The following is a 113839-nucleotide window of genomic DNA, read 5'->3' as shown; positions in this document are numbered from 1 at the left end:
CGTTGTCGCCGACGTTGTCGGCGATCACCGCCGGGTTGCGCGGGTCGTCCTCGGGGATGCCGGCCTCGACCTTGCCCACCAGGTCGGCGCCGACGTCGGCGCCCTTGGTGAAGATGCCGCCGCCCAGGCGCGCGAAGATCGAGATCAGCGACGAGCCGAAGGCCAGGCCCAGCAGCGGCTTGAGCGTCGCCGGGTCGGCGTGGATGCCGCCGCTGAGGAACCAGAAGAACAGCGACACGCCCAGCAGCCCCAGGCCGACGACGAGCATGCCGGTGATCGCACCGCCCTTGAACGCCACGTCCAGTGCCGGGCCGATGCCCTTGGTGGCCGCCTGCGCGGTGCGCACGTTGGCGCGCACCGAGACGTTCATGCCGATGAAGCCGCAGGCACCCGAAAGTACGGCCCCCAAAACGAACCCGGCGGCCGTCAGGCCGCCGAGGAAGAAGAAGATCAGGATCGCGAGAACCGCGCCGACGATTGCAATCGTCTTGTACTGTCTCGCCAGGTACGCTGCCGCGCCTTGCTGGATGGCCCCGGCGATTTCCTGCATGCGTGCATTGCCGGCATCCTGGGCGAGGATCCATCCCCGCTGGATGAATCCGTAGAGCACGGCCGCCAGGCCACACCCCAGCGCCAGGTACAGCGCCAAACTTGTCGTCATGGAAAGAGCTCCTTCCTCTCGTTCGGGTCTAGTCTCTTCTCTCTATCTCTCGCACGCCGCCCGGGCGCTTCGGGGCGGCTGGCGCGGCATGCTATGTGAAGGCTATCACGCTCGGTTGGGGGTTTTCCTATGTCCGAGTGGCCGGATGAGCCGGGTCAAGACGGCCGCGCGTCAGGCGAGGGCAAGCGTGGCGCCTAGAATCGCGCCCCGATCTTTCTCTCGCTCTTCTCTCTCCTCTCCTCTTGCCCGAGACCGCTGCATGAGCCTGCACAACGTGACCCCCGGCGCCAAGGCGCCCGACGAGTTCAACGTCATCATCGAGATTCCGATGAACGGCGACCCGATCAAGTACGAGGTCGACCACGACTCGGGGGCGCTGTTCGTCGACCGCTTCATGAGCACGGCGATGCACTACCCGTGCAACTACGGCTACGTGCCCAACACGCTCGCCGACGACGGCGACCCGGTGGACGTGCTCGTCATCACCCCGGTGCCGCTGATCCCGGGTGTCGTCGTCACCTGCCGCCCGATCGGCGTGCTGAAGATGGACGACGAAGCCGGCGGCGACAACAAGCTGCTGGCGGTGCCGACGGCCAAGATCCTGTCGCTGTACTCGTCCTGGCAGAAGCCCGAGGACCTGAACCCGGCGCGCCTGAAGGCGATCCAGCACTTCTTCGAGCACTACAAGGATCTCGAGGAAGGCAAGTGGGTCAAGGTGCTGGGCTGGGAAGGTCCGGAGTCCGCGCGCGAAGAGGTCCGCGCCGGCATGGCCAACTGGGCCAAGGAACGCTCGGCCACCTGAGCGGCCGCGGGCGCGCTCAGCCGCCCGGCGCTGCGCGCTTGAACGGGCTGCGCTCGCGCAGCTCGTCCTCCCAGGCCGCCACGCCCTCGCCCTCGCGGGCGAGGAACTCGGCCACCGCGCCGGCAAAACGTTCGTCGCGCAGCCAGTGGGCCGAGTTCGTGCGGACCGGCAGCAGCCCGCGCGCCATCTTGTGCTCGCCCTGGGCGCCACCCTCGAAGCGCCTGAAACCGTTGGCCAGGCACCAGGCCAGCGGCTGGTAGTAGCAGGCCTCGAAATGCACGAAAGGCAGCGGCTCGACCGCGCCCCAGTAGCGGCCCCAGGCGGCGCCGTGCTCGCGGTCGATCGCCACCAGCGAGGCCGCGACCGGCCGGCCCTCGCGCCGGCCGACGAACATCAGCCAGTGCGGCGCCATCGTCGCCTGCATGCGGGCGAAGAACTCGCGTGTCAGGTACGGCGTCGACTGGTGCGCCGCGTAGGTCAAGGTGTAGCAGCGATGGAAGAAGTCCCACAGCCCGGTATCGATCGCCTCGCCCTCGTGGGCGCTGAACTCCACGCCGAGTTCGGCGACGCGGCGGCGTTCCTGCTGGATCTTCTTGCGCTTGTCGCGCTGCAGCCGGGCGAGCAGGGCGTCGAAGTCGGCCGCCGGCTGCGCCTCGTCGCGGGTCCAGTGGAACTGCAGGTTCTCGCGCAGCATCCAGCCGGCCCGTTCGAAGGCCGCGCGGTCGGCGTCGTCGACGTAGAGCACGTGCGCCGAGGACAGCCCGGCCTCGCCGGCAAGGCTGCGGATGGCGGCGACAAGCGCGTCGCGCGCGGCCTCGTCGCGCGCCATCAGCCGCGTGCCCGGCACCGGCGTGAACGGTACCGCGCCGAGCAGCTTGGGGTAGTAGCGCAGGCCGTGCCGGCGATAGGCGTCGGCCCAGGCCCAGTCGAAGACGTACTCGCCCCAGGAGTGGGTCTTCAGGTACAGCGGCGCGGCCCCGGCCAGCTCACCGCCTGGGGCGTGCAGCGTCAGGAAACGCGGGGTCCAGCCGGTGGCGGGTACCGCGCTTGCCGACTCGTGCAGCGCCGTCAGGTATTCGTGGCGCAGGAACGGCGTCGGCGAGGGCTGGGCCGCCAGCAGGGTGTTCCAGGCCTGCGCGTCCAGCCGTCCCGGGTCGGCCTCGACCCCGATGTGATAATCCGTTCTCGTGAGCCCTCGTGACATTCAGCGGAGCCGTCGATGAAGGTCGCGCTGGCCCAGTTCAACGCCGTCGTCGGTGATCTCGCCGGCAACTCCCGCCGCCTCGAAGACGCCGCGCGCCGCGCCTATGCGCAGGGTGCGCGCCTGGTGCTCGCGCCCGAGCTGGCGCTGACCGGCTACCCGCCCGAAGACCTGCTGCTGCGCCCGGCCTTCATGCAGGCCTGCGCCGAGGCGCTGGCGGCGCTGGCCGAGGCACTGAGTGACTGCGAAGGGCTGCATCTTGTCGTGGGGCACCCGCACCAGTTCGGCGAGCGCGGCGATCTTAGGACCAAGTCCGTGACCGTGCAGCAGCGCTACAACGCGGCCTCGCTGCTGGCGCGGGGACGCGTGCAGGCCACCTACTGCAAGCGCGAACTGCCCAACTACCAGGTCTTCGACGAGCGCCGCTACTTCGTCTCCGGCCGCGACGCCGGCCTGCCGCCGCTGGTCTTCGACTGCGAAGGCCTGCGTTTCGGCGTCGTGATCTGCGAGGACGCCTGGTTCGACGAACCCGCGCGCCTGGCGCGCGACGCCGGCGCCCAGGTGCTGTGCGTGCTCAACGCCTCGCCCTTCCACCTCGGCAAGGCCGAGGAGCGCCAGGCCCGCATGGCCGAGCGTGCGCGCGACGTCGGCCTGCCGCTGCTCTTCGCGCACCTGGTCGGCGGCCAGGACGAGGTCGTGTTCGATGGCGCCTCGTTCGCGCTCGACGCCTCGGGCGCGGTGGCGGCGCGCGCCGCGACCTTTGCCGAGGAACTCCTGATCGTCGACTTCGACGCCGACTGCCGCCCCGTCGGCCCGGTCGCCGACGCGCCCGACCTCGACCGCCAGGCCTGGGACGCGCTCGTCACCGGCGTGCGCGACTACCTCGGCAAGAACGGCTTCCCCGGCGCGATCATCGGCCTGTCCGGCGGCATCGACTCGGCGCTGGTGCTGGCGGTGGCCGTCGACGCGCTCGGCGCCGACAAGGTGCGCGCGGTGATGATGCCCTCGCCGTACACCGCCGACATCTCCTGGATCGACGCGCGCGACATGGCCGCGCGCCTGGGCGTGCGCTACGACGAGATCGACATCGCGCCGATGTTCGACGCCTTCCGCACGGCGCTGTCGCCGCAGTTCGCCGGGCTGGCCGAGGACACGACCGAGGAGAACCTGCAGGCGCGCATCCGCGGCACGCTGCTGATGGCGCTGTCGAACAAGACCGGCGCCATCGTTCTGACCACCGGCAACAAGAGCGAGATGGCCACCGGCTACTGCACGCTCTACGGCGACATGGCGGGTGGTTTCGCGGTCATCAAGGACGTCGCCAAGACCCTGGTCTACCGCCTGGCGAACTGGCGCAACACGCAGGGCGCCGAGCTCATCCCGCAGCGCATCATCACGCGTGCGCCCTCGGCCGAACTGCGCCCGGATCAGACCGACCAGGACAGCCTGCCGCCCTACGAGGTGCTCGACGCGATCCTGGCGCGCTACATGGAAGACGACCAGAGCGTCGAGCAGATCGTCGCCGCCGGCTTCGAGCGCGCCGACGTCGAACGTGTCACCCGGCTCATCAAGATCAACGAGTACAAGCGGCGCCAGGCGCCGGTCGGCATCCGCATCACCCATCGGGCGTTCGGGCGCGACTGGCGTTACCCCATCACGTCGAGGTTCCGTGCTTAAATTCCCGTCAGTCCATCGTCTTTTCCCGGAGTTCCCCGCATGAAGCAGATCACCGCCGTCATCAAGCCGTTCAAGCTCGAAGAAGTCCGCGAAGCGCTGGGCGAGGTCGGCGTCTCGGGTCTGACGGTCACCGAAGTCAAGGGCTTCGGGCGCCAGAAGGGCCACACCGAGCTTTACCGCGGCGCCGAGTACGTCGTCGACTTCCTGCCCAAGGTGAAGATCGAGGTCGTGGTCAAGGACGACGACGTCGAGCGCTGCATCGATGCCATCGTCAAGGCGGCCAAGACGGGCAAGATCGGCGACGGCAAGATCTTCGTCACCTCGGTCGACCAGGTGGTGCGCATCCGTACCGGCGAGACCGACGAGTCGGCGGTCTGACGCCGTCCCGGCCGCGGCCGGGTTTGGTTGCCGATGGACGGGGCGCCGCGCGAGCGGCGCCCCGTCGCACTTCAGGCCTTCAGATGCGACCGAAGTGATCGGGGCCGCCGGCGCGCTGCGCCAGCGCCGCCAGCCGATCCAGCAGCGCCAGCGGGTCGGTCTCGACCTGCAGCACCGATTGCTGGTCCGGCGACAGGAATCCTTCCTCGACGGTGCGGCGCATGAAAGCCTGCAGGCCCTCGTAGAAGCCGTCGACGTCGAGCAGCCCGATGGGCTGGTCGTGGTAGCCCAGCTGGCGCCAGGTCCAGACCTCGAACAGCTCCTCCAGCGTGCCGATGCCGCCCGGCAGCGCGACGAAGGCGTCGGCGCGTTCGGCCATCATCTGCTTCCTCTTGTGCATCGTCGGCACGACGTGCAGCTCCGTGAGGCCGCGATGCCCGACCTCGCGCTTCATCAGCGACTCGGGAATCACGCCGACCACGCGCCCGCCGGCGGCCAGCACCGCATCGGCGACCTCGCCCATCAGGCCCACCTTGCCGCCGCCGTAGACCAGCTGCCAGCCGCGTTCGCCGATCGAGCGGCCGAGCACGCGGGCGGCTTCGGTATAGGCGGCGCGCTGGCCGTGGCGCGAGCCGCAGTAGACGCAGACGGTGAAGGGGGGAGGGGGCGCGATCTCGTTCATCGCCCCGATTGTCTCAGGCGAAACGCTGCCAGAGCGCACCCAGCCAGATGCCGCCGGCCAGCAGCAGCGACAGCATCACCGCGGCGCTGCCCAGGTCCTTGGCGCGTTTGGACAGATCGTGCAGTTCGAGGCCGACGCGGTCGACCACGGCCTCGATGGCCGAGTTCAGCAGTTCGACGATCATCACCAGCACGACGCTGCCCGCCAGCAGCGCGATCTCGACCCAGCCGCGCCCGAGCCAGAACGCCGCCGGCAGCATCAGCGCCGCAGCGAAGACCTCCTGGCGGAATGCGCTCTCGCCGCGGTAGGCGGCCGTCAGGCCGGCCGCCGAATAGCCGGCGGCGCGCAGGATGCGGTCGAGGCCGGTGCGTCCCTTGTGCGGGTTCGCCTGGTGGCTCAGCGGCGGGGGTGGGCTGCTCGGGTTCACGTCTCAGTCCTTGGATCTCGATCGCCAGGTGATCAGGCGAGTGCCGCACAGCGCGTCGTGCCAGAACTGGCGGTCGGGATGCACGCGCGACAGCGCCGCCCAGACGACGATGCCCAGCGCAAGCAGGCCGAAGACCTGGCCGTTGCTGCGCAGGCCGGCGAAATGGGCGATCGCCAGCCACGGCAGGAACCAGATCCAGCAGGCGAGGTAGCGCAGCACGGCTCGGCCGATCGGCACCGGCCGGCCGTCGCGCAGCACGAGGCGGATCTGCCAGGTCTGCATCGCCAGCGTCTGGCCGGTGCGGCTCCAGAACCAGACGAAGTACAGGCCGAAGACCAGGAACAGGAAGGCCTGCAGGCCCAGCTGTCCCTGCAGCGCGCTGCGCTGGTTGGTCAACAGCGAGTAGACGAGCCCGGCGGCCATGACGACGCCGAAGAGCAGGATGCCTTCGTAGACGAAACAGGCGAGGCGGCGGATCAGCGCCGGGGTGGGGTGTTCACCCTCGGCGGGAGGCAGGACGATCATCGAGACGGGTCAGCGCGGTTCCGAAGCAACCTGCGAGCGTACCGCAGCGCCCTGCGGTCCGCGACGCGGCAGCAGCGTCACCGGGTTCACGAACCCGTCGGTGGCGATGATCTTGGGCATGCCGGCCTGATGGTGCGCCGGCGACGAGGGCTGCGTGGTGATCAGCGTCGTCGTCGCGCCGGGAGCCGCCTGGATGACGGCCGGAGCCACCGGCTTGGGCACCTGCGGGCGTGGGGTCGCGACGATGTTGCGCTTGGGCTTGCCGTCCTCGTCGTCAGCGCCATCGCGCATGCGCGTTTCGGCGCGCTTGGGCGGGCGGGCCCGTTCGGCGAGCTGCTTGCGCTCGTCGTCGGGCAGCGCCTGGTAAGCCTGCCAGCGCGCCTGGCGGTCCTCGGCGGAGAACTGGCGCGCCTGCTGGAACTGCAGGCGGGCACGGGCCCGCTCCGAGGGCGTCAGCTGCGTCCACGCCGCCATGCGCTCCTGAACGCGCTGGCGCTCGGACTGGCTCATCTTCGGAAAGCGCGCGGCCACGCTCAGCCAGCGCTCCTTGCCGGTGGAGTCGATGTTTCGCCAGTCGTCCTGCAGCGGCGCCAGCGCCTTGCGCTGTGCCGCCGTGAGCTGGGTCCAGGAGGGGTCGGCCTCGGCCGCACCCGCCGGCGCGGCCGTGGCGAACACGGCCGCGATCACGAAGGCGGCGATGGCGGCCGGGCGGAGCGTCACGGTTGCTGCGACTTCAGGAACTCGGCGAATCCGGGGTCGGAATAGGCGTCCGGCGGCAGGTCGTCGGCGAGCAGCACGGAGTCGATGTCGGCCGCGGCCAGCACCTGTTCGCGCAGGTCGTGTTCGCGGATCAGGACCAGACCGGCGACCAGCATGATCAGCGGCAGCACGATGGCCAGGCGCTGCCACCATGGCGGCCCGCTGCGGGCCGCGGCGCCGCCGGCCAGGGTCACGAAGGACTCGGCCGCGGCCTGGCGGCGCACGACGCGTGCGCGTGCCAGCGCCTGCTCGCGTGCCACGCGAAGGCGTTCGGTCAGGTCGTGCGGCAGGTCCTCGGCGCGCTCGGTCAGGCCGGCAGCGATGCGTGCCGCGATGCGCGCGCGCAGGACGTCCGCGTCGGTGAAACTGGATTGGGTCATGGCGCGATTCCCTTGAGTCGAAGGGCCTTGGCCAAGGCGTGGACCGCGCGCGAGCAATGGGTCTTGACGCTGCCTTCGGAGCAGCCCATTGCCGTCGCGGTCTCGGCCACGTCGAACTCCTCCCAGTAACGCAGGAGGAAGGCTTCGCGTTGACGGGCGGGCAGGCCGGCCACTTCCTGCTCGATGAGACGCAAGATCTGGTCCCGTGAGACCGACTCCGCAGCGCTTTCGGTGCCCAGCGAACTCTCGACGGCCTGGAGCGTCTCCAGGAGGTCGAAGTCGCCGTGCTCGTCGTCGCCCTCGAGGTCCGAAAGGTTCTGCACGACGGCATTGCGCACCTTCTGGCGCCGGAACCAGTCCATCGTCGCGTTGGACACGATGCGCTGGAACAGCAGCGGCAGTTCGGCGGCCGGGCGGTCGGCGTACTTCTCGGCCAGCCGGATCATCGCGTCCTGCACGATGTCCAGGGCCGCGTCCTCGTCGCGCACGGCGAACGCCGCACGCTTGAAAGCGCGGCGCTCGACGCTCTTGAGGAAGTCGGATAGTTCTTTGTCGGAAGCCAACGCGCGGGCGGGGAACTGCACCCGGTTTCGGGCGCGGCGCATTATGCACGCCGGTCACCGCGGCAGGCACCGCGCCGGGGCGCCGCCCGGCGCCGGTGCATAATCCTCAGTCGCACAACGCTCTTTTGGGTCTCGCTCTCGTCCGACCCGGACGTCAGTTCTCAGACCGCGCGCAGTTCCGAATCCGCCTCACGAGGGCGCGAGGAGGAGCACCGATGGATTTTCGTCAGAGAAATTCGCAAAGGTTCGGAAATGGACATCTCCGCCGCGGAAGTCAAGCGTGCCGCATCGGCACAACCGTCTTCTCCTCCCGCCGTGCTCAACGGCGCTGAAATCCTGGTTCGCAGCCTGCAGGCCGAAGGGGTCAAGTACCTCTGGGGCTACCCGGGCGGATCGGTTCTCTACATCTACGACGCGCTGTACAAGCAGGACAGCATCCAGCACGTCCTGGTACGCCACGAACAGGCCGCGGTGCATGCCGCCGACGGCTACGCCCGCGCCACCGGCGACGTCGGCGTCGCCCTCGTCACCTCGGGTCCCGGAGTCACGAACGCCGTCACCGGCATCGCGACCGCGTACATGGACTCGATCCCGATGGTCATCATCACCGGACAGGTGCCGACCGCCGCGATCGGGATGGACGCCTTCCAGGAGTGCGACACCGTCGGCATCACGCGCCCGGTCGTCAAGCACAACTTCCTCGTCAAGGACGTGCGCGAGCTGGCCTCGACGATCAAGAAGGCCTTCCACATCGCACGCACCGGCCGCCCGGGCCCCGTCGTCATCGACGTGCCCAAGGACGTGTCGCTCAACACCGCACCGTTCCAGTACCCGCAGACCGTCGAGCTGCGCTCGTACAACCCGGTGCGCAAGGGCCACAGCGGCCAGATCCGCAAGGCCGTGCAACTGCTGCTGCAGGCCAAGCGCCCGTACATCTACACCGGCGGCGGCGTGGTGCTGGGCGAGGCGTCGCAGGAGCTGCGCCAGCTGGCCGACCTGCTCGGCTTCCCGGTCACGAACACGCTGATGGGCCTGGGCTCCATCCCCGCCAGCGACCCGAAGTTCCTGGGCATGCTCGGCATGCACGGCACCTACGAAGCCAACATGACGATGCAGCACTGCGACGTGCTGCTGGCCGTCGGCGCGCGCTTCGACGACCGCGTGATCGGCAACCCGGCGCACTTCGCGCAGGTCGAACGCAAGATCATCCACGTCGACATCGACCCGTCGTCGATCTCCAAGCGCGTGCGCGTGGACATCCCGATCGTCGGCGACGTCAAGGACGTGCTGCAGGAGCTGATCGCCCAGATCAAGGAGTCGCACGCGCGGCCGGACACCGTGGCGATCTCCTCCTGGTGGGGCCAGATCAACGAGTGGCGCAAGCGCGAGTGCCTGGCCTACGAGCCCAGCGACGACGTGATCAAGCCGCAGATGGTGGTGCAGACGCTGGCCCGCCTGACGCGCGGGCGCGACGCCTACATCACCTCCGACGTCGGCCAGCATCAGATGTGGGCGGCGCAGTTCTACGGTTTCGAGGAGCCGCGGCGCTGGATCAACTCGGGCGGCCTGGGCACGATGGGCGTGGGCCTGCCGTACGCGATGGGCATCAAGCTCGCCAAGCCGGACTCGGACGTCTTCTGCATCACCGGCGAAGGATCGATCCAGATGTGCATCCAGGAGCTGTCGACCTGTCTGCAGTACAAGACGCCGGTGAAGATCGTCTCGCTGAACAACCGCTACCTGGGCATGGTGCGGCAGTGGCAGGAGCTGATCTACGGCGGCCGCTACTCGCACAGCTACATGGACGCGCTGCCCGACTTCGTCAAGCTCGCCGAGGCCTACGGGCACGTGGGCATCCGCGTCGACCGGCCGGCCGACGTCGAAGGCGCGCTGAAGGAAGCGATGCGGCTCAAGGACCGCACCGTCTTCATCGACGTGCGCACCGACCCGACCGAAAACGTGTGGCCGATGGTCCACGCCGGCAAGGGCATCAGCGAGATGCAGCTCAAGTCCGAAGACCTGTGACCGGCACGGGCCGCGCAGGCGGCGACGGCGTTACCGCGCCGCCGCCGGCCGCCGCAGCCTCTGCCGCGAACCCTGCGGACGGCATCTTTCCAACGATCCAACGGCGTGGTGAAGGGCCGGCGGTTACCGCCGCAGGCTCGAGGATCCACGCAAGGACGAGACCATGAAACACATCATCGCGGTGCTGCTCGAGAACGAAGCCGGCGCCCTGTCCCGTGTCGTCGCGCTCTTCTCGGCGCGCGGCTACAACATCGAGAGCCTGACGGTCGCCCCGACCGAGGACCCGTCGATGTCGCGCATGACGATCGTCACCACCGGCAGCGACGACGTCATCGAGCAGATCACCAAGCACCTGAACCGGCTGATCGAGGTCGTCAAGGTCGTCGACCTGACCGAAGGCAGCTTCGTCGAGCGCGAGCTCATGCTCATCAAGGTGCGTGCCGTCGGCAAGGAGCGCGAGGAGATGAAGCGCATGGCGGAGATCTTCCGCGGCCGCATCATCGACGTCACCGAGAAGAGCTACACGATCGAGCTGACCGGCGACTCGTCCAAGCTCGACGCCTTCCTCGTCGCGATCGACCGCGCGGCGATCCTGGAAACCGTGCGCACCGGCGCCAGCGGCATCGGCCGCGGCGAAAGAATACTGCGCATCTGAGGCGGCGCCCCGGCGGCCGCACGGCCGCCCATCGCCCGGAAACCTGCCCGGCCATCCGCGGCCGGGCGTCTGACTAGAGAACGGAGAACCCCATGAAGGTCTATTACGACAAGGACGCCGACCTGAGCCTCATCAAGGGCAAGAACGTCACCATCATCGGCTACGGCTCGCAAGGCCACGCCCACGCCCAGAACCTGAACGACAGCGGCTGCAAGGTCACCGTCGGCCTGCGCCGCAGCGGCGCGAGCTGGGCCAAGGCCGAAGCCGCCGGCCTGAAGGTCGCCGAGGTCGCCGAGGCCGTGAAGGCTGCCGACGTCGTCATGATCCTGCTGCCCGACGAGCAGATCGCCAGCGTCTACGCCAACGACGTCGAGCCCAACATCCGCGAAGGCGCGTCGCTCGCGTTCGCGCACGGCTTCAACGTGCACTACAACCAGGTTGTGCCGCGCGCCGACCTCGACGTCTGGATGGTCGCGCCGAAGGCCCCGGGCCACACGGTGCGCAACACCTACCGCCAGGGCGGCGGCGTGCCGCACCTGATCGCCGTGCACGCCGACAAGTCGGGCAAGGCGCGCGACCTGGCGCTGTCCTACGCCGCGGCCAACGGCGGCGGCAAGGCCGGCATCATCGAGACCAGCTTCCGCGAGGAGACCGAGACCGACCTGTTCGGCGAGCAGGCCGTGCTGTGCGGCGGCACCGTCGAGCTGATCAAGGCTGGTTTCGAGACGCTGGTGGAAGCCGGCTACGCGCCCGAGATGGCGTACTTCGAGTGCCTGCACGAGCTCAAGCTGATCGTCGACCTGATCTACGAAGGTGGCATCGGCAACATGAACTACTCGATCTCGAACAACGCCGAGTACGGCGAGTACGTGACCGGGCCGCGTGTCGTCACCGAGGACACCAAGAACGCGATGCGCCAGTGCCTGAAGGACATCCAGACGGGCGAGTACGCGAAGAGCTTCATCCTCGAGAACAAGGCCGGCGCCCCGACGCTGACCTCGCGTCGCCGCCTGACCGCCGAGCACCCGATCGAGGTCGTCGGCGAGCAGCTGCGCGCGATGATGCCGTGGATCAAGGCCAACAAGCTGGTCGACAAGAGCCGCAACTGACGCGGCGCTGAAAGCGGCTGCGGCTCGCCGCGGCCGCCGCTCAAACCCCCGGGGCCGCACGCGGCCCCGGTCGCGTTTATGCTCGACCGGATGACCGACGACACCCAGGCGCCCGGCGACGACGATGCCGAGACCGACGACGCTGCGTCGCGCCGGCCGCGCCGGGGCCTCTACGTGCTGCCCAACGCGATCACGCTGGCGGCGCTGTTCTCCGGCTTCTACGGCGTCGTGATGGCGATCAACGGCCGTTTCGAGGCCGCCGCGATCGCGATCTTCGTCGCTGCGGTGCTCGACGCGATGGACGGTCGCGTGGCGCGCATGACGCGCACCCAGAGCGCCTTCGGCGAGCAGATGGACAGCCTCTCGGACATGGTCTCGTTCGGCGCCGCGCCGGCGCTGATCGTCTACGTCTGGGCGCTGAAGGATCTGGGCAAGCTGGGCTGGATCCCGGCCTTCGTCTACGTCGCCGGCGCCGCGCTTCGGCTGGCGCGCTTCAACGTCAACATCGGCGTCGTCGACCGGCGCTTCTTCCAGGGCCTGCCCAGCCCGGCCGCCGCCGCGCTGGTCATCGGCATGGTCTGGGTCTTCGACGACGCGGGCTATCGCGACGTCTACTCGATCCCGTGGCTCGAGTGGACGGCCTTCGCCGTCACGCTCTACGCCGGCTTGTCGATGGTGACCAACGCGCCGTTCTACAGCTTCAAGACGCTCGGCGGCCGGCGCACCGTGCCTTTCGTCGTGCTGGTCGCGGTGATGCTGGCGATCGCGCTGATCGCGCTGGACCCGCCGCGCGTGCTGTTCGGCGTCTTCGTGCTCTACGGCCTGTCGGGTTACGCGGTGTTCGCGTGGCGACGTTTCAAGGGCCAGCCGGCGAGCGTGATCTCGACCTCGACCGACGATCCCGACGAGAAGGGCCTGCATCCGTGAGCAAGGGGCTGTGCTACATTCGCCGCGTGACGACGATCCGTGCCTTCTCCCTGCTAGCGCTGCTACTGCATTCGCGGGTGCGCTGATCGTCTTCGTCCATTCTTTTTCCGATCAACGGCCCGCCAGCGCAACGCAGCGGGCCGTTTTTCATTTCCGTCTTCCAAGCTGCTTGCGACTCCAACCTCTCGCAAAGGCACGACCATGACCGACAAGCTCATCATCTTCGACACCACGCTTCGCGACGGCGAACAGTCTCCCGGCGCCTCGATGACGCGCGACGAGAAGCTGCGCATCGCGCGCCAGCTCGAGCGCCTGCGTGTCGATGTGATCGAGGCCGGTTTCGCGGCGTCGAGCAACGGCGACTTCGAGGCCGTGCGTGCGATCGCCCAGGCGGTGCGCGAGTCGACGGTGTGCTCGCTGGCGCGCGCCAACGACCGCGACATCTCGCGGGCCGCCGAGGCGCTGCGCCCGGCCGCACGTTCGCGCATCCACACCTTCATCGCCACCAGCGAACTGCACATGGAGAAGAAGCTGCGCATGTCGCGCGAGCAGGTGCTCGAGCAGGCGCGGCTGGCGGTGCGTTTCGCGCGCAACCTCTGCGAGGACATCGAGTTCAGCCCCGAGGACGGCTACCGCTCGGACCCCGAGTTCCTGTGCCAGGTCATCGAGACCGTGATCGCCGAAGGCGCGACGACGATCAACATCCCCGACACCGTCGGTTATGCGATCCCCGAGCTCTACGGCCACTTCATCCGCATGCTGCGCGAGCGTGTGCCCAACAGCGACAAGGCGGTGTGGTCGGTCCACTGCCACAACGACCTGGGCATGGCGGTGGCCAACTCGCTGGCCGGCGTGAAGATCGGCGGTGCGCGCCAGATCGAGTGCACGATCAACGGCCTGGGTGAACGCGCCGGCAACTGCAGCCTCGAAGAGGTGGTGATGGCGGTGAAGACGCGCCGCGACCACTTCGGCCTCGAGGTCGGCATCGACACCCACCAGATCGTGCCGGCTTCGCGCATGGTCAGCCAGACCACCGGCTTCGTCGTGCAACCGAACAAGGCCATCGTCGGCGCCAACGCCTTCGCGCACGCCAGCGGCATTCACCAGGACGGCGTGCTGAAGGCGCGCGACACCTACGAGATCATGCGCGCCGAGGACGTGGGCTGGAGTGCCAACAAGATCGTGCTGGGCAAGCTCTCGGGCCGCAACGCGTTCAAGCAGCGGCTGCAGGAGCTCGGCATCGAGATGGCGTCCGAAGCCGAGGTCAACGCCGCCTTCGCGCGCTTCAAGGACCTCGCCGACCGCAAGAGCGAGATCTTCGACGAGGACATCATCGCGCTCGTCGGCGACGAGAGCGTCACCGCGGTGCAGGAGCATTACCGCCTGCTGTCGCTGGCGCAGAAGTCCGAAACCGGCGAGCGCCCGCACGCGACGATCGCCTTCGCCGCCGGCGACGTCGAACACCGCGTCGAGAGCGACGGCAACGGCCCGGTCGACGCGACGCTCAAGGCGATCGAGTCGAAGGTCTGCAGTGGCGCCGAAATGGTGCTTTATTCGGTCAATGCCATCACGTCGGGCAGCACAGAATCGCAAGGCGAGGTCACCGTTCGGCTGCAACACGGCGGGCGCATCGTCAACGGGGTGGGGGCCGATCCGGACATCGTCGTCGCGTCGGCCAAGGCCTATCTCTCGGCGCTGAGCAAGCTGCAGAGCAACGCCGAACGGGTGCCGGCGCAAAGCTGACGGGCCGACGGGCGGATGCACCGCGCAGGCCTGGCACGGCTCCTGCGGGTGGTTACTTGAGAAATCGTGCGCAAGTTCTTGATCTTGCGCATGTTCTTCGAGTGATCTACACTTTGGTGCATTCTCTCCGGGGTCGTTTCAGTGGGCTGGTTCGGTAGTTTTAAGCGGCTGTCGATAGTCGCCTTCATCACGGCGGCCCTTGTTGCGGGCGGCGTCCTGCCGACGTCCGCGCACGCTGCCGCCAGCAGTTCCGCCACCAAAGCCAAGGCCAAAGCCAAGGCCAAGCCGGCGAAGAAGGCCGCCAAGGCGCCGTCGCGCACTGCAGCCGCATCCAAGGCACGCAGCAAGACCAAGGCTCGAAACACCAAGGCCGTGCCGGCGCGCACGGTGACCACGGTGGCACCGCGCAAGTCGGTCGTCGTCGCGGTCGAGCCGGCGAAGGTGTCTTTTGGCCAGCTTTACGGCCTGCACCGCACCGAGGATCCGCTGGACCTGAAGTCCAGCGTCGCGCTGGTCATCGACCAGGAAACCGATCAGGTCCTGCTGAGCAAGAACCCGCATGCGGTGCTGCCCATCGCCTCGATCACCAAGCTGATGACCGGCCTGATCGTCACCGAGGCGCACCAGGCGCTCGACGAGGTGCTGACGATCACCCAGGACGACGTCGATACCGAGAAGGGCAGCAGTTCCCGGCTGCAGGTCGGCACCCAGCTGACGCGCGGCGAGATGCTGCATCTGGCCCTGATGTCCTCGGAAAACCGTGCGGCGAACGCGCTCGGCCGTCACTATCCCGGCGGCTTGCAGTCTTTCGTGCAGGCGATGAACGCCAAGGCCCAGCTTCTGGGCATGCACGACACGCATTACGTCGAACCCACCGGCCTGTCCAGCAACAACCAGTCGAGTGCTCGCGACCTCGCGGTGCTTGTCAAGGCGGCGTACCAGCACCCGATCCTGCGCGAGCTGTCGACGTCCACCGATGCCAGCGTCGCCGTCGGCCGCCGCCAGCTGCAGTTCCACACGACCAACGGCCTGGTGCGCAACCCCAGCTGGGAAATCGGCCTGCAGAAGACCGGCTACATCTCAGAAGCCGGACGCTGCCTCGTGATGCAGGCCCAGCTGGCGGGCCGCAAGTTCATCATGGTGTTGCTCGACTCGGCCGGGAAGTACTCGCGCATCGGTGACGCGGAGCGCATCCGCAAGTGGCTCACCACCGAGGGATCGCCGGTGCTGGAGCAGCACCTGTCGCCCGCCACGCTCGGCAACTGAGCGTCCCGAGGCGCCGTCGAGGGCGCCGCTTCAGCCGCGGTAACCCAGCGCTGCCGAGATCTGCGACGCGGTCACCCGCACCTTCTCCAGCCAGCCCTCCTCGAGCCGGTCGGCGGGTGCGGACACCGACAGCCCGGCCACCAGCTTGCCCTGGTCGTCGTAGATGCCGGCGGCCATGCAGCGCACGCCGAGTTCGAGTTCCTCGTCGTCCCGCGCACTGCCCTGTGCGCGCACCGCCGCCAGTTCGCGCTCGAGCCGCGTCACGTCGGTGATGCTGTTGCGGGTGTGGCCCGTGAGGCCTGTTCGCGTGGCGTACGCGCGCACGCGCTGCGCTTCCTCGTGCGCGAGGAAGAGCTTGCCGACCGAGGTCAGGTGCAGCGGCGCGCGGCCGCCGACGGCACGCACGACCTGCATGCCCGAGCGTTCGCTGTAGGTGCGTTCGATGTAGACGATCTCGTCGCCCTGGCGCACCGACAGGTTGACCGGCTGGTGCGTCAGCTTGTGCAGATCGCGCATCGGGCCGAGCGCGGCGTCGCGAACGTCCAGGCGCGCCTTCACGAGGTTGCCCAGCTCGAGCAAACGCATGCCGAGCCGGTAGCTGCCCGCCTGCGGCCGGTCGACGAGGCGGCCGATCGTCAGGTCGTTGAGGATGCGGTGCGCGGTCGACGGGTGCAGGCCGGTGCGCTCGCTGATCTCCTTGAGCGACACCGGGTCCGGGTGCGCGGCCAGCATGTCGAGCAGTGCGAACGTGCGTTCCAGCACCTGGATGGTCGGGGTCTGCTGGTCCTTGAGGGTCATGGGTAGCGGTGGGCCGGGATCAATCCGCTGATTTTGCATCGCGGAAGGGCGGTTTGCGTGTCGAGATTCTCGTCTCGTTGCGGCGGCGCCGCGCGATGACGGCGGCGCGCGGCGATCAGGCCGTCGGCGCAGGACTCGGGCGCTCCTTCGGGCCGGCGCGCGTCGGGCCGTCGCGCAGTTGCGCGAGCAGCTGCGCGGCCGCCGTCTCGCCAGCGCGCACCGCCCCCTCCAGCGTCGCGGGATAGGGGCCGTCGATGTAGTCGCCGGCGGCCCAGAGTCGCGGCGCCACCTGCGCCGGCGGGCGCACGAGCCCCGGCGTGCAACGGAAGGTGGCGCGTTTTTCGGCGAGCACGCGCCGCAGCGTCGCCCCGGGCAGCAGCGGCTGCGCCTGACGCAGCACCGCTGCCGCGCAGGACTCCAGTCCCCGCTCCACCCAGGTTCGCGCGCCGCTGACGACCCAGGCTGAACGCCCTGCGACACCGCCCAGCAGCCCGTGGTCGAAGGCGAACTGCGCCGGCGCCTCGGGGCCCTCGTCGAGGGTTGTCATCGCGCACGGCAGCTGGCACCCCGGTGCATCCAGGTAGACCGTGACGATGGGTTCGTAGCGCAGCGCGGCCGCAGCACGGCTCCATGCCGGTGCGACGCCGGCCGTGAGACGCGCCGCTTCGAGCGCCGAGGCGGCCAGCACGACGGCGTCGAACCGCTCGCCGCCGACCCGCCACCCAGGCCCGGTCGACTCCAGGCTCGCGACCCGCGCCGTGCAGCGCAGCTCGGCACCCTGGCGCAGCAACCAGGTGGCTGCAGGCTCGGGCAGAAGCTCGGACAGCGGCCGGCGGGGCAGCAGCAGGTCCGCTGCACCGCGTCCGCCGAAGAGCGCGTCGCGCAGCACGCGCAGCATCACCGCCGCGCTGGCCTCGCTGGCCGGGGTGTTCAACGCCGCGACGCACAGCGGGTCGATGAGCTCGGCGCGCACGCGGGCAGACAGCCCCTCGCACAAGGCGGCAACGGGGGTGGTGGGCGCACAGCGGAAGCCCCGCGCCGCCCAGCCCGCGGCCGTCGCCAGCAGCGAGGCCTTGTCGCGCCAGGTCCAGCCCCGTGCCGAGGCGACCCCACGCACGAACGCCGTCACTGGCGCGCCGCGCGGCATCTCGATGCCGCTGCCGTCGGCGCGGCGCAGCATGAGCGGCGTGCGTGACAGCATCGTCTGCGGGTCCGCGCCGACCTCCTCCATCAGGGCCAGCGTGCGCGTGTAGGCACCGATGAGGATGTGCTGGCCGTTGTCCAGCCGCTCGCCGCCTTCGTCGGTCAGGCTGCGGGCACGGCCGCCAGGCTGCGGCGCCATCTCGAGGACCGCCACGGAGACACCGGCGCCGGCAAGCCGCACTGCCGCGGCCAGTCCCGCCCAGCCGGCGCCGATGACCGCGACGCGTGCCGTCACCGCGCCAGCACGTGGGTGCGCGCGGCGATCCACAGCTTGCGCAGCGGCGTCAGCGACGTGCGCTGGTGCAGCACCTGGAAGCCGCCGGCCTCGATCTCGCGCAGCAGCGCGCGGTAGATGTTGGCCATCATCAGGCCCGTCTTCTGCCGGGCGCGGTCGGCCTCGGGCAGCAGCGCCAGTGCTTCGTCGTAGGTGGCGTGCGCACGCGCGGCCTGGAAACGCATCAGGGCCGTGAAACGTTCGCTGTAGCCCCAAGGGGCTTCCCGCTTCAGGAGTTCGTGCGCCTTGACGTCGAAGCGCTGCAGTTCGGACACCGGCAGGTAGATGCGGCCGCGGCGCGCGTCGTCGCCGACGTCGCGGATGATGTTGGTGAGCTGCAGCGCACGTCCCAGCGTGTGGGCGTAGCGCACGGTCTGCTCGCTGCTGCGGCCGAAGATGTTCGCGGCGACCTCGCCGACGACACCCGCGACCAGGTGGCAGTAGCGCGCCAGGGCCGGGAAGTCGAGGAAGCGCGTCTGCTCCAGGTCGATCTGGCAGCCCTCTATGACCGCATGCAGGTGTCCCGCCCCGATGCTGAACTGCGGCGCCAGCGGCATCAGTGCCTGCGTCACCGGGTGCGTCGGCCTGCCGGCATAGGCGGCGTCGACTTCGCCGCGCCACCATTGCAGCTTCTGCGCCGCGACCGTCGGGTCCTGCATCTCGTCGACGACGTCGTCGACCTCCCGGCAAAAGGCGTAGAAGGCCGTGATCGCCGCACGCTGCGGTGGGGGCAGGAAGAGGAACGCGTAATAGAACGACGAGCCGCTGCCGGCGGCACGTTGCTGCACGTAGTCCGACGGTGTCATCGCTGGCGGCGCATGGTCGCCGCGCGCCACAGCAGCACGGGCAGGTCGGTGGCGCCAAGCGTCGGGCGCGCGCTGATCGTCGCATGATCCATGCGCGCGATTTTCTCCAAAACGCGCAGTCCGCCTTGAACCACCAGGCGCAACTCCCAGCCGGCGCGGCCGGGCACGTCCAGCGCGAGCGGGGCGCCGCCGCGCAGCAGGGACTCGGCCCAGTCACATAGCTCGCGCACCAGGCACCGCAAGGCCGGCGTGTCGCGTCGAGCCAGCACGTCGTCGAGGGTGATGCCGGCTGCCGCCAGTTCATCGTGCGGCAGGTAGACGCGGCCGCGCGACGCGTCCAGACCCAGGTCCTGCCAGAAGTTGGCCAGCTGCAGGCCGGTGCAGATCGCGTCCGCGCGGCGCTCGGACTCGGCGTCGTGCACGCCGTACAGGTGCAGCAGCAGGCGGCCCACGGGGTCCGCCGAGCGGCTGCAGTACCGGAGGATCTGCCCGCGGTCGGCATAGGCCGGGTTGTCGACGTCCTGCACAAAGGCGTCGAGCAGCCGGTGCAGCCAGTGCGGTGGCAGCCCGTAACGCTCGATCGCGGCGGCCAGCGGCCCGAACACCGGCGCCCAGCGTGGGCCCGGCGCCGCGCCTCGTTCGATCGACTGCAGCTCGGCGCGGAAGGCGGCCAGCGCCGCATGACGCTGCGCGGCAGGCGCGTCGCCTTCGTCGGCGATGTCGTCGGCGGTGCGGGCGAAGTGGTAGACGGCCACGACCGCGGGGCGCAGCGCCGGCGGGCACAGTACCGACGCGACAGGGAAGTTCTCGTAATGATCGACGCTCACGGGCGGCGATTGTGGCCGCAGGCGCGGTGCGGGCGGCGTTGACATTGAGCGCACCGGGTGTCTACATTAATGACCAATGAGTCATTAACGCCAGCGCATGAAGCCCTTCCGCACCGTTCCGTTGGCCCTGCTGGCGGCCATCACGCTCGCCGCCTGCTCGCGCACCGAGCCGCCTCCCGCCCCGGTGCGCTCGGTGCGCACCGTCGTGCTCGCGCCGGCCAGCGCCGGTGGTGTCCAGGAGTACGCCGCCGAGGTTCAGGCACGAACCGAGTCGCAGCTGGGATTCCGCGTCGCAGGCAAGCTGGTGCGCCGCCAGGCCGAAATCGGCCGGCACGTCGCCGCCGGCGAACTGCTGGCCCAGCTCGACCCCGAGGACCTGCGCCTGGCCCAGGCCGCCGCCCAGGCGACGGTGCGCTCGGCCCAGGTCAACGCCGAGATGGCCGAAGCCGACTTCAGGCGTTTTCGCGAACTCTTCGAGCAGGGCTTCATCAGCGCCGCCGAACTCGACCGCCGCGAGACGACGCTGAAGGCGGCCCGCGCTCAGCTCGAGCAGGCCCGTGCCGAGGCCGGCGTGCAGGCCAACCAGGCGGCCTACAGCGACCTGCACGCCAGCGCCGCCGGCATCGTCACCGCGGTGATGGCCGAGCCCGGTGCGGTGCTCGCCGCCGGCACGCCGGTTCTGCGTCTGGCGCACGACGGTCCGCGCGACGTCGTCTTCGCGGTGCCGGAGGACGAGGTCGGCAGGCTGCGTTCGATGCTGGGCCGGCCCGGCTCGGTGCGCGTGCGGCTGTGGGGGCGCGAGGAGACGATGCCGGCGACGGTGCGTGAAGTCGCCGCCGCGGCCGACGCGGCGACCCGCACCTTCGCCGTCAAGGCCGACGTCGGCGCGGGTTCGGCACAGCTGGGTCAGACGGCCTCGGTGCTGATCGAGGGGCCGCGTGTCCAGGGCGTCGCCAAGCTGCCGCTGACCGCGGTCGTTCAACACCAGGGCAGGACTTCGGTCTGGGTGCTCGACCGCGCGACGATGACGGTCAAGCCGCAGCCTGTGGAGCTGGGGGGCACCGACGGCAACAGCGCCGTCGTCGCCGGGGGGCTGGCGCCCGGTGCCGTCGTCGTGACGGCTGGCGTGCACGTGCTCGCCCCGGGACAGAAGGTGCGTCTGTACGAGGACACGAAGCGCTGATGTCGCCGCACAACCACGACGGCTCGCCGGCACCGGCCCGCGAGCGCTTCAACATCTCGCGCTGGGCGCTCGAACACGCGCCGCTGACGCGCTACCTGATGGTGGTGCTGACGGTTCTCGGCGTCGCCGCCTACTTCCAGCTCGGTCAGGACGAGGATCCGCCGTTCACCTTCCGGGCGATGGTCGTGCAGGCGTGGTGGCCCGGCGCCAGCGCCGAGCAGGTGGCCGAGCAGGTGACCGACAAGATCGAGCGCACGCTGCAGGAGGTGCCCTACGCCGAACGCATCAGCAGCTACACCAAGCCCGGCGAGTCGGTGACGACGCTGTTCCTGGCCGAGCACTCGCCGCCGGCGGAGGTGCGCGACGCCTGGTACCAGGTTCGCAAGCGCATCGGCGACATGCGCTCGACGCTGCCCGAAGGCGTCGTCGGACCGGTCTTCAACGACGACTTCGGCGACGTCTACGGCTCGATCTTCGCGCTCTCGGCCGACGGTTTCAGCCAGGAGGAGCTGCGCGAGTTCGCCGACGACGTGCGCCAGCGCCTGCTGCGCGTGCCCGACGTCGCGAAGGTCGAGATCTTCGGCAGCCAGGCCGAGAACATCTTCGTCGAGGTCTCGCGCAAGCGCATGGCCGAGCTGGGGCTGGACGCCGGCGAGGTCGTCGCCCAGCTCGGCGCGCAGAACGCGATGGAAGGCGCGGGCACGCTGCAGGCCGGCGCCGAGCAGCTGCAGCTGCGCGTCGGCGGCCAGTTCAGCTCGGTCGAGGAGCTGGCGCGTTTTCCGATCCGGGCGACCAACCCCCAGACCGGCCGCGCGAGCACGATCCGGCTGCAGGACATCGCCCAGATCCGCCGCGGCTACGTCGATCCGCCGACGACGATGGTGCGCCACCAGGGCCGCCAGGTGCTGGCACTGGGGGTGTCGATGGCCTCGGGTGGCGACATCGTCGCACTCGGCAAGGCCCTGGCCGCGGCGGTGCACGAGTTGCGCGCCGTGCTGCCGGTGGGCATCGAGCTCGAGCAGATCCAGGACCAGCCGAAGGTGGTCTCGGCGTCGGTCAACGAATTCGTCGGCGTGCTGCTGGAGGCCGTCGTCATCGTGCTGGCCGTGAGCTTCCTCAGCCTGGGTCTGCACACGCGGCCGCTGCGCGTGGACGTCTGGCCGGGCATGGTGGTCGCGATCACGATCCCGCTCGTGCTGGCGATCACCTTCGTCGTGATGCGCTTCTGGGACATCGGCCTGCACAAGGTGTCGCTGGGCGCGCTGATCATCGCGCTGGGCCTGCTGGTCGACGATGCGATCATCGCCGTCGAGATGATGGTGCGAAAGCTCGAGGAGGGCTACGACAAGCTGCGTGCCGCCACCTTCGCCTACGAGATCACCGCGATGCCGATGCTCACCGGCACGCTGATCACCGCCGCGGGCTTCCTGCCGATCGGGCTGGCCAAGTCGGAGACCGGCGAGTACACGTTCGCGATCTTCGCCGTGACGACGGCCGCGCTGCTCGTCTCGTGGCTGGTGTCGGTCTACTTCGTGCCGTATCTCGGAACCTGGCTGCTGCACACGCGCAGCCAGGCCGGTGATGCCGGCGACGGCCCGCACGAGCTGTTCGACAGCCCGTTCTACAACCGCTTCCGCGGCGCCGTCGACTGGTGCGTCGCACACCGCTGGCTGACGATCGGCGTCACCGTCGCCTCGTTCGCGCTCGGCCTCTTCGGCATGACGCGCGTGCAGCAGCAGTTCTTCCCCGAGTCGGCCCGGCCCGAACTGCTGGTCGACCTGTGGCTGCCCGAGGGCGCGACGATCCGCGCCAGCGACGAGGTCGCGCGCCGCGTCGAGGCGCGGCTGCTGGCCGACGGGCGCATCGCCACCGTCAGCACCTGGGTGGGTTCGGGCGTGCCGCGTTTCTATCTGCCGCTCGAGCAGATCTTCCCGAACAGCAACGTCAGCCAGATGATCCTCCTGCCCCGGGATCCGGACGACCGCGACGTCTTGCGCCGCGAGCTGCCCGCGGTGCTGGCGGCCGAGTTCCCCGAGGTGCGTGCACGCGTGACGGCGCTGCCCAACGGCCCGCCGGTGGCGTATCCGGTGCAGTTCCGCGTGCTCGGGCCCGATGCCCGCGAAGTACGCCGCTGGGCCGACGAAGCCAAGGTGCTGATGCGCGCCAATGCGCATGCCCGCGGCGTCAACGACGACTGGAACGAGGCCATCAAGGTGCTGCGCCTGGAGATCGACCAGGACAAGGCGCGTGCGCTGGGCGTCACCAGCCGCCTCGTCGCGCAGACCTCGCAGACGCTGCTGTCGGGCAGCACGGTGGCCCAGTACCGCGAGGGCGACAAGCTCGTCGACGTCGTGCTGCGCCTGCCCGAGTCCGAACGCGACACGATCGCCGACCTGTCCAGCGCCTACGTGCAGACCGCCAGCGGTCGTGCCGTGCCGCTGACGCAGGTGGCGCAGCTGCGCCTCGACTGGGAGCCCGGCGTGCTGCACCGCGAGGGCCGCGACTACGCCGCCACCGTGCAGGCCGACGTCGCCGAAGGCGTGCAGGGCGCCACGGTGACGGCCCAGCTCCAGCCGGCGATGCGTGCGCTCGAGGCGCGCATGCCACCGGGCTACCGCATCGAGACCGCCGGCGCCGTCGCCGAGAGCAGCAAGGGCCAGCGCTCGATCGTCGCGGGCGTGCCGGTGATGCTGTTCATCATCTTCACGCTGCTGATGCTGCAGCTGCGCAGCTTCGGCCGCGCGCTGCTGGTGTTCCTGACCGGGCCGCTGGGTGTCGCCGGTGCCGCGGCGGCGCTGCTGCTGCTGGGCCAGCCCTTCGGCTTCGTCGCGCTGCTGGGGGTCATCGCGCTGGCCGGCATGATCATGCGCAACTCGGTGATCCTGATCGATCAGATCGAGCTTGACCGCGCGCGCGGCGTCGCCGCCTGGGACGCGATCATCGAGGCCGCGGTGCGGCGCTTCCGGCCGATCGTCCTGACCGCCGCCGCGGCCGTGCTGGCGATGATCCCGCTGTCGCGCAGCACCTTCTGGGGGCCGATGGCGGTCGCGATCATGGGCGGGCTGGTGCTTGCCACGGCCCTCACGCTGCTGGCGCTGCCGGCGATGTACGCGGCCTGGTTCCGCGTGCGCCGCGAGGGCGGGGCAGGGCGCTGATGCGCGTGGCGAGCGGGCCTGCGTCCGGCTCGGTCCGCGTGCCGGCTAGAATGCGCGGTTTACCGATCGAGTTATCCGGGAACGGCGATCGACGACCTCCGCGGGATTCGCGCCGCGGGTGTCGTGCGGCGACGTTTTTGAGCGCGCGGGTGGCGAAATTGGTAGACGCACCAGGTTTAGGTCCTGACGCCTTCACGGGCGTGCCGGTTCGAGTCCGGCCCCGCGCACCAGACATTCACTGAAGCCTTAGAGAGCCCCACATGGCCGTCAACGTCGAAACCCTCGAAAAACTGGAACGCCGCATCACGCTGACGCTGCCCGCCAGCACCATCAACGGCGAAGTCGAGGCCCGCCTGCGCAAGCTCGCGCGTACCGTCAAGGCCGACGGATTCCGTCCGGGCAAGGTCCCGATGTCGGTCGTCGCCCAGCGCTACGGCTACTCGGTCCAGTACGAGGTCGTCAACGACCGTGTCGGCCAGGCCTTCGCCGATGCCGCCGCCGAGGCCAAGCTGCGTGTCGCCGGCGCCCCGCGCATCACGCAGAAGGACGAGGCTGCCGAGGGCGAGATCGCCTTCGACGCCACCTTCGAGGTCTACCCCGAGGTCAAGCTCGCCGACCTGGCCGAGATCGAGGTCGAGCGCGTCGGCGCCGAGGTGACCGAAGAGGCCATCGACCGCACCGTCGAGATCCTGCGCAAGCAGCGCCGCACCTTCACGCAGCGTCCGGCCGCCGAAGGCGCCGCCGAAGGCGACCGCGTGACGATCGACTTCGAAGGCAAGATCGACGGCGAACCCTTCGCCGGCGGCAAGGCCGAAGGCTTCCAGTTCATCATCGGCGAAGGCCAGATGCTGGAGCAGTTCGACAAGGCCGTGCGTGGCATGAAGGTCGGCGAGAACAAGACCTTCCCGCTGCAGTTCCCGGCCGACTACCACGGCCAGGACGTGGCCGGCAAGGAAGCCGACTTCCTCGTCACGATGACCAAGTGCGAGATCCAGCACCTGCCCACCATCGACGACGAGTTCGCCAAGTCGCTGGGCATCCAGGAAGCCACCGTCGAGGCGCTGCGCGCCGACGTCAAGAAGAACCTGGAGCGCGAGGTCAAGTTCCGCGTGCGTTCGCGCAACAAGGCCGCGGCGATGGAAGCGCTGGCCAAGGCCGCCGAACTCGAGCTGCCCAACGCGCTGGTGGCCAACGAACTGCAGCGTCTGGTGGCCGGCGCACGTGCCGACCTGAAGCAGCGCGGTATCAAGGACGCCGAGAACGCGCCGATCCCCGAGGACATCTTCCGCCCGCAGGCCGAGCGCCGCGTGCGCCTGGGCCTCGTCGTCGCCGAGCTGGTGAAGGCCAACAACCTGCAGGCCCAGCCCGACCAGCTGCGCGCGCACATCGAGGAGCTCGCCCAGAGCTACGAGAAGCCCGCCGAGGTGGTGCGCTGGTACCTGGGTGACCGCCAGCGCATGGCCGAGGTCGAGGCGGTGGTCATCGAGAACAACGTCACCGACTTCATCCTGGCGAAGGCCAAGGTCACGGACAAGGTGCTACCGTTCGACGAACTGATGTCGGCAGCCTGAGGAAACAGCCCCTTATGAGCGTGATCGAGACGACCGGCCTGGGCATGGTGCCCATGGTCATCGAGCAGTCCGGGCGCGGTGAACGCGCCTATGACATCTACAGCCGCCTGCTGCGCGAGCGGATCGTCTTCCTCGTCGGCCCTGTCAACGACCAGGTCGCGAATCTCGTTTGCGCTCAGCTGCTGTTCCTGGAGTCCGAGAACCCGGACAAGGACATCTTCCTGTACATCAATTCGCCGGGCGGCAGCGTCAGCGCGGGCCTGTCGATCTTCGACACGATGAACTTCATCAAGCCGGAGGTTTCGACGCTGTGCATGGGCATGGCGGCCAGCATGGGCAGCTTCCTGCTGATGGCCGGCGCCAAGGGCAAGCGTTTCGCGCTGCCGAACTCGCGTGTGATGATCCACCAGCCTTCGGGCGGCGCCCAGGGGCAGGCCAGCGACATCGAGATCCAGGCGCGCGAGATCATCAAGACGCGCGAGCAGCTCAATCGCATCTACGCCGAGCGCACCGGGCAGCCGATCGAGAAGATCGCTGCCGACATGGAGCGCGACATGTGGCTGTCGCCCAGCGAGGCCAAGGACTACGGTCTGGTCGACCAGGTCCTCGAGAAGCGCGGCTGACGCGCTTTTCCACCTCTTCACGACCCCCTGAAAAGGCCTCCTTTTCGCCGCCCGGCAGGCGGCGGGAGTTGGTCTATGATGGGGTTCGGATCCCTTTTCCCTCCGCGCAAGACGAGACATGGCCGACAAGAAGGGCGCCTCCGGCGAGAAAGTCCTTTACTGCTCCTTCTGCGGCAAGAGCCAGCACGAGGTGAAGAAGCTCATTGCCGGGCCGTCGGTGTTCATCTGCGACGAGTGCATCGAGCTCTGCAACGACATCATCCGTGACGAGGTTCCGGCTGATGGCGCCGTGGCGAAGGCCACCAAATCCGACCTCCCCGTCCCGAGCGAGATCAAGACCAGCCTGGACCAGTACGTGATCGGCCAGGACGTGGCCAAGCGCACGCTGTCGGTGGCGGTCTACAACCACTACAAGCGCCTCAAGCACATGGGCGCCGGCGGCAAGGACGAGGTCGAGCTCACGAAGAGCAACATCCTGCTGATCGGCCCCACCGGCTCGGGCAAGACGCTGCTCGCGCAGACGCTGGCCAAGCTGCTCAACGTCCCCTTCGTGATCGCCGACGCGACCACGCTGACCGAAGCCGGCTACGTCGGCGAGGACGTCGAGAACATCATCCAGAAGCTGCTGCAGAACTGCAATTACGACGTCGAGCGCGCGCAGCGCGGCATCGTCTACATCGACGAGATCGACAAGATCAGCCGCAAGGCCGACAACCCGAGCATCACGCGCGACGTGTCGGGCGAGGGCGTTCAGCAGGCACTGCTCAAGCTGGTCGAAGGCACGATGGCCAGCGTGCCGCCGCAGGGCGGGCGCAAGCACCCGAACCAGGACTTCCTGCAGATCGACACGACGAACATCCTGTTCATCTGCGGCGGCGCGTTCGACGGCCTCGAGAAGGTCATCCAGAACCGCACCGAGAAGTCCGGCATCGGCTTCGCCGCCACCGTGCACAGCAAGAGCGAGAAGAAGGTCTCCGACCTGTTCCGCGAAGTCGAACCCGAGGACCTGATCAAGTTCGGCCTGATCCCCGAACTGGTCGGCCGTCTGCCGGTCGTCGCCACGCTCGGCGAGCTGACCGAGGACGCGATGGTCCAGATCCTCACCGAGCCCAGGAACGCGCTGGTCAAGCAATACCAGAAGCTGTTCGGCATGGACGGCGTTGATCTCGAGATCCGTCCGTCGGCGCTGGCGGCGATCGCGCGCAAGGCGCTGGCGCGCAAGACCGGCGCCCGCGGCCTGCGCTCCATCATGGAGCACGCGCTGATCGACACCATGTTCGACCTGCCGACGCTGGACGGCGTGGCCAAGGTCGTGATCGATGAGCACATCATCGAAGACGGCGCCAAGCCGCTGCTGGTCTACCGGGAACACAAGGCCAGTGCCTGATCCCGGCCGCGCCGCGCCTGCACGCGGCGGCCCGCCACTTGCATTTGCCCTCTCGGGCCCCACGTGGACCTGAGAAAGAGAGGTACACCGATGTCCGGACATCCCACCCTGCCGAGCGACCCGATCACGCTGCCGCTGCTGCCGCTGCGTGACGTCGTGGTGTTTCCGCACATGGTCATCCCGCTGTTCGTCGGGCGCCCGAAATCGATCAAGGCGCTGGAAGCGGCGATGGAGTCGGGCCGGCAGATCATGCTCGTGGCCCAGAAGGCCGCCGGCAAGGACGAGCCCAAGGCCGACGACATGTTCGAGATCGGCTGCGTGTCGAGCATCCTGCAGATGCTCAAGCTGCCCGACGGCACCGTGAAGGTGCTGGTCGAAGGCCTGCAGCGCGCCCACACCGTCACGATCACCGACTCCGGTGAACACTTCGTCGGTACCGTCGCGCCCATCACCCCGCCGGCCGACAGTTCGCCGGAGATCGAAGCCCTGCGCCGCGCCGTGACGCAGCAGTTCGACCAGTACGTCAAGCTCAACAAGAAGATCCCGCCCGAGATCCTGACCTCGATCGCCGGCATCGACGATCCGGGCCGCCTGGCCGACACGATCGCCGCGCACCTGCCGCTCAAGCTCGAAGCCAAGCAGGCCGTGCTCGACCTGTTCGCCACCGCGCAGCGGCTGGAGAAGCTGCTCGAGCTGCTCGAGCACGAGGTCGACATCCTGCAGGTCGAAAAGCGCATCCGCGGCCGCGTCAAGCGGCAGATGGAGAAGAGCCAGCGCGAGTACTACCTCAACGAGCAGGTCAAGGCGATCCAGAAGGAGCTCGGCGACGGCGAAGAAGGTGCCGATCTCGAGGAACTCGAGAAGAAGATCGCCGCCGCGCGCATGACCAAGGAAGCGCGCAAGAAGGCCGAGTCGGAGCTGAAGAAGCTCAAGCTGATGTCGCCGATGTCCGCCGAGGCGACCGTCGTGCGCAACTACATCGACACGCTGGTCAACCTGCCCTGGGCGAAGAAGTCCAAGATCAAGCACGACCTGGCGAACGCCGAGACGGTGCTCAACGAGGACCACTTCGGCCTGGAGAAGGTCAAGGACCGCATCCTCGAGTACCTCGCGGTGCAGCAGCGCGTGGACAAGGTCAAGGCGCCGATCCTCTGCCTCGTCGGCCCGCCGGGCGTCGGCAAGACCTCGCTCGGTCAGAGCGTGGCGCGCGCCACCGGGCGCAAGTTCGTGCGCATGGCGCTGGGCGGCATGCGCGACGAGGCCGAGATCCGCGGCCACCGCCGCACCTACATCGGCTCGATGCCGGGCAAGGTGCTGCAGAGCCTGAGCAAGGTCGCGGTGCGCAATCCGCTGTTCCTGCTCGACGAGATCGACAAGCTGGGCATGGACTTCCGCGGCGACCCGTCGTCGGCGCTGCTGGAGGTGCTCGACCCCGAGCAGAACCACACCTTCAGCGACCACTACGTCGAGGTCGACTTCGACCTGTCGGACGTGATGTTCGTCGCCACCTCGAACTCGATGAACATCCCGCCGGCGCTGCTCGACCGGATGGAAGTCATCCGCCTGGCCGGCTACACCGAGGACGAGAAGCTCAACATCGCCCAGCGCTACCTGCTGCCCAAGCAGCAGAAGAACAACGGCGTGGCCGACGGCGAGATGGAAGTCACCGAGTCGGCGCTGCGCGGCATCATCCGCTACTACACGCGGGAGGCCGGCGTGCGTTCGCTCGAGCGCGAGATCTCCAAGATCTGCCGCAAGGTGGTCAAGGGCATCCAGCTCAAGACCTACGAAGGCAAGGTCGTCGTCACCGAGGACAACCTCAACGACTTCCTGGGTGTGCGCAAGTACGACTTCGGCCGCGCCGAGAAGCAGAACCAGGTCGGCCAGGTCGTCGGCCTGGCCTGGACCGAGGTCGGCGGCGACCTGCTGACCATCGAGGCGGCGGTGATGCCCGGCAAGGGCAACATCATCCGCACCGGCCAGCTCGGCGACGTGATGAAGGAATCGGTCGAGGCCGCGCGTTCGGTGGTGCGTTCGCGTGCCCGCCGCCTGGGCATCAAGGACGAGATGTTCGAGAAGCGCGACATCCACATCCACGTGCCCGACGGCGCCACGCCCAAGGACGGGCCGAGCGCGGGCGCGGCGATGACGACGGCCTTCGTCTCGGCGCTGACCGGCATCCCGGTGCGTGCCGACGTCGCGATGACCGGCGAGATCACGCTGCGCGGTGAGGTCACGGCGATCGGCGGCCTGAAGGAGAAGCTGCTGGCGGCCCACCGCGGCGGCATCAAGACGGTGCTGATCCCCGAGGAGAACGTCAAGGACCTCCAGGAGATTCCGGAGAACGCGAAGAACAACCTCGAGATCGTGCCGGTGCGCTGGATCGACCGCGTGCTCGAGATCGCGCTGGAGAAGGTGCCCGAGCCGCTGCCGGAAGACGAGGTCGCGGCCAAGGACGCCGCACCGGAAGCGGCGGTGACGCCGGTCGTCGGGTCCGATGCCCTGCCGCACTGAAAAGGTCTTGCCAACCGCGTAAAAATCGGTCTATACTGTTGGTCTTGATTCGTTGCAGCCAATGCAGCAATTCAAGGGCAAAGCGGGAATAGCTCAGTTGGTAGAGCGCAACCTTGCCAAGGTTGAGGTCGCGAGTTCGAGCCTCGTTTCCCGCTCCAAGACATCCGAAGGGAAGCCCAGGCTTCCCTTCTTTTTGGGCAGAATCCGGGTGTTCTGCCACGCGGCGCGATAGCAAAGCGGTTATGCAACGGATTGCAAATCCGTCTAGTCCGGTTCGACTCCGGATCGCGCCTCCAGTATTTCGAGTGTCAAAGGGCTCCCGCGTGGAGCCCTTTGTGCATCGTGTACCCGGTGCGACGCCCGGATGGCGAAACTGGCAGACGCAGCGGACTTAAACTCCGCCGCCTCTCGAAAGAGGGCATGCGGGTTCGATCCCCGCTCCGGGCACCAGTCAGCGTTGACGGCGTCTTTCGCCTCGCGCTTCGCGTCCCGCCGGCCGCAGGCTGGCCTCGAACTCCCGCTCCAGCTCGGCCAGGGCCTCGACACTGGCGCTCAGCGCCTGCAGGTAGCCCGGCGCGTCGGCGTGCAGCGTCTGCAGCATGCGGTGCACGACACGCGACGAATGCAGCGGCCCGGCGTTCTCGGGCACCTGGGCACGCGCCTGGCGCAGCCGGTGTTCGGCCTTCAGCCGGCCGACGGTGGGCTGCAGCGCGGCGACGGTCTTCAGCGGTGGCGGCGCCGGCGCACGCACCTGGCTGCGCGGCGGTGGCGCCTCGGCGCGGCCCAGGCGGTCAACCAGCGACGTCAGGGCGGCCCAGGGTGCCGGCGCCGATGCGGCTGCCGGTGCGGCGGTGGCTGCGCTCGAGATCGCGTCGATGCGCCGCTGCAGACGCGCCAGCAGCAGCCGGCGCGTCTCGCCTTCGGCTGCCGAGGCGCGGCGCGCCAGCGCTTCGGCAACCGCCAGCGCGACCGGCTCGGCGCCGGGCGTGACGCGGCGTGCGGCCAGGGCCGCGAACAGCTCCTCGTCGGCCGGTATGTTCATCGTGCCGTGTCGGCCGCGCGCCGCGGCGTCGGCGCGATCTCGACACGACGGTTCAGCGCCCGCCCGGCGGCGTCGGCGTTCGAGGCCACCGGCTGCTCGGCGCCGAAAGCCGCGGCGAACACCGCCGACGACGGCACGCCGTCCTCGATCAGCGCCCGCGTGACGGTCAGTGCACGCTGTGCCGACAGCTCCCAGTTGTCGGCGAAGCGCGCGCGGCCGCCGTCGCGCACCTGGCGGTCGTCGGTGAAGCCGCTGACCATCAGCACCTCGTCGCGCGCCGACAGATACGCCGCCAGCGGGCCGGCCAGGCTTTTCAGCAACTGGCGGCCCTCGGGCTGCAGCTCGGCCGAGTTGAAGGCGAACAGCACGTTGCCGCTGATGCCGATGCGTCCGCCGGCCAGCGTCACGCGGCCGGCGGCCAGCGGCACGGCGAGTGCGTGCTCCAGCGCCTCGCGGCGCTGGGCTTCGGCCTGGCGCTGCTGCACCTCGGCGCGCAGGCGCTCGGCCAGGTCCAGCTGCAGGCCGATGGCGCAGACCAGGATCAGCACGAAGGCGCCGAGCAGCCCCGACATCAGGTCGCCGAAGACCGCCCAGACCGGCGCGCCGTGCTCGGCGTCGCCGTCGATCTCGTCGTCGGCGGTCATGCCCCGGCCTCGGCGGCGCGGCGCTGCAGCGCGGCCACCGCCTGCTGCTGCGCGCCCAGCGTCAGGTCGACGATCTCGCGCGCCTGGGCGACGTAATAGGCCAACTGCTCGTCGCTGCGTGCGCCGGCCTGGGCCAGCGCGGCTTCGATGCGCTGCAGCTGCGCCGTCGTCTGCTCGCTGCTGCGCGCGAAGAGCTCGACCGCCTGGCCGAAACCTTCGCCCAGCGCGGCGAGTTCGCCGGCGCCGGCCTCGACCTGGGCCGCGGTGGCGCGCAGCGCCTGGGCTTCGGTCTCGACCTGGGCGGCGAAGCGTGTGCCGGCCTGCTCCAGCAAGCTGCCGGTGCCCTCGACCAGCGAAGCGATCGTCTCGCGCTGCTCGCGCCCGGCGCGCTGCACGGTGGCTAGCAGTTCGCCCAGCGTGCCCAGCAGGCGGTTGCGTTCTTCCAGCGCCGCGTTGTCGCGCACCAGGCTGTCCGACAGCGCCTGGCGCAGCTCGGCGATGACCTCGGCGGCGGCACGCGGCGCCTCGGCCGCCGCCTGCACCAGGCGGCCGATCTCGGCGATCGTCGCCTCGGCCTGCTCGCGCGTGCGTGCCGAGACGGCGTCGGCGGCGGCGTCCAGCGCGGCGCAGACACGCTGCTGGTGGCCGGCGGCGTCGGCCGCAGCGCGGCGTGTCTCATCGGCCAGGCGTTCGGCCAGTGCCTGCAGCGCGTCGTCCATCGCGGCGCGGCGTTCGGCTTCGCGGGCCGCGGCGGCCTCGTCGGCGGCGGCGCGTGCGGTGGCCAGCTCGGCGTGCAGCGCGGCGGCGTGCCGTTGCAGCGCTTCGCCGGCGGCGGCCACGGTCTCGCGCCCGGCGGCGGCCAGCGCCGCCTGGGCTTCGTGCTGGGTCGCCAGCGTCTGCTGCCAGGCGGAGGACCAGCGCTCCGCGCCGGCCTGCAGCCGGGTGTCAAGCCCGTCGAGCAGCGTCGCCGAACGCGTCTGCAGGTCGTCGCCGAAACGCTCCAGCGCCGCGCCCAGGCGATCGAGCTGGGCCTGCTGGCGCGCCTGCTGCGTGTCCAGCGCCTCGCGGCCGTGCCCGGCCAGGCGTTCGGCCGTGGCGTCCAGGCGTTCGGCGACGCCGGCCAGATGCTGTTGCACCTGGCCCTGCAGCGTCTCGTGCAGCGCCGCCGACTGGCGCTCCAGCGCCGCCATCGTCGACTGCACCGCCGGCTCGACCGCCGCAGCGGCCTGCCGCGCGCTGGCGGCGGCGGTCTCGGCCAGCGTCGTGGCGACGGTGGCCGACAGTTCGCGCCAGGCTTGGCCGGCGTCGTCGTGGAAACGTTGCTGGCCGGCGAGCAGGCGTTCGTCCTGCGTGCGGCCACGTTCTTCGATCGTCGTCGCCAGCGCCTGCAGCCGCTCGGCCAGCGCCGGCAGCCATTGCGCCTGGGCCTGCAGCAGCGCCAGCGAGGCTTCGCGCTGCTGCGTGCGCGAGAAGGCGCGCAGCGGCCCGGCGATCGCCGCGTCCAGCCGGCGCCCGGCGCGGCGGCGTTCGCGCCGCAGCAGCGCCGACGCGAGCCCCAGCATCGCCGACGCGGCGACGCCGGCCACCGAGCTGCCGAAGGCCAGCCCCAGGCCGCGCACCGGCGCCGCCAGCGAGGCGCGGATCGCCTCGACGTCGGCGGCGTGTTCCAGCGCCTGGCCGGTGCCCTGCAGCGTGACGACCATGCCGAGGAAGGTGCCGAGCATGCCCAGCAGCACCAGCAGGCCGGCGAGATAGGGCACCAGCGCCGGGCCGGGCAGGGCGGTGCGTTCGCCTTCGATGCGCAGGCGCACGGTGTCGCGCAGCGCCGCCGGCACGCCGTCCAGCCAGGCGGCCAGCGACGGCGGTTCGGCGGTCGTCGCCCCGAGCTGGGCGTTCAGCGCCTCGGTCTCGGCGGCGAAGCGTCGCAGCTCCAGCGCGCCGGCCAGGTAGAAGGCCGCGATCAGCGCGACCAGCGTCAGCGCCAGCGGGTTGGAGGCGCCATAACCGGCGCCGACCCAGATCAGGGCCAGCATGCCGGCGGCGAAGGCCGCGTGGGGAAGCAGTCGGTTCATCTCGCGTCGTGGTCGTGCAGCGTCTGCAGCAGGCCTTGCACCGGCAGCAGCCGGTGCGCCAGTTCGGCCCGCATCACCTCGTCCAGATCCTCGCGGAAGGCGGCCAGCCAGCCCGCGTCCTCGCCGTGTTCGCGGCCCAGGCGCTCGAAATGCGCCATCAGCCGCTGCGGCACCAGCGCCAGCACGCGGCGTTCTTGCGCCGCCAGTGCCGGCTCCAGCGCGGCGTCGATCGCCGCGACACGCGCCAGCGCCGCCGAACGCCGCGACAAGGCGTCGCGCAGCCGACGCCGCAGCGCGGCGACGGCGTCGTGCATGCCCTGCTGGAGCCCCAGGCAGTGGCGATGGAACGGGCCGAAGTCGTCCGGGCTCGTGGCCGGCTCGGCGGGCCCGGCGGCTATCGCCGCCTCCAGGGCCGCGCGCACGCGCCGGAAGTCCGCGTCCTCGCTGCCGGCCGTGCGGCCCGCGGCGGGCACGGCCTGTCCGGCGGCCAGCGCCGAAGCGAGCGAGATGGCGCCCGCCCATCCGAGCCAGTGGCCCAGTCGCTCGGCGAAGGCGGGTCGCCCTTCGGCCGGCGGCCCGTCGGCAAGACGGGCGAGGAGGCGGGTGAGCTCCGAACCGGCGACGCCCGGGCTGGCAGACCCGTGCAGCATGAGCCAGTCGAAGGATCGGTAAAGGGCGCGCAGTGTACCGCCTGCGCCGTGTGGTGGCCGGCGCGGGCAAAAGAAAGGGCGCCCGCAGGCGCCCGCCGTGCCGGCTCGGCGACGCTCAGCCGCGCACCTCCAGCTGGTTCTTCACCTGCTTGACGCCCTTGACGCTGCGCGCCAGCGTCTCGGCACGGGCCTTCTCGGTGCCGGACTTGGCGAAGCCCGACAGCATCACTTCGCCGCGCAGCGTCTCGACGCTGATCGCGGTGGCGTCGACCGACTTGTCCTCGACGAACTTGGCCTTCACGGCGGTGGTGATCGCGCTGTCGTCGATGTACTCGCCGACGGTGGACTGGTCGCGCGTGACGGCGCAACCGGGCAGGACGACGAGGGCGGCGACGGCCGTGATCGTGGCGGCGAGCGTGTTTCGGATGAGGTTCATGCGTTCGTTCTCCTTGATTGCGAAGGCCGCAGTGCGGCCTTCGTAGACGCATGCTGTCCTCGAAAGGTCGCCACTGGCGTGGGGCCGCAGCGCAAACGCGCGTCGGACGTCTCCGACGCTCAGCCCGCGCCGCCCAGCGCCTGCACCAGCGTGACCTGGTTCTTCAGCCGCGCGAGCCGGTTCTCGGCCAGCGCGACCTCGGCGCTGCGGCGGCTCTCCTGCGCGTCCAGCCAGGTGCGCAGCGCGACGGCACCGGCGCGGTAGCGTGCTTCGTACAGCGTCTCGATGCGCTGCGCCGCGGCCAGCGAGCCTTCGAGCCACTCGCCCTGGCGCGCCAGCGCCTGGCGTGCCGACAAGGCGTCCTCGACCTCGGCCACCGCGGCGTACAGCGTCTGGCGAAACGAGATCGCGGCGCTCTCGTAGTTGGCGCGCTGCAGCTCGCCCTGCAGCTGCATCTCGCGCCAGTTCAGGAAGGGCAGGGCCAGTCCGCTGCCCAGTGCGGCCACCGGGTTGGCCAGCACCTGGCCGAGTGCGCTGCTGCTGCCGCCCAGGCTGCCGGTGAGCGTCAGCGTCGGGTAGTAGCTGGCGCGCACGGCGTCGCCCTGGGCCAGGGTCTTGCGCAGCCGCAGCTCGGCGGCACGCAGGTCCGGGCGCCGGCCCAGCAGTTCGGCGGGCAGCCCGGCGCGTGGCGCCGGCAGAGCGGCGCTGGGCAGCGCCTGGGGCTCGGCGGCCGGCGGCACGTCGTCGGCGGCGCGGTCGAAGAGCAGCGCGAAGGCGTGTCTCGCCTCGGTGCGCTGCTGGCGCAGGTCTTCCAGCGTCGCCTGCTGGGCGAGCACGGTCTGCTCGGCTTCGTGCCGTTCCAGCGCGCCGACGGCGCCGGCGTCGAACTGCGCCTGCACCAGCGCCTGCGTGCGGCGTGCGGTGTCGACGCTGGCCTCGGCGCTGGCGATGCGCTGGTTCAGGTAGCCGAGCTGCCAGTACAGCGTCGCGACGGTGCCCGACAGGCTGAGCGCGGCGGCGGCGCGGTCCTGCTCGCTGGCGCCGGCTTCCAGCTGCGCGGCGTCGGCGAGTGCGCCCAGGCGCTGCCAGAGGTCGGCCTCCCAGCTGGCGCCGACGCTGGCCGAATAGGCGTGCGTCGTCGTGCGCGGCGCGTCCAGCCCGCGTTCGGCCTGGCTGCTGACGCTGGCGCTCAGGCCGGGCCGGCGGTCGCTGTCGGCCAGGCCGGCCTGCAGCCGCGCCTGGCGCAGCGCGACGCCGGCCACCGCCAGGTCGGTGTTGCGCGCCAGCGCCTCGTCGACGAAGCGGTCGAGCACGGGGTCGCCGAGCGCTCGCCACCAGCGCGGGTCGGTCGCGGCAGTGGCCGCTTCGGCGGGCCCGGACCAGGCGGCCGGCAGCGCGGTGGCGGGCGGTTCGTAAGGCGTGCGCAGCGCCGAGCAGGCGGCCAGCAGCGCCAGCGGCAGCAGCAGGAGAGGGCGGGCGGAGGTCATCACGGGGGTCGGGTTCAATCGCGGGCCAGGGCCTCGACGGGGTCCAGGCGCGAGGCGTTGCGTGCCGGCAGCCAGCCGAAGACGACGCCGATCAGCGTCGCGCAGCCGAAGGCGGCGAGCATCGCCAGCGGCGAGAAGGCGAGGCTGAAGTCCTGGCTGAAGCGCGAGAACACCGCGCCGAAGGCCAGCGCCGAGGCGATGCCCAGCGCGCCGCCGAGCAGGCAGACCAGCACCGCCTCGATCAGGAACTGCTGCTGGATGTCGCGCCGGCGCGCGCCGACGGCCATGCGCACGCCGATCTCGGCGGTGCGTTCGGTGACGCTGACCAGCATGATGTTCATCACGCCGATGCCGCCGACGACCAGCGAGATCACCGCGATCGACGCGATCAGCAGCGTCAGCGTGCGTGTCGTGCTCTCGATCGTCTGGCGGATGCTGTCGGTGTTGAGCACGTAGAAGTCGACGCGGCCGTGGCGGCGTTCGAGCAGCTGGCCGATGCCCTGCGCGGCGGCGTCCATCGGCGCGTGGTCGGCGACGCGCACGGTGATGCTGCGCAGATAGCCCTGGCCGATCAGCCGCCGCATCGCCGTCGTGTAGGGCACGAAGACGTTCAGGCTCTCGCTGTTGGGGCCGAAGGCGCTGTCCTTCCTGGCCGTGACGCCGATCACCGTCACCGGCATGCTGCCCAGGAAGATCACCTGGCCGACCGGCTCGGTCGTCGGGAACAGCTTCTTGCGCGTGTTGTCGTCGATGACGGCCACCTGCGCGTAGCGCTCGATCGCGTCGGCGCCGAAGGCCGTGCCGTCGGCGAGCTTCAGGCCCTTGACGCGGAAGTACTGGTCGCCCACGCCGCTGACGCTGGCCGAGGCGTCGACGTTGCCGAAGCGCGCCGTCAGCGAGGTCTGCACGTTGGGCGTCACGCTGTCGACGAAACCCTGTTCGGCCAGCGCGTCGGCGTCGGCAGGTCTGAGCGTCTGGATGCGCGCCGAACGCGGGTCGCCGAAACCCTGGCCGGAGAAGACCTCGACGGTGTTGGTGCCGATGCTGCTGATGTCGGCCAGCACCTTGCGCCGCGAGCCCTCGCCGAGTGCGACGACCGACACCACCGAGGCGATGCCGATGATGATGCCGAGCATCGTCAGCAGCGTGCGCAGGCGGTGGGCGTTCATCGCCAGCAGCGCCATGTGCAGCGCCTCGCGCAGGCCGTCGAGCCAGGCGCCGCGGCCGCGGCGGACGTCGGCGCGCGCCGTCGCCGGCGCCGCGTGGTCCGCCGGGCGGCCGCTGTCGGCGACGATGACGCCATCCTTGATCTCGACGATGCGCCGCGCGTGCCGCGCCACGCCCATGTCGTGGGTGACGAGGATGACGGTGTGGCCCTGGGCGTGCAGCTCGGCCAGGATGCGCATCACCTCGGCGCCCGAGGCGCTGTCCAGCGCGCCGGTGGGCTCGTCGGCGAGGATCACCTCGCCGCCGTTCATCAGCGCCCGGGCGATCGACACGCGCTGCTGCTGGCCGCCCGAGAGCTTGCCCGGCACGTGGCCCAGGCGGTCGGCCATGCCCAGGCGCTGCAGCAGCGTGCGCGCCCGCTCCTGGCGCTCGGCGCGTGCGTTGCCGGCGTAGACCGCGGGCATCTCGACGTTGCCCTGCGCCGTCAGGTCCGACAGCAGGTGGTAGCGCTGGAAGACGAAGCCGAAGTGCTCGCGGCGCAGTGCCGCCAGTTCGTCGGGTGCCAGGCTGGCGACCTCGCGGCCGGCGATCGTGTAGCGGCCGCGCGTCGGCTGGTCCAGGCAGCCGAGCACGTTCATCAGCGTCGACTTGCCCGAGCCCGACTGGCCGACGATGGCCACCATCTCGCCGGCGGCGATGTCCAGGTCCAGCGCGCGCAGCGCGGCGATCGTGCCGTCGCCGGCGGGGTACTCGCGCCAGACGCCGCGCAGCGACAGCAGCGGCGTGGCGCTCTCGTGGGGGCCGGCCATCGTCAGAACATCGGCGGCGGGCCCATGCGCCGGCCGCTGGTGGACGCCGTCGGCGAGGCGGCGTTGCCGAGCACCACGCGCTCGCCTTCCTTCAGCCCGTCGAGCACCTGGGCGGCGACGTTGTTGTTCAGGCCGATGCGCACCGCGCGCGGCTGCGGCATGCCGTCGGCGCCGAGCACCTGCACCAGCGTGCGGCCGTCGTCCTGGTGCGCACCCAGCGCGCCGACGGGAATGCTCAGCGCGCCCCGGGCCTCGCCGCGCACGAGGTGCACCTCGGCGGTCATCGAGATGCGCAGCAGGCGGTCGGGGTTGGGCACCTCGAACTTGCCGTTGTAGTAGATCGCCGTGGCGCTGGTCGTCGACGAGGTGCTCGAGGTGCTGCTGCTCGAGGTCGAGGTCGAGCTGATGCTGTCGGTGGCGGGCTCGACGGTGCGCAGCCGGGCCTCGAAGCGCCGGCGCGGCTCGCCGAGGATCGTGAACCAGGCCTTCTGGCCCGGCTTGACGCTGGTGACGTCGGCCTCGGAGATCGAGGCCTTGACGGTCATCGTGTCGACCTGGGCGACGATCAGGATCGTCGGCGTCGACTGGTTGGCGTTCACCGTCGTGCCTTCCTCGGTGACGATGGCCACGACCTGGCCGTCGATCGGCGAGGTGATGCGTGTGTAGCCGAGGTTGACCTCGGCGGTGTCGACGCTGATGCGGGCCTGCTCCAGCTGTGCCTGCAGCGCGGCGACCTCGGCCTCGGCGACCTCGACGGCTTCCTGGGCCGATTCCAGGTCGGCCGGCGCGCTGGCCTCGCTGCGGCGCATCTGCTGCTGACGCGCCAGCGTGCGCCGCGCCTGGGCCAGCGTCGCCTGCGCCGAACGTTGCTGCGCCAGCACGCTGGCCAGCGCCGCACGCGCGTTGCGCAGCGTGTTCTGCTGCGTCATCGAGTCGATCTCGGCGACGAGCTGGCCCTTCCTGACGTCGTCGCCCAGCGCCACCTTCAGCGACTTCACCTGGCCCGAGACCTGGGCGCCGACGCTGACCTGCTTGAAGGCCTCGAGCGTGCCGTTGGCCAGCACCGTGTCCAGCAGGTCGGCGCGTGTGACCGGCGCGGTGATCAGCGCCGGTGGTTCGGGGCGGGAGAAGACGAGGCGCTGCGCCGCGATGGCGGCGATCAGCAGCGCCAGGCCGGCGACGCCGTAGCGCAGCCGGCGGGCGGTCGTGGGGTTCATCGGCAGGCGGGTAGCGGGAACGACCGCCGACTCTGGCGCTCGGGCGCCAGGGCCTGTTTGCCGTTCTGTGAAGCGTGCTTCACGTGCCCGAGGGCACGATCTTCAGCGGTGGCGCGACCTGTCGTGCGCCGGCGCGGTGGCGCAGGTCATGCCGTGTCACGGCCCGGTTCGCGCAACAGCTCGCCGAGCCGGCGCAGGCCTTGCTCGCGCTGTGCGTCCAGCGGGTGGGCGGCGCTCAGCCGCAGCCCGCTGGCGAGTGCCGCACCGGCGCCGAAGGCCGTACCCGGCACGAAGCCGTAGCCGCGTTCGCGCAGTCGCGGCAGCAGCGCGGCGCTGTCGACTCCCGGCGGCAGCTCGACCCAGATCACGTAGCCGCCTTCACCCGGCGTGACGCGCGTGTCCGGCGGCAGCCAGCGGCGCGCGGCCTCGACCCAGGCCTCGGTCTGCGCGGCCAGCGTGCGCCGCAGGCGGCGCAGATGCGTCTCGTAGCCGCGGTCGGCGAGGAACCCGGCGAGCGCGGCGTCGGTCAGCGGCGACAGCAGCTCGCCGTGCACCGCGCGTGCGGCGCGCAGCTGCAGCCGGTGGCGCCGGCTGGCCACCCAACCGACGCTGAAGCCCGCGCCGGTGACGCAGGCCAGGCTGGCGCAGTAGAGCACGCGGTCTTCGGTGTCCCAGGCCTTGACCGGGCGCGGGCGCTCGCCGCTGCGCTGCAGCTCGCCCATCAGCTCGCATTCGATCAGCGGCAGGCGGTGCTCGCGCAGCAGCGCGGCGAGCTGCTCGCGCGCCGCGTCGGGCATGCGGCTGCCGCGCACGGTGTCGAAGCTCGGATCGACGACGCAGCAGCGCACGTCGTGGTGCTGCAGCGCGAAGGCCAGCGCCGGCACCGAGAAGCCGCCGTCCTGCGGCGCCGGGATCGCCAGCGGCTTCAGGCCCAGGCTGGCGACCAGTTCCAGCGCCCGCAGCGACCCCGGCTCGGGCACGGCGACGATGTCGCCCGGGCGCGTCAGCAGCCGCAGGCAGAGCTCCAGCGCCTCGCCTTCGCCGTGCGTGACGACGATGTCCTCGGCGTCGACCGCGCAGCCGGCGCGCAGCATGCGGTGCGCCAGCGCCTGGCGCAGCGCGTCGCTGCCGTAGACGCTGCCGATGGCCAGCAGCGAGCGGTCGGCGGCCAGTGCCTGCTGCAGATGGCGCTGCAGCGCGGCCAGCGGCAGCAGCGCCGCCGGCAGCGCCAGGTGGCTCAGCGACAGGCTGTCGGGCCGCGTCGTCGCCAGCTCGATCAGGCGCTTGCGCCGGCCTTCGAGTTCCAGCGACGGGCCGCCGGCCGGCACCGGGGCGCGCACGGCGCCGCGCACGAAGTGGCCGCGCCGGGCGCGGGCCTCGATCAGCCCGGCGTCCTCCAGCTCGTGCAGCGCGTGCGTCACCGTCGCCAGGCTGGCGCCGTGTTCGGCGCACAGCTGGCGCACCGAGGGCAGCTGCGAGCCCGGCGGATAGCGTCCTTCATGCAGCGCACGCGCCAGGTCCTCGGCCAGGCTGCGGTAGCGGGTGGGGCGTTCGGACATGGCGCGACGATACGCCGGCGCACCGCTTCTGGATCGATACAGAGATCCGTCGCCTGGGTCGATACAGCGGCCGCTGCATGCGGCGCCGGAGGCGGCTGCTGTGGCTTACGCGCGCCGGCCGCGCTGCCTAGAGTGCAGCGCATGACCGAACGCCTGCTCCCGACCCTGCCCGCCGCCTGGCGCTCGATTCCCGTGCCGGTGCGCCGGCTGATGCTGGGCGAGCTGTTCGGCCTGCTCGCCGCTGCGGCCATGCACCTGGCGCTGGCCTGGTGGATCAGCCGCGAAGGCGGCGCCGAGGCGCTGGCGCGTTATGGCGCGATCACCGCCTTCGCCGCGCTGCTGGTGACGCCGCTGCTGTCGCCGGCCGGCGATCGCTGGCCCAAGCGCCGGCTGATCCGCCTGGGCAAGCTGGTGCTGGTGCTCGATGCGCTGGTCATCACGCTGCTGTGCGCGGCCGGCGTCTACGACCTGGGGCTGATCTGCGCCTGCAGCCTGCTGTCGGTGGCGGCGACGGCGCTGCTCTGGCCGGCCGAAGCCAGCATCCTGCCCGAGCTGCTGCCGGCGGAGGAACTGCCGGCGGCGATCCGCTTGCGCCGCGGCGCCCAGGCGCTGGGCGGGCTGCTGGGGCCTGGGCTGGGCGGCGTCGTGCTCGCCGGCGCCGGGCTGGAGGCGGCGATGGTGCTGAACCTGATGCTGTTCGTCTTCGCCGCGCTGGCGGCCTGGAACGTCGGCTCGGCCCGGCGCCCGGCCGGCGCGGCGCCGAGCCGCGGCTGGTTCGACGAGATGGCGGCCGGCCTGCGCGCCAAGTGGCGGGTGCGGCTGGACCGCTGGTGGACGCTGGTCGGCGCCTTGATGATGATGTGCCTGCTGCCGGCCACCGGGCTGCTGCTGCCGCTGCGCATCCAGGGGCTGGGGCTGTCGGCGGCCTGGTTCGGCGCCTGCAGCGCGGCGATGTCGCTGGGGCTGCTGGCCGGCGTCGCCGGGCTGGCGCCGGCGCTGATCGAGCGCGCCGGGCGGGTCAGGGCCCTCGCCCTCGCGGTTCAGGCCTGCGCGCTGGCGATCGCCGGCATCGGCCTGTGCCGCTGGGCGCCGGGGCTGGTCGCGCTGTTCGCCGTCATCGGCCTGGGCATGTCGGTGACGCAGCTCGTCGGCCAGACGCACCGCATGCTGGCGATGCCCGAGGACTACCGCGCCCGGATGAGCGCCGCGCACCTGGCGATCGCCCACCTCGCCGCGACGCTGGCGCCGGCGCTGGGCGGCGCGCTGCTGGGCATCGCCGAGGTACCGGCGGTCTACCTGCTGCTGGCCGCGGGCTTCGCCGCCAGCGGCCTGCTGCTGATGGCCGTGCCGGGGCTGGCGCTGTTCCTGCGCCAGGACCACGAGGGCGCGCGTGGCTGGTACGCGCGCCACTTCCCCGAGGCCTTCACTCCAGGCGGATGCCGGCCTTCCTGACGATCGGCCCGTAGGCGGCGAAGTCGCGCTGCATCGCGACGCGGAACTGGTCCGGCGTGCCCGGCCGCGGCTCGATGCCCAGCACGGCGAGCTTGTCGCGCACCGCCGGGTCGTTGAGCACCGCGTTGAGTTCGGTGTTCAGGCGCGCGACGATGGCCGGCGGCGTGGCCGCCGGTGCCAGCAGGCCGACCCAGCTGTCGACGACGAAGTCGGGCACGCCGGCTTCGGCGAAGGTCGGCACGTCGGGCAGCGAACTGCTGCGGCGCGCGCTGGACACCGCGATCGCCTTCAGCTTGCCGGCCTTGACGTGGGCGTGCGCGCCGGCGACGGCGGTGTAGACCAGCGGGATCGCGCCGCCCATCACGTCGGTCATCGCCTGGCCACCGCCCTTGTAGGGCACGTGTTCGAGCCGCGCGCCGGTGCGCTGCGCCAGCATCTCGCCGGCGACGTGCGGCGTGCCGCCGATGCCCGAGGTGCCGTAGGCCAGCGGCTGGGTCTTCGACAGCGCGATGACGTCCTGCAGCGTGTTCGCCGGCAGCGAGGGGTGGGCGACGAGGATCAGCGTCGCGTCGCCGATCTTGCCGACCGGCACGAAGTCCTTCTGCGTGTCGAACGGCACCTTGGCGAAGATGTGCGGGTTGATGACCAGCGTGCCGTCGAAGCCCAGCAGCAGCGTGTAGCCGTCGGCCGGCGCCTGCGCCGCCTGGGCGCTGCCGATGTTGCCGCTGGCGCCGGGCTTGTTGTCGACGACGACCTGCTGGCCCAGGCGGCGGCCCAGCGCGTCGGCGATCAGCCGGCCGCTGGCGTCGGTGACGCCGCCGGGCACGAAGGGCACGATCAGCCGGATCGGCTTGTTGGGGTAGGGCGCCTGCGCGCTCGCAGGGCCGGCCAGCGCTGCCAGCGCCAGGCCGGCGGCCAGGGCCGCCAGCGTTCGGCGGCGGTTCGTCGTCTTGTGCATCGTCGTCTCCTCTTGTCGTTTGGTGTTCAGTCCTCGGCCCAGCGGCGCTCGAAGGCGTGCACCTCCGGGAAGCCCATCAGCGTGGTCAGCGTGCCGAAGTCCATCAGCGGCTGCGCCATGCCGGCGCTCGAACCGTGTTCGCGCAGGTGGCGGTAGACGGCGCGCATCGCCTGCGTCGCCGCCAGCAGCGCGCTGACCGGGAAGATCGCGATGCGGTAGCCCAGCGCCTCCAGTTCGGCGCGCGCCAGCACGGGCGTGCGCCCGCCTTCGACCATGTTGGCCAGCAGCGGCCGGTCGACCGCCTGGCCGATGCGGCGCATCTCGTCGACGCTCTCGGGCGACTCGACGAACAGGATGTCGGCGCCGGCACGCGCATAGGCCTCGGCGCGGCGCAAGGCCTCGTCCAGGCCGAGCGTGGTGCGCGCGTCGGTGCGCGCGATGATCAGGAAGTCGGCGCTGCGGCGCGCGTCAGCGGCGACGCGGATCTTCTTCACCATCTCGTCGGCCGGCACGACGCGGCGGCCGGGCGTGTGGCCGCACTTCTTCGGCGACTCCTGGTCCTCGAGCTGGATGGCCTGGGCGCCGGCCGCCTCGTAGCCGCGCACCGTGTGCGCGACGTTGAGCAGGCCGCCGTAGCCGGTGTCGCCGTCGGCGATCAGCGGCGTGCGCGCCAGCGAGGCCATCTGGCGCACGCGGCCGAGCATGTCGGTGTAGGTCGCCAGGCCGGCGTCGGGCAGCCCGAGATGGCTGGCCACGGTGCCGAAGCCGGTCATGTAGAGCGCGTCGAAACCGAGCGCGTCGGCCTGGCGCAGCGAGACCATGTCGTGCACGCCGGGCGCGACGACGAGGCCGGGTTGCTGCAGCCGCTGGCGCAGCGTCGGGGGAGGGGGCAGGGTGGGCGTGTCCATGCCCGCCATGGTGCAGAGCCCGTGCCACGCCGGGTTTGTCCCAGGCGCCGAACGCAAGTGCTTGTCGCGCCTGACGTTGCCGACTCAGGGTTGTCGCGCTGGTGTTGCACGCAACGCCACTGCAACACTGCTGCAACGCCGGAGCCTTGATGAGCCTGCCCCGACTCTGTTTCCTGTCCTACCCCGCGCTGCGCCACTTCGCCGCGCCGGTGGTCGCCGAGTACGCCGGCCGGGCGCGCATCGAGGTCGTCGACGGTGCCTTCGACGCCGCGCTGGCGGCAGCACGCGCGCGCCTGGCGCGGCGTGCGGTCGACGTCTTCGTCAGCGCCGGCGCCAATGCCAGCCTGATCCGCCGCCACCTGCCGGCGCCGGTGGCGACCATCCAGGCCGGCGGCTTCGACATCCTGCAGGCGCTGCTGCGCGCGCGCGAGCGCCATCCGCGGGTCGGCGTGCTGCACTACGGCAGCACGATCCCCGAGCTCGACGCCGCCAAGAGCCTGCTGAACCTGGAGATCCGCCAGTGCGCCTACACGACGCCCGAGGAGGCGCGGGAGCGGCTGCGCGAGTTGCGCGACGAGGGTTTCCCGGTCGTCGTCGGTTCCAGCCTGGTGCTGGAGTACGCGGCCCAGGCGGGCATCGAAGGCGTGCTCGCCTATTCGCTGGACGGCATCCGGCGCGGTTTCGACGACGCGCTGGAACTGGCGCGTGTCGCCCGGCTGGAGGCCGGACGCACCGGCCAGCTCAACGCCGTGCTGCAGCATCTGCAGGACGCGGTGCTGGCCGTCGACCGCCACGGTGTCGTCACCGCCGCCAACCCGGCGATGCAGCGGGCGCTGGGCGAGCCGGTGCTGGCCCTGGTCGGGCGCACGCTCGACGCCCTGCCCGAGGAACTGGCGCTGGCGCCTGTGCTGCGTGGTGCGCCGCCCGACGACGGCAGCGTGCTGCGCCTGAACGGCCGCGACTGGGTTGCGGCGCGCCGGCCGCTGCTGGAGCAGGGTCGCGTCGCCGGCGCGACGCTGACGCTGTACGAGGCCGGCACGATCCACGAAGCCGACAACCGGCTGCGCATCCAGCAGCGCCGGCGCCAGCAGCCCTCGGCACCGCGCACACGCTGGTGTTTCGATGACCTGCTGGGCCAGGCGCCGGCGTTCGTGCGCACGCTGCAGACCGCAGGCCGCTACGCCCGCACCGAACTCGCGATCCTGATCCGCGGCGAGAGCGGCACCGGCAAGGAGTTGCTGGCCCAGGCCATCCACCAGGCCAGCGCGCGCGCCGCGCGGCCCTTCGTCGCGATCAACTGCGCCGCGCTGCCCGAAGGGCTGCTGGAGAGCGAACTCTTCGGCCACGAGGAAGGCGCTTTCACCGGCGCGCGCCGCGGCGGCCAGCGCGGGCTGTTCGAGGCCGCGCACACCGGCACGCTGTTCCTCGACGAGGTCGGCGACATGCCGCTGGCGCTGCAGACGCGGCTGCTGCGGGTGCTGCAGCAGCGCGAGATCCAGCGCCTGGGCTCGACCCTGGCCATTCCCGTCGACGTGCGCGTGATCGCCGCCACCCACCAGCCGCTGGAGCAGATGGTCGCCGGGCGGCGCTTCCGCCACGACCTGCTGCACCGGCTGGACACGCTGCGTCTGGTGCTGCCGCCGCTGCGCGAGCGCCCCGGCGACGTCGCCGCGCTGGCCCAGGCGCTGCTGGCCGACGCGCTGGCGCGCCACGGCTCGCGGCTGGAGGCCGCGCCGCTGCTGTCGCCGTTGCTGCCGGCGCTGGAACGCCATGCCTGGCCGGGCAACGTGCGCGAGCTGGAGAACACGATGGAGCGCCTGGCGGTCTTCGCCTTGCAGGCCGAACGGCTGGAGGACCTGCCGCTGGCCGAGTTCGTGCACGAGTGTCCCGAGGTCTTTGCCGCGGCGCCGCAGGCGTCGGCCGATGGCGCCCTGCCGCGGGCCGAACGCGCCCGACAGGCGCTGGCGCGATGTGGCGGCCGGGCCGGCGACGCCGCGCAGGCGCTGGGCGTCAACCGCAGCACGCTGTGGCGCTGGCTGCGCGAGCCGCCTGGACCGTGCGCGGGGCAGGGGGAATCCTAGTGTTCACCCTGATGGGGTTCGCCCAAAATAGAACGATCGTTCGATTCCTGGGGGTTCCGGCCGGCGCGTCTGGAACCCCCCACTAGAATCGTCGGGTAACGTCAACGTCAACTCCCAGGAGCTGAGGCATGAAGGTGCTGGTCCCCGTCAAGCGGGTGGTCGATTACAACGTCAAGGTCCGCGTGAAGAGCGACGGCACCGGGGTCGACATCGCCAACGTCAAGATGAGCATGAACCCCTTCGACGAGATCGCCGTCGAGGAGGCCGTTCGTCTGAAGGAGAAGGGCGTCGCGACCGAGATCGTCGCCGTGTCCTGCGGCGTCACGCAGTGCCAGGAGACGCTGCGCACCGCGATGGCGATCGGTGCCGACCGCGCCATCCTCGTCGAGACCACCGAAGAGCTGCAGCCGCTGGCCGTCGCCAAGCTGCTGAAGGCGCTGGTCGACAAGGAGCAGCCGGGCCTCGTCATCGTCGGCAAGCAGGCGATCGACGACGACGCCAACCAGACCGGCCAGATGCTGGCCGCGCTCGCCGGCCTGGCGCAAGGTGCCTTCGCCAGCAAGATCGAGATCGCCGACGGCCGCGCCAAGATCACGCGCGAAATCGACGGTGGTGCCGAGACCGTCGACCTGAAGCTGCCGGCCGTCGTCACCGCCGACCTGCGCCTGAACGAGCCGCGCTACGTCACGCTGCCCAACATCATGAAGGCCAAGAAGAAGCCGCTGGAGGTCGTCAAGCCGGCCGATCTGGGCGTCGACGTGACGCCGCGGCTGAAGACGCTGAAGGTCAGCGAGCCACCCAAGCGCGGCGCCGGCGTCAAGGTGCCCGATGTCGCGACGCTCGTCGCGAAGCTCAAGAACGAAGCCAAGGTGATCTGAAGATGCCCGTCCTCGTCATTGCCGAACACGACAACGCGACCATCAAGGGCGCGACCCTGAACACCGTCACCGCGGCGCTGGCCTGCGGCGGTGACGTGCACGTGCTGGTCGCCGGCGAGAACGCCGCCGGCGCCGCCCAGGCCGCGGCGCAGATCGCCGGTGTCGCCAAGGTGCTGCACGCCGACGGCGCGGCGCTGGCCCACGGCCTGGCCGAGAACCTGTCGGCCCAGGTCGTCGCCGTCGCCAAGGACTACAGCCACGTGCTGTTCCCCTCGACCGCCGGCGGCAAGAACGTCGCCCCGCGCGTGGCCGCGCTGCTCGACGTCGCCCAGATCAGCGACGCGACGAAGATCGTCTCGGCCGACACCTTCGAGCGCCCGTTCTACGCCGGCAACGCCATCGCCACGGTGCAGAGCGCCGACCCGGTCAAGGTGATCACGGTGCGCACCACCGGCTTCGACGCCGCGGCGGCGACTGGCGGCAGCGCCGCGATCGAGTCCGTCCCGGCCGTGGCCGACGCCGGCCTGTCGGTCTACGTCGGCAGCGAGATCGCCGCCAGCGACCGGCCCGAGCTGACCGCCGCGAAGATCATCGTCTCCGGCGGCCGCGCGCTGGGTTCGAGCGACAAGTTCAACGAGGTGCTGCTGCCGCTGGCCGACAAGCTGGGCGCCGCGCTCGGCGCCAGCCGCGCCGCGGTCGACGCCGGTTACGCGCCCAACGACTGGCAGGTCGGCCAGACCGGCAAGATCGTCGCGCCGCAGCTCTACATCGCCGCCGGCATCAGCGGTGCGATCCAGCACCTGGCCGGCATGAAGGACAGCAAGGTCATCGTCGCGATCAACAAGGATCCGGAGGCCCCGATCTTCAGCGTCGCCGACTACGGCCTGGAGGCGGACCTGTTCACCGCGGTGCCGGAACTGGTCGCCGCCCTGTGAACCTGAACTGATTCGTCCCTCAGGCGCCGTCCGCGGCGCCTTTTTTCCATCTGGAGACCCACAATGACCTACCGTGCCCCGGTGAAGGACATGCTGTTCGTGATGAAGGAGCTGGCCGGCATCGACGCCGTCGCCGCGCTGCCCGGATTCGAGGACGCCGGACTGGATACCGCTGCCGCCGTGCTGGAGGAGTGCGCGCGTTTCAACGAGGACGTCGTCGCCCCGCTGAACCGTGAAGGCGACGTCAGGCCGTCGAACTTCGCCGACGGCCAGGTGCACGCGACGCCCGGCTTCAAGCAGGCCTTCCACCAGTTCGCCGAAGCCGGCTGGCAGGGGCTGCAGCACCCGGTGGAGTTCGGCGGTCAGGGCCTGCCCAAGCTGATCGGCGCGGCCTGCGGCGAGATGGTCAACAGCGCCAGCATCGCCTTCGCGCTGTGCCCGCTGCTCAGCGACGGCGCGATCGAGGCGCTGCTGACCGCCGGCAGCCACGAGATGCAGCAGGCCTACATCCCGAACCTGATCTCGGGGCGCTGGACCGGCACGATGTGCCTGACCGAGCCGCAGGCCGGCAGCGACCTGTCGCTGGTGCGCACGCGCGCCGAGCCGCAGGGCGACGGCACGTACAAGCTCTTCGGCACGAAGATCTTCATCACCTGGGGCGAACACGACATGGCCGAGAACATCGTCCACCTCGTGCTCGCACGCGTGGCCGGTGCGCCCGAGGGCGTGAAGGGCATCTCGCTGTTCGTCTGCCCGAAGCACCTTCCCGACGGCACGCGCAACGACGTGCACTGCGTCAGCATCGAACACAAGCTGGGCATCAAGGCCAGCCCAACGGCAGTACTGCAGTTCGGTGACCAAGGCGGCGCGGTGGCTCAGCTCGTCGGCCAGGAGAACCGCGGCCTCGAGTACATGTTCATCATGATGAACGCCGCGCGCTTCGGCGTCGGCGTGCAGGGCATCGCGCTGGCCGAACGCGCCTACCAGCAGGCCGTGGCCTACGCCCGCGACCGCGTGCAGAGCCGCCCGGTCGACGGCTCGACGCCGGGGGCTTCGGCCATCATCCGCCACCCTGACGTGCGCCGCATGCTGATGACGATGCGTGCCCACACCGAAGGCTGCCGCGCGATGGCGCTGGTGGCCGCGGCCGCCTACGACGCCGCGCATGCGCATCCGGACGACGCCGCGCGCCAGCAGAACCAGGCCTTCTACGAGTTCCTGGTGCCGCTGGTGAAGGGCCTGTCCACCGAGATGAGCCTGGACGTCGCCAGCCTGGGCGTGCAGGTGCACGGCGGCATGGGCTTCATCGAGGAGACCGGCGCCGCCCAGCACCTGCGCGACGCCAAGATCCTGACGATCTACGAAGGCACGACGGCGATCCAGGCCAACGACCTGGTCGGCCGCAAGACGGCGCGCGACCGCGGCGCCACGGCGCGTGCGATCGCCGCGCGGATCGAAGCCACCGAAGGCGAGCTCGCGGCCTCCGGCAGCGCCGCCGCGCTGGCGATGGCGCGCCACCTGGGCGCCGCGCGCCGTGCCTTCCTCGACGTCGTCGACTTCGTGCTCGCCAAGGTGAAGAGCGAGCCGAACGCCGTGTTCTCCGGCAGCGTGCCCTACCTGATGCTGGCCGGCACCGCGGTCGCGGGCTGGCAGATGGCGCGCGCGCTGCTCGTCGCCGAACAGCGCCTCGCCGCCGGCGAGGACCCCGAGTTCATGAAGGCCAAGATCGCCACCGCACGCTTCTATGGCGACCACCTGCTGGTGCGCTGCGGCGGGCTGCGCGACGCGATCGTCGACGGTGCCGAATCGGTCACCGCGCTCGAGCTGGAGGCCTTCTGATGCTGCCGCCCGTGCTGCAACACCTGGCGCTGCCGGTCATCGGCTCGCCGCTGTTCATCATCAGCAACCCCAAGCTCGTCATCGAGCAGTGCAAGGCCGGCATCGTCGGCTCGATGCCGGCGCTTAACGCCAGGCCGGCCTCGCAGCTCGACGAGTGGCTGGCCGAGATCACCGAGACGCTGGCCGCCTGGGACCGCGACCACCCCGGGCGCAAGTCGGCGCCGTTCGCGATCAACCAGATCGTGCACAAGAGCAACGACCGGCTCGAGCACGACCTGGAGGTCTGCGCGCGCTACAAGGTGCCGCTGGTCATCACCTCGCTGGGTGCACGCAGCGACCTCAACGCCGCGGTGCACGCCTGGGGCGGCCTCGTGCTGCACGACGTCATCAACAACGCCTTCGCGCACAAGGCGGTGGAGAAGGGCGCCGACGGCCTGATCGCGGTGGCCGCCGGCGCCGGCGGCCATGCCGGCGTCAAGAGCCCGTTCGCGCTGATCCAGGAGATCCGCGCCTGGTTCGACGGGCCGCTGGCGCTGTCGGGCTCGATCGCCACCGGCGACGCGGTGCTGGCCGCGCAGGCGATGGGCGCCGACCTGGCCTACATCGGCTCGGCCTTCATCGCCACCGAGGAGGCGCGTGCCGCCGACGCCTACAAGCAGTGCATCGTCGACTGCGACAGCGACGACATCGTCTATTCCAACCTCTTCACCGGCGTGCACGGCAACTACCTGAAGCCGTCGATCCGCAACGCCGGGCTGGACCCGGATCACCTGCCCGAGAGCGACCCGTCGAAGATGAACTTCGGCGGCGACGGCGCCAAGGCCTGGAAGGACATCTGGGGCTGCGGCCAGGGGATCGGCGCCGTGAAGGCGGTGCTGCCGGCCGGCGAACTGGTCGCGCGGCTCAAGCGCGAGTACGACGCGGCGCGGGGCCGCCTGGGCCTGGCGGACTGAGTCGGCCCCGCCGGGCTCAACGGGCCGGGTCGCCGTCCGCGGCGTCGCCGGCCCGTTTCGCGTCCAGCACCTCGTAGTCGGCGTCGCAGCCGACGCCCGCGGCGATCCAGCGCCGCGCCAGCCGCGTCGCCCAGGCCGAGGGCAGCCACGGCAGATGGCGGCCGGGCTCGGCGATCGCGCCGCAGCGGTAGCGGCCGTCGCCCTCCACCCAGACCAGCGCCGCACAGGCGCCGTGGCGGCGGCGCGAGATCCACACGCCCAGCGGGCAGGGCTCGGCGGCGCAGCAGACGCCGCAGCCGTTGCAGGGCTCGCCGGTCGCCGGCTTGGGCGGCGCCTCGGGCACGAGCAGGATGCGGCGGGTGGACATGGCGGGCGCAGTGTGCGCCCGGATGGCGGGCCGCCAAGCGCCGATGAAGACCGCCCCCGCGTGCCATTTGCCACGCCGGGCCCGAAGCCGCCCGGGTTTGCGCTGGCTCAGATCACCCCACTCGAATCCAGTACAAGTGCTAAAGTCCTCCGCTGGATACGGAACGTGTCTGGTCCTTCCCGTCCCCTTGCTGAGTCAGATGTGCAGCAAGGCGGGTCGCAATCCGCCAACCGGTGAAGCCGGGGCCGCGGAAGGTTGATCAACCCATCGTAGCCCTGGGAACCGGGGCGAAAGGTGCGCGAGAGATGATGCAGCAGTACAGGTCGAATTCGTACCTGTTCGGGGGCAATGCCCCGTACGTCGAGGAACTCTACGAGGCCTACCTCGACAACCCCGGCAGCGTGCCCGACAACTGGCGCGCCTACTTCGACAACCTCCAGCACGTGCCCGCGGTCGACGGCTCCGACAGCCGCGACGTCGCCCACGCCCCGGTCGTCGAATCCTTCGCCCAGCGCGCCAAGGCCAACGCCTTCGCGCTCAAGGCCAGCGCCAGCGACCTTGCCGTCGCGCGCAAGCAGGTCCACGTCCAAAGCCTGATCGCGGCCTACCGCGTTCTCGGCTCGCGCTGGGCCGACCTGGATCCGCTCAAGCGCACCGAGCGCGCCAGGATCCCCGAGCTCGAGCCCGGGTTCTACGACCTCAGCGAGTCGGACATGGACATCATGTTCTCGGCCGCGAACACGTATTTCAGCAAGGCCGAGAACATGAGCCTGCGGGAGATCCTGCAGGCCCTGCGCGAGACCTACTGCGGCACGATCGGCGTCGAGTTCATGCACGGCACCGACCCGACCGAGAAGCGCTGGTGGCAGGAGCGCCTGGAGTCCTCGCGCAGCAAGCCCAACCTCACGGCCGAGGAAAAGAAGCACATCCTCGAGCGCCTGACCGCCGCCGAAGGCCTGGAGCGCTACCTGCACACCAAGTACGTCGGCCAGAAGCGTTTCTCGCTCGAAGGCGGCGAGAGCTTCATTGCCTCGATGGACGAGCTCGTGCAGCGCGCCGGCGAGAAGGGCGTGCAGGAGATCGTCATCGGCATGGCCCACCGCGGCCGCCTGAACGTGCTCGTCAACACCCTGGGCAAGATGCCCAAGGACCTGTTCGCCGAGTTCGACCACACCGCGCCCGAGGCGCTGCCGTCCGGCGACGTCAAGTACCACCAGGGCTTCTCCAGCGACGTCACCACCGTCGGCGGCCCGGTCCACCTGAGTCTTGCCTTCAATCCTTCGCACCTCGAGATCGTCAACCCGGTCGTCGAAGGTTCGGCCAAGGCCCGCATGGACCGCCGCGGCGACCCGATGGGCAACCAGGTCCTGCCGGTGCAGGTGCACGGCGACGCGGCCTTCGCCGGCCAGGGCGTCGTGATGGAGACGCTGGCGCTGGCCAAGACGCGCGGCTACTTCACCGGCGGCACGGTGCACCTGGTCGTCAACAACCAGATCGGCTTCACGACCAGCGACCCGCGCGACAGCCGCTCGACGCTGTACTGCTCGGACGTCGTCAAGATGATCGAGGCGCCGGTGCTGCACGTGAACGGCGACGACCCCGAGGCCGTCGTGCTCTGCACCCAACTGGCGATGGACTACCGCCAGCAGTTCAAGAAGGACGTCGTCGTCGACATCGTCTGCTTCCGCAAGCTCGGCCACAACGAACAGGACACGCCGAGCCTGACGCAGCCGCTGATGTACAAGAAGATCGCCCAGCACCCGGGCACGCGCAAGCTCTATGGCGACAAGCTGGTCGCCCAGGGCGTGCTGCAGGCCGATGGCCCGGACCAGATGGTCAAGGCCTTCCGCGCCGCGATGGACGAGGGCCGGCACACGATCAACCCGGTGCTGACCAACTTCAAGAGCAAGTACGCGGTCGACTGGGTGCCCTACCTCGGCAAGAAGTGGACCGACGCCGCCGATACCGCGTTGCCGCTGGCCGAAGTCAAGCGCCTGGCCGAACGCGTGACGACGGTGCCGCCGACCTTCAAGCTGCATCCGCTGGTCGAGAAGGTGCTGGCCGACCGCGCCGCGATGGGCCGCGCCGAGATCAACGTCGACTGGGGCATGGGCGAGACGCTGGCCTACGCGTCGCTGGTCGCCAGCGGCTACGCGGTGCGCCTGTCGGGCGAGGACTGCGGGCGCGGTACCTTCACCCACCGCCACTCGGTGCTGCACGACCAGAACCGCGAGAAGTGGGACATCGGCACCTACGTGCCGCTGCAGAACGTCGCCGAGGGCCAGGCGCCGTTCGTCGTCATCGACTCCATCCTGTCGGAAGAAGCGGTGCTCGGCTTCGAGTACGGCTACGCCTCGGCCGAGCCGAACACGCTGACGATCTGGGAAGCCCAGTTCGGCGACTTCGCCAACGGCGCGCAGGTCGTCATCGACCAGTTCATCGCCTCCGGCGAGGTGAAGTGGGGCCGCGCCAACGGCCTGGTGATGCTGCTGCCGCACGGCTACGAAGGCCAGGGCCCCGAGCACAGCTCGGCGCGCCTGGAGCGCTTCATGCAGCTGGCCGCCGACAACAACATGCAGATCGTGCAACCCACCTCGGCCAGCCAGATCTTCCACCTGCTGCGCCGCCAGATGGTGCGCCCGTTCCGCAAGCCGCTGGTGATCTTCTCGCCGAAATCGCTGCTGCGCGCCAAGGACGCGACCTCGCCGCTCACCGAGTTCACGCGCGGCGAGTTCCGCACCGTGATGACCTCGCTGCACCCGGAGGCCGAGGCCGACAAGGTCAAGCGTGTCGTCTGCTGCTCGGGCAAGGTGGTCTACGACCTGATCCGAAAGCGCGAGGAGAAGAAGGCCGCCGACACCGCGATCATCCGCGTCGAGCAGCTCTATCCGTTCCCGCACAAGGCCTTCGCGGCCGAGATGAAGCGTTTCCCGAACGCCACCGAGGTCGTGTGGTGCCAGGACGAGCCGCAGAACCAGGGCGCGTGGTTCTTCGTGCAGCACTACGTGCACGAGAACATGCTCGACGGCCAGAAGCTGGGTTACGCCGGCCGGCCGCCGTCCGCCTCGCCCGCGGTCGGCTACTCGCACCTGCACCAGGAGCAGCAGAAGGCGCTGCTCGAGCAGGCCTACGGGAAGCTGAAAGGCTTCGTGTTGACCAAGTGAGCGCGTGCCGGGTGCGCCGTGTGGCAGCGCCCGGCCTCGCCGCGTGGTCGACGGCCTGCACGGCCCACTCGCCCCGCGGTGCCCCGAACAAGACACCGAGATAGACCATGGCAATCGTTGAAGTGAAGGTCCCGCAACTGTCCGAATCGGTCGCGGAAGCCACCCTGCTGCAATGGAAGAAGAAGCCCGGCGACGCCGTCGCCGCCGATGAGATCCTGATCGAGATCGAGACCGACAAGGTCGTGCTCGAAGTGCCGGCGCCGGCCGCCGGCGTGCTGGCCGAACTCGTCGAGGCCGATGGCGCCACCGTCGCCAGCGACCAGCTGATCGCGAAGATCGACACCGAGGCCAAGGCCGGCGCCGCCGCGCCCGCGGCCGCAGCCCCCGCGCCGGCCGCTTCCGCCCCGGCGCCCGCAGCCGCCGCCCCCGCCGGCGGCGGTTCCAAGGCCGGCGTCGCGATGCCGGCCGCCGCCAAGCTGATGGCCGACAACAACCTCGCCTCCGGCTCGGTGCCGGGCACCGGCAAGGACGGCCGCGTCACCAAGGGCGACGTGCTCGGCGCGCTGGCCGCGCCCGCCGTGCCCAAGGCCGCCGCGCCGGTCGCCGCACCCGCCGCCCCGGCCGTGGCCAAGCCGCTGCCGCCGGTGGCCGCGCCCGCGGTCAACCTCGGCGAGCGCCCCGAGCAGCGCGTGCCGATGTCGCGCCTGCGTGCCCGCGTCGCCGAACGCCTGCTGCAGTCGCAGGCCACCAACGCCATCCTGACGACCTTCAACGAGGTCAACATGGCGCCGCTGATGGAGATGCGCAAGCGCTTCCAGGAGCGTTTCGAGAAGGAGCACGGCGTCAAGCTCGGCTTCATGTCCTTCTTCGTCAAGGCCGCGGTCGCGGCGCTGAAGAAGTACCCGGTGCTCAACGCCTCGGTCGACGGCAACGACATCGTCTACCACGGCTACTTCGACATCGGCATCGCTGTCGGCTCGCCGCGCGGCCTGGTGGTGCCGATCCTGCGCAACGCCGACCAGATGTCGTTTGCCGACATCGAGAAGAAGATCGCCGAGTACGGCGCCAAGGCGCGCGACGGCAAGCTGTCGATCGAGGACCTCTCCGGCGGCACCTTCTCGATCAGCAACGGCGGCGTGTTCGGCTCGATGCTGTCGACGCCGATCATCAACCCGCCGCAGAGCGCCATCCTCGGTGTGCACGCGACGAAGGACCGTGCCGTCGTCGAGAACGGCCAGATCGTCGTGCGCCCGATGAACTACCTGGCGATGTCCTACGACCACCGCATCATCGACGGCCGCGAGGCCGTGCTGGGGCTGGTGGCGATGAAGGAAGCGCTGGAAGACCCGTCGCGCCTGCTGTTCGACATCTGACCCGCACGATGAGCCTGGCCGACGAACTCTCGCGCCTGGACGAACTGCGCCAGCGCGGCGTGCTGAGCGACGACGAGTTCGCGCGCGCCAAGGCGCGCCTGCTCGACGGCCCGGCGGCCGCGCCGGCCGTGGGCGCCGTCAACCGTCTGCGCCGCAGCCGAGCCGACCGCTGGCTCGGTGGCGTCTGCGGCGGCCTGGCGCGCGCCACCGGCGTCGAGAGCTGGATCTGGCGCCTCGTCACCCTCGGCCTGGCCTTCTTCGGCGGCACCGGCGTGCTGCTGTACCTGCTGCTGTGGATCTTCGTGCCCGAGGATCCCGTCTAGAAAGACCTCATGTCCAAGAACTTCGACGTCATCGTCATCGGCGGCGGCCCGGGCGGCTACATCGCCGCGATCCGCGCCGCCCAGCTGGGCTTTGCCACCGCCTGCATCGACGAGTGGAAGAACGACAAGGGCGGCCCGGCCCCGGGCGGCACCTGCACCAACGTCGGCTGCATCCCGAGCAAGGCGCTGCTGCAGTCCAGCGAGCACTACGAGCACGCCGCCAAGCACTTTGCCGAGCACGGCATCGGCCTGAAGAGCCTGTCCATCGATGTCGCGAAGATGGTCGCGCGCAAGGACCAGGTCGTGAAGCAGAACAACGACGGCATCCTCTACCTGTTCAAGAAAAACAAGGTGAGCTTCTTCCACGGCCGCGGTTCGTTCGTGAAGGCGGTCGACGGCGGCTGGGAGATCGCCGTCGGCGAGGACGTGCTGACCGCCAAGCAGGTCGTCGTCGCCACCGGCTCCAGCGCCCGCGCGCTGCCCGGCCTGCCCTTCGACGAGGACAAGATCCTCAGCAACGACGGCGCGCTGCGCATCGGTGCGGTGCCCAAGAAGCTGGGCGTCATCGGCGCCGGCGTCATCGGCCTGGAGATGGGTTCGGTCTGGCGCCGCCTGGGCGCCGAGGTGCAGGTGCTCGAGGCGCTGCCGGCCTTCCTGGGCGCGGCCGACGAGCAGATCGCCAAGGAAGCGCAGAAGGCGTTCGCCAAGCAGGGCCTGAAGGTCGAGCTGGGCGTGAAGATCGGCGAGATCAAGACCGGCGCCAAGGGCGTCAGCGTCGCCTACGCCGACGCCAAGGGCGCCGAGAAGACGCTGGACGTCGACAAGCTGATCGTCTCGATCGGCCGGGTGCCGAACACGACCGGGCTGAACGCCGAGGCCGTGGGCCTGAAGCTCGACGAGCGCGGCGCGATCGTCGTCGACGACGAGTGCCGCACCAACCTGCCGGGCGTGTGGGCGGTCGGCGACGTCGTGCGCGGGCCGATGCTGGCGCACAAGGCCGAGGAAGAGGGCGTCGCGGTCGCCGAGCGCATCGCCGGCCAGCATGGCCACGTCGACTTCGGCCTGATCCCCTGGGTGCTCTACACCAGCCCCGAGATCGCCTGGGTCGGCAAGACCGAGCAGCAGCTCAAGGCCGAAGGCCGCGCCTACAAGGCCGGCACCTTCCCCTTCCTGGCCAACGGCCGCGCGCGTGCGCTGGGCGACACGACCGGCATGGTCAAGTTCCTCGCCGACGCCACGACCGACGAGATCCTCGGCGTGCACATCGTCGGCCCGATGGCCAGCGAGCTGATCGCCGAGGCCTGCGTCGCGATGGCCTTCAAGGCCAGCAGCGAGGACATCGCGCGCATCTGCCACGCCCACCCCTCGCTCGCCGAGTCGGTGAAGGAAGCGGCGCTCGCCGTCGACAAGCGCACGCTGAACTTCTGATGCCGCCTGGCGGCGCGGCGACTGCGGCCGGGGCTTCGCCCTACGCGCAGCGCCTGGATGCGTTGCGTCGCGCCTTTGCCCTGGGCCGCGTGGAAGCCGCCAGCCCCGAGGTGCAGGCGCTGCACGACGAGGCGCTGGCCGGCGGCGCCTGGCGCGACGCCGGCGAGGCGGCGCTGCTGCTGGCCAAGGGCCACGCCAACCGCGAGCAGCCGCTGCCGGCCCAGCAATGGGCCGAGCGCGCCGCCGAACACGCCTTGCGCGCCGGTGCCGGCGAGCTGGAGGCCTCGGCCTGGGTGCTGCTGGCCTCGGAGCGGGCCCGCGCGCTGCAGCCGGTGCCGGCGATGCAGGCCGTCGGCCACGTGCTGCGTCGCATGGCCGACGTCGACGACGTGCGCGCGGTGATCACCGTCTTCACCGGCGTCACGCTGGCCTTCGAGGCGCTGGGCCTCGACCTGCACGCCCTGGATTCGGCGCGACGCGCGCTGCAGGCCGGCCTGGCGCTGGCCGACGACGCGATCCTGCTGCGCCTGCGGATCAACGTCGTGCACAGCGGCCTGCATGCCTGGGACCAGCTCCACGAGGTCGACGCCGACAAGGCGGCGGCGCTGCTGGACGAGCTGCGCTGGCCGCTGGAAGCGATCGACCGCACGACGGCCGAACTGGCCGCTCTCGGCCTGCCGGGGCGCACCAGCCACGACTTCCTGCGCGCTGGCTGGCTGGTGCGTGCCGGCGATGACGGCGCGGCTGCCCCGCTGCTGCAGGCGCTGGTCGACGAGGCTCGCGACATGCCGCCGGGGCTGATGGCCGAGTGCTGGCTGCTGCATGGCGAGCTGCTGCGCCGGCGCGGCGAGCACGGATCCCGCTCGGCGGCCTGCGCGCTGGAGCTGGCGGAACGTTTTGCCGACGAAGGTTCGGTCTGGCTGCGCCGCCGCGCACGTGCCGAAGACCTGGCGGGTCGTCCCGACGCCGCGCTGCCGCTGCTGCTGCGCGGCCACGCGCGCCAGATGGCCTCGGTGCGCGCGGCGCTGGACGCGCGTGTCGACGAGCTCGCCGCACGCCTCGTGGACCTGCAGCTGCGCGACGAGAACCGCCGGCTGCGCGCCCACAACCAGGGCCTGCAGGACGACGTGCGCCAGTTCAGCCGCCTGGCCGAAACCGATGCGCTGACCGGGCTGCCCAACCGGCGTGCGCTCGAAGCCGAGTTCGAGGCCCGGCGCGGCCTCGGCCCGATGGTCCTGGCGGTGCTCGACCTGGATCACTTCAAACGCATCAACGACCGCTTCTCCCACCCTGTCGGTGACGCCGTGCTGCGCCAGGCGGCGGCGCTGATGGCGGCCTCGCTGCGCGGCCCCGATCTGCTGGCCCGGCTGGGCGGCGAGGAGTTCGTCGCGCTGGCGCCGTTGACACCGGCCGAGGCCGTCGGCGCGTTCGATCGTGTGCGGCGCGCCTTGGCCGAGCACGCCTGGGGCGAGGTCGCCGAGGGGCTGCAGGTCACGGTCAGCATCGGCGTCACGGCGCTGCGACCGAACGAGGATCTGGCCGCGGCGCTGGCGCGCGCCGACGCACTGCTGTACCGCGCCAAACACGAGGGCCGCGACCGGGTCGTGCACGACGCCGGCTAGCATCGCGGTCTTCTTTCTTATCCCATCAGATCTCAGCGAACCGATGAGCGGCGTCCGAGCGTTGTACGAGGCCACCCTGGCCGAACGCGGCTACCAGTCCGACCCGGCGCAGCTGCGCGCCGTCGACGCGCTCGAGCGCTGCGAGCGCGAGTGGGCCGACTACAAGGCACGGCGCGGCAACCGCCTGACCAAGCTGCTGGTGCGCCCGCCGATCCCGCGCGGCGTCTACATGGTCGGCGGCGTCGGCCGCGGCAAGAGCTTCCTGATGGACTGCTTCTTCCAGGCCGTGCCGCTGGTGCGCAAGACGCGGCTGCACTTCCACGAGTTCATGCGCGAGGTGCACCGCGAGCTGCAGGACCTGAAGGGCACGGCCGACCCGCTGGACGAGCTCGGCCGGCGCATCGCGCGGCGCTTTCGCCTGATCTGCTTCGACGAGTTCCACGTCGCCGACGTCACCGACGCGATGATCCTGCACCGGCTGCTGCAGGCGCTGTTCGACAACCGCGTCAGCATCGTCACGACGTCCAACTTCCACCCCGACGGCCTGTACCCCAACGGCCTGCACCGCGACCGCATCCTGCCGGCCATCGAGCTGCTGAAGGCCCGGCTGGAGGTCGTCGACGTCGACGCCGGCATCGACTACCGCCAGCGCACGCTGCAGCACGTCGCCACCTACCACTGCCCGGCCGATGCCGCAGCCGAGCGTGCGCTGGCCGAAGCCTTCGAGCGCCTGGCCGAGGCGCGCGACGAGGACCCGTTGCTGCGCATCGAGCACCGCGAGCTGCGCGCGCGCCGGCGCGCCGGCGGCGTCGTCTGGTTCGACTTCAAGACGCTGTGCGGCGGCCCGCGCTCGCAGAACGACTATCTGGAGCTGGCCTCGCGCTTTCACACGCTGATCCTGTCGGACGTGCCCAGCATGCCGCCGCGGCTGGCCAGCGAGGCGCGGCGCTTCACCTGGCTGGTCGACGTGCTCTACGACCGGCGCGTCAAGTTCCTCGTCTCGGCCGAGGTGCCTCCCGAGGCGCTGTACACCGACGGCCCGCTGGCGCACGAGTTCCCGCGCACCGTCTCGCGGCTGCGCGAGATGCAGTCGGCCGAGTACCTCGGGCTCGAACGCCGCGAGGTCGACACCTCGCTGACCTGAGGTCTTCATGCTCGTGCACACTCGAACGATGCACCGATCCCGTTTCCTGGCGCTGGCCGCGCTGCCGCTGCTGGCCTGTTCGGTACAGGCGTCGCCCGCCTCCGCGGACCTGGACGCCCGCACCGAACGCATGCGCATCGCCGGCGAACGCGCCGCGGCCGAGTCGCGTTACGCCGCCGAGGAGGCGGAGTGCCGTACGCGTTTCGTCGTCACCGCCTGCGTCGACGAGGCCAAGGCGCAGCGCCGTGAGGTGCTGGACCGGCTGCGGCACCAGGAGCTCGTGCTCGACGAGCAGGAGCGGCGCCGGCGCGCCGCGGCGCGGCTGGATGCGATCGAGGCCAAGCAGCGCGAGGCGGCGGCGCGGCCGCCGCTGCCGGCGCAGCCCGCGCCGGTGATCCGCGAGGCGGCGTCGGCCCCGGCGCGCCAGCCGCAGACGCCGTCGGCGCTCGACCGCGCGCAGCGCGCCCGCGAGGAGGCCGCGCGCGCGCAGCGTCGCGCCCAGGCCGCCGAGGATCTGCGCCGGCAGGCGGCCGAGGACCGTGCGCGCATCGCCGCGCGCGAGGCCGAGCGCCGTGCCAAGGACAAGAAACCGTCGACGCCGCTGCCGGCGCGGCCCGAGATCCCGAAGGAGTAGCGGCCCCGGGCGGCGCTACTTCAGCGCCTCGAAGCGCATCAGCGCCAGCGACAGGTTGTCGCCGCCACCGCGTGCGCGCTGCCGGGCCTTGTTGACCAGCATCTCGCCGGCCTCGCGCGGCGGCAGCGCATGCACGATCGCACCCAGTTCCTTGGGCGTGAAGTAATGCCACAGGCCGTCGCTGCACGCCAGCAGCGTGTCGCCGGGCTCGAGCCGCTCGATGCGGCACAGTGCCACCGGCGGGTCGGCGTGCGTGCCCAGGCAGCCCGTCAGCAGGTTGGACTGGGGGTGGTTGTTGGCCGCTTCCTCGGTGAGCTTGCCTTCGTCGATCAGGCGCTGCACGAAGGAGTGGTCGGTCGTGCGCCAGAGCATCTCGGCGCCGCGGAAGTGGTAGACGCGCGAGTCGCCGGCGTGCACGACCTCGCAGCTGAGATCGGGCAGCACCAGGTAGGCGGCCACCGTGCTGTGCGGCTCTTCCTCGGCGGTGATCGCGGTCAGCTTGATCATCAGGTGCGACTCGGTCACCAACTGGCTCAGCATCTGAGCAGCGGCGTCCTCGCTGGGGACGAAACGTTCGAAGAGCTGGCGCGCGGTGAGCTGCACCTGGTCGGCGGCCTTGCGCCCGCCGCTCTTGCCGCCCATGCCGTCGGCGACGACGGCCAGTGCGCAGCCGTTGATGCGCGCATGCGGCACGATGACCACCTGGTCCTGCTGGTAGGCGCGGTCACCCCGGTGCAGGGCGGTGGTGGCGCTGATGCGGAACGCGGACCGGGCGGCAGCGGGGGGCGGCATGCGGCCGACTATAAACTCGGCCATCCCGCCACCGGTGCGCCGCCATGGACGCCAACCTGCATTCGCCGCAACGGCTTCTCATCGAGCTGCGCATCGAGCACGCCGACCTGGACGACCTCATCGACCGCCACCTCATCGCCACCCCGGCCGACGACCTCGTGCTGCGGCGCCTGAAGAAACGCCGCCTCGCGCTGCGCGACCGCATCGCGCTGCTGGAAACCGCGCTCGAACCGCCCGAACCCGCGTGAGCCAGGACCTCGCCGACCGCGTCGCCGCGGCCTTCGCGGGCGACGGTGCGCTCGCGCGCTGCGACGCCAACTTCATCCCGCGCGAGCAGCAGGACCGCCTGGCGCTGGCCGTCGCCCGCGCCGTCGAGGAGCGCGAGACGCTGGTCGCCGAAGCCGGCACCGGCGTCGGCAAGACCTTCGCGTATCTGGTGCCGCTGCTGCTGTCGGACCGGCGTGCGCTGGTCAGCACCGCGACCAAGAGCCTGCAGGACCAGCTCTTCCTGCGCGACCTGCCGCGCCTGGTGCAGGCGCTGGGCGTGCCGGTGCGCATGGCGCTGCTCAAGGGCCGTGCCAGCTACCTGTGTCGCCACCGCCTGGCGCATGCCCGCACGACGGCCGAGCTGCCCGACCGCTTCGCCGTGCGCCAGCTGGCCCGGGTCGAGACCTGGGCGCTCGCCACGCGCAGCGGCGACCTGGCCGAACTCGAGGGCCTGGACGAACGCTCGCCGGTGATCCCGATCGTCACCTCGACACGCGACAACTGCCTGGGCACCGACTGCCCCGAGCACCGCAACTGCCACGTGATGCAGGCGCGGCGCGAGGCGATGGCCGCCGACCTCGTCGTCGTCAACCACCACCTGTTCTTCGCCGACATGGCGCTGCGCGACAGCGGCGTCGCCGAGCTGCTGCCGACGGTCGACGCGGCGGTCTTCGACGAGGCTCATCAGCTCGTCGAGACCGGCGTGCAGTTCCTCGGCACGATGCTGGGCACGGCGCAGGTGCTCGACGTCGGGCGCGACCTGCTGGCCGCCGGCCTGGCGCAGGCGCGCGGGCTGATGCCCTGGCACGAGCTGCAGGCCGGGCTGGAGAAGGCCGCGCGCGAGCTGCGCCTGGCCTGTGCCGGCGCCCTGCGCGAGGTGCGCGGCGTCATCAAGCTGCGCTGGGACGAACGCGCGCGCGACGGCCGCTTGCGGGAGCCACTGGCGGCGCTGGCTGCCGCCGCGGACCAGGCCGCCGACGCGCTGGCCGGTGTCGCGGCCGTCGGCCCCGACTTCGTGCGCCTGCAGGAGCGCGTGCGCACGATCGCCGAGCTCGCCGAACGTTTCGCCCACGACGCCGCCGACGGCCGCGTGCGCTGGATCGACCTGTCGCCGCTGCAGGCCCGGCTCGTCGAGTCGCCGCTGGACATCCGCGACATGCTGACCGAGCAGCGCCAGGCGGCGCCACGCGCCTGGATCTTCACCTCGGCGACGCTGGGCGAGGACGACGGCCTGGCCTGGTTCACCTCGGCCACCGGGCTGGAGGACGCGACGACGCTGCGCGTGGGCAGCCCCTTCGACTACCCGAACCACGCGCGGGCCTGGATCCCGACACGGTTCCCGAAGCCCAACGAAGCCGCGCATCCGGCCGCGGTGGGCTCGCTGGCGGCGCGGCTGGCCGCGGCGCTGGGCGGCCGCACCTTCGTGCTGACGACGACGCTGCGCGTGCTGCCGCAGATCGCCGAGGCACTGCGCACCGAAGCCGAGTGGCAGGGCCAGGCCCTGGAGATCCTGGTGCAGGGCACGCAGCCGCGGCGCGCGCTGCTGCAGCGTTTCGGCGACGGCCGCGGCGCGGTGCTCGTCGGCTCGCAGAGTTTCTGGGAAGGCATCGACATGCCGGGCGACGCGCTGCAGTGCGTGCTGATCGACAAGCTGCCGTTCCCGCCGCCGAACGACCCGCTGGTCGAGGCCCGCGTGCGCCAGCTGCGCGCCGAGGGCCGCGACCCGTTCGACGCCTACTTCGTCGCCGAGGCCGCGGTGTCGCTGAAGCAGGGCGCCGGGCGGCTGATCCGCACCGAGACCGACCGCGGCCTGCTCGTCGTCTGCGACCCGCGCATGCGCCAGATGGGCTACGGCGCGCGGCTGCGGGAGGCGCTGCCGCCGATGAGCTGGATCAGCAGCGAGGACGAGGCGCTGGACTGGCTGCACGAACTCGCCGCCGAGCACTGAAGAACGAAGGCCGCCCGAAGGCGGCCTGTCCGGTCAGCGTGCGGCCGTCCGGTGTCTCACCACAGCTTCCACCAGGCGCGTCTTTGCGGCTCGCCGGTCGCCGCGGCGAGGAAGCGGCTGTCAGGGTAGTTCTGCTGCAGCACGCGCAGCGCGTCGTCGCGCAGCTGGGCGAGCTCGAGCCGGTCGTAGCTCTGCACCATCAGGAACAGGCCTTCCTCTGCCGCCGGCGACCGCTGGAACTCGGTCACCGCCTGCTGCGCGCGGTTGGCTGCCGCGACGTAGGCGCCGCGCCTGAAGTAATAGCGCGCGACGTGGACCTCGTAGGCCGCCAGCGAGTTGACGATGTAGTCCATGCGCTGCCGTGAATCGGGCGCGTACTTCGACTGCGGGAACTGGTCGACGAGCTGCTTGAAGGACTGGTAGGCGTCGCGGGCGGCGCGTTGATCGCGTTCGGACAGGTCCTGCTGCGCGATGCGGCCGAACAGGCCCATGTCCTCGTTGAAGTTGATCAGCCCGCGCAGGTACATCGCGTAGTCCAGTGCGGGGTTCGACGGATGGAGCTTGATGAAACGCTCGATCGTCGTCAGCGCCTGCGCCCGCTCGCCCGACTTCCAGTAGAGGTAGGCCAGATCGAGCTGGGACTGCTGCGCGAGCACCGTGCCGGCGGCCAGGCCCTCGACGCGCGACAGCGACTTGATGGCCTGGTCGTTGTTGCCGGCCTCCATGCTGTCCTTGGCGTCCGCATACAATTTTTCGGCCGCCACGTCGGCGCGCTCGTCCTTCGGCGACGAGCCGCAGCCGGCCAGGAGCGCGGTCACCATCACGGCCGTCGAGACGGCTACGGGCGCGAGGCGCCACCTCTGGGAGAAGGTCATCGGAAAGCGTGCCGGAAGCGTGCCAAAAGCGGCCGATTATAGGGAGGCGACCTCGTCGCCCGTGCACGATGTCCAGGCGGCCCCGGTGGACGGCGCCGAGGACGACGGCGGCACCGACGAGGCGGTCGAGACGCGCAGCGACGTCGTCGACACCGCGCGCCATGGCGAACGCCTGGACCGCGTGCTGGTGTCGATCGCCGGCGAGTTCTCGCGCAGCCACCTGCAGCACCTGATCGAGCTCGGCCACGTGCGCCTGGACGGCCAGCCCGCGGCCACCGCGTCGCGGCGGGTCAAGGCCGGCCAGCGTGTCGAGCTCGAGCTGGTGCCCACCGACGAGAGCCGCGCCTTCCGCCCGCAGCCGATGGCGCTGGCCATCCTCTACGAGGACGAGCACCTGCTGGTGCTGGACAAGCCCGCGGGGCTGGTCGTGCACCCGGCGCCGGGCAACTGGTCGGGCACGCTGCTCAACGGCCTGCTGGCGCACCACGAGGCGGCCGCGACGCTGCCGCGCGCCGGCATCGTGCACCGTCTGGACAAGGACACCTCGGGCGTGATGATGGTCGGCAAGAGCCTGCCGGCGGTGACGGCGCTGGTGCGCGACATCGCCGCACGCGACGTGCACCGGCGCTACCTCGCGCTGGCGCACGGTGCGGTGGCCTCGCAGCGCATCGACGCGCCGATCGGCCGCGACCCGGTGTCGCGCGTGCGCATGGCCGTCGTCGCCTCGGGCAAGCCGGCGCGCACCGACGTCGAGTGCCTGGCGCAGCACGAGGGCGTGAGCGCGCTGCGCTGCACGCTGCACACCGGGCGCACGCACCAGATCCGCGTGCACCTGGCCTCGCGCGGCCATGCGCTGGTGGCCGACGCGGTCTACGGCGGCCGTCCGGCGCTGGGCATGGCGCGCCAGGCGCTGCACGCGGTGAGGCTGGAACTCGAGCATCCGGTCACGCGCGCGCCCTTGTCCTTCGGCTGTCCGCCGCCTGACGATTTCTCGACCGCATGGCGGGCCATTGCTGGGGTTACAATCCCGCTCGATTGACAATGTCCGGGCGCTGCTGGCCGCTGCCGCGCGATCCCGACCTACGGCGACTCCTCGCCCCGGCCCACGCGCCGGCCCGACCCAACGACGACCCCGCCTGCCGCCCGCAGGCTCCCTGAGTTCAGGCGAATGAACACATCGGAGGCCAAGCGCGTCCTCGAGACGGCGCTCATCTGCGCGGACCGGCCCCTGCCGCTGCGCGAGATGCGCGTGCTCTTCGACGACCAGGTCGGCGCCGACACGCTGCGCACGCTGCTCGACGAGCTGGCGTCCGACTGGAACGGGCGTGGTGTCGAGCTCGTCGCGCTGGCCTCGGGCTGGCGTTTCCAGAGCCGGCCGGAGATGCGCGACTACCTCGACCGGCTGAACCCCGAGAAGCCGCCGAAGTACTCGCGTGCGGCGCTGGAGACGCTGGCCATCGTCGCCTACCGCCAGCCGGTGACGCGCGGCGACATCGAGGACATCCGCGGCGTCACCGTCAGCAGCCAGATCGTCAAGCAGCTCGAAGACCGCGGCTGGGTCGAAGTGATCGGCTACCGCGAGGCCCCCGGGCGTCCGGCGCTGTACGCGACGACGCGCCAGTTCCTCGACGACCTGGGCCTGAAGAGCCTGGATCAGCTGCCGCCGCTGGACGGCGGCGAGGCGCCGACGGCGATGCTCGAGGCGCTGGAAGACCAGCCCTCGCTGCTCGGCGACGGCCAGGCCCGGCTGCCGCTGGACGAAGCCGATGCCGTGGCGGCCGCCGCCACCGAGACACCGGGCGCCGACGCGCCTGCCCCCATCACCGGACAGCCCCAGGGCGTGTCCGGCCCCGACACCCAATCCTGAACGACGAGATCGCATGAGCTCGAACGACGCCGAATCCACGCCGGACCCGATCGCCGCCGCGCCTGCCGCTGAAGAGGCCGCGCCGAAGAAGCGGCGCGCGCCGCGCAAGAAGGCCGAGGCGCCCGCCGCCGAGGCGACGCCAGCGGCCGAAGCCGCGCAGCCCGAGGCGCCCGACGCGCCTGCGGCCGAACCCGCGGCGCAGGCGGCCGCCGAGCCCAAGCCGCGCCGCCGCCGCACGACGAAGAAGGACGCCGCGGCCGAGACGCCGGCCGTCGAGCCTGCGGCTGTCGATTCGCTGCCGGCCGCCGCCGCCGAGCGTGCGCCCGAACCGGCGCCGACGCCGGTCGTCGCCGAGGCCTCCGTCGAGGCCCAGGCCGCGCCCGAAGCCACCGCCGAGCCCGCGGGCGAGGGCGCCGATGCCGCACCCGCCGAAGCCGGCGCCGAAGCTGATGCACCGCGCCGCGGCCGCAACCGCCGCCGTGGCCGCCGAGGCGGCGAACGCGGCGAGCGTGCCCCGCACGACGCCGCCGCCCCGGCCGCCGAAGGCGAAGACGCCCCCGGCGACGACGAGGCCGCCGAGGCCGCGCCGGCGCCGCAGCTGCCGCCGGCCGACGTCGGCGAGGTCTTCGCCAGCGTGCTGTCGGGCATCTGGGACGCCGAAGCCGGCGAAGAGGCGCCGCCGCTGCCGGCCAAGCGCGTGCTCGCGCCCGAGCCCGACGCGCCCAAGCTGCACAAGGTGCTGGCGCAGGCCGGCATCGGTTCGCGCCGCGACATGGAGCAGATGATCCTGGAAGGGCGCATCACCGTGAACGGCGAGCCGGCGCACATCGGCCAGCGCATCGCCGCGGGCGACCGCATCGCCGTCGGCGGCAAGCCGGTGCGCTACCGCATCGCGCCGCCGCCGACGCGCGTCATCGCCTACCACAAGCCGGCCGGCGAGGTCGTCACCCACGACGACCCGCAGCAGCGGCCGACGGTGTTCCGTCGTCTGCCCCGGCTGCACCAGGGCAAGTGGCAGTCGGTCGGCCGCCTGGACATCAACACCGAAGGCCTGCTGCTGTTCACCAACTCCGGCGAGCTGGCCAATCAGCTGATGCACCCGCGCTTCGGCATCGAGCGCGAGTACGCCGTGCGTTCGCTCGGCGGCCTGGACGACGCCGCGCGCCAGAAGCTGCTCGAAGGTGTCGAGATCGACGGCCAGCGCTGCGCGTTCAAGAGCATCGAGAACGGCGGTGGCGAAGGCGCCAACCAGTGGTACCGCTGCGTCATCACCGAAGGCCGCAACCGCGAGGTGCGCAAGCTCTTCGACGCCGTCGGCCACGCGGTGAGCCGGCTGATCCGCATCCGCTACGGCTCGGTCGTGCTGCCCAAGGGGCTCAAGCGCGGCGTCTGGGTCGACCTGAGCGAGCAGGACGTGCGCACGCTGCGCCGCATGACCGGCGTCGGCGAGCGCCCCGAAGGCGAGGCGCGCGACGCCGGCGGTGACCGCCGGGGCAAACGCGGCAAGCGTGGCCGCGGCGGCAACGCGCCCGAAGGCGCGCCGCGCGGTCCCAAGCCCCAGCGCCGAGAAGGCGGCGAGGGCCCGGCGATCCCGAACCCGCTGCAGCAGACCTTCGACAAACGTGCGATCCAGCAGGAGCGCCAGCGCCGGCGCGAGATTCCCGAGGACGGCCCGATCCCGAACCCGCTTCAGCAGACCTACGACAAGCGCGGCCTGCAGCGTGACCGTCCGGTGCGCGACCTGGGCGAGGACGGCCCGATCCCCAACCCGTTGCAGCAGACCTACGACAAACGCTTCGTTCAGAAGCCCAAGCCGCTGGCCGGTGGCCGTGGCGCGCGGGGCCCGAAGAAGGGCGCCGCCGGCGGCCAGCCCGACCCGATGCAGACCTCGGTGGGCTACATCGGCGGCGACGCGTTCCTGCGCAAGTCCAGCGGCGGCGGCGGCCGTGGTGGCCCGCGCGGCGGCCGCGGTGGTGGCGGCGGCGGCGGCGGCGGTCGCCGTGGCGGGCGCTGAACGCGCCTTCGGTCAAAGCCGCGCCACCGTCGCGCGGTAGAATCAAAAGCTTTGCCAAGTCCTTGATTGAAGGAGATATTTCAAGATGGCCATCGAACGCACCCTCTCGATCATCAAGCCTGACGCCGTCGCCAAGAACGTCATCGGCCAGATCTACGCCCGTTTTGAAGGCGCCGGCCTGAAGATCGCCGCCGCGCGCATGGCGCACCTGTCGCGTGCCGAGGCCGAGGCCTTCTACGCCGTGCACAAGGCGCGTCCGTTCTTCAACGACCTCGTCAGCTTCATGATCTCGGGCCCGGTGATGATCCAGGTGCTCGAAGGTGAAGGCGCGATCGCCAAGAACCGCGAGCTGATGGGCGCCACCGACCCGAAGAAGGCCGACAAGGGCACGATCCGCGCCGACTTCGCCGACAGCATCGACGCCAACGCCGTGCACGGCTCCGACGCCCCGGAAACGGCGGCCGTCGAGGTCGCGTTCTTCTTCCCGGCGATGGCCGTCTACAGCCGCTGAGCCGGTATGGCCGTCAATCTTCTCGACTTCGACCTCGAGGGGCTGGCGGCCTTCTGCGACAGCCTGGGCGAGAAGCGCTTCCGCGCCGTCCAGCTGTTCCGCTGGATCCACCAGAAAGGCGAGTCGGACTTCGACAAGATGTCCGACCTCGCCAAGTCGCTGCGCGGCAAGCTGGCCGGCGCGGCGGTCGTCGAGTCGCTGCCGGTCATCAGCGAGCACGTCTCGGCCGACGGCACGACGAAGTGGCTGTTCGACGTCGGCGGCGGCAACGCCGTCGAGACCGTCTACATCCCCGAGGACGACCGCGGCACGCTGTGCGTGTCCTCGCAGGCCGGCTGCGCGGTCGGCTGCCGCTTCTGCTCGACCGGGCACCAGGGCTTCAGCCGCAACCTCTCCACCGGCGAGATCATCGCCCAGCTGCGCTACGCCGAGCACCGCCTGCGCGGGCCCGGCGGTGAGCGGGTCATCGACAACGTCGTGATGATGGGCATGGGCGAGCCGCTGCAGAACTACACGGCCGTCGTGCCGGCGCTGCGCGTGATGCTCGACGACCATGGCTACGGCCTGTCGCGCCGCCGCGTGACGGTCTCGACCTCGGGCATGGTGGCGATGATCGACCGCCTGCGCGAGGACTGCCCGGTGGCGCTGGCCGTCTCGCTGCACGCGCCCGACGACGCGCTGCGCGACATGCTCGTGCCGATCAACCGCAAGGACGGCATCGAGGCGCTGCTCGACGCCTGCCTGCGCTACGTCGAAGCCGCGCCGCGCGACTTCATCACCTTCGAGTACTGCATGCTCGACGGCGTCAACGACGCCCCCGAACAGGCGCAGGCGCTCATCCACCTTGTCCGCCGCCGTCGCGTGCCGTGCAAGTTCAACCTGATTCCCTTCAACCCCTTCCCCGAGTCGGGGCTGAAGCGCTCGCCGCGCGAACGCGTGACGGCATTCGCCAAGGTGCTCCAGGACGCGGGCATCGTGACGACGATCCGCAAGGTGCGCGGCGACGACATCGACGCCGCCTGCGGCCAGCTGGCCGGCGAGGTGCAGGACCGCACCCGGGCGCGCGAACGCCTGCTGGAACGCCGGCGCACGATCCCCATCGCCGCGGCGGAGACCCCGCGGTGATGCGGCGCCTGCTCGCCCTGCTGGTCGCGACCGGCTGCGCGGCTGCGCTGCTGTCGGGCTGCGTCACCGAGCCGCCGGCCGGCGGCTCGCGCGACACGCGCCCGAGCAACGACCCCGGCGACGCCGAGCGCCGAGCCAAGGTGCGGCTGGAGCTTGCCTCCGCGTACTTCACGCGTGGCCAGACCTCCACCGCGCTCGACGAGGTCAAGCTGGCGCTGGCCGCGCGGCCCGACATGCCCGAGGCGCTGGGCCTGCGCGGCCTGATCTACGCCGCGCTGGGCGAGAACCGGCCCGCCGAGGAGAGTTTCCAGCGCGCGCTGTCGCTGGCGCCGCGCGACGGCGACATGCGCCACAACTACGGCTGGTTCCTCTGCCAGCAGCGCCGCTACGCCGACGCCGACCGCGAGTTCGACACCGCGCTGGCGCAGCCGCAGTACCGCAACGGTGCCCGCACGCTGCTCGCCAAGGGTGTCTGCGACGCGCGCGAAGGGCGCTGGGCCGATGCCGAAGCCGCCTTGTACCGCAGCTTCCAGCTCGACCCGGCCAACCCGGCGACGTCCTACAACCTCGCCGATGCGCTGTATCACCGCGGATCCCACGAGCGGGCTCGCTTCTACATCCAGCGCGTCAACTCGGTGAGCGAGCAGTCCAGCGCGGCCACGCTGTGGCTGGCCGCACGCATCGAGCGCCGCCTGGGCAACCCGGCGGGCGCCCACGAGTTCGGCCGCCAGCTGCGCGACCGCTTCCCCCAATCGCCCGAGGCTGCCCTGTTCGAGCAAGGCCGGTTCGATGAATGATTCCGTGACGCCCCCGCCCGCGGGCACGACGGCTGGCGCGCTGCTGCGCGCCGCGCGCGAGAAGCAGGGCCTGCACATCGCGGCGCTGGCGGCCTCGATCAAGGTGCCGGTGGCCAAACTCGAGGCGCTGGAGGCCGACCGCTACGACCAGTTGCTCGACGCGGCCTTCATCCGCGCGCTGGCGCAGGCGGTCTGCCGCGCGCTGCGCACCGACCCGCAGCCGGTCCTGGCGCTGCTGCCGCAGACCGACGGCTCCGCGCTGGACCACGTCGTCGGCAACCTGAACACCCCGTTTCGCGAACGCTCCGGCCCCGAACTGCCGAACGTGAACCTGGGTGCCGTCAAGCCGATGGCCTGGGCCGGCGGCGCGCTGCTGGTGGCGGCCGCTGTCGTCTACTTCCTGCCCAGCGGGGCTCTGCAGCCTGCCGAGCCGGCCGCGACGGAGTCGCTGGCCACGTCGGAGTCGCTGGCCGCGTCGCAGCCGGTGAGCGTGCCCGCCCCGCCGCCGTCGGAGGCGACGCTGGCCGATGTGCTGCCGTCGCCGGCATCGGCTGCCCAGCCGGCCGCCCCGGTCGCGTCCGCCGTGGTCGTGCCGCCCGTGCTGCTCGCGGCCGCGGCCGCGTCGACATCGGTGCGTGCGGCGATGGACGCCGTGCGCGAGCAGCGGGCGGCCGAACCGGCGGCGTCGGTGCCGGTCGCGGCCAGCCTGGTGCAACTGCGCGCCGAGCAGGCCTCGTGGATCGAGGCCTACGACGGCCAGGGGCAGGTCCTGTTTTCGCGCCTGTTGAATGCCGGCGAGACTGCCGGCTTCGAGGGCCGGCTGCCGATCCGGCTGAAAATCGGCAACGCACCCGGGACGCACCTGTCCTTTCGCGGCAAGCCGGTCGACCTGGCGCCGCTGACGCGCAACGCCGTCGCCCGTGTCGAGCTGCAGTGAGCGCAGCCGCCATAGCAGTGAGGTTTCGATGAACGCTCCGCAAACGCCCGCCACCATCCCGTCCGCCGCACCGCTGGCGCGCCGCTCGCGCCAGGCCCGTGCCGTCTGGGGGAACCGGGTCGTCACGATCGGCGGCGACGCACCGGTGCGCCTGCAGTCGATGACCAACACCGACACGACCGACGTGATCGGCACCGCCATCCAGGTCAAGGAGCTGGCGCTGGCCGGCTCCGAACTGGTGCGCATCACCGTCAACACGCCCGAAGCCGCCGAGGCCGTGCCGCACATCCGCGAGCAGCTCGACCGCATGGGCATCGACGTGCCGCTGGTCGGCGACTTCCACTACAACGGCCACCGCCTGCTCACCGAGTACCCGGCGATGGCCCAGGCGCTGTCCAAGTACCGCATCAACCCGGGCAACGTCGGCAAGGGCGACAAGCGCGACCGCCAGTTCGCGATGATGGTCGAGGCCGCCTGCCGCTGGGACAAGGTGGTGCGCATCGGCGTCAACTGGGGCAGCCTGGACCAGGAACTGCTCGCGGCGATGATGGACGAGAACGCCCGCCGCGCCCAGCCGCTGGACGGCAAGCAGGTGATGTACGAGGCCCTGGTGCAGTCGGCGCTGAGCTCGGCCACGGCCGCGCGCGAGCTCGGCCTGAACCCCGACCAGATCGTCATCAGCTGCAAGGTCAGCGGCGTGCAGGACCTGATCTCGGTCTACCGCGGCCTGGCGCTGCGCTGCGACTACGCGCTGCACCTGGGCCTGACCGAAGCCGGCATGGCGACCAAGGGCACGGTCGCGTCCAGCGTCGCGCTCGGCATCCTGCTGCAGGAAGGCATCGGCGACACGATCCGCGTCAGCCTGACGCCGCAGCCGGGCGAGGCGCGCACGCAAGAGGTCGTCGTCGCCGGCGAGATCCTGCAGTCGCTGGGCCTGCGCACCTTCAACCCCAGCGTCACCGCCTGCCCGGGCTGCGGCCGCACGACGAGCACCACCTTCCAGGAGCTGGCCAAGCAGATCGACGACTTCCTGCGCGCGCAGATGCCGGTGTGGAAGAGCCGCTACCCCGGCGTCGAGAACCTGAAGGTCGCGGTGATGGGCTGCATCGTCAACGGCCCCGGCGAGAGCAAGCACGCCGACATCGGCATCAGCCTGCCGGGCAACGGCGAGGCTCCGGCCGCGCCGGTCTTCATCGACGGCGAGAAGGCGCTGACGCTGCGCGGCGAGGGCATCGCCCAGGAGTTCCACAAGATCGTCGAGGACTACATCGAGCGCCGCTTCGGCGCCGCCGCGACCGCGGCCTGATCCTCGTTCCCGGGCGGGCCGCCGGCCCGCCGCACCAACCTGTTCCCCATGGCCGAGAAGATCGTTGCCGTCAAAGGCATGAACGACATCCTGCCGCCCGAGTCGGCGCGCTGGGAGTGGTTCGAAGACACCGTGCGTGCGCTGATGCGCCGCTACGCCTACCAGAACGTGCGCACGCCGATCGTCGAGCACACGCCGCTGTTCGTGCGCGGGCTGGGCGAGGTGACCGACATCGTCGAGAAGGAGATGTACTCCTTCGTCGACAGCATGAACGGCGACCCGCTGTCGCTGCGCCCCGAGGGCACGGCCGGCGTGGTGCGCGCGGTCGTCGAGCACTCGGCGCTGTACGACGGTGGCAAGCGGCTGTTCTACATCGGCCCGATGTTCCGCCACGAGCGCCCGCAGCGCGGCCGCTACCGCCAGTTCCACCAGGTGGGCGTCGAGGCGCTGGGCTTCGGCGGCCCGGACGTCGACGCCGAGGTCATCCTGATGTGCCGCGCGCTGTGGAAGGACCTGGGCCTGGGCGAGGTGCGGCTGGACATCAACAGCCTGGGCCAGCCCGAGGAGCGCAAGGCGCACCGCGCGGCGCTGATCGCCCACTTCGAGCAGCACGCCGAGCTGCTCGACGAGGACGCGCGCCGCCGCCTGCACAGCAACCCGCTGCGAATCCTGGACACCAAGAACCCGGCGATGCAGGCGATGGTCGAGGCCGCGCCGCAGCTCATCGACTACCTCGGCGAAGCCTCGCTGAAGCATTTCGATGCGCTGAAGGCCATGCTTGACGCCGCGGGCCAGCCCTACCGCGTCAACCCGCGCCTGGTGCGCGGCATGGACTACTACAACCTGACCGTGTTCGAGTGGGTGACCGACAAGCTCGGCGCCCAGGGCACGATCTGCGGCGGCGGGCGCTACGACGGTCTCGTCGAGCTGGTCGGCGGCAAGCCGGCGCCCGGCATCGGCTGGGGCATGGGCATCGAGCGTGTGCTCGACCTGGTGCAGCAGCTGGGCGTCGCGCCGCCGGCGCCGGTGCCCGACGCCTACGCCATCGTGCCCGACGGCAGCGCGCTGCCGCAGGCGGTGCGTGTCGTCGAGGCGCTGCGTGCGGCCGGCGTCGCGGTGCAGCTGCACGTCGGCGGCGGCAGCATGAAGTCGCAGTTCAAGAAGGCCGACGCCAGCGGCGCGCGCCACGCGCTGATCTTCGGCGGCGACGAGCTCGCGCGCGGCGAAGTCGCCGTCAAGCCGCTGCGCGAGAGCGCCGCGGCGCAGACGACGCGCCCGATCACCGACCCCGCCGCCTGGGCAGCCGAGCTGCTCCCCGCATAATCGACCGTTTTTCGTCCGCTTCACCGACATGGCCACACAACTCGACCTGCAGGAGCAGGAACAGATCGACGCCCTCAAGGCGTTCTGGAAGCGGTACGGCAACCTCCTCACCTGGTTGCTGATCGCCGCGCTCGCCGCCTATGCCGGCTGGAACGGCTGGAACTACTGGCAGCGCGACCAGGCCTTGAAGGCCAGCGCGATGTACGACGAGCTCGACCGCGCGGCCGCGGCCGGTGACGCCGACAAGAGCGGGCGCATCTTCGCCGACCTGAAGGACCGCTACGCCGGCACCGCCTACGCTGAGCAGGGCGGCCTGGCGGCCGCGAAGGTGCAGTTCGAGAAGGGCCAGGTCGACGCCGCCAAGGCGACGCTGGCCTGGGTGGCCGACAACGCCGCCGAGGACGAGTACCGCACGATCGCGCGCCTGCGCCTGGCGGCCGTGCTGTCGGCCGCCAAGCAGTTCGACCAGGCGCTGGCGCAGCTCGACGGCGCCAAGGCCGCCGGCTTCGAGGCCCTGGTGGCCGACCGCCGCGGCGACGTGCTCGCCGCCGCCGGGCGAAACGACGAGGCGCGTGCCGCCTACGAGGCCGCCTACAAGGCCATGGCCGATACGGTGGACTACAAGCGCCTGATCGAGGCCAAGCTCACCGCGATGGGTGCGACGCCGGCGCCGGCTGCGCCCGCCGCCTCCGGAGCCGCGTCGTGAAGCGCCGCGTCCTCTTCGCGCTCGCCGTCGCCGCCGTTGTGGCCGGCTGCGGTTCGAGCAAGCCCAAGCCGATGGCGCTGGAGAACGTCAAGCCGACGATCGCCGGCCGCGAGGTCTGGCGTGCGCGCCTGGACAGCGTCGAGTTCCCGCTTGCCGTCGTCGTGCGGGACGACAAGTTCCGCGTCGCCGGCAGCGACGGCACCATCCTCGTGCTCGACGGGCAGAGCGGCAAGGAGGTCTCGCGCGCCCGGGTCGCCGGCAAGATCTCGGCCGGGCTGGGCAGCGACGGCCGCTTCGATGCGGTCGTGACCACCGGCAACGAGCTCGTCGTCGTCGAGGGCGACCGCGAGCTCTGGCGCAAGCGCCTGTCGTCGCGCGTGGTCACCGCGCCGCTGGTCGCCGGCGAGCGGGTCTTCGTGACGGGCGTGGACCGTGCCGTGCAGGCCTTCGACGTGCTCGATGGTCGCCTGCTGTGGCGCCTGCAGCGGCCCAGCGACGCGCTGACGCTGTCGCAGCCCGGGGTCGTCGCCGCGTTCAAGGACACGCTGCTCGTCGGCCAGGGCCCGCGGCTCACCGGCGTCGACTCGCTGCGCGGCACCGTGCAATGGGAAGTCGCGATGGCCTCGCCGCGCGGCACGAACGAGGTCGAGCGTCTGGCCGACCTGCTGGGGCCGGCGCTGCGCCTGGGCGACAAGTTCTGCGCACGCTCGTTCCAGTCGGCCGTGGCCTGCGTCGACGCCTCCAAGGGCACGCTGCTGTGGTCGCGCAACGTCGGTGGCGTGCAGCCGGTCGGCGGCAACGACACGGCGATCTTCGGCGCCGACGGCACCGGCCGCGTCAGCGCCTGGCGTGCCGACAGCGGCGAGGTGCTCTGGACCAACGAGCGCCTGCTCTACCGCGGCCTGAGTGCCCCGCTGGCGCTGGGCCCGAGCGTGGTCTTCGGCGACTACGAGGGCTACGTGCACTTCCTGTCCGCCGCCACCGGCGAGACCCAGTTGCGCCTGCCGACCGACGGCTCTGCGATCGTCGCCGCACCGGTGCTTTCCGGCACGACGATGCTGGTCGTCACCCGCAAGGGCGGCCTGTACGCCTTCCGTCCGAACTGAGGCCGCGAGTGAAACCCGTCATCGCGCTCGTCGGGCGCCCGAACGTCGGCAAGTCGACGCTGTTCAACCGGATCACGAAGAGCCGCGACGCCATCGTCGCCGACTTCGCCGGCCTGACGCGTGACCGCCACTACGGCGACGCCCGCCTGGGCGGGCGCGAGTTCATCGTCGTCGACACCGGCGGTTTCGAGCCCGAGAAACCCACCGGCGTCGTCGCCGAGATGGCCAAGCAGACCAAGCAGGCGGTCGCCGAGGCCGACGTCGTCGTCTTCGTCACCGACCTGCGCGCCGGGCTCTCGGCGCAGGACCACGACATCGCGCGTTTCCTGCGCACGCAGCAGAAGAAGGTCATCCTCGCGGTCAACAAGGCCGAGGGCATGGCCGAGTCGCCGCTGCTGGCCGAGTTCCACGAGCTCGGCATCGGCGAGCCGCACCCGCTGTCGGCCTCACACGGCCAGGGCGTGCGCAGCCTGCTCGAGACGGCGCTCGAGGACTTCGGCTTCGGCGACGAGGACGAGGAGGGCGCCGAGCCCGATGCCGACGCGCCGATCCGCCTGGCCGTCGCCGGCCGGCCCAACGTCGGCAAGTCCACGCTGATCAACGCCTGGCTCGGCGAGGAGCGCCTCGTCGCCTTCGACCAGCCCGGCACGACGCGCGACGCGATCAAGGTCTCGCTGGAGCGTGAAGGCCGCCGCTTCGAGCTCATCGACACCGCCGGCCTGCGCCGCAAGGGCAAGGTCTTCGAGGCGATCGAGAAGTTCTCGGTCGTGAAGACCCTGCAGGCCATCGCCGACGCCAACGTCGTCGTGCTGATGGTCGACGCGACCGTCGGCGTCAGCGAGCAGGACGCACATATCGCCGGTTACGTGCTGGAGTCCGGCCGTGCCGTCGTGCTGGCGCTCAACAAGTGGGACGCCACCGACGATTACCAGCGCCAGCAGCTGCAGCGCTCGATCGAGAGCCGGCTCGCGTTCCTGAAGTTCGCGCCGCTGCTGCAGATCTCGGCGAAGAAGCGCACCGGCCTGACGGCGCTGTGGAAGGCCATCCTGCATGCCCACGCCTCGGCGACGGTGAAGATGCCGACGCCGGTGCTCACGCGGCTGCTGATCGACGCCGTCCAGCACCAGGCGCCGCGGCGCGACGGTGCCTTCCGGCCCAAGATGCGCTACGCCCACCAGGGCGGCATGAACCCGCCGCTGGTCGTGATCCACGGCAACTCGCTGGACCACATCACCGACGCCTACAAGCGTTATCTCGAAGGCCGTTTCCGCGAGCACTTCAAGCTCGTCGGCACGCCGATGCGGATCGAGTTCCGTTCGTCGAAGAATCCCTTCGACGAACGCAGCCCCTGAGCCAATCCGCTTTTCAAGTCGGGTTCGCCCCCGTGTGATAACGTGGGGCACTCTCGACATTCAACACGGAGCATATCGTGAGCAACAAAGGCCAACTTTTGCAGGACCCCTTCCTGAACCTGCTGCGCAAGGAGCACGTGCCGGTCTCGATCTACCTGGTCAACGGCATCAAGCTCCAGGGCCACATCGAATCCTTCGACCAGTACGTCGTTCTGCTGCGCAACACCGTCACCCAGATGGTCTACAAGCACGCGATCTCCACCGTCGTGCCGAGCCGGGCGGTGAACTTCCATCCGAACGAGGCTTCCGAGCAGGCCTGACCGCGCTCGATCCCGTCAACGAGACCGCCACCACCCGAGCCTTGAGTTCCGCTTCATCGCAGACGCTGTCGCAAGAGGGCGGCCCGACGCGCGCCGTGCTCGTCGGCGTCGAACTCGGGGGCGACAGCCATTTCGATCCGACGCTCGACGAACTGGCGTTGCTGGCCGAGTCGGCCGGCGACCTGGCCGTCGCGCGCGTGACCGCGCGTCGCAAGGCGCCGGACGCGGCGCTGTTCGTCGGCTCGGGCAAAGCCGACGAGATCCGCGCGATGGTGGGCGCGACCCAGGCCCATGGCGTCATCTTCGACCAGGCGCTGTCGCCGGCGCAGCAGCGCAACCTGGAACGCCACCTCGGCGTTCCGGTCGCCGACCGCACCTCGCTGATCCTCGACATCTTCGCCGCCCGGGCCCAGAGCCACGAGGGCAAGCTGCAGGTCGAGTTGGCGCGGCTGCAGTACATGGCGACGCGACTGGTGCGGCGCTGGTCGCACCTGGAGCGCCAGCGCGGCGGCATCGGCACGCGCGGTGGCCCGGGCGAGGCGCAGATCGAACTCGACCGGCGCATGATCGGCGAGCGCATCAAGTCGGTGAAGGCGCGGCTGGAGAAGGTCAAGCTGCAGCGTGGCACGCAGCGCCGGGCGCGCGAGCGGCGGGGCACCTTCCGCGTCTCGCTGGTGGGCTATACCAATGCCGGCAAGTCGACGCTGTTCAATGCGCTGGTCAAGGCCAAGACCTACGCCGCCGACCAGCTCTTCGCGACGCTGGACACGACGACGCGTTCGCTCTGGCTGGGCGAGGCGGGCACTTCGGTGTCGCTGTCGGACACCGTCGGTTTCATCCGCGACCTGCCGCACAAGCTGGTCGAGGCTTTCGAGGCCACGCTGCGCGAGGCGGCCGATGCCGACCTTCTGCTGCACGTCGTCGACGCCGCAAGCCCGGCGCTGCTCGAGCAGCAGGCCGAGGTCGAGCGCGTGCTCGAGGAGATCGGCGCCAGCGGCGTGCCGCAGATCCTGGTCTTCAACAAGTGCGACCTGCTCGAGGAGTCGCGACTGCCGCGTTCTCCCCGTGACGAGGTCGAGGTCCATCCTGGCGTCCGTCGCGCGCGCGTGTTCGTCAGCGCACGCGAAGGCCTGGGGCTGGATGTCCTGCGCCAGGTCATCGCCGATGCCGCGCGCTCCGCGCACGAGGCGCAACTGATCACCACTGAATGAAGCACACACCCCCCTTCAAGGTCTCGCGACTGCGCGCCGCGCTGGCAGGCTGGGTCTTCAACAACCGCAACGACGGCCCGCCCGACCTCGACGAGCTCTGGCGCGACTTCAACCGCAAGCTCAGCGGCCTGTTCGGCGGCAAGGGCGGCGGTGGCGGCGGCAACCGCAACGACGGCGGTGGCGGCGGCTCGGGCGGCCCGTCGTTCCAGCCCGACATGAAGAGCGCGGGCATCGGCGTCGGCCTCATCGGCGCGGTCGTCGTGCTGGTCTGGCTGGGCAGCGGCTTCTTCATCGTCCAGGAAGGCCAGCAGGCGGTCGTCACGACCTTCGGCAAGTACAACCACACGGCCGATGCCGGCTTCCAGTGGCGCTTCCCGTACCCGATCCAGGCGCACGAGACGGTGTCGGTGACGCAGCTGCGTTCGGTCGACGTCGGCCGCAACACCGTGGTCCAGGCCACCGGGCTGCGCGATTCGTCGATGCTGACGCAGGACGAGAACATCATCGACATCCGCTTCACCGTGCAGTACCGGCTGAGCGACGCGCGCCAGTACCTGTTCGAGAACCGCAACCCCGACGAGGCCGTGGTCCAGGCCTCCGAGTCGGCGGTGCGCGAGATCGTCGGCCGCAGCAGCGTCGACTCGGTGCTCTACGAGCAGCGCGATGCGCTGGCCGCGGACCTCGTCAAGTCGGTGCAGGCGCAGCTCGAGCGCCTGGGCGCGGGCATCGTCATCGCCAACGTCAACGTCCAGAACGTGCAGGTGCCCGACGCCGTGCAGGCGGCGTTCAACGACGCCGTCAAGGCCGGCGCCGACCGCGACCGCTTCAAGAACGAAGGCCAGGCCTACGCCAGCGACGTGATCCCGAAGGCCCGCGGCAATGCCTCGCGCCTGATCGAGGAGGCCGAGGGCTACCGTGCCCGCGTCATCGCGCAGGCCGAGGGTGACGCGCAGCGTTTCCGCTCGGTGCTCACGGAGTACCAGAAGGCACCCGCGGTCACGCGGGACCGCATGTACATCGATGCGATGCAGCAGATCTACTCGAACGTCTCCAAGGTGATGGTCGACTCGCGCAGCGGCTCCAACCTGCTGTATCTGCCGCTGGACAAGCTGATCCAGCAGAGTGCGGCGCCGGCGCCGCAGGCGCCGGTGGCCGTGCCGACGCCGTCCTCGTCGCCGGACACGCTGTCCGGTGGCGGGGATATCCGTTCCCGCGACAACGCGCGCGCTCGCGACCGCGAAGGCCGCTGACCCAGGAGCACGCGAGACATGAACCGCATTGGAGTTATCGTTGCCGGCGCGCTGGTCGCGCTGATGATCGCCGCCTCGACCCTGTTCGTCGTCGACCAGCGCCAGGTGGCGGTGGTCTACGCGCTCGGCGAGATCAAGGAAGTCGTCACCGAGCCCGGGCTGAAGTTCAAGATGCCGCCGCCGTTCCAGAACGTCGTGTTCCTGGACAAGCGCATCCAGACGCTGGACAGCCCGGAGACTCGGCCGATCTTCACCGCCGAGAAGAAGAGCCTGGTCATCGACTGGCTGGTCAAGTGGCGCATCACCGAGCCGCGCCAGTTCATCCGCAACAACGGCACCGACATCCGCAACCTCGAGTCGCGCCTGGCGCCGGTGGTGCAGGCCGCGTTCAACGAGGAGATCACCAAGCGCACCGTGCGCGGCGTGCTCGCCACCGAGCGCGACCTGGTGATGAACGACGTCAGGAGCCGCCTCGCCGACGAGGCCAAGGGCTTCGGCATCGAGATCGTCGACGTGCGCATCAAGCGCGTGGACTTCGTCGCCGACATCACCGACTCGGTCTATCGCCGCATGGAGTCCGAACGCAAGCAGGTCGCCAACGAGCTGCGCTCGCAGGGCGCGGCCGAGGGCGAGAAGATCCGCGCCGACGCCGACCGCCAGCGCGAGATCATCCTCGCCGAGGCGTACCGCGATGCACAGAAGACCAAGGGCGAGGGCGATGCGAAGGCGTCGGCGCTTTATGCCGACGCGTTCGGGCGCGATCCCCAGTTCGCCCAGTTCTACCGCAGCCTGGAGGCCTACCGCGCGTCGTTCCGATCCAAGAACGACGTGATGGTGCTGGATCCGAACTCGGAGTTCTTCCGCGCGATGCGCGGTGGCGGCGCCGCGGCGCCGGCCGCCAAGGGTCGCTGACCGCGGCGGCTCGCGCGCGGTGGCAGACCTGCTGCTCGGCGCCCTGGCGCTGGTGCTGATCTTCGAAGGGCTGCTGCCCTTCGCCAGCCCGGCGACCTGGCGCCGCATGTTCGAGCAGATGACCCGGCTCGAGGACGGCCAGATCCGTTTCCTCGGCCTGGGCTGCATCAGCGTCGGCCTGGTGCTGCTGGCGCTCTGGCACTGAGCTGCCCCCGCGGTGCGCTCGGCCGATCGGCGGCCGGGCGTGCATCGCCGCGTACAATCCCCTTTTTAAGCGCTGCAGGCCTTTTCGAATGTTGTCAGCTTGGCTCTTGCCCGAGCATATCGCCGACGTCCTGCCCGCCGACGCCCGACGCATCGAGGAGCTGAGGCGGCGCCTTCTGGACCGCGCCCGCGGCTACGGCTTCGAGCTCGTGATGCCGCCGCTGCTCGAACATCTCGAGTCGCTGCTGTCGGGTACGGGCCGTGAACTCGACCTCAAGACCTTCAAGCTCGTCGATCAGCTGAGCGGCCGCACGCTCGGCCTGCGCGCCGACACGACGCCGCAAGCCGCGCGCATCGACGCGCACCTGCTCAACCGCGAAGGCGTCACCCGGCTGTGCTACTGCGGCCCGGTGCTGCACACGCGGCCTTCGGGACTGAACTCGACACGCGAGCCGCTGCAGTTCGGCGCGGAGATCTTCGGCCACGCCGGGCTCGAGGCCGACCTCGAGGTCGCCGAGCTGGCGCTGGACTGCCTGCACGCGGCGCGCCTGTCCGAGCTGACGATCGATCTGGCCGACGCGCGCATCCTGCGCGGCGTGCTTGCCGGTGCGCCGGTGGACGCGGCGCGCTTGCAGGACGTCGTCGCTGCGCTGTCCGAGAAGGATGCGTCGGCGCTCGAGTCGCTGGCCTCCTGCCTGCCCGACGAGACCCGCCGCGGCCTGCGTGCGCTGCTGCGGCTGTACGGCGGCGACGAGGTGCTGGCCGCGGCGCGCACCGAACTGCCGCAGCGCAGCCTCATCACCGCCGCCGTCGAGCAGCTCGAATGGACCGCGCGCCACCTGCGCGCCGCGTTCCCGGGGCTGTCGATCGGTTTCGACCTGTCGGACATGAGCGGCTACGCCTACTACAGCGGCCTGCGTTTTGCCGTCTACGGCGCCGGCAGCGCCGACGCGCTGGCGCGCGGCGGCCGCTACGACGAGGTCGGCGCGGTCTTCGGCCGCAACCGGCCGGCCGTCGGCTTCAGCCTGGACCTGAAGGCGCTGGCCGATCTGGCGCCCGCCGTCGGCGCCGGCCGTGCGATCCGTGCCCCCTGGGGCGAGGACGCCGCGCTGCGGGCCGCCGTGCGCCGGCTGCGCGAGGCCGGCGAGACCGTCATCGCCGCGCTGCCGGGTCACGAAGTCGAGACCCAGGCTTTCGAATGCGACCGCGAGCTCGTGCTGCTGGACGGCCAGTGGCAGCTGCGCGCCTGCTGAATCCCTAAGGAACCCATCCCATGCAAACAGGCATCCTCCCGCCCGCGGGACGCAACGTCGTGGTCGTCGGCACCCAGTGGGGCGACGAAGGCAAGGGCAAGGTCGTCGACTGGATGACCGACCACGCCCAGGGCGTCGTGCGTTTCCAGGGCGGCCACAACGCCGGCCACACCCTGGTCATCGCCGGGCGCAAGACGGCGCTGCAGCTGATCCCGTCGGGCATCATGCGCGAAGGCGTCAAGTGCTACATCGGCAACGGCGTCGTCGTCGATCCGAAGCACCTGCTCAGCGAGATCGAGCGCCTGGAGGCGCTGGGTCTGGAGGTGCGTTCGCGGTTGTTCATCAGCGAGTCCTGCCCGCTGATCCTGCCGTTCCACGTCGAGATCGACCGCGCCCGCGAGGCCCAGCGCGAGAGCTGCGGCAGCGGCAAGATCGGCACCACCGGCAAGGGCATCGGCCCGGCCTACGAAGACAAGGTCGCACGCCGTGCACTGCGTGTGCAGGATCTGAAGCACCCGACGCGCCTGGAGGCCAAGCTGCGCACGCTGCTCGAGCTGCACAACGCTGAACTCACCGGCGTGCTCGGTGCCCAGCCGCTGGAACTGCAGCCGATGCTCGACGACGCGCTGCGCGCGGCCGAACAGCTGCGCCCGATGATGGCCGACGTCGGCTACCGCCTGTTCCAGGCCCATGGCGTGGGCGACAACCTGCTGTTCGAAGGCGCGCAGGGCACGCTGCTGGACATCGACCACGGCACCTATCCGTACGTCACCTCGAGCAACTGCGTCGCCGGCAACGCCGCCGCCGGTTCGGGCCTCGGCCCGGGCATGCTGCACTACGTGCTCGGCATCACCAAGGCCTATACGACGCGCGTCGGCAGCGGTCCGTTCCCGACCGAGCTCGACATCGAGACCCCGGGCACGATCGGCCACCACCTGTCGACCGTCGGCCAGGAGCGGGGCACCGTCACCGGCCGTGCGCGCCGCTGCGGCTGGCTGGATGCCGCCGCGCTGAAGCGCTCGATCATCATCAACGGCGTCTCGGGCCTGTGCATCACCAAGCTCGACGTGCTCGACGGCCTGCAGGAAATCAAGATCTGCACCGGGTATGAACTCGACGGCCGCGTGGTCGACGTGCTGCCGCTGGACGCCGACGAGATCGAGCAGTGCAAGCCGATCTACGAAACCATGCCGGGCTGGAGCGACACGACCGCCGGTCTGACCAACTGGGAACAGTTGCCGGCACCCGCGCGGCGTTATCTCGAGCGCGTCCAGGCGCTGATCGGGGCGCCCATCGACATGGTTTCCACCGGCCCCGACCGGGTCCATACCATCCTGCTGCGGCACCCGTTCCGCGCCTGAATCAAGACGAAAGAGCGAGAAGGAGAATCCATGCTCACCGACGACGGCAAGCACCTCTACGTATCCTGGGACGAATACCACCTGCTGATCGAGCGCCTGGCGCTCAAGGTGCATGCTTCGGGTTGGGAGTTCGACCAGATCCTGTGCCTGGCGCGCGGCGGCATGCGTCCCGGCGACGTCATGTCGCGGGTATTCGACAAGCCGCTCGCGATCATGTCGACGAGTTCCTACCGCTCCGACGCCGGCACCATCCAGGGGCGTCTGGACATGGCCAAATACATCACCATGCCCAAGGGTGAACTTGCCGGGCGCGTGCTGCTGGTCGATGACCTGGCCGACACCGGCGTGACGCTGCGCGCGGTGGTCGACCGCCTGCGTGGCATGCCGTCGATCTCCGAGCTGCGTGCCGCCGTGCTGTGGGTGAAGGGTGTGTCGAGCTACGTGCCCGACTACTACTGCGAGGTCCTGCCGACGAGCCCGTGGATCCACCAGCCGTTCGAGGAGTACGACAACCTGCGTCCCGACGGTCTCGCCCGCAAGTTCGCGGTTTGACCGCCCAGCAAAAAGGCCAGCATGCAGCTGGCCTTTTTTATTTTCCGTGCTCCGGAAAAGCCAACGGGGTTTCGGAAGATAATTTCCGAAACCCCGTCGTTGTTTGGTGCCCAGAAGAGGACTCGAACCTCCACGCCGTTAAGCGCTAGTACCTGAAACTAGTGCGTCTACCAATTCCGCCATCTGGGCGTCTCAGGAAGAAAAGAACTATAGCATCGGAATATGGACTCTGCAAGCCCCCCCGCAAATTTTTCTGCTGCCGGCCTGATGGGCGAAGTCGACGGCCGTGTCGAAGGCCATCGTGACGGACACGTTTTCGTCGTGCCCGACGAAGGCGACACCTGGATCTATCTCTCGTCGCAGGAGATGCGCGCGGTGCTGCACCGCGACCGTGTCCGCGTGCGCATCGTGCGCTTCGACCGCAAGGGCCGGCCCGAGGGGCGTGTGCTCGACATTCTCGAGCGCCGCAAGACGCCGATCATCGGCCGCCTGCTGCACGAAGGCGGGCATTGGGTCGTCGCGCCCGAGGACCGCCGCTACGGCCAGGACATCCTGATCCCGAAGAACGCCACCGCCAGTGCCGCGGTCGGCCAGGTGGTCTCGGTCGAGCTGACCGAACCGCCGTCGCTGCACTCCAAGCCGGTCGGCCGCGTCGCCGAGGTGCTCGGCGAGATCGACGACCCGGGCATGGAGATCGAGATCGCGGTGCGCAAGTACGAGGTGCCGCACCGCTTCTCGCCCGAGACGCTGGCCCAGGCCGCGGCGCTGCCCGAGAAGCTGCGCGCCTCCGACCGCAAGAACCGCGTCGACCTCACCGACGTGCCGCTGGTGACGATCGACGGCGAGGACGCACGCGACTTCGACGACGCGGTCTATTGCGAGCCCTTCCGCCGCGGCCGAGGCAAGACGCTGTTCGAGGGCTGGCGCCTGCTCGTCGCGATCGCCGACGTCAGCCACTACGTCAAGCCCGGCGAGCCGCTGGACGAGGACGCCTACGAACGTGCGACCTCGGTCTACTTCCCGCGCCGCGTGATCCCGATGCTGCCGGAGAAGCTGTCCAATGGCCTGTGCTCGCTGAACCCCGAGCAGGACCGGCTGGCGATGGTCTGCGACATGCTGGTGTCCACCGAAGGTGCGCTCGAGGCCTACCAGTTCTACCCGGCGGTGATCTGCTCGCACGCGCGGCTGACCTACACCGAGGTCGCCGCGGTGCTGCAGAACACGCGTGGCCCCGAGGCCCAGCGCCGCGCCGACCTGGTGCCGCAGCTCGTGCACCTGCACGAGGTCTTCCGGGCGCTGCTCAAGCAGCGTGCGCAGCGCGGCGCAGTCGACTTTGACACCGTCGAGACGCAGATCGTCTGCGACGACAACGGCCGCATCGAGAAGATCGTGCCGCGCGTGCGCAACGACGCCCACCGGCTGATCGAGGAGGCGATGCTCGCGGCCAACGTCTGCGCCGCCGACTTCATCGCCCATGGCGAGCACCCGTCGCTGTACCGCGTGCACGAGGGGCCGACGCCCGAGAAGCGCGCCGCGCTGCAGTCCTACCTGAAGGCGCTCGGCCTGGGGCTGCACCTGAGCGAGGAGCCGACGCCCGCGGAGATGCAGGCGATCTCGCAGGCCGTGCAGGGCCGCCCCGACGCGCAGCAGATCCAGACCATGCTGCTGCGCTCGATGCAGCAGGCGATCTACACCGCCAGCAACGCCGGCCACTTCGGCCTGGCCTACGGCGCCTACACGCACTTCACCAGCCCGATCCGGCGCTACCCGGACCTGCTGGTGCACCGCGTCATCAAGGCGCTGCTCGGCGCGCGCCGCTACCACCTCGTGCCCAGCCCGAAGACCCGTGTGCCCGAGGTGCGCCGCGGCGCCCGGGGCGGCAAGCCAGCCAAGCCGGCGAAGCCGATGTCCCAGGAGATGGAGGCCTGGGAAGCCGCCGGCGCGCACTGCAGCGCCAACGAGCGCCGCGCCGACGAGGCTTCGCGTGACGTCGAGGCCTGGCTGAAGTGCCGCTACATGCGCGAGCACCTCGGCGAGGAGTACGCCGGCACCGTCAGCGCGGTGACGCCGTTCGGCCTGTTCGTCACGCTGGACGCGCTCTACGTCGAAGGCCTGGTGCACATCACCGAGCTCGGCGGCGAGTATTTCCGCCACGACGAGGTCCGCCAGGAACTGCGCGGCGAACGCACCGGCGTGCGCTACGTCATCGGCACGCGCGTGCAGGTGCAGGTCAGCCGCGTCGACCTGGACGGCCGCCGCATCGACTTCCGCATGGTGCGCGACGGCGAGGCCGAGCGCCTGCTCTCCCGTGGTCGCAACGCACCCGAGCGCGCCGACAAGCCGGGTTCGGCAACCGAGGAACTCGCCGCGCTGCGCGCCGCGGACCGGGTGGCCAAGGCAGCCTCCAAGGCGCGCAAGGCCTCGACGGCGCCGCGCAAGAGCGGCGCGCGCAAGACGGCCGGCAAGGCGAGAGCGCGACGCTGAGGCCTGTTCAGGCGGCCGCGTGCAGCGCGTCGACCAGGTCGGCGGCGCGCAGCGGCCCGCCGGCGCCGGCTGCCAGCGCGCGGTCGGCAGCGTGCCCGTGCTGCCACACGGCCGCCGCCGCGGTGGCGAAGGCCTCGCCACCCGCCGACCACAGCCCGCCCAGCCAGCCGGCGAGCACGTCGCCGGTGCCGGCGGTGGCCAGCAGCGCGTTGCCGGTCGGGTTCAGCGAGGGCGGGGCGCCTGGGGCCGCGACGACGCTGCCCGAGCCCTTCAGCACGACGACGCAGCCCAGGCGATCGGCCAGGCGCTGCGCCGCGCCCAGACGGTCGGCCTGGACCTCGGCGGGCGTGGTGGCGAGCAGCCGCGCCGCTTCCAGCGGGTGCGGTGTCAGCACCGTCGGCCGCGAACGTCGGGCCAGCAGCCGCTGCAGCGACGGATCCGCGGCCAGCACGTTGAGCGCGTCGGCGTCCAGCACCAGCCGGCCGGCGTGCGCCAGCAGCGCCGGCAACGCTTCGCGCACGGCCTGCCCGCCGCCGCAGCCGGCGACGACCGTGGCCGCGGCCAGCGTCGCCGCTGGCGAGCGCCACCAGGCGGTGCGGCCCATCAGTTCCGGGCGTGCCGGGTCCAGCAGCAGCGCCCCCGCGTCCAGCGGGCAGCAGTAGACGCGGCCGGCGCCGGCGGCCAGTGCCGCGCGGGCCGCCAGCCACGCCGCGCCGGCCATGCCGGGCGCGCCGCCGACGACGGCGACGTCGCCGAAGCTGCCTTTGTGTTGGGCGTGGCAGCGCACCTTGCCGGCCGGCGCGCCGGCCAGACGCGCGGTCTCGCCTCCGGCCGCGACGCCGAGGTCGTCGAACCAGATCTGGCCGGCGTGGTCGCGTCCTTGGCCGGTGAACAGCCCCGGCTTGAGCTTCAGCAGCGCCAGCGTGGCATCGGCGCGAATGCAGGCCTCACCCAGCGGCTGGCCGGTGTCCGGGTGCAGGCCCGAGGGCAGGTCGACCGCCAGCACCGGCGTGCGGCGTGCCGCGGCCCAGGCGATGGCCGCGGCGATGCGGCCTTCGGGCGCGCGGCGCGTGCCCAGGCCGAGCAGGGCGTCGACGACCAGGTCGGCAGGGTCTTCGTCCAGCGCCTCGGCGATCGGTACGCCGGCGGCTCGCGCCGCCGTCAGCGCGTCGGCGGCGTCGGCCGGCAGCCGGGCGACATCGCCGGCAAGCACCACGCGCACGGCCTTGCCTGCGGCGTGCAGATGGCACGCGGCGACGAGTCCGTCGCCACCGTTGTTGCCTGGCCCGGCGAGCACAGCGACCGAACGTGCATGCGGCGCCAGCGCCAGCGCCAGCCGCGCGACGCCAAGCCCGGCGCGCCGCATCAGCGTGTGCGGCGGCGTGCCGGCCAGCGCGGCCGCCTCGGCGGCACGGGAGGCGGCTGCGTGGTGCAGCGGCCAGCCGGTTTCGGGGGCGACGAAGACGGGGCTCATGCCGCCATTGTCGGCCCGCCGCTTCAGCGCAGGCGCTCCAGGCCGAGCGCCGTCATGTCCAGCGGCGCGGCGCGCCCGGCCACCTGCTCGGCGAGCACACGCGCCGAGCCGCAGGCCAGCGCCCAGCCACTGGCGCCGTGGCCGAGGTTGAGCCAGACGCCGGGCAGGCCGCTGGCGCCCAGCACCGGCGGGCCGTCGGGCAGGCTGGGGCGTGCGCCCTTCCAGCGCTGGGCCTGGGTGGGCACGAAAGCGCCCGGAAACCAGTCCTCGAGGACGCGGTACAGCATGCCCAGCGCACGTTCGTCGTAGCGGTCGGCGCGGCCGCCGATCTCGCTGCTGCCGGCCACGCGCACCCGCTGCCCCAGCCGCGACACGGTGACGCGGTAACGCTCGTCGAAGACCGCCGAGCGCGGGCCGAGGTCCGGGTAACCCTCGAGCTGACGCAGCGGCGCCGTAACCGCGTAGCCCCAGACCGGCGCCAGCGGCAGCTTCAGCCGCAGCGACTGCAGCAGCGGTGCCGAAGCCGCGCCGCTGCACAGGACGACGGCGTCGAAGCGTTCCTCGCTGCCGCTGGCGACGACGCTGGGCGTGCCGCCGGCGCCGATGCGCTCGACCTCGACGCCGAAGCGGAAGTCGGCTCCCCGTTGCACGGTCTCGGTCTTCAGCTGCTGCGCGAACTGGCGGCAGTTGCCCACACCATCCTGCGGCAGGTGCACCGCGGCGCGCAGTGCCGTCTCGGGGTTCAGGCCGGGCTCGACCTGGCGTGCACGCCCGGCGTCGAGCAGCTCGAAGGGCACGCCGAGCTCGGCGAGCAGCTTCAGTCCCTGGCGCGAGCGCTTGAGTTCGCGCTCGCTGCGCAGCAGCACCGTGTAGCCGCGGCTGTGCTCGTAGTCCAGGCGCAGCGTGCGCGTCAGCGTCGCCAGGCGCTCCTGGCTCAGGCGCGCCAGGCGCAGCATCGCGGCGCGGTTGGTCGCGTGCACGCCGGGGCGGCAGGCGCGCCACCAGCGCCACAGCCAGGGCATCTGGCCCCAGACGCCCAGGCCGTCCAGCGTCAGCGCGCCTTCGCGGCGCAAGAGCTGCAGCATCAGCTTCAACGGCATGCCCGGCGCGGCCGAGGGCATCACGTAGCCCGGGGCCAGCACGCCGGCGTTGGCGAAGCTGGTTTCGGCGGCAACGCTGCCGCGGCGTTCGTAGACCACGACCTCGTGCCCGTCGGCAGCGAGTTCGAACGCGGTGGTGACGCCGACGATGCCGGCGCCGATGACGGCGACACGCATGCTCAGCCCTCCCGCGCGGCAAGCGCGCCTTCGACCTGCAGCGCGGCGCCGAGCACGGTGTCGTCGGCGAAGGCCGGCGCCCAGAGCATCAGGCCGACCGGCAGCACGCCCGGCGCCTGGCAGGGCAGCGACAGCGCGCAGCCGTCGAGGAGGTTGACCGCCGCCGGGTTGCGCAGCACCAGGGCGTTGGTGGCGAAGAAGACGGTGTCGTCGGCCTCCAGCGGCGCCAGCGGCGGTGCGACGATCGGCACCGTGGGCGACAGCGCGGCGTCGAAGCCTGCGAGTGCCGTCTGCACACGCGTGATCCAGTCGCGGCGCGTGCGCTGCAGGTCCAGGTAGTCGGCGGCCGACATCGTCTCGCCGCGGCGGATGCGGGTGGCAACACGCGGGTCGTAACGATCGCCGCGCTCGGCCAGGCGCCGGCGGTGCCACGCCCAGGACTCGGCGGCCGGTAAGCCGCCGGCGGCGTTGATGGCGGCAAGCTCGCCCAGTTCGGGCAGCGCGATCTCGACGATGCGTGCGCCGCCGGCCGACAGCGTCGCCAGCGCGGCGTCGAAGGCCGCCGCGACGGTGTCGTCCAGGCCGTCGAGCATCAGCGTGCGCGGCACGGCAAAACGCAGCCCGTCGAGCGGGCGCGCGGCCGGCCGCGGCGTGCGTGCCGCGAGGATGCCGTGCAGGCGCACCGCGTCGGCCACCGAGCGCGTGATCGCGCAGGCCGTGTCCAGCGAGGTCGACAGCGGGATGCAGCCGTCCAGCGGCACCAGCGCCTGCGTGCTCTTGAAGCCGACCAGGCCCTGCAACGCGGCCGGAATGCGGATCGAGCCGCCGGTGTCCGAGCCCAGCGCCGCCCAGGCCGCGCCGGTGGCGACGCTGACCGCCCCGCCCGAGGTGGAGCCGCCGGGCGCGCGCGGCGTCGCGTCCAGCAGCGCCGTCGCCGGATTGACGGGCGTGCCGTGGTGCGGGTTCAGCCCCAGGCCGGAGAACGCGAACTCCGACAGGTTGGTGTGGCCCACCAGCGCCGCGCCCGCGCCGCGCAGCCGGGCGACGGCCGGGCAGTCGCCCGCCGCCGGCGCGGCGTCGGCCAGCGCCGCCGAAGCGCCGCTCGTCGGCTGGCCGGCGACGTCGAACAGGTCCTTGACCGATACCGCGAGGCCGGCCAGCGGCGGCAGCGGGGCACCGGAGGCATGCAGTGCGTCGACCGCCGCGGCGCTCGCGCGAGCCTGGGCGTCGAAGCGGCGCACGAAGGCGTGCCGGCAGGGCGCCGCGTCGGCCGCGGCGAGGGATTCTTCGAGCATCGCGACGGCGCTGGAAGCGCCGGACACGATGCGGTTCCGGGCGTCGCCCAGATCGGGGGCGCCGCGGCGTGGTAGACTCATCGGGTTTGTCTCGGGGCGGGTGCGGGCTGATCGCTCATGCGCCGGCAATTCGAGGCGGACAAATCCGCGAACCCGGGCACCTGAGGTGTCGCTGGCGGGGAGGCAGGAGGGCTCTTCAGTCGTTCACGACTCGAGCCGATCCGTCACCTTCGGCAACGATCAAGCGCCGGGATTCTAGATCCAACCTTCGGAGTCTCCATGACTGTCTCCATGCGTGAAATGCTGGAAGCCGGCGTCCATTTCGGGCACCAAACGCGCTTCTGGAACCCCAAGATGGCCCCGTACATCTACGGCCATCGCAACAAGATCCACATCATCAACCTCGAGAAGACGCAGCCGCTCTTCGAGGACGCGATGAAGTTCGTGCGCCAGCTGAGCGCGCGCCGCGGCACGATCCTGATGATCGGCACCAAGCGCCAGGCGCGCGAAGTGATCGCGATGGAAGCCCAGCGCTGCGGCATGCCCTACGTCGACCAGCGCTGGCTCGGCGGCATGCTGACCAACTTCAAGACGGTCAAGGGTTCGCTGAAGAAGCTCAAGGACATGCAGGCCACCAAGGAGGCCGGCACGGAGGCGATGATCAAGAAGGAAGCGCTGCTGTTCGATCGCGAGCTGGTCAAGCTCGAGAAGGACATCGGCGGCATCCAGGACATGGGCGCGCTGCCTGACGCCATGTTCGTCATCGACGTCGGCTACCACAAGATCGCCGTCGCCGAAGCCAAGAAGCTCGGCATCCCGGTGATCGGCGTCGTCGACACCAACCACTCGCCGGTGGGCATCGACTACGTCATCCCCGGCAACGACGACTCGGCCAAGGCCGTCGCGCTGTACGCGCGCGCCGTCGCCGACGCGGTGCTCGAAGGCAAGGCCAGCGCGACCAACGAGGTCGTGCAAGCCGCCGCCGGCGCCGACGAGTTCGTCGAGGTCCGCGAAGAGGCCTGATCCGTGCGGGGCCCACGCGGCCCCGCCCCGAATCCGTGAGTCCGCCGCCGGCGCACACGACGCGCTGCGGCGGTTTCCTGCCATCCGAATGGAGTAGAGAGATGCCCGCAATCACCGCCAGCATGGTCGCCGAACTGCGCGCCAAGACCGACGCGCCGATGATGGAGTGCAAGAAGGCGCTCACCGAGGCCGACGGCGACATCGCCCGCGCCGAGGAGATCCTGCGCGTCAAGCTCGGCAACAAGGCCGGCAAGGCCGCCAGCCGCGTGACCGCCGAAGGCGTGGTCGCTGCCGCCGTCGACGGCGCCACCGGCGCGCTCGTCGAGATCAACTGCGAAACCGACTTCGTCTCGAAGAACGACTCGTTCCTGGCTTTCGCCAAGGCCACGGCCCAGCTCGTCGCCGAGAAGAACCCGGCCGACGTGGCCGCGCTCGGCGCGCTGGCCTACGAGCAGGACGGCTTCGGCCCGACGCTCGAGGACGTGCGCAAGGGCCTGATCGGCAAGATCGGCGAGAACATGTCGATCCGCCGCTTCAAGCGCTACGCCGGCGGCGGCCAGCTCGCCAGCTACCTGCACGGCACGCGCATCGGTGTGGTCGTCGAATTCGAAGGTGACGCCGTCGCCGCCAAGGACGTCGCGATGCACGTCGCCGCGATGAAGCCCAAGGCGCTGGCCGCCAGCGAAGTCCCGGCCGAGCTGGTCGAGTCCGAGCGCCGCATCGCCGCCGAGAAGGCGGCCGAGGATGCCGCCGCCGCCACCGCCGCCGGCAAGCCGGTGCAGTCGCCGGAGATCGTCGCCAAGCGCGTCGAGGGTTCGGTGCAGAAGTTCCTGAAGGAGGTCTCGCTGCTGAACCAGGCCTTCGTCAAGAACGACAAGCAGACCGTCGAGCAGATGCTCAAGGCCGCCGGCACCACGGTGAAGGGCTTCACCCTGTACGTGGTCGGCGAAGGCATCGAGAAGAAGGTCGACGACTTCGCCGCCGAAGTGGCCGCGCAGGTCGCTGCCGCCAAGGGCCAATAAGCTAGGTCCGTCAATCAAGGGGGCCTCGTGCCCCCTTACACTCGCTCTCGCATCACCATCGAATCAGGAGTCTCCCGCATGGCGGCATACAAGCGCATTCTGCTCAAACTGTCGGGCGAGGCGCTGATGGGAGAGGACTCGTACGGCATCAACCGCGCCACCATCGTGCGCATGGTGCGCGAGGTCCAGGAAATCACCAGCCTGGGCTGCCAGGTCGCCGTCGTCATCGGCGGCGGCAACATCTTCCGCGGCGTCGCCGGCGGCTCGGTGGGCATGGACCGTGCCACGGCCGACTACATGGGCATGCTCGCCACGGTGATGAATTCCCTCGCGCTCGCCGACACGATGCGCCAGGAAGGCATGACCGCGCGTGTCATGTCGGCGATCTCGATCGAGCAGGTCGTCGAGCCCTACGTGCGCCCGAAGGCGCTGCAGTACCTCGAGGAAGACAAGATCGTCGTCTTCGCCGCCGGCACCGGCAACCCGTTCTTCACCACCGACACCGCCGCCGCGCTGCGTGGCGCCGAGATCGGCGCCGAGGTGGTGCTCAAGGCAACCAAGGTCGACGGCGTCTACTCCGCCGACCCCAACAAGGACCCGACCGCGACGCGCTACTCGACGATCGGCTTCGATGAAGCCATCGCGAGGAACCTGCAGGTGATGGACGCCACCGCCTTCGCGCTGTGCCGCGACCAGAAGCTGCCGATCCGGGTCTTCAGCATCAACAAGCCCGGCGCCTTGAAGCGCGTCGTGCTGGGCGAGGACGAAGGCACGCTCGTGCACGTTTGACGAGGCCCCCATCACATGACCACCGCAGACATCCAGAAGACGGCCGCCGAGAAGATGGCGAAGTCCGTCGAGGCGTTCAAGAACGAACTGCACAAGATCCGCACCGGCCGTGCCCACCCGGGCATCCTCGACCAGGTGCACGTCGACTACTACGGCTCGATGCTGCCGATCAGCCAGGTCGCCAACGTCTCGCTGCTCGACGCCCGCACGATCAGCGTTCAGCCCTGGGAAAAGGGCATGGGCCAGAAGATCGAGAAGGCGATCCGCGAGTCCGACCTGGGCCTGAACCCGTCGTCGCAGGGCGACCTGCTGCGCGTGCCGATGCCCGCGCTGACCGAGGAGCGCCGCAAGGAGCTGACCAAGGTCGTGCGCCACACCGGCGAGGACGCCAAGATCCACGTGCGTGCGGTGCGTCGCGACGCCAACGAGCAACTGAAGAAGCTCGTCAAGGACAAACTCGTCTCCGAGGACGACGAGCGCCGCGGGCAGGACGAAGTCCAGCGCCTGACGGACCGTACGATCGCCGAGATCGACAAGCTCGTCCAAGCCAAGGAAGCGGAGGTCATGGCCGTCTGAGCCGCCCTGCGCCGCCGATGACCCATCTACCGCTGACCGAGAACCTGGCGCCGAACGGCAAGGCGCCCGACCGCGCGACTCCGCGCCACGTCGCCGTCGTGATGGACGGCAACGGGCGCTGGGCTCGCCAACGCTACATGCCGCGTTTCTTCGGCCACAAGCAGGGCGTCGACACGTTGGTGCGTGCGGTCAACACCTTTGCCGAGCGTGGCGTCGAGTACCTCACGGTGTTCGCGTTCTCTTCCGAGAACTGGAAACGTCCTTCCGACGAGGTGTCCGGCCTGATGGGGCTGGTGCTCGTGGCCGTCTCCAAGTACCTGACCAAGATGGCAGGCGACGGTGTGCGCATCCGCATCATCGGCGACCGCTCCGCCGTCTCGGACAAGTTGCGCGACGCCTGGGACCGCGCCGAGTCGCTGACCGCCAACAACCGCCGCATCACGCTGTCGGTGGCCTTCAACTACGGCGGCCGCTGGGACGTCGTGCAGGCCTGCCGGCAGGCGCTGGCCGACGGCGTGAAGCCCGAGGACTTCGACGAGTCCTACCTGTCGCGGCACATGGCACTGTCTTTCGCGCCCGACCCGGACCTTTTCATCCGCACCGGCGGCGAGATGCGCATGAGCAACTTCCTGCTGTGGCAGGCGGCGTACTCGGAGCTGTTCTTTACCGAGTGCCTGTGGCCCGATTTCGGCGATGCCCAGATCGACGCCGCGCTGACCGCCTACGCGCAGCGAGACCGCCGTTTCGGCGGCATCCGTCCCGCGCAGGTGGCGTCAGACGGTTCCTGAGGTTCCATGCTGCGACAGCGGGTCATCACGGCCGTCGTCCTGCTCCTCGTCCTGATCGCGTCGCTGGCGGCCCCCGGGCCCGGCTGGTTCGCGTTGCTCACGCTGGTGCTGCTGGCGGCGGCGGGCTGGGAATGGGCGCGACTGAACCAGGCCGGGCAGGGTGCGGCCGTCGCGATGGCGGCCGTGCTGGCCGCTGCCTGCGGCGCGTCGCTCGCCGCCGGATGGGTGGATCGGGCGCCGTCCATCGTCTGGTGGCTGGCCATCGCGTTGTGGGTGCCGGGCAGCGCCGTCGCGCTGTATGCCGGGCCTGCCGCGTGGCCACGCCTGCCGCGGGTCGCGCGCTGGGGCCTGGGCCTGGTGATGCTGTGGGCCGCCTGGCTGGCGATCGCCCATGCGCGCGTCGTCGGGCTGAACTTCATGTTCTCGGTCTTCTGCCTAGTCTGGGCGGCCGACATCTGCGCCTACTTCGGCGGCCGGGCCTTCGGCCGGCGCAAGCTCGCGCCCTCGATCAGTCCGGGCAAGAGCTGGGCGGGCGTGTGGAGCGGCCTGGCGGGCGTGCTGGTGCTGGCCGTCGCCTGGATGGCCGTCGACGGCCGCTGGGGTCTGGACGGCCCGGGGCTGTACAGCCGCATGCTCGACACCCTGGGCCCGGCGGTCGGCGTCGCCGCGCTGCTGGTGCTGGTGGCGATGAGCGTCGTCGGCGATCTCGTGGAGTCGCTCGTCAAGCGCGCTGCCGGCGCCAAGGACAGCAGCCGCCTGCTGCCGGGCCACGGCGGCGTGCTCGACCGTGTCGACGCGCTGCTTCCGGTCTTCCCGATCGCCCTGGCGCTTGCCGGGGTCTAAGCTTCCTCTTCTTCCTGCACGCATCGTGAGCACACCCCAGCGTCTGGTCATCCTCGGCTCCACGGGCTCCATTGGCACCAGCACGCTGGACGTGGTGGCCCGCCATCCCGAGCGCTTCGAGGTCTACGGCCTCAGCGCGTTCCAGCGCGTCGAGGAACTCGCCGCGCAATGCCGCCAGTTCCGTGCGCGCGTGGCCGTCGTCCCGACCGAGGAGCGTGCGGTGGCGCTGCGTGCGTTGCTCGCCGGCACGCGCACCGAGGTGCGCGTCGGCGCCCAGGCGCTTTGCGAGCTGGTCGCCGAGCCCGAGGTCGACAGCGTCATGGCGGCCATCGTCGGTTCGGCCGGCCTGCCCTCGTGCATGGCCGCGGCGCGTGCCGGCAAACGTCTGCTGCTGGCCAACAAGGAGGCGCTGGTCGTCGGCGGCGCGCTGTTCATGAAGGCGGTCGAGGACGGCGGCGCGACGCTGCTGCCGATCGACAGCGAGCACTCGGCGATCTTCCAGTGCCTGCCCGAGGATCGTGGGGTCTGGGGTCAGCGCATCGACCACATCGTGCTGACGGCCAGTGGCGGCCCGTTCCGCCACCGCGATCCGGCGACGCTCGCCGACGTCACGCCCGAGCAGGCCGTGGCGCACCCGAACTGGGTCATGGGCCGCAAGATCTCGGTCGACTCGGCGACGATGATGAACAAGGCGCTCGAGGTCATCGAGGCGCGCTGGCTGTTCGGCCTGGAGCCCGAGCAGGTGCGGGTCGTCATCCACCCGCAGAGCATCATCCACTCGATGGTCGTCTGCCGCGACAACTCGGTGCTGGCGCAGCTCGGCACCCCCGACATGCGCGTGCCGATCGCCTACGGCCTGGCTTTCCCCGAGCGCATCGAGTGCGGCGCCTCGCGCCTGGACTTCCTGCAGCTGTCGGCGCTGACCTTCGAGGAGCCCGACCTGCGCCGATTCCCCGGCCTGGCGCTGGCCTGGGAGACCCTGCGTGGCCCGGTGGGCGCCACTGCGGTGATGAACGCCGCCAACGAGGAGGCCGTCGCCGCCTTCCTGGACCGCCGCATCGGCTTTGCCGCGATCCACGCCGTCAACGCCGCCACCGTCGAACGCCTGGTGCCCGCGCTGGGCGCGATCGCGTCGATCGACGACCTGATCGCGCTGGACGAGCAGGCCCGTGCCGCCGCACGCAGCCTCATCGGAGCGCTCGCCGCGTGATCGTCACCGCGCTTGCCTTCGTGCTGACGCTCGGCGTGCTGATCGTCGTGCACGAGTACGGGCACTACCGCGTCGCCGTGGCCTGCGGCGTGCGCGTGCAGCGCTTCTCGATCGGCTTCGGGCGTGTGCTGTTCAGCCGCGTGCGCGGGGCCGACCGCACGGAGTTCGTCGTCTGCGCGCTGCCGCTGGGCGGCTACGTGAAGATGCTCGACGAGCGCGAGGAGCCGGTGGCACCGCACGAGCAGCATCGTGCGTTCAACCGCCAGTCGCTGCCGCGCCGCGCTGCCATCGTTTCGGCCGGGCCGCTGGCCAACCTGTTGCTGGCGGTCCTGCTGTACGCGGCAGCGCACTGGATCGGCATCGAGGAGCCCAAGGCCGTGCTCGGCACGCCGCCCGCCGCAAGCGTCGTCGAGTCTGCCGGTCTGCGCGCCGGGGACTGGGTGCGCGCCGTCTCGCGCGACGGCCTGGCATGGGACGAGGTCGAATCGATGACCGATCTGCGCTGGCAGGTCACGCAGGCGGCGATGCAGGGGCGCTCGCTCGACCTGGAGGTTTCGAACCGCGACGGCCACGGCACCCGCAGGCTGCACCTGGACCTGTCGGCCTACTCGGTGCGCGACGTCGACTCGGGTCTCGTCTCGGAGCTCGGTTTCGGCGCCCCGTTCAGCGAGGCCCGCATCGGCGAGGTGCGCGCTGGCAGCCCTGGCGCAGCGGCCGGCCTGCAGGCCGGCGACCGCGTGCTGATGGTCGACGGTCAGCCGGTGGCCGACGCGACGGCGCTGGTGCGCCGCGTGCGCGCCGCGGTGCACGAAGGCGAGGGCGTACCGATGCGCTGGCGCGTCGAGCGCGGCGGTGCCGAACTCGAGGTCAGCGTCGTGCCGCGCGTCGTGCAGGCCGATGGCCAGGGGGTCGGGCGCATCGACACCGTGGTCGGGTCGATGCCCGAGACCACGCTCGTGCGCCGCGGCTTCGTCGACGGCCTGGAGCAGGGCGTCGCGCGCACCTGGGAGGTCTCCACGCTGACCGTGCGCATGATCGGCAACATGCTGATCGGCGAGGCATCGCTGAAGAACCTCAGCGGCCCGCTGACGATCGCCGACTACGCCGGCCAGTCGGTGCAGCGCGGCGCTGCCGTGTACCTCGGTTTCCTCGCGCTCGTCAGCGTGAGCCTGGGCGTGCTGAACCTCCTGCCGCTGCCGATGCTCGATGGTGGCCACCTCATGTATTACATTTTCGAAGCCGTCACCGGACGGCCAGTCTCCGAACTGTGGCTGGCGAGGCTGCAGCGCGGCGGGATCGCGGTGCTGCTGATGATGATGTCGCTCGCCCTCTTCAACGACGTGGCCCGGCTGCTGGGCCTGCACTGAACCCCATGCTTCCTGTCCTTCCGACCGCTCCGCAGCGCGTGGCCTTCGTCCTGCTCGCCAGCGCCGCCGCCGTGGTGGCCCCTGCCGCGCACGCCGTCACGCCTTTCGTCCTCCAGGACATCCGCATCGAGGGCCTGCAGCGCACCGACCCCGGCACGGTGTTCGGTGCGCTGCCGTTCCGCATCGGCGACACCTACAACGACGAGAAGGGCGCCGCCGCGCTGCGCGCGCTGTTCTCCACCGGCCTGTTCAATGACGTCCGCCTGGAGGTCGACGCGCAGGATCTGATCGTCGTCGTCGACGAACGTCCGGTCGTCGCCTCGGTCAACTTTGCCGGCCTGAAGGAGTTCGACTCCGACCCGCTGGTCAAGTCGCTGCGCGACGCGGGCATCGGCGAGGGCCTGCCCTTCGACAAGGCGCTGGTCGACCGCGCCGAGCAGGAGATCAAGCGCCAGTACCTGACGCGCAGCCTCTACGGCGCGGAGGTCGTCACCACGGTCACCCCGCTGGAGCGCAACCGCGTCAGCGTGACCTTCACGATGAACGAGGGCGAGGCGGCCAAGATCTCCGATATCCGCATCGTCGGCGCGCAGGCCTACAAGGAGTCGGCGCTGCTGGACCTGTTCGACCTGACGCCCAGCGGCTGGCTGACCTGGTACACGAAGAACGACCGTTATTCGCGCACCAAGCTCAACGCCGACCTCGAGAAGCTGCGCGCCTGGTACGTCAACCGCGGCTACCTCGAGTTCAACGTCGAGTCCACGCAGGTCACGATCTCGCCGGACAAGCAGTCGATCGCGATCACGGTTTCGATCCACGAAGGCCAGCCCTACACCGTGACGGCGGTGCGCCTGGAGGGCGACTACCTCGGCAAGGACGACGAGTTCCGCGCGCTCGTCGGCATCCGGCCCGGGACGCCCTACAGCGGCGACGCGGTGGCCGAGACCGGCCGCCGCATCACCGAACGCTTCGGGCTCTACGGCTACGCCTTTGCGCGCGTGGACCCGCGGCCCGAGATCGACCGTGAGAAGGGCCAGGTCGCGCTGGTGCTCAACGCCGAGCCGCAGCGCCGGGTCTATGTGCGCCGCATCGAGCTCGCCGGCAACTCGCGCACGCGCGACGAGGTCATCCGGCGCGAGTTCCGCCAGTTCGAGTCGTCGTGGTACGACGGCGACCGCATCAAGCTCTCGCGTGACCGGGTCGACCGGCTGGGCTACTTCAGCGATGTCGCCGTCGACACCACCGAGGTGCCGGGCGCGCCCGACCAGGTGGACCTGACGGTGAAGGTCGAGGAGAAGGCGACCGGCAACCTGATGCTGGGCGCGGGCTACTCCAATGCCGAGCGCCTGTCGCTGAGCGGCTCGATCCAGCAGGACAACGTCTTCGGTACCGGCAACTACCTGGGTATCCAGGTCAACACCAGCAAGTCGCAGCGCACGCTGGTGGTGAGCACCACCGACCCGTACTTCACGCAGGACGGCGTGTCGCGCGCGATCGATGTCTACTACCGCACGACCCGGCCCTACAACAGCCTGGGCGACAACTACGACCTGGCGACGCCGGGCTTCGCGGTGCGCTTCGGTGTGCCGTTCTCGGAGTACGACACGGTGTTCTTCGGTGCCGGCGCCGAGATGACCAAGATCGGCACGTCCTCCGGCATCCCGCTGTCGTACCTGAACTACCGCGCCACCTACGGCGAGACCAGCTACTCCCTGCCGCTGACCCTGGGCTGGCAGCGCGACCGGCGCGACAGCGCCCTCGTGCCCTCGCGCGGGCGCTACACGCGCATCAACGCCGAGATGAGCCTCGTCGGCGACGTGCGCTACCTGCGCACGAACCTGCAGTACCAGGAGTACTGGGCGATGCCGTTCAAGACCACGCTGGGTCTGAACACCGAGCTCGGCTGGGGCGAGGGCCTGGGCAGCAAGCCTTATCCGATCTTCAAGAACTTCTACGGCGGCGGCCTGGGCACGGTGCGTGGTTTCGAACAGAACTCGCTGGGTGTCGTCGATCCGACCGGCGCCTACATCGGCGGGGCCAAGCGGCTGAACGTGAACGCCTCGCTGTACCTGCCCGTGCCGGGCTCGGGCAACGACAAGACGCTGCGCATGTTCGCCTTCGGCGACGCCGGCAACGTCTGGCGCGACGGCGAGACCGTTGACCTGTCGACGCTGCGGGCCTCCGCCGGCCTGGGCCTGAGCTGGGTCTCACCCGTCGGGCCGCTGCAGTTGAGCTATGCCGTGCCGGTGCGTGTCGAACGCAACGATAAAATCCAACGTTTCCAATTCCAGATCGGGACCTCGTTCTGATGAAGATGCAGCCTATGAAATCCCTCCTTGCCGCGGTCGCCCTGGTGGCGCTGGCGCCCCTGGCCGGTGCGCAGGAGTTGAAGATCGGCTACGTCAACAGCGAGCGCGTGCTGCGCGAAGCCGCGCCGGCCAAGGCCGCCCAGGCCAAGCTCGAGGCGGAGTTCAGCAAGCGCGAGAAGGAGCTGTCGGACCAGGCCGCCAAGCTCAAGGCCGCGGCCGACAAGCTCGAGAAGGACGGCCCCACGCTCGGCGAGAGCGAGCGCAGCCGCCGGCAGCGAGAGCTCGTCGACCAGGACCGCGAATTCCAGCGCAAGCGCCGCGAGTTCCAGGAGGACCTGAACCAGCGCCGCAACGAGGAACTGGCCAGCGTCGTCGAACGTGCCAACCGCGTCATCAAGCAGATCTTCGATCAGGAGAAGTACGACCTGGTCCTGCAGGAGGTGGTCTTCGCCGGTCCGCGCGTGGACATCACCGACAAGGTGCTGAAGGTCCTGAACGCGCCCGCCGGCGCGGGCAAGTGAACCCGGTCTCCCGCTCGTGCAAGCGCGCATCGGCGACCTGGCCGCGCTGCTCGGCGGCGAGCTGATCGGAGACCCGCAGCACACGGTCGTCCGCGTCGGCACGCTCGAGAGTGCCGAGGCCGACACCATCGGCTTCCTCGCCAACCCCCGCTACCAGGCCCAGCTGGCGACGACACGCGCCGGCTGCGTCATCGTCTCGGCGGCGATGCGCGAGGCAGCCGCCGAGCGCGGCGCCGCGATCGTCGTCGCAGACCCGTACCTGGCCTACGCGCGGCTGTCGCAGTGGTGGGCCGCCCGGCTGCGCGAGCGGCCGGCTCCCGGCATCCACCCGGGCGCAGTCGTCGAGGAAGGCGCGATCGTCGCGCCGGGGGCGTCGGTCGGCGCGCTGGCCTTCGTCGGTGCCGGTGCGGTCATCGAGGCCGGGGCCGTCGTCTCGGCCCAGGCCCACGTCGGCGAGGGCGCCTTCGTCGGCGAGGGCACGGTGCTCAAGCCGCGCTCGATGCTCGCCTTCGGCTGCCGCATCGGCGCGCGCGGCATCGTGCACGGCGGCGCGGTGATCGGCGCCGACGGCTTCGGCTTCGCGCCGGAAGCCGGGCGCTGGACCAAGATCGAGCAGCTCGGCGCCGTGCGCCTGGGTGACGACGTCGAGATCGGCGCCAACACCTGCATCGACCGCGGTGCGCTCGACGACACCGTCGTCGACGACGGCGTGAAGATCGACAACCTGGTGCAGATCGCGCACAACGTGCGCATCGGCGCCCACACCGCGTTCGCGGGCTGCTCGGCCGTGGCAGGCAGCACGCGCATCGGACGCCATTGCACGATCGGCGGGGCGGCCAACATCGTCGGCCACCTGGAGATCTGCGACGGCGTGCACATCAGTGCCGCGACGCTGGTCACGGCCTCGATCCGCAAGCCCGGCCACTACACCGGCGTCTTCCCCTGCGACGACCATGCGTCCTGGGAGAAGAACGCCGCGACCCTGAAACATCTGCATTCCCTGCGTGAGCGCCTGCGGGCGCTGGAGAAGAAGACATCATGAGCGAGCCGGTGCTGGACATCCACAAGATCCTGAAGAAGCTGCCGCACCGTTATCCGATCCTGCTCGTCGACCGTGTCGTCGAGTTCGAGAAGAACGTGCGCATCAAGGCGATCAAGAACGTCACGATCAACGAGCCGTTCTTCATGGGCCACTTCCCGGCGCGCCCGGTGATGCCGGGCGTGATGATGCTCGAGGCCCTGGCGCAGAGCGCGGCGCTGCTGTCCTTCGAGTCGATGGGCACCGAGCCGGGCGACGACACCGTCGTCTACTTCGTCGGCATCGACGGTGCGCGCTTCAAGCGTGTCGTCGAGCCCGGCGACCAGCTCGTGCTCGAGGCCTGGATCGACCGCGCCAAGGGCGGCATCTACAAGTACAAGACACGCGCCAGCGTCGACGGCGAGACCGCGGTCGAAGCCGAGCTGATGTGCACGATGCGGAAGATTGCCTGAGGCCGACATGACCCGGATCCACCCGACGGCCATCGTCGACCCGAAGGCCGAACTCGACGAATCGGTCGTCGTCGGTCCCTACGCGGTGATCGGCGCCGGCGTGCGCATCGCCGCCGGCAGCTCGATCGGCCCGCACTGCATCGTCGAAGGGCCGACCACCATCGGCCGCGACAACACGATCTACGGCCATGCCGCGATTGGCACCGCGCCGCAGGACATGAAGTACCGCGGCGAGCCGACCGAGCTCGTCATCGGCGAGCGCAACACGATCCGCGAGTTCTGCCACTTCAACCGCGGCACGACCCAGGACGGCGGCGTCACGCGCATCGGCGACGACAACTGGATCATGGCCTACGTGCACATCGCGCACGACGTGCAGCTGGGCAGCCGCTGCATCCTGGCCAACAACGCCACGCTGGCCGGCCACGTGCACGTGGGCGACTGGGTCATCGTCGGCGGCCTGACCGGCATCCACCAGTTCTGCCACGTCGGCGCGCACGCGATGACCGGCTTCCAGAGCCACGTCTCGCAGGACGTGCCGCCGTTCATGATGGTCAGCGGCAACCCGCTGGGCGTGCACGGCTTCAACGTCGAGGGCCTGCGCCGACGCGGCTTCTCGCGCGAGCGCATCGGCCTGGTCAAGCAGATGCACCGTCTGCTCTACCGCGACGGGCTGACGCTGGACAAGGCGCGCGAGGCGATCGCCGCGCTCGCCGGCCAGGTCGACGGCGGTGATGCCGACGTCGCGCTGGTGCTGGACTTCCTCGCCGCGTCCACGCGGGGCATCGCGCGCTGAACCCCATGCGACTGGCGATGGTCGCGGGCGAAGCTTCCGGCGACCTGCTCGCCGGACTGCTGCTGGGCGGACTGCGCGAGCGCTGGCCGGCGCTCGCCGCCGCCGGCATCGGCGGCCCGAAGATGGCGGCTCAGGGTTTCGAGGCCTGGTGGCCCAGCGACCGGCTGGCCGTGCACGGCTACGCCGACGCGCTGCGCCACTACCGCGAGATCAAGGGCATTCGCGATCGCCTCGGCGAGCGCCTGCTGGCCGAGCCGCCGGCGGTCTTCGTCGGCGTCGACGCGCCCGACTTCAACCTCGGGCTGGAGAAGCGGCTCAAGGCCGCCGGCATCCCGTCGGTGCACTTCGTCTGTCCGTCGATCTGGGCCTGGCGCGGCGGCCGGGCGAAGAAGATGGCGGCGAGCTGCGACCACGTGCTGTGCCTGTTCCCGTTCGAGCCCGAGCTGCTGCAGCGCCACGGCGTCGCCGCGACCTACGTCGGCCACCCGCTGGCCGACGCGATTCCGGTCGAGCCCCCGCGTGCCGCCGCGCGCGCCGCGCTCGGGCTGGGCGAAGGCGAGCCGGTCGTCGCGCTGCTGCCGGGCAGCCGGCGCGGCGAGATCGAGCACATCGCGCCGGCCTTCCTGCAGGCCGCCGCGCGGATGCACCACCAGCGGCCGGAACTGCGTTTCCTGCTGCCGGTGGCGCCGGGGCTGCGCTCGATGGTCGAGCCGCTGGTCGCCGCACACGCAGGCGACGCGCCGGTGCAACTGCTCGACGGCCGCTCGCACGAGGTGCTGGCCGCCTGCGACGTGACGCTGATCGCCAGCGGCACGGCGACGCTGGAGGCGGCGCTGTTCAAGCGCCCGATGGTCATCGGCTACCGCATGGCCTGGCTGTCGTGGCAGCTGATGCGCCGCATGGGTTATCTGCCCTGGGTCGGCCTGCCCAACATCCTGGAACGCGACTTCGTCGTGCCCGAACTGCTGCAGGATCGCTGCGAGCCCGAGGCCCTGGCCCGCGAGACGCTGGCCTGGCTGGCCGACGAAGCGCGCGTTCGCGCCTTGCAGGCGCGTTTCGTCGACCTGCATCATCTGCTCAAGCGCGACACCGCGCGCCGTGCCACCGATGCCCTCGCGCAAGTCCTCGAAAGCCGCTCCTGAACAGCTGGACCTGGGCTGGCATCCGCCCGGCCTGGTGGCCGGCGTGGACGAAGCCGGCTGCGGGCCGCTGGCCGGGCCGGTGGTTGCTGCCGCGGTGATCCTCGACGACCAGGCGCCGATCGAGGGCCTGGCCGATTCCAAGGTGCTGAGCGCCCGCCAGCGCGAGCGCCTGTTCGACGAGATCCAGGCGCGTGCGCTGTGCGTGTCGATCGCGCTGGCCAGCGTCGAGGAGATCGACACGCTGAACATCCTGCATGCCCGGCTGCTGGCGATGAAGCGTGCCGTCGAGACGCTGCGCCTGCTGCCCAAGCGCGTGATGGTCGACGGCAACCGGCTGCCGGTGCTGCGTTTCCCGGCCGAGGCCGTGGTCGGCGGCGACGCCAAGGTGCCGGCGATCTCGGCCGCGTCCATCGTCGCCAAGGTGCACCGCGACCGGCTCTGCGCCGAGCTGCACGCACGCTGGCCCGACTACGGCTTCGACGGCCACAAGGGCTACCCGACGCGCGTGCATCTGGACGCGCTGCGCCGCCTGGGCGCCTGCCCCGAGCACCGGCGCAGCTTCGCCCCGGTGCGTGCCGCGCTCGAGGCCGCCGAGAAGAGCCCGGCATGACGAGCGTGCGCGCCATCAGTTCGCGCGACAACCCGCTGCTGGCGCGCGTGCGCCGGCTGGCGCAGGACGGCAACGCCTACCGCCGTGCCGGCCAGGTCTGGCTGGAGGGCGACCACCTCTGCTCGGCGCTGCGCGCGCGCGGCCGGCCGGCGGCGCAGGCGCTCGTCGCCGCCAGCGCCTGGGAGCAGGGCGGCGCGCTGCGTGATCTCGCCGGCTGGGCGCCGGCCGTGGCGGTGGTCGACGACACGCTGTTGGCCGCCGCCAGCGGCCTGGAGTCGCCGGCGAAGATCGGTTTCCTGATCGACGCGCCGGCCGGCGGCACGGTGCAGCCCGACGCTCACGGCGTCGTGCTCGACCGCGTGCAGGACGCCGGCAACGTCGGCAGCATCCTGCGCAGCGCCGCGGCGCTGGGCGCGACCCAGGTGCTGGCGCTGAAAGGCACGGCCTCGCTGTGGTCGCCCAAGGTGCTGCGCGCCGGCATGGGCGCGCATTTCGCGCTCAACCTCGTCGAAGGACTGGACGAGGCCGCGCTCGAAGCACTGGCGGTGCCTCTGGTGGCGACGCTGCCGCATGCCGGCGCGACGCTGCGCGAGGCGGCGCTGCCGCCGCGCTGCGCCTGGGTGCTGGGGCACGAAGGGCAGGGCGTGTCGCCCACGCTGCAGGCGCGCTGCACGCTGGCGGTGCGCATTCCGCAGCCCGGCGGCGAGGAGTCGCTGAACGTCGCCGCCGCGGCGGCGATCTGCCTGTACGAGTCGGCCGCGCGCGCGCCTCAGTAGATCAGCCGGTCCGGGCGGATGTCGCGCAGGATCGTCGTCGCGATCTCCTCGATCGACTTGTGCGTCGACGACAGCCACTGGATGCCGTCGCGGCGCATCATCGTCTCGGCTTCGCTGACCTCGTAGCGGCAGTTCTCGATCGCCGCGTAGCGGCTGCCCGGGCGGCGTTCGTTGCGGATCTGCGCCAGCCGCGTCGGGTCGATCGTCAGGCCGAAACACTTCTTGCGGTGCGGCGCCAGCATCGACGGCAGCTTGCCGCGCTCGAAGTCTTCCGGGATCAGCGGGTAGTTGGCCGCCTTCACGCCGTGCTGCATCGCGAGATACAGCGAGGTCGGAGTCTTGCCGCAGCGGCTGACGCCGACGAGGATGACGTCGGCGAGATCGAGGTTGCGCGAGCTCTGACCGTCGTCGTGCGCGAGGCTGAAGTTGATCGCCTCGATGCGGTCGTTGTACTCCTGGCTCTGGCTGGCGTCGTTGAAGCGGCCGACGCGGTGGTTGGACTTGACGCCGAGCTCGTCTTCCAGCGGCTCGACGAAGGTGCGGAACATGTCCAGCACCATGCCGTTGACGCCCGGGCCGGTGACACGGGCGCGGATCTGCGGCTCCACGAGCGTGATGAAGACCACCGGCCGGCGGCCCTCGCGTTCGGCGACTTCGTTGATCTCGGCGACCACGGTGTCGGCCTTCTCGAGCGTGTCGATGAAGGGGCGGCGCACATGGCGCATCTTCACCGGGAACTGGTTGAGGATGGAGTTGCCGAAGGTCTCGGCCGTGATGCCGGTGCCGTCGGACACGAAGAAGACGCTGCGTTCGCTCATGGGGTCGGATTGGGGCGCCGGTGCCCCGTATCTGGTCATCATAGGGAAAGAGTTCCGTAGAATGCCTGCGAAGCATCCTGCCTTCACCTCGACGTGACCACCCCCGGCCGACAAACAGAATCCACAAGCGCTGGAGCGAGGGGTCAGAGCGTGCCTGCGGCAGCACCGGTTTTCTCACATCACGGAGCTTTCCCACCATGTCCCAGGCCAACTTGGCGACCGCCCTGGTCGTCCCGTTCGAACAACTTCGCATGACCGACGTCGAGGTCGTAGGCGGCAAGAACGCCTCCCTCGGCGAAATGATCAGTCAACTGGCCGCCACCGGCGTGCGCGTTCCCGGCGGGTTCGCGACGACGGCGCACGCCTTCCGTCTCTTCCTGCGCCACGGCGGCCTCGCCGAGCGCATCGAGGCGCGCCTGGCCACGCTCGACACCGACGACGTGCGTGCGCTGGCCGAGGCCGGCGCCGAGATCCGGCGCTGGATCGTCGAGACGCCGTTCCCGGCCGACCTCGAGGCTGCGATCCGCGCCCAGTACAAGCTGCTCGCCGACGACCACCCCGGCGCGAGCTTCGCCGTGCGCTCTTCGGCCACCGCCGAAGACCTGCCCGACGCCTCGTTCGCCGGCCAGCAGGAGACCTTCCTCAACGTGAGCGGCATCGACTCGGTGCTGCACCACATGAAGGAGGTCTTCGCCTCCCTCTACAACGACCGCGCGATCAGCTACCGCGTGCACAAGGGCTTCGCCCACGCCGACGTCGCGCTGTCGGCCGGCGTGCAGCGCATGGTGCGCTCGGACCTCGGCGCCGCCGGCGTGATGTTCACGATCGACACCGAGTCGGGCTTCCCCGACGCGGTGCTGATCACCTCCGCCTACGGCCTGGGCGAGACCGTCGTGCAGGGCTCGGTCAACCCCGACGAGTTCTACGTCTTCAAGCCGGCGCTGGCCGCGGGCAAGTTCCCGATCATCCGCCGCGTGCTGGGCAGCAAGCTGCAGCGCATGGAGTTCGCGTCCGACGAGGAGCGGTCCGCCGGCAGCCGCCTCGTCAAGGTCGTCGATAACCCGCCCGAGATGCGCAACCGCTACTCGCTGGCCGACGCCGACATCGTCGAGCTGGCCAAGTACGCGCAGATCATCGAGAAGCACTACGGCCGCCCGATGGACATCGAGTGGGGCAAGGATGGCGGCGACGGCCGCATCTACATCCTGCAGGCCCGCCCGGAGACCGTGAAGAGCCAGGCCGCCGGCAAGGTCGAGCACCGCTACAAGCTCAAGGGCCAGGGCACCGTGCTCGCCGAGGGCCGCGCGATCGGCCAGAAGATCGGCACCGGCCCGGTGCGCCTGGTGCGCTCGCCGGCCGAGATGGACCGCGTGCAGCCCGGCGACGTGCTCGTCACCGACATGACCGACCCGAACTGGGAACCGGTGATGAAGCGTGCCGCGGCCATCGTCACCAACCGCGGCGGCCGCACCTGCCACGCGGCGATCATCGCGCGTGAGCTCGGCATCCCGGCCGTCGTCGGCTGCGGCGACGCCACCGAGCGTGTGCTCGACGGCGCGCTGGTCACCGTCGCCTGCTCCGAGGGCGACACCGGCCGCGTCTACGACGGCCTGCTGGAGACCGAGGTCAGCGAGGTGCAGCGTGGCGAGATGCCGTACTGCCCGGTGAAGATCATGATGAACGTCGGCAACCCGCAGCTGGCCTTCGACTTCGCGCAGATGCCCAATTCGGGTGTCGGCCTGGCGCGCCTCGAGTTCATCATCAACAACAACATCGGCGTGCACCCGAAGGCGATCCTCGACTACCCGAACGTCGACGCCGACCTGAAGAAGGCCGTCGAGTCGGTGGCCCGTGGCCACGCCTCGCCGCGTGCGTTCTACGTCGACAAGCTGGTCGAAGGCATCGCGACGATCGCCGCCGCGTTCTTCCCCAAGCCGGTCATCGTGCGCCTGTCGGACTTCAAGTCCAACGAGTACCGCAAGCTCATCGGCGGCACGCGCTACGAGCCGGAGGAAGAGAACCCGATGCTGGGCTTCCGCGGTGCCAGCCGCTACATCAGCAGCGACTTCGCCGAAGCCTTCGCGATGGAGTGCGAGGCGCTCAAGCGCGTGCGCGGCGAGATGGGCCTGAACAACGTCGAGATCATGGTGCCCTTCGTGCGCACCGTGCGCCAGGCCGAGCGCGTGGCGCAGATGCTCGCCGAGCGCGGCCTGAAGCGCGGCGTCGACGGCCTGCGCCTGATCATGATGTGCGAGGTGCCGAGCAATGCCATCCTGGCGGACCAGTTCCTCGAGCACTTCGACGGCATGTCGATCGGCTCCAACGACCTGACCCAGCTGACGCTGGGCCTGGACCGCGACTCGGGGCTGGAACTGCTGGCCAACGACTTCGACGAACGCGATCCGGCGGTCAAGGCGATGATCTCGCGCGCCATCGCCGCCTGCCGCGCCACCGGCAAGTACATCGGCATCTGCGGCCAGGGCCCCAGCGACCACCCGGACTTCGCCGAGTGGCTGGCCGCGGAAGGCATCGTGTCCATCTCGCTGAACCCGGACACGGTCGTCGACACCTGGCAGCGTCTGGCCAAGCGCTGACCCCGCGCCGGGCCGCATGTCCTCGGTCGGCAGCGGGGTGACGGCCAGCGGCGCGCGGGGTTTCCGCCGCCGCCTGCACGGCGCCTACCTGCTGTACACGCTGGCGCTGGCCGGCTTCATCGGGCTGATGGCGGCAGCCGAGCGTTTCGGGCTCGGCCGCAACCTCATCGGGCTGACGATGCTGCTGGGCACCGTCGTGCTGTACGCGGCCATCGGCCTGCGCTGCCGCACCTCGGACTCGGCCGAGTACTACGTCGCGGGCCGGCGCGTGCCGGCCTTCTACAACGGCATGGCGACCTCGGCCGACTGGATGAGCGCCGCCTCGTTCATCGGCCTGGCCGGCACCCTGTACCTCAGCGGCTACAACGGGCTGGCCTTCGTCATCGGCTGGACCGGTGGTTTCTGCCTCGTCGCGCTGCTGATCGCGCCGTACCTGCGCAAGTTCGCCGAGTACACGATCCCCGACTTCCTCGGCGCACGCTACGGCGGCACGATGCCGCGCCTGGTCGGCATCGTAGCCGCGGTCGTCGTCTCCTTCGTCTACGTCGTCGCGCAGATCTACGGCGTTGGCCTGATCGTCGCGCGTTTCACCGGCTTCGGCTTCGAGATCGGCATCTTCGTCGGCCTGGGCGGCGTGCTCGTCTGCTCGTTCCTGGGCGGCATGCGCGCCGTCACCTGGACCCAGGTCGCGCAGTGCATCATCCTCGTCGTCGCCTACCTGGCGCCGGTGGCCTGGCTGTCGCTGAAGGTCACCGGCAACCCCGTGCCGCAGGTGGCGATGGGGCAGGTGCTGCAGTCGGTCACCGAGCGCGAGGCGCAGCTCGTCGCCGACATCGCCGAGCGCGACGTCATGGCCGCCTACGCCCAGCGTGCGGCGGTCGCCGGGGCCAAGCTGCTGGACGTGCCGGCGGCGATGGCCGACGACCGGGCCGCGGCGCAGCGCCGCGTCGAGCAACTGATGGAGGCGGCGGCGCCGCTGGCCGAGGTTCAGGCCGCACGGCGTGAACTCGCCGCGCTGCCGCGCACCGAGGACGAGGCGCGCCGGCGCTACGCCGACGAGCTGGCCGCGGCCGAGGCCTGGTCGCAGCCGCTGGGCGGCATGCCGCCGCATGCCCGGGCCTTCGCGGCCAACCCGCGTGGCGACGACCCGGCGGCGCGCATCAGCGACGAACACTCCCGGCGCAACTTCCTGGCGCTGGTCTTCTGCCTGATGCTGGGCACCGCCGGGCTGCCGCACATCCTGACGCGCTTCTACACCACGCCTTCGGTGCGCGAGTCGCGCCGGGCGGTCGGCTGGACGCTGCTGTTCATCTGCGCGCTCTACCTCACGGCGCCCGCGCTGGCGCTGCTGGTCAAGCACGAGGTCTTCAACAGCCTCGTCGGCACGCCGTTCGACCGCCTGCCGGCGTGGATCGCGAGCTGGGCCAAGGTCGACCCGTCGCTGGTGCAGGTCAGCGACGTCAACGGCGACGGCATCCTGCAGCTCGGCGAGCTGCACATCGGCGCCGACCTGGTGACGCTGGCCGCGCCGGAGATCGCCGGGCTGCCGTACGTGATCTCGGCGATGGTCGCCGTGGGCGGCCTGGCCGCGGCGCTGTCCACCGCCGACGGACTGCTGCTGACGATCTCCAACGCGCTGTCGCACGACTTGTACTACCGCGTCATCGACCCCAACCGCCCGAGCTCGCGCCGCGTCGCGGTGTCCAAGGTGCTGCTGCTCGTCGTGGCGCTGGCCGCGGCCTACGTCGCGTCGATGCGCGTGGCCGACATCCTGTTCCTCGTCGCCGCGGCGTTCTCGCTGGCGGCCTCGTCGATCTTCCCGGCGCTGGTGCTGGGCGTGTTCTGGAAACGCGCCAACCGCTGGGGCTGCGTCAGCGGCATGCTGCTCGGGCTGGCCGTCACCAGCTACTACATGGCGACGACCCAGCCCTGGCTGCGCGGGCTGTTCGGCGTCTGGCGGCCGATCGAGGACTGCCTGTGGTTCGGCATCGCGCCGATCGCCGCCGGCGTGTTCGGCGTGCCGGCGGCCCTGGCGGCGATGGTCATCGTCAGCCTGCTGACCCCGCGGCCCGGGCCGGTCAGCGACGCGCTGGTCGACCGCATCCGCGACCCCCGGCCCGAACACTGACCGCCGGCTGTCCGGGGCGCGCTTTCCGGGCTATAATCATCGGCTTTTCGCCTTGCCGCACCCGTGAACCAGACGCTACGGGGCGGCTTTCCGAAACGGGAAACCCACGAGGAGATTCAATGCGTCACTACGAGATCGTTCTGCTGATCCATCCGGATCAAAGCGAACAGGTTCCGGCCATGCTGGAACGCTACAAGACCCTGGTCACCGCCGGTGGCGGCAAGGTCCATCGGGTCGAGGATTGGGGCCGCCGTCAGCTGGCCTACATGATCCAGAAGCTCGCCAAGGCCCACTACCTGTGCCTGAACATCGAGTGCGACAAGCCTGTGCTCGAGGAGCTGGAGACCGGCTTCCGCTTCAACGACGCCGTCCTGCGCCACCTCACGGTGCGCAAGGAAAAGGCCGAGACGACGCCGTCGATCATGATGAAGGCGGTCGAGCGCGAAGAATCGCGCAAGGCCAGCCAGCAGGAGGCTGCGGCCTGACGCACACGTCTGCGCCTGCCACCGCGGGGTGTCGATGAACCGGCTGGTTCTCTCGGCGCAACTGGTGGAGCGGGGCGCGCTGCGGTACACCCCTGCCGGCCTTCCGGCCCTGGACCTGAGCTTGAAGCACGAGTCCGAGGTCGTCGAGAACGGCAGTCCTCGCAAGGTCTCCCTGGAGATCCGGGCGCTGGCGATCGGGGCGGACATCACCGCGGTGCTCACCACGCTGGCGCTGGGCAGCGACGCCGAATTCGGCGGCTTCCTGGCAGCCCTGCGCAACGGACGCGGCATGCGGTTCCACATCACGTCGGTCGCCCCCGTAGGCTGACCGGTCCACTGTTCCGGATAGTTTTCAGCATTCCCAGGAGGTCTTATGGCTCCCCCCCGTGGCAAGGGTCGCTTCTCGAAGGACAAGCGTCCGAAGCGCAACACCCAGTCGCTCCTGTTCCGTCGCAAGCGCTTCTGCCGCTTCACCGTCGCCGGCGTCGAACAGATCGACTACAAGGAAATCGACACGCTGCGTGACTTCATCAGCGAGAACGGCAAGATCACGCCGGCTCGTCTGACCGGCACGCGCGCCTACTACCAGCGCCAGCTGACGACGGCGATCAAGCGCGCCCGCTATCTCGCGCTGCTGCCGTACTCCGATCAGCACAAGGTCTGAGGAGCGACGACATGCAAGTGATCCTGCTGGAAAAAGTCGCCAAGCTCGGCAACCTCGGTGACATCGTCAAGGTCAAGGACGGCTACGCCCGCAACTTCCTGATCC

General features: G+C 70.7%; 103 protein-coding genes and 5 tRNA genes (2 of these 108 only partly in view). 77 read left to right on the top strand and 31 right to left on the bottom strand.

Annotated elements, in window-relative coordinates; genetic code table 11:
• On the bottom strand, nt 1–661 hold the start of the coding sequence (locus EV684_RS04985; protein WP_132645096.1) for a sodium-translocating pyrophosphatase. The gene continues 1517 nt to the left of window position 1, outside the view; only the first 661 of its 2178 coding nucleotides appear in the window; its start codon is at nt 659–661; the stop codon falls past the left edge of the window.
• A 259-nt stretch (nt 662–920) separates the two neighbouring features.
• On the opposite strand from EV684_RS04985, the gene ppa reads away from it, so the two are divergent.
• Nucleotides 921–1463, top strand: coding sequence for an inorganic diphosphatase (gene ppa, locus EV684_RS04980; RefSeq protein ID WP_132645095.1), 543 nt, complete (start codon nt 921–923; stop codon nt 1461–1463).
• 16 nt (nt 1464–1479) lie between these two features.
• Here the strand turns inward: ppa and EV684_RS04975 are convergent, their stop codons facing one another.
• Complete coding sequence (locus tag EV684_RS04975; RefSeq protein ID WP_132645094.1) at nt 1480–2667, bottom strand: GNAT family N-acetyltransferase; 1188 nt, start codon at nt 2665–2667, stop codon at nt 1480–1482.
• 15 nt (nt 2668–2682) lie between these two features.
• On the opposite strand from EV684_RS04975, the gene EV684_RS04970 reads away from it, so the two are divergent.
• Nucleotides 2683–4341, top strand: coding sequence for an NAD+ synthase (locus EV684_RS04970; protein ID WP_132645093.1), 1659 nt, complete (start codon nt 2683–2685; stop codon nt 4339–4341).
• A 39-nt stretch (nt 4342–4380) separates the two neighbouring features.
• Nucleotides 4381–4719 carry a P-II family nitrogen regulator gene (locus tag EV684_RS04965; protein ID WP_132645092.1) on the top strand — a complete coding sequence of 113 codons (339 nt, stop codon included), beginning with the start codon at nt 4381–4383 and terminating at the stop codon, nt 4717–4719.
• A 79-nt stretch (nt 4720–4798) separates the two neighbouring features.
• Here EV684_RS04965 and EV684_RS04960 read toward each other — a convergent pair whose 3' ends face one another.
• The 6 genes from EV684_RS04960 to EV684_RS04935 are packed head-to-tail and all read right to left on the bottom strand — an operon-like array spanning nt 4799 to nt 8055.
• Nucleotides 4799–5401 carry an LOG family protein gene (locus EV684_RS04960; RefSeq protein ID WP_132645091.1) on the bottom strand — a complete coding sequence of 201 codons (603 nt, stop codon included), beginning with the start codon at nt 5399–5401 and terminating at the stop codon, nt 4799–4801.
• Nucleotides 5402–5414: 13 nt separating this feature from the next.
• Nucleotides 5415–5828 carry a diacylglycerol kinase gene (locus EV684_RS04955; RefSeq protein WP_132645090.1) on the bottom strand — a complete coding sequence of 138 codons (414 nt, stop codon included), beginning with the start codon at nt 5826–5828 and terminating at the stop codon, nt 5415–5417.
• Between the two features lie 3 nt (nt 5829–5831).
• Nucleotides 5832–6353, bottom strand: a complete 522-nt coding sequence (locus EV684_RS04950; RefSeq protein WP_132645089.1) for an RDD family protein — start codon at nt 6351–6353, stop codon at nt 5832–5834.
• 9 nt (nt 6354–6362) lie between these two features.
• Nucleotides 6363–7073 (bottom strand): DUF3106 domain-containing protein, encoded by a 711-nt coding sequence (locus EV684_RS04945; RefSeq protein WP_132645088.1) that lies wholly within the window; start codon nt 7071–7073, stop codon nt 6363–6365.
• Nucleotides 7070–7492 carry a DUF3619 family protein gene (locus EV684_RS04940; protein ID WP_132645087.1) on the bottom strand — a complete coding sequence of 141 codons (423 nt, stop codon included), beginning with the start codon at nt 7490–7492 and terminating at the stop codon, nt 7070–7072. The genes EV684_RS04945 and EV684_RS04940 overlap by 4 nt, the downstream gene beginning before the upstream one ends.
• On the bottom strand, nt 7489–8055 hold the full coding sequence (locus EV684_RS04935; RefSeq protein ID WP_132645215.1) for an RNA polymerase sigma factor: 567 nt from the start codon (nt 8053–8055) through the stop codon (nt 7489–7491). Before EV684_RS04935 ends, EV684_RS04940 begins: the two co-directional genes overlap by 4 nt.
• A 252-nt stretch (nt 8056–8307) precedes the next feature.
• Here EV684_RS04935 and EV684_RS04930 point away from each other — a divergent pair, with 252 nt between their 5' ends.
• The 6 genes from EV684_RS04930 to pbpG all read left to right on the top strand — a co-directional run bounded on the left by EV684_RS04930 (nt 8308) and on the right by pbpG (nt 15780).
• Nucleotides 8308–10080: an acetolactate synthase 3 catalytic subunit gene (locus EV684_RS04930; RefSeq protein ID WP_132645086.1), complete on the top strand. Its 1773-nt coding sequence runs from the start codon at nt 8308–8310 to the stop codon at nt 10078–10080.
• A 163-nt stretch (nt 10081–10243) separates the two neighbouring features.
• A complete protein-coding gene (gene ilvN / locus EV684_RS04925; protein ID WP_009859042.1) occupies nt 10244–10735 on the top strand; it encodes an acetolactate synthase small subunit in 492 nt (163 codons plus the stop codon).
• Nucleotides 10736–10827: 92 nt separating this feature from the next.
• The gene (gene ilvC, locus EV684_RS04920; RefSeq protein WP_132645085.1) at nt 10828–11844 is read left to right on the top strand and encodes a ketol-acid reductoisomerase; all 1017 of its coding nucleotides are present in this window, start codon (nt 10828–10830) and stop codon (nt 11842–11844) included.
• Nucleotides 11845–11934: 90 nt separating this feature from the next.
• Entirely contained in the window at nt 11935–12771 is an 837-nt protein-coding gene (gene pssA, locus EV684_RS04915) for a CDP-diacylglycerol--serine O-phosphatidyltransferase (protein ID WP_132645084.1), read from the top strand.
• A gap of 201 nt (nt 12772–12972) precedes the next feature.
• Entirely contained in the window at nt 12973–14514 is a 1542-nt protein-coding gene (locus EV684_RS04910) for a 2-isopropylmalate synthase (RefSeq protein WP_132645083.1), read from the top strand.
• A gap of 141 nt (nt 14515–14655) precedes the next feature.
• Nucleotides 14656–15780, top strand: coding sequence for a D-alanyl-D-alanine endopeptidase (pbpG, locus tag EV684_RS04905; protein WP_132645082.1), 1125 nt, complete (start codon nt 14656–14658; stop codon nt 15778–15780).
• Nucleotides 15781–15810: 30 nt separating this feature from the next.
• Here pbpG and EV684_RS04900 read toward each other — a convergent pair whose 3' ends face one another.
• The 4 genes from EV684_RS04900 to hpnC form a co-directional block, all read right to left on the bottom strand.
• The gene (locus EV684_RS04900) at nt 15811–16578 is read right to left on the bottom strand and encodes an IclR family transcriptional regulator (RefSeq protein WP_132645081.1); all 768 of its coding nucleotides are present in this window, start codon (nt 16576–16578) and stop codon (nt 15811–15813) included.
• A gap of 115 nt (nt 16579–16693) precedes the next feature.
• Nucleotides 16694–18016, bottom strand: a complete 1323-nt coding sequence (gene hpnE, locus EV684_RS04895; RefSeq protein ID WP_243651043.1) for a hydroxysqualene dehydroxylase HpnE — start codon at nt 18014–18016, stop codon at nt 16694–16696.
• Nucleotides 18013–18861 (bottom strand): presqualene diphosphate synthase HpnD, encoded by an 849-nt coding sequence (gene hpnD, locus EV684_RS24265; protein WP_242478602.1) that lies wholly within the window; start codon nt 18859–18861, stop codon nt 18013–18015. Before hpnD ends, hpnE begins: the two co-directional genes overlap by 4 nt.
• Complete coding sequence (gene hpnC / locus EV684_RS04890) at nt 18858–19688, bottom strand: squalene synthase HpnC (protein WP_200222390.1); 831 nt, start codon at nt 19686–19688, stop codon at nt 18858–18860. The genes hpnD and hpnC overlap by 4 nt, the downstream gene beginning before the upstream one ends.
• Before the next feature lie 97 nt (nt 19689–19785).
• Between hpnC and EV684_RS04885 the strand changes: the two genes are divergently transcribed.
• From EV684_RS04885 to EV684_RS04840, 10 genes are all read left to right on the top strand, one after another.
• Complete coding sequence (locus tag EV684_RS04885; protein WP_165908399.1) at nt 19786–20871, top strand: efflux RND transporter periplasmic adaptor subunit; 1086 nt, start codon at nt 19786–19788, stop codon at nt 20869–20871.
• Nucleotides 20871–24026, top strand: coding sequence for an efflux RND transporter permease subunit (locus tag EV684_RS04880; protein ID WP_132645079.1), 3156 nt, complete (start codon nt 20871–20873; stop codon nt 24024–24026). Before EV684_RS04885 ends, EV684_RS04880 begins: the two co-directional genes overlap by 1 nt.
• Nucleotides 24027–24169: 143 nt before the next feature.
• A tRNA-Leu gene (locus EV684_RS04875) sits at nt 24170–24256 on the top strand.
• A 30-nt stretch (nt 24257–24286) separates the two neighbouring features.
• Nucleotides 24287–25597, top strand: a complete 1311-nt coding sequence (gene tig, locus EV684_RS04870; RefSeq protein WP_132645078.1) for a trigger factor — start codon at nt 24287–24289, stop codon at nt 25595–25597.
• Between the two features lie 14 nt (nt 25598–25611).
• Nucleotides 25612–26220: an ATP-dependent Clp endopeptidase proteolytic subunit ClpP gene (gene clpP, locus EV684_RS04865; RefSeq protein WP_132645077.1), complete on the top strand. Its 609-nt coding sequence runs from the start codon at nt 25612–25614 to the stop codon at nt 26218–26220.
• A 118-nt stretch (nt 26221–26338) separates the two neighbouring features.
• Nucleotides 26339–27607: an ATP-dependent Clp protease ATP-binding subunit ClpX gene (gene clpX / locus EV684_RS04860; RefSeq protein ID WP_132645076.1), complete on the top strand. Its 1269-nt coding sequence runs from the start codon at nt 26339–26341 to the stop codon at nt 27605–27607.
• Nucleotides 27608–27697: 90 nt separating this feature from the next.
• Nucleotides 27698–30121, top strand: coding sequence for an endopeptidase La (gene lon / locus EV684_RS04855; RefSeq protein ID WP_132645075.1), 2424 nt, complete (start codon nt 27698–27700; stop codon nt 30119–30121).
• An 82-nt stretch (nt 30122–30203) separates the two neighbouring features.
• A tRNA-Gly gene (locus EV684_RS04850) sits at nt 30204–30279 on the top strand.
• Nucleotides 30280–30343: 64 nt separating this feature from the next.
• Nucleotides 30344–30417 (top strand) — tRNA-Cys (locus tag EV684_RS04845).
• A gap of 62 nt (nt 30418–30479) precedes the next feature.
• Nucleotides 30480–30571, top strand: a tRNA-Leu gene (locus EV684_RS04840).
• A 1-nt stretch (nt 30572) separates the two neighbouring features.
• On the opposite strand, the gene EV684_RS04835 is transcribed toward EV684_RS04840, so the two are convergent.
• From EV684_RS04835 to EV684_RS04795, 9 genes are all read right to left on the bottom strand, one after another.
• Complete coding sequence (locus tag EV684_RS04835) at nt 30573–31163, bottom strand: DUF2894 domain-containing protein (protein ID WP_132645074.1); 591 nt, start codon at nt 31161–31163, stop codon at nt 30573–30575.
• Nucleotides 31160–31807: an OmpA family protein gene (locus EV684_RS04830; protein ID WP_009859026.1), complete on the bottom strand. Its 648-nt coding sequence runs from the start codon at nt 31805–31807 to the stop codon at nt 31160–31162. The genes EV684_RS04835 and EV684_RS04830 overlap by 4 nt, the downstream gene beginning before the upstream one ends.
• Complete coding sequence (locus tag EV684_RS04825) at nt 31804–33879, bottom strand: DUF802 domain-containing protein (protein ID WP_132645073.1); 2076 nt, start codon at nt 33877–33879, stop codon at nt 31804–31806. Before EV684_RS04825 ends, EV684_RS04830 begins: the two co-directional genes overlap by 4 nt.
• On the bottom strand, nt 33876–34529 hold the full coding sequence (locus EV684_RS04820; RefSeq protein ID WP_132645072.1) for a DUF3348 family protein: 654 nt from the start codon (nt 34527–34529) through the stop codon (nt 33876–33878). Before EV684_RS04820 ends, EV684_RS04825 begins: the two co-directional genes overlap by 4 nt.
• 115 nt (nt 34530–34644) lie before the next feature.
• Nucleotides 34645–34965, bottom strand: a complete 321-nt coding sequence (locus tag EV684_RS04815) for a BON domain-containing protein (RefSeq protein WP_132645071.1) — start codon at nt 34963–34965, stop codon at nt 34645–34647.
• A 119-nt stretch (nt 34966–35084) separates the two neighbouring features.
• Complete coding sequence (locus tag EV684_RS04810; RefSeq protein ID WP_132645070.1) at nt 35085–36452, bottom strand: efflux transporter outer membrane subunit; 1368 nt, start codon at nt 36450–36452, stop codon at nt 35085–35087.
• 14 nt (nt 36453–36466) lie between these two features.
• Nucleotides 36467–38428 (bottom strand): MacB family efflux pump subunit, encoded by a 1962-nt coding sequence (locus EV684_RS04805; RefSeq protein ID WP_132645069.1) that lies wholly within the window; start codon nt 38426–38428, stop codon nt 36467–36469.
• Between the two features lie 2 nt (nt 38429–38430).
• Nucleotides 38431–39645: an efflux RND transporter periplasmic adaptor subunit gene (locus EV684_RS04800; RefSeq protein WP_132645068.1), complete on the bottom strand. Its 1215-nt coding sequence runs from the start codon at nt 39643–39645 to the stop codon at nt 38431–38433.
• Between the two features lie 146 nt (nt 39646–39791).
• Nucleotides 39792–41204, bottom strand: a complete 1413-nt coding sequence (locus tag EV684_RS04795; RefSeq protein ID WP_132645067.1) for an aminotransferase-like domain-containing protein — start codon at nt 41202–41204, stop codon at nt 39792–39794.
• Between the two features lie 141 nt (nt 41205–41345).
• On the opposite strand from EV684_RS04795, the gene EV684_RS04790 reads away from it, so the two are divergent.
• A complete protein-coding gene (locus EV684_RS04790; RefSeq protein WP_132645066.1) occupies nt 41346–42656 on the top strand; it encodes an MFS transporter in 1311 nt (436 codons plus the stop codon).
• Here EV684_RS04790 and EV684_RS04785 read toward each other — a convergent pair.
• Together EV684_RS04785 and EV684_RS04780 are read right to left on the bottom strand one after the other, a co-directional pair.
• The gene (locus EV684_RS04785; RefSeq protein WP_132645065.1) at nt 42628–43614 is read right to left on the bottom strand and encodes a Bug family tripartite tricarboxylate transporter substrate binding protein; all 987 of its coding nucleotides are present in this window, start codon (nt 43612–43614) and stop codon (nt 42628–42630) included. The two genes, EV684_RS04790 and EV684_RS04785, sit on opposite strands and share 29 nt — an antisense overlap.
• 26 nt (nt 43615–43640) lie before the next feature.
• Nucleotides 43641–44522, bottom strand: a complete 882-nt coding sequence (locus tag EV684_RS04780; protein ID WP_132645064.1) for an isocitrate lyase/PEP mutase family protein — start codon at nt 44520–44522, stop codon at nt 43641–43643.
• 149 nt (nt 44523–44671) lie between these two features.
• Here EV684_RS04780 and prpR point away from each other — a divergent pair, with 149 nt between their 5' ends.
• From prpR to EV684_RS04755, 5 genes are all read left to right on the top strand, one after another.
• Nucleotides 44672–46603 carry a propionate catabolism operon regulatory protein PrpR gene (gene prpR, locus EV684_RS04775; protein ID WP_132645063.1) on the top strand — a complete coding sequence of 644 codons (1932 nt, stop codon included), beginning with the start codon at nt 44672–44674 and terminating at the stop codon, nt 46601–46603.
• A 128-nt stretch (nt 46604–46731) separates the two neighbouring features.
• Nucleotides 46732–47481, top strand: a complete 750-nt coding sequence (locus tag EV684_RS04770) for an electron transfer flavoprotein subunit beta/FixA family protein (RefSeq protein WP_132645062.1) — start codon at nt 46732–46734, stop codon at nt 47479–47481.
• A 2-nt stretch (nt 47482–47483) separates the two neighbouring features.
• A complete protein-coding gene (locus EV684_RS04765; protein ID WP_132645061.1) occupies nt 47484–48416 on the top strand; it encodes an electron transfer flavoprotein subunit alpha/FixB family protein in 933 nt (310 codons plus the stop codon).
• Nucleotides 48417–48479: 63 nt separating this feature from the next.
• Complete coding sequence (locus EV684_RS04760; protein ID WP_132645060.1) at nt 48480–50255, top strand: acyl-CoA dehydrogenase; 1776 nt, start codon at nt 48480–48482, stop codon at nt 50253–50255.
• Entirely contained in the window at nt 50255–51208 is a 954-nt protein-coding gene (locus tag EV684_RS04755) for an NAD(P)H-dependent flavin oxidoreductase (RefSeq protein ID WP_132645059.1), read from the top strand. The genes EV684_RS04760 and EV684_RS04755 overlap by 1 nt, the downstream gene beginning before the upstream one ends.
• A gap of 16 nt (nt 51209–51224) precedes the next feature.
• On the opposite strand, the gene EV684_RS04750 is transcribed toward EV684_RS04755, so the two are convergent.
• Nucleotides 51225–51575: a hypothetical protein gene (locus EV684_RS04750; RefSeq protein WP_132645058.1), complete on the bottom strand. Its 351-nt coding sequence runs from the start codon at nt 51573–51575 to the stop codon at nt 51225–51227.
• Between the two features lie 305 nt (nt 51576–51880).
• Between EV684_RS04750 and EV684_RS04745 the strand changes: the two genes are divergently transcribed.
• From EV684_RS04745 to EV684_RS04715, 7 genes are all read left to right on the top strand, one after another.
• Nucleotides 51881–54739: a 2-oxoglutarate dehydrogenase E1 component gene (locus tag EV684_RS04745; RefSeq protein WP_132645057.1), complete on the top strand. Its 2859-nt coding sequence runs from the start codon at nt 51881–51883 to the stop codon at nt 54737–54739.
• Between the two features lie 107 nt (nt 54740–54846).
• Nucleotides 54847–56112 carry a 2-oxoglutarate dehydrogenase complex dihydrolipoyllysine-residue succinyltransferase gene (odhB, locus tag EV684_RS04740; protein ID WP_132645056.1) on the top strand — a complete coding sequence of 422 codons (1266 nt, stop codon included), beginning with the start codon at nt 54847–54849 and terminating at the stop codon, nt 56110–56112.
• 8 nt (nt 56113–56120) lie between these two features.
• On the top strand, nt 56121–56435 hold the full coding sequence (locus EV684_RS04735) for a PspC domain-containing protein (protein ID WP_132645055.1): 315 nt from the start codon (nt 56121–56123) through the stop codon (nt 56433–56435).
• Between the two features lie 9 nt (nt 56436–56444).
• Nucleotides 56445–57863 (top strand): dihydrolipoyl dehydrogenase, encoded by a 1419-nt coding sequence (gene lpdA / locus EV684_RS04730; RefSeq protein WP_132645054.1) that lies wholly within the window; start codon nt 56445–56447, stop codon nt 57861–57863.
• Nucleotides 57863–59485, top strand: a complete 1623-nt coding sequence (locus EV684_RS04725; RefSeq protein ID WP_132645053.1) for a GGDEF domain-containing protein — start codon at nt 57863–57865, stop codon at nt 59483–59485. The genes lpdA and EV684_RS04725 overlap by 1 nt, the downstream gene beginning before the upstream one ends.
• Nucleotides 59486–59528: 43 nt before the next feature.
• Complete coding sequence (zapE, locus tag EV684_RS04720; protein ID WP_132645052.1) at nt 59529–60629, top strand: cell division protein ZapE; 1101 nt, start codon at nt 59529–59531, stop codon at nt 60627–60629.
• A gap of 28 nt (nt 60630–60657) precedes the next feature.
• Nucleotides 60658–61263 (top strand): hypothetical protein, encoded by a 606-nt coding sequence (locus tag EV684_RS04715; protein WP_132645051.1) that lies wholly within the window; start codon nt 60658–60660, stop codon nt 61261–61263.
• Nucleotides 61264–61278: 15 nt separating this feature from the next.
• Here EV684_RS04715 and EV684_RS04710 read toward each other — a convergent pair whose 3' ends face one another.
• Nucleotides 61279–62055 carry a PP2C family protein-serine/threonine phosphatase gene (locus tag EV684_RS04710; RefSeq protein WP_132645050.1) on the bottom strand — a complete coding sequence of 259 codons (777 nt, stop codon included), beginning with the start codon at nt 62053–62055 and terminating at the stop codon, nt 61279–61281.
• A gap of 44 nt (nt 62056–62099) precedes the next feature.
• On the opposite strand from EV684_RS04710, the gene EV684_RS04705 reads away from it, so the two are divergent.
• Complete coding sequence (locus EV684_RS04705) at nt 62100–62303, top strand: YdcH family protein (RefSeq protein ID WP_132645049.1); 204 nt, start codon at nt 62100–62102, stop codon at nt 62301–62303.
• Complete coding sequence (locus EV684_RS04700; protein WP_132645048.1) at nt 62300–64270, top strand: ATP-dependent DNA helicase; 1971 nt, start codon at nt 62300–62302, stop codon at nt 64268–64270. Before EV684_RS04705 ends, EV684_RS04700 begins: the two co-directional genes overlap by 4 nt.
• Before the next feature lie 56 nt (nt 64271–64326).
• On the opposite strand, the gene EV684_RS04695 is transcribed toward EV684_RS04700, so the two are convergent.
• Complete coding sequence (locus tag EV684_RS04695) at nt 64327–65145, bottom strand: outer membrane protein assembly factor BamD (RefSeq protein ID WP_165908398.1); 819 nt, start codon at nt 65143–65145, stop codon at nt 64327–64329.
• 85 nt (nt 65146–65230) lie between these two features.
• Between EV684_RS04695 and EV684_RS04690 the strand changes: the two genes are divergently transcribed.
• The 20 genes from EV684_RS04690 to EV684_RS04595 all read left to right on the top strand — a co-directional run bounded on the left by EV684_RS04690 (nt 65231) and on the right by EV684_RS04595 (nt 85252).
• Nucleotides 65231–66184: an RluA family pseudouridine synthase gene (locus tag EV684_RS04690; protein ID WP_132645212.1), complete on the top strand. Its 954-nt coding sequence runs from the start codon at nt 65231–65233 to the stop codon at nt 66182–66184.
• 129 nt (nt 66185–66313) lie between these two features.
• Nucleotides 66314–67012, top strand: coding sequence for an SMC-Scp complex subunit ScpB (gene scpB / locus EV684_RS04685; RefSeq protein ID WP_132645046.1), 699 nt, complete (start codon nt 66314–66316; stop codon nt 67010–67012).
• A 13-nt stretch (nt 67013–67025) separates the two neighbouring features.
• Nucleotides 67026–69026: a pseudouridine synthase gene (locus tag EV684_RS04680; RefSeq protein ID WP_132645045.1), complete on the top strand. Its 2001-nt coding sequence runs from the start codon at nt 67026–67028 to the stop codon at nt 69024–69026.
• An 85-nt stretch (nt 69027–69111) separates the two neighbouring features.
• Nucleotides 69112–69537 carry a nucleoside-diphosphate kinase gene (gene ndk, locus EV684_RS04675; RefSeq protein WP_132645044.1) on the top strand — a complete coding sequence of 142 codons (426 nt, stop codon included), beginning with the start codon at nt 69112–69114 and terminating at the stop codon, nt 69535–69537.
• 6 nt (nt 69538–69543) lie between these two features.
• Entirely contained in the window at nt 69544–70662 is a 1119-nt protein-coding gene (gene rlmN / locus EV684_RS04670) for a 23S rRNA (adenine(2503)-C(2))-methyltransferase RlmN (RefSeq protein WP_132645043.1), read from the top strand.
• Nucleotides 70662–71459 (top strand): type IV pilus biogenesis/stability protein PilW, encoded by a 798-nt coding sequence (gene pilW / locus EV684_RS04665; RefSeq protein ID WP_132645042.1) that lies wholly within the window; start codon nt 70662–70664, stop codon nt 71457–71459. The genes rlmN and pilW overlap by 1 nt, the downstream gene beginning before the upstream one ends.
• 4 nt (nt 71460–71463) lie before the next feature.
• Nucleotides 71464–72396 carry a helix-turn-helix domain-containing protein gene (locus EV684_RS04660; RefSeq protein WP_243651041.1) on the top strand — a complete coding sequence of 311 codons (933 nt, stop codon included), beginning with the start codon at nt 71464–71466 and terminating at the stop codon, nt 72394–72396.
• A gap of 28 nt (nt 72397–72424) precedes the next feature.
• Nucleotides 72425–73702 carry a flavodoxin-dependent (E)-4-hydroxy-3-methylbut-2-enyl-diphosphate synthase gene (gene ispG, locus EV684_RS04655; RefSeq protein ID WP_132645040.1) on the top strand — a complete coding sequence of 426 codons (1278 nt, stop codon included), beginning with the start codon at nt 72425–72427 and terminating at the stop codon, nt 73700–73702.
• 48 nt (nt 73703–73750) lie between these two features.
• Nucleotides 73751–75025 carry a histidine--tRNA ligase gene (gene hisS, locus EV684_RS04650; protein ID WP_132645039.1) on the top strand — a complete coding sequence of 425 codons (1275 nt, stop codon included), beginning with the start codon at nt 73751–73753 and terminating at the stop codon, nt 75023–75025.
• Between the two features lie 28 nt (nt 75026–75053).
• A complete protein-coding gene (locus tag EV684_RS04645; protein ID WP_132645038.1) occupies nt 75054–75731 on the top strand; it encodes a YfgM family protein in 678 nt (225 codons plus the stop codon).
• Complete coding sequence (gene bamB / locus EV684_RS04640) at nt 75728–76837, top strand: outer membrane protein assembly factor BamB (protein ID WP_132645037.1); 1110 nt, start codon at nt 75728–75730, stop codon at nt 76835–76837. The genes EV684_RS04645 and bamB overlap by 4 nt, the downstream gene beginning before the upstream one ends.
• 8 nt (nt 76838–76845) lie before the next feature.
• Nucleotides 76846–78189 carry a ribosome biogenesis GTPase Der gene (der, locus tag EV684_RS04635; RefSeq protein WP_132645036.1) on the top strand — a complete coding sequence of 448 codons (1344 nt, stop codon included), beginning with the start codon at nt 76846–76848 and terminating at the stop codon, nt 78187–78189.
• 77 nt (nt 78190–78266) lie between these two features.
• On the top strand, nt 78267–78509 hold the full coding sequence (gene hfq, locus EV684_RS04630) for an RNA chaperone Hfq (protein ID WP_014428952.1): 243 nt from the start codon (nt 78267–78269) through the stop codon (nt 78507–78509).
• A gap of 41 nt (nt 78510–78550) precedes the next feature.
• Entirely contained in the window at nt 78551–79720 is a 1170-nt protein-coding gene (gene hflX, locus EV684_RS04625) for a GTPase HflX (RefSeq protein WP_132645035.1), read from the top strand.
• Nucleotides 79717–80970, top strand: coding sequence for an FtsH protease activity modulator HflK (hflK, locus tag EV684_RS04620; RefSeq protein WP_132645034.1), 1254 nt, complete (start codon nt 79717–79719; stop codon nt 80968–80970). Before hflX ends, hflK begins: the two co-directional genes overlap by 4 nt.
• 18 nt (nt 80971–80988) lie before the next feature.
• A complete protein-coding gene (gene hflC / locus EV684_RS04615; RefSeq protein WP_132645033.1) occupies nt 80989–81882 on the top strand; it encodes a protease modulator HflC in 894 nt (297 codons plus the stop codon).
• A 19-nt stretch (nt 81883–81901) separates the two neighbouring features.
• Nucleotides 81902–82087 (top strand): DUF2065 domain-containing protein, encoded by a 186-nt coding sequence (locus tag EV684_RS04610; protein WP_132645032.1) that lies wholly within the window; start codon nt 81902–81904, stop codon nt 82085–82087.
• 91 nt (nt 82088–82178) lie between these two features.
• Nucleotides 82179–83339 carry an ATP phosphoribosyltransferase regulatory subunit gene (locus tag EV684_RS04605; protein WP_132645211.1) on the top strand — a complete coding sequence of 387 codons (1161 nt, stop codon included), beginning with the start codon at nt 82179–82181 and terminating at the stop codon, nt 83337–83339.
• Nucleotides 83340–83359: 20 nt separating this feature from the next.
• Entirely contained in the window at nt 83360–84700 is a 1341-nt protein-coding gene (locus tag EV684_RS04600) for an adenylosuccinate synthase (RefSeq protein WP_132645031.1), read from the top strand.
• A 30-nt stretch (nt 84701–84730) separates the two neighbouring features.
• Nucleotides 84731–85252: a phosphoribosyltransferase gene (locus EV684_RS04595; protein WP_132645030.1), complete on the top strand. Its 522-nt coding sequence runs from the start codon at nt 84731–84733 to the stop codon at nt 85250–85252.
• 104 nt (nt 85253–85356) lie between these two features.
• Here EV684_RS04595 and EV684_RS04590 read toward each other — a convergent pair.
• A tRNA-Leu gene (locus tag EV684_RS04590) sits at nt 85357–85441 on the bottom strand.
• Nucleotides 85442–85519: 78 nt separating this feature from the next.
• On the opposite strand from EV684_RS04590, the gene rnr reads away from it, so the two are divergent.
• Nucleotides 85520–87736 (top strand): ribonuclease R, encoded by a 2217-nt coding sequence (rnr, locus tag EV684_RS04585; RefSeq protein ID WP_132645029.1) that lies wholly within the window; start codon nt 85520–85522, stop codon nt 87734–87736.
• A 7-nt stretch (nt 87737–87743) separates the two neighbouring features.
• Here rnr and EV684_RS04580 read toward each other — a convergent pair whose 3' ends face one another.
• The 3 genes from EV684_RS04580 to EV684_RS04570 are packed head-to-tail and all read right to left on the bottom strand — an operon-like array spanning nt 87744 to nt 91863.
• Nucleotides 87744–89210, bottom strand: coding sequence for an NAD(P)H-hydrate dehydratase (locus EV684_RS04580; RefSeq protein ID WP_132645028.1), 1467 nt, complete (start codon nt 89208–89210; stop codon nt 87744–87746).
• A gap of 23 nt (nt 89211–89233) precedes the next feature.
• Nucleotides 89234–90487, bottom strand: coding sequence for an FAD-dependent oxidoreductase (locus EV684_RS04575; RefSeq protein WP_132645027.1), 1254 nt, complete (start codon nt 90485–90487; stop codon nt 89234–89236).
• Between the two features lie 2 nt (nt 90488–90489).
• Nucleotides 90490–91863: an amidase gene (locus tag EV684_RS04570; RefSeq protein ID WP_132645026.1), complete on the bottom strand. Its 1374-nt coding sequence runs from the start codon at nt 91861–91863 to the stop codon at nt 90490–90492.
• Nucleotides 91864–92061: 198 nt separating this feature from the next.
• On the opposite strand from EV684_RS04570, the gene rpsB reads away from it, so the two are divergent.
• From rpsB to EV684_RS04490, 16 genes are all read left to right on the top strand, one after another.
• Entirely contained in the window at nt 92062–92805 is a 744-nt protein-coding gene (gene rpsB / locus EV684_RS04565) for a 30S ribosomal protein S2 (protein WP_132645025.1), read from the top strand.
• Between the two features lie 101 nt (nt 92806–92906).
• The gene (gene tsf / locus EV684_RS04560; protein WP_132645024.1) at nt 92907–93827 is read left to right on the top strand and encodes a translation elongation factor Ts; all 921 of its coding nucleotides are present in this window, start codon (nt 92907–92909) and stop codon (nt 93825–93827) included.
• Nucleotides 93828–93905: 78 nt separating this feature from the next.
• Entirely contained in the window at nt 93906–94616 is a 711-nt protein-coding gene (gene pyrH, locus EV684_RS04555; protein ID WP_132645023.1) for a UMP kinase, read from the top strand.
• 15 nt (nt 94617–94631) lie between these two features.
• Nucleotides 94632–95192, top strand: a complete 561-nt coding sequence (gene frr / locus EV684_RS04550) for a ribosome recycling factor (protein WP_132645022.1) — start codon at nt 94632–94634, stop codon at nt 95190–95192.
• Between the two features lie 17 nt (nt 95193–95209).
• Entirely contained in the window at nt 95210–95980 is a 771-nt protein-coding gene (uppS, locus tag EV684_RS04545; RefSeq protein ID WP_132645021.1) for a polyprenyl diphosphate synthase, read from the top strand.
• A gap of 6 nt (nt 95981–95986) precedes the next feature.
• Nucleotides 95987–96823: a phosphatidate cytidylyltransferase gene (locus EV684_RS04540; protein WP_132645020.1), complete on the top strand. Its 837-nt coding sequence runs from the start codon at nt 95987–95989 to the stop codon at nt 96821–96823.
• 25 nt (nt 96824–96848) lie between these two features.
• On the top strand, nt 96849–98033 hold the full coding sequence (locus EV684_RS04535; protein ID WP_132645019.1) for a 1-deoxy-D-xylulose-5-phosphate reductoisomerase: 1185 nt from the start codon (nt 96849–96851) through the stop codon (nt 98031–98033).
• A complete protein-coding gene (gene rseP / locus EV684_RS04530; protein WP_132645018.1) occupies nt 98030–99400 on the top strand; it encodes an RIP metalloprotease RseP in 1371 nt (456 codons plus the stop codon). Before EV684_RS04535 ends, rseP begins: the two co-directional genes overlap by 4 nt.
• A gap of 5 nt (nt 99401–99405) precedes the next feature.
• Complete coding sequence (gene bamA, locus EV684_RS04525) at nt 99406–101709, top strand: outer membrane protein assembly factor BamA (protein ID WP_132645017.1); 2304 nt, start codon at nt 99406–99408, stop codon at nt 101707–101709.
• Between the two features lie 14 nt (nt 101710–101723).
• A complete protein-coding gene (locus EV684_RS04520; RefSeq protein ID WP_165908397.1) occupies nt 101724–102230 on the top strand; it encodes an OmpH family outer membrane protein in 507 nt (168 codons plus the stop codon).
• Between the two features lie 16 nt (nt 102231–102246).
• The gene (gene lpxD / locus EV684_RS04515) at nt 102247–103272 is read left to right on the top strand and encodes a UDP-3-O-(3-hydroxymyristoyl)glucosamine N-acyltransferase (protein WP_132645015.1); all 1026 of its coding nucleotides are present in this window, start codon (nt 102247–102249) and stop codon (nt 103270–103272) included.
• 8 nt (nt 103273–103280) lie between these two features.
• Entirely contained in the window at nt 103281–103721 is a 441-nt protein-coding gene (gene fabZ, locus EV684_RS04510) for a 3-hydroxyacyl-ACP dehydratase FabZ (RefSeq protein WP_043785411.1), read from the top strand.
• Between the two features lie 7 nt (nt 103722–103728).
• Nucleotides 103729–104517 (top strand): acyl-ACP--UDP-N-acetylglucosamine O-acyltransferase, encoded by a 789-nt coding sequence (gene lpxA / locus EV684_RS04505; protein WP_132645014.1) that lies wholly within the window; start codon nt 103729–103731, stop codon nt 104515–104517.
• Between the two features lie 5 nt (nt 104518–104522).
• Nucleotides 104523–105659, top strand: a complete 1137-nt coding sequence (gene lpxB, locus EV684_RS04500) for a lipid-A-disaccharide synthase (RefSeq protein ID WP_132645013.1) — start codon at nt 104523–104525, stop codon at nt 105657–105659.
• The gene (rnhB, locus tag EV684_RS04495) at nt 105625–106269 is read left to right on the top strand and encodes a ribonuclease HII (protein WP_132645012.1); all 645 of its coding nucleotides are present in this window, start codon (nt 105625–105627) and stop codon (nt 106267–106269) included. Before lpxB ends, rnhB begins: the two co-directional genes overlap by 35 nt.
• Entirely contained in the window at nt 106266–107045 is a 780-nt protein-coding gene (locus tag EV684_RS04490; protein ID WP_132645011.1) for a TrmH family RNA methyltransferase, read from the top strand. The genes rnhB and EV684_RS04490 overlap by 4 nt, the downstream gene beginning before the upstream one ends.
• Here EV684_RS04490 and ppsR read toward each other — a convergent pair.
• Nucleotides 107039–107863: a posphoenolpyruvate synthetase regulatory kinase/phosphorylase PpsR gene (gene ppsR, locus EV684_RS04485; protein ID WP_132645010.1), complete on the bottom strand. Its 825-nt coding sequence runs from the start codon at nt 107861–107863 to the stop codon at nt 107039–107041. The genes EV684_RS04490 and ppsR overlap by 7 nt on opposite strands.
• Before the next feature lie 197 nt (nt 107864–108060).
• Between ppsR and ppsA the strand changes: the two genes are divergently transcribed.
• From ppsA to rplI, 6 genes are all read left to right on the top strand, one after another.
• On the top strand, nt 108061–110457 hold the full coding sequence (gene ppsA, locus EV684_RS04480; RefSeq protein ID WP_132645009.1) for a phosphoenolpyruvate synthase: 2397 nt from the start codon (nt 108061–108063) through the stop codon (nt 110455–110457).
• A gap of 16 nt (nt 110458–110473) precedes the next feature.
• Entirely contained in the window at nt 110474–112585 is a 2112-nt protein-coding gene (locus EV684_RS04475) for a sodium:solute symporter family protein (protein WP_132645008.1), read from the top strand.
• Between the two features lie 119 nt (nt 112586–112704).
• Nucleotides 112705–113070, top strand: a complete 366-nt coding sequence (gene rpsF, locus EV684_RS04470; RefSeq protein WP_132645007.1) for a 30S ribosomal protein S6 — start codon at nt 112705–112707, stop codon at nt 113068–113070.
• Nucleotides 113071–113104: 34 nt separating this feature from the next.
• Nucleotides 113105–113398 carry a primosomal replication protein N gene (gene priB / locus EV684_RS04465; RefSeq protein ID WP_132645006.1) on the top strand — a complete coding sequence of 98 codons (294 nt, stop codon included), beginning with the start codon at nt 113105–113107 and terminating at the stop codon, nt 113396–113398.
• Between the two features lie 45 nt (nt 113399–113443).
• Nucleotides 113444–113734: a 30S ribosomal protein S18 gene (rpsR, locus tag EV684_RS04460; RefSeq protein WP_029718341.1), complete on the top strand. Its 291-nt coding sequence runs from the start codon at nt 113444–113446 to the stop codon at nt 113732–113734.
• 11 nt (nt 113735–113745) lie between these two features.
• Nucleotides 113746–113839 carry the beginning of a 50S ribosomal protein L9 gene (gene rplI, locus EV684_RS04455; protein WP_132645005.1) on the top strand. It continues 359 nt past the right edge of the window, so 94 of the gene's 453 nt are visible here — the first part of the coding sequence; its start codon is at nt 113746–113748; its stop codon lies off the right edge, out of view.

The sequence above is a fragment of the Rubrivivax gelatinosus genome, from assembly GCF_004340905.1.
Taxonomy (GTDB): Bacteria; Pseudomonadota; Gammaproteobacteria; order Burkholderiales; family Burkholderiaceae_C; genus Rubrivivax; species Rubrivivax gelatinosus.
The sequence above is the reverse complement of the archived record's forward strand: the minus strand, read 5'-3'. Positions and strand labels throughout refer to the sequence as shown.

Excerpts from the sequence above, each read along its gene's own strand:
- pilW (WP_132645042.1), top strand. The coding sequence starts at position 70,662 with ATGCGGCGCCTGCTCGCCCTGCTGGTCGCGACCGGCTGCGCGGCTGCG.
- EV684_RS04760 (WP_132645060.1), top strand. The coding sequence starts at position 48,480 with ATGACCTACCGTGCCCCGGTGAAGGACATGCTGTTCGTGATGAAGGAG.
- ppsR (WP_132645010.1), bottom strand. The coding sequence starts at position 107,863 with ATGAGCGAACGCAGCGTCTTCTTCGTGTCCGACGGCACCGGCATCACG.
- zapE (WP_132645052.1), top strand. The coding sequence starts at position 59,529 with ATGAGCGGCGTCCGAGCGTTGTACGAGGCCACCCTGGCCGAACGCGGC.
- ndk (WP_132645044.1), top strand. The coding sequence starts at position 69,112 with ATGGCCATCGAACGCACCCTCTCGATCATCAAGCCTGACGCCGTCGCC.
- EV684_RS04820 (WP_132645072.1), bottom strand. The coding sequence starts at position 34,529 with ATGCTGCACGGGTCTGCCAGCCCGGGCGTCGCCGGTTCGGAGCTCACC.
- tsf (WP_132645024.1), top strand. The coding sequence starts at position 92,907 with ATGCCCGCAATCACCGCCAGCATGGTCGCCGAACTGCGCGCCAAGACC.
- EV684_RS04755 (WP_132645059.1), top strand. The coding sequence starts at position 50,255 with ATGCTGCCGCCCGTGCTGCAACACCTGGCGCTGCCGGTCATCGGCTCG.
- uppS (WP_132645021.1), top strand. The coding sequence starts at position 95,210 with ATGACCCATCTACCGCTGACCGAGAACCTGGCGCCGAACGGCAAGGCG.
- EV684_RS04965 (WP_132645092.1), top strand. The coding sequence starts at position 4,381 with ATGAAGCAGATCACCGCCGTCATCAAGCCGTTCAAGCTCGAAGAAGTC.
- EV684_RS04770 (WP_132645062.1), top strand. The coding sequence starts at position 46,732 with ATGAAGGTGCTGGTCCCCGTCAAGCGGGTGGTCGATTACAACGTCAAG.
- tig (WP_132645078.1), top strand. The coding sequence starts at position 24,287 with ATGGCCGTCAACGTCGAAACCCTCGAAAAACTGGAACGCCGCATCACG.
- rpsF (WP_132645007.1), top strand. The coding sequence starts at position 112,705 with ATGCGTCACTACGAGATCGTTCTGCTGATCCATCCGGATCAAAGCGAA.
- EV684_RS04975 (WP_132645094.1), bottom strand. The coding sequence starts at position 2,667 with ATGTCACGAGGGCTCACGAGAACGGATTATCACATCGGGGTCGAGGCC.
- EV684_RS04790 (WP_132645066.1), top strand. The coding sequence starts at position 41,346 with ATGACCGAACGCCTGCTCCCGACCCTGCCCGCCGCCTGGCGCTCGATT.
- ilvN (WP_009859042.1), top strand. The coding sequence starts at position 10,244 with ATGAAACACATCATCGCGGTGCTGCTCGAGAACGAAGCCGGCGCCCTG.
- EV684_RS04900 (WP_132645081.1), bottom strand. The coding sequence starts at position 16,578 with ATGACCCTCAAGGACCAGCAGACCCCGACCATCCAGGTGCTGGAACGC.
- hpnD (WP_242478602.1), bottom strand. The coding sequence starts at position 18,861 with ATGACACCGTCGGACTACGTGCAGCAACGTGCCGCCGGCAGCGGCTCG.
- lpxA (WP_132645014.1), top strand. The coding sequence starts at position 103,729 with ATGACCCGGATCCACCCGACGGCCATCGTCGACCCGAAGGCCGAACTC.
- EV684_RS04835 (WP_132645074.1), bottom strand. The coding sequence starts at position 31,163 with ATGAACATACCGGCCGACGAGGAGCTGTTCGCGGCCCTGGCCGCACGC.
- EV684_RS04710 (WP_132645050.1), bottom strand. The coding sequence starts at position 62,055 with ATGCCGCCCCCCGCTGCCGCCCGGTCCGCGTTCCGCATCAGCGCCACC.
- EV684_RS04490 (WP_132645011.1), top strand. The coding sequence starts at position 106,266 with ATGACGAGCGTGCGCGCCATCAGTTCGCGCGACAACCCGCTGCTGGCG.
- EV684_RS04705 (WP_132645049.1), top strand. The coding sequence starts at position 62,100 with ATGGACGCCAACCTGCATTCGCCGCAACGGCTTCTCATCGAGCTGCGC.
- EV684_RS04970 (WP_132645093.1), top strand. The coding sequence starts at position 2,683 with ATGAAGGTCGCGCTGGCCCAGTTCAACGCCGTCGTCGGTGATCTCGCC.
- rpsR (WP_029718341.1), top strand. The coding sequence starts at position 113,444 with ATGGCTCCCCCCCGTGGCAAGGGTCGCTTCTCGAAGGACAAGCGTCCG.
- clpP (WP_132645077.1), top strand. The coding sequence starts at position 25,612 with ATGAGCGTGATCGAGACGACCGGCCTGGGCATGGTGCCCATGGTCATC.
- lon (WP_132645075.1), top strand. The coding sequence starts at position 27,698 with ATGTCCGGACATCCCACCCTGCCGAGCGACCCGATCACGCTGCCGCTG.
- EV684_RS04695 (WP_165908398.1), bottom strand. The coding sequence starts at position 65,145 with ATGACCTTCTCCCAGAGGTGGCGCCTCGCGCCCGTAGCCGTCTCGACG.
- frr (WP_132645022.1), top strand. The coding sequence starts at position 94,632 with ATGACCACCGCAGACATCCAGAAGACGGCCGCCGAGAAGATGGCGAAG.
- EV684_RS04960 (WP_132645091.1), bottom strand. The coding sequence starts at position 5,401 with ATGAACGAGATCGCGCCCCCTCCCCCCTTCACCGTCTGCGTCTACTGC.
- rlmN (WP_132645043.1), top strand. The coding sequence starts at position 69,544 with ATGGCCGTCAATCTTCTCGACTTCGACCTCGAGGGGCTGGCGGCCTTC.
- ispG (WP_132645040.1), top strand. The coding sequence starts at position 72,425 with ATGAACGCTCCGCAAACGCCCGCCACCATCCCGTCCGCCGCACCGCTG.
- prpR (WP_132645063.1), top strand. The coding sequence starts at position 44,672 with ATGAGCCTGCCCCGACTCTGTTTCCTGTCCTACCCCGCGCTGCGCCAC.
- EV684_RS04595 (WP_132645030.1), top strand. The coding sequence starts at position 84,731 with ATGCTCACCGACGACGGCAAGCACCTCTACGTATCCTGGGACGAATAC.
- EV684_RS04825 (WP_132645073.1), bottom strand. The coding sequence starts at position 33,879 with ATGAACCGACTGCTTCCCCACGCGGCCTTCGCCGCCGGCATGCTGGCC.
- EV684_RS04680 (WP_132645045.1), top strand. The coding sequence starts at position 67,026 with ATGAGCTCGAACGACGCCGAATCCACGCCGGACCCGATCGCCGCCGCG.
- EV684_RS04795 (WP_132645067.1), bottom strand. The coding sequence starts at position 41,204 with ATGTCCGAACGCCCCACCCGCTACCGCAGCCTGGCCGAGGACCTGGCG.
- EV684_RS04885 (WP_165908399.1), top strand. The coding sequence starts at position 19,786 with ATGAAGCCCTTCCGCACCGTTCCGTTGGCCCTGCTGGCGGCCATCACG.
- pyrH (WP_132645023.1), top strand. The coding sequence starts at position 93,906 with ATGGCGGCATACAAGCGCATTCTGCTCAAACTGTCGGGCGAGGCGCTG.
- rpsB (WP_132645025.1), top strand. The coding sequence starts at position 92,062 with ATGACTGTCTCCATGCGTGAAATGCTGGAAGCCGGCGTCCATTTCGGG.
- EV684_RS04830 (WP_009859026.1), bottom strand. The coding sequence starts at position 31,807 with ATGACCGCCGACGACGAGATCGACGGCGACGCCGAGCACGGCGCGCCG.
- lpdA (WP_132645054.1), top strand. The coding sequence starts at position 56,445 with ATGTCCAAGAACTTCGACGTCATCGTCATCGGCGGCGGCCCGGGCGGC.
- scpB (WP_132645046.1), top strand. The coding sequence starts at position 66,314 with ATGAACACATCGGAGGCCAAGCGCGTCCTCGAGACGGCGCTCATCTGC.
- clpX (WP_132645076.1), top strand. The coding sequence starts at position 26,339 with ATGGCCGACAAGAAGGGCGCCTCCGGCGAGAAAGTCCTTTACTGCTCC.
- EV684_RS04735 (WP_132645055.1), top strand. The coding sequence starts at position 56,121 with ATGAGCCTGGCCGACGAACTCTCGCGCCTGGACGAACTGCGCCAGCGC.
- EV684_RS04745 (WP_132645057.1), top strand. The coding sequence starts at position 51,881 with ATGATGCAGCAGTACAGGTCGAATTCGTACCTGTTCGGGGGCAATGCC.
- EV684_RS04475 (WP_132645008.1), top strand. The coding sequence starts at position 110,474 with ATGTCCTCGGTCGGCAGCGGGGTGACGGCCAGCGGCGCGCGGGGTTTC.
- hflC (WP_132645033.1), top strand. The coding sequence starts at position 80,989 with ATGAACCGCATTGGAGTTATCGTTGCCGGCGCGCTGGTCGCGCTGATG.
- EV684_RS04910 (WP_132645083.1), top strand. The coding sequence starts at position 12,973 with ATGACCGACAAGCTCATCATCTTCGACACCACGCTTCGCGACGGCGAA.
- EV684_RS04815 (WP_132645071.1), bottom strand. The coding sequence starts at position 34,965 with ATGAACCTCATCCGAAACACGCTCGCCGCCACGATCACGGCCGTCGCC.
- EV684_RS04580 (WP_132645028.1), bottom strand. The coding sequence starts at position 89,210 with ATGAGCCCCGTCTTCGTCGCCCCCGAAACCGGCTGGCCGCTGCACCAC.
- bamA (WP_132645017.1), top strand. The coding sequence starts at position 99,406 with ATGCTTCCTGTCCTTCCGACCGCTCCGCAGCGCGTGGCCTTCGTCCTG.
- EV684_RS04780 (WP_132645064.1), bottom strand. The coding sequence starts at position 44,522 with ATGGACACGCCCACCCTGCCCCCTCCCCCGACGCTGCGCCAGCGGCTG.
- EV684_RS04950 (WP_132645089.1), bottom strand. The coding sequence starts at position 6,353 with ATGATCGTCCTGCCTCCCGCCGAGGGTGAACACCCCACCCCGGCGCTG.
- hisS (WP_132645039.1), top strand. The coding sequence starts at position 73,751 with ATGGCCGAGAAGATCGTTGCCGTCAAAGGCATGAACGACATCCTGCCG.
- EV684_RS04880 (WP_132645079.1), top strand. The coding sequence starts at position 20,871 with ATGTCGCCGCACAACCACGACGGCTCGCCGGCACCGGCCCGCGAGCGC.
- EV684_RS04645 (WP_132645038.1), top strand. The coding sequence starts at position 75,054 with ATGGCCACACAACTCGACCTGCAGGAGCAGGAACAGATCGACGCCCTC.
- EV684_RS04805 (WP_132645069.1), bottom strand. The coding sequence starts at position 38,428 with ATGGCCGGCCCCCACGAGAGCGCCACGCCGCTGCTGTCGCTGCGCGGC.
- EV684_RS04570 (WP_132645026.1), bottom strand. The coding sequence starts at position 91,863 with ATGAGTCTACCACGCCGCGGCGCCCCCGATCTGGGCGACGCCCGGAAC.
- pssA (WP_132645084.1), top strand. The coding sequence starts at position 11,935 with ATGACCGACGACACCCAGGCGCCCGGCGACGACGATGCCGAGACCGAC.
- ppa (WP_132645095.1), top strand. The coding sequence starts at position 921 with ATGAGCCTGCACAACGTGACCCCCGGCGCCAAGGCGCCCGACGAGTTC.
- EV684_RS04750 (WP_132645058.1), bottom strand. The coding sequence starts at position 51,575 with ATGTCCACCCGCCGCATCCTGCTCGTGCCCGAGGCGCCGCCCAAGCCG.
- lpxB (WP_132645013.1), top strand. The coding sequence starts at position 104,523 with ATGCGACTGGCGATGGTCGCGGGCGAAGCTTCCGGCGACCTGCTCGCC.
- ilvC (WP_132645085.1), top strand. The coding sequence starts at position 10,828 with ATGAAGGTCTATTACGACAAGGACGCCGACCTGAGCCTCATCAAGGGC.
- EV684_RS04810 (WP_132645070.1), bottom strand. The coding sequence starts at position 36,452 with ATGACCTCCGCCCGCCCTCTCCTGCTGCTGCCGCTGGCGCTGCTGGCC.
- priB (WP_132645006.1), top strand. The coding sequence starts at position 113,105 with ATGAACCGGCTGGTTCTCTCGGCGCAACTGGTGGAGCGGGGCGCGCTG.
- EV684_RS04800 (WP_132645068.1), bottom strand. The coding sequence starts at position 39,645 with ATGAACCCCACGACCGCCCGCCGGCTGCGCTACGGCGTCGCCGGCCTG.
- EV684_RS04765 (WP_132645061.1), top strand. The coding sequence starts at position 47,484 with ATGCCCGTCCTCGTCATTGCCGAACACGACAACGCGACCATCAAGGGC.
- EV684_RS04715 (WP_132645051.1), top strand. The coding sequence starts at position 60,658 with ATGCACCGATCCCGTTTCCTGGCGCTGGCCGCGCTGCCGCTGCTGGCC.
- hflK (WP_132645034.1), top strand. The coding sequence starts at position 79,717 with ATGAAGCACACACCCCCCTTCAAGGTCTCGCGACTGCGCGCCGCGCTG.
- EV684_RS04725 (WP_132645053.1), top strand. The coding sequence starts at position 57,863 with ATGCCGCCTGGCGGCGCGGCGACTGCGGCCGGGGCTTCGCCCTACGCG.
- ppsA (WP_132645009.1), top strand. The coding sequence starts at position 108,061 with ATGTCCCAGGCCAACTTGGCGACCGCCCTGGTCGTCCCGTTCGAACAA.
- EV684_RS04940 (WP_132645087.1), bottom strand. The coding sequence starts at position 7,492 with ATGACCCAATCCAGTTTCACCGACGCGGACGTCCTGCGCGCGCGCATC.
- EV684_RS04600 (WP_132645031.1), top strand. The coding sequence starts at position 83,360 with ATGCAAACAGGCATCCTCCCGCCCGCGGGACGCAACGTCGTGGTCGTC.
- EV684_RS04520 (WP_165908397.1), top strand. The coding sequence starts at position 101,724 with ATGAAATCCCTCCTTGCCGCGGTCGCCCTGGTGGCGCTGGCGCCCCTG.
- EV684_RS04575 (WP_132645027.1), bottom strand. The coding sequence starts at position 90,487 with ATGCGTGTCGCCGTCATCGGCGCCGGCATCGTCGGCGTCACCACCGCG.
- rnr (WP_132645029.1), top strand. The coding sequence starts at position 85,520 with ATGGGCGAAGTCGACGGCCGTGTCGAAGGCCATCGTGACGGACACGTT.
- odhB (WP_132645056.1), top strand. The coding sequence starts at position 54,847 with ATGGCAATCGTTGAAGTGAAGGTCCCGCAACTGTCCGAATCGGTCGCG.
- rnhB (WP_132645012.1), top strand. The coding sequence starts at position 105,625 with ATGCCCTCGCGCAAGTCCTCGAAAGCCGCTCCTGAACAGCTGGACCTG.
- EV684_RS04930 (WP_132645086.1), top strand. The coding sequence starts at position 8,308 with ATGGACATCTCCGCCGCGGAAGTCAAGCGTGCCGCATCGGCACAACCG.
- EV684_RS04540 (WP_132645020.1), top strand. The coding sequence starts at position 95,987 with ATGCTGCGACAGCGGGTCATCACGGCCGTCGTCCTGCTCCTCGTCCTG.
- EV684_RS04785 (WP_132645065.1), bottom strand. The coding sequence starts at position 43,614 with ATGCACAAGACGACGAACCGCCGCCGAACGCTGGCGGCCCTGGCCGCC.